Source organism: Streptomyces sp. NPDC057136, from assembly GCF_042670885.1.
Lineage (GTDB): Bacteria > Actinomycetota > Actinomycetes > Streptomycetales > Streptomycetaceae > Streptomyces.
On record NZ_JBHUUV010000011.1, the window covers coordinates 1 to 112,704 of the forward strand.

At 68.7% G+C, this 112,704-nt stretch carries 106 protein-coding genes and 15 pseudogenes (1 of these 121 only partly in view); 65 read left to right on the forward strand and 56 right to left on the reverse strand.

Features of this window, described 5'->3' with window-relative positions:
• Positions 1-109: 109 nt before the first annotated feature.
• Positions 110-796 (forward strand): annotated as a pseudogene (locus ACFT7S_RS15890) (IS3 family transposase); the annotation flags it as partial.
• A gap of 12 nt (positions 797-808) precedes the next feature.
• On the opposite strand, the gene ACFT7S_RS15895 reads toward ACFT7S_RS15890, so the two are convergent.
• The 4 genes and pseudogenes from ACFT7S_RS15895 to ACFT7S_RS15910 all read right to left on the reverse strand — a co-directional run.
• The gene (locus tag ACFT7S_RS15895) at positions 809-1,042 is read right to left on the reverse strand and encodes a transposase (protein WP_382731906.1); all 234 of its coding nucleotides are present in this window, start codon (positions 1,040-1,042) and stop codon (positions 809-811) included.
• 145 nt (positions 1,043-1,187) lie between these two features.
• Positions 1,188-1,418, reverse strand: a pseudogene (locus ACFT7S_RS15900) (ISL3 family transposase); the annotation flags it as partial.
• A gap of 232 nt (positions 1,419-1,650) precedes the next feature.
• On the reverse strand, positions 1,651-2,901 hold the full coding sequence (locus ACFT7S_RS15905) for a protein kinase (protein ID WP_382731909.1): 1,251 nt from the start codon (positions 2,899-2,901) through the stop codon (positions 1,651-1,653).
• A gap of 399 nt (positions 2,902-3,300) precedes the next feature.
• Positions 3,301-3,945 (reverse strand): annotated as a pseudogene (locus ACFT7S_RS15910) (IS5 family transposase); the annotation flags it as partial.
• A gap of 188 nt (positions 3,946-4,133) precedes the next feature.
• Between ACFT7S_RS15910 and ACFT7S_RS15915 the strand changes: the two are divergent.
• On the forward strand, positions 4,134-5,057 hold the full coding sequence (locus ACFT7S_RS15915; RefSeq protein ID WP_382732279.1) for a VOC family protein: 924 nt from the start codon (positions 4,134-4,136) through the stop codon (positions 5,055-5,057).
• 185 nt (positions 5,058-5,242) lie between these two features.
• Here ACFT7S_RS15915 and ACFT7S_RS15920 read toward each other — a convergent pair.
• Together ACFT7S_RS15920 and ACFT7S_RS15925 are read right to left on the reverse strand one after the other, a co-directional pair.
• Positions 5,243-5,368 (reverse strand): annotated as a pseudogene (locus tag ACFT7S_RS15920) (transposase); the annotation flags it as partial.
• Positions 5,369-5,937: 569 nt separating this feature from the next.
• Positions 5,938-6,297: a prolyl oligopeptidase family serine peptidase gene (locus ACFT7S_RS15925; protein ID WP_382731912.1), complete on the reverse strand. Its 360-nt coding sequence runs from the start codon at positions 6,295-6,297 to the stop codon at positions 5,938-5,940.
• A gap of 31 nt (positions 6,298-6,328) precedes the next feature.
• On the opposite strand from ACFT7S_RS15925, the pseudogene ACFT7S_RS15930 reads away from it, so the two are divergent.
• Positions 6,329-7,051: pseudogene (locus ACFT7S_RS15930) on the forward strand (IS5 family transposase); the annotation flags it as partial.
• On the opposite strand, the gene ACFT7S_RS15935 reads toward ACFT7S_RS15930, so the two are convergent.
• The gene (locus ACFT7S_RS15935; protein WP_382731915.1) at positions 7,046-7,402 is read right to left on the reverse strand and encodes a hypothetical protein; all 357 of its coding nucleotides are present in this window, start codon (positions 7,400-7,402) and stop codon (positions 7,046-7,048) included. The pseudogene ACFT7S_RS15930 and the gene ACFT7S_RS15935 sit on opposite strands and share 6 nt — an antisense overlap.
• Positions 7,403-7,549: 147 nt before the next feature.
• Positions 7,550-7,795: pseudogene (locus ACFT7S_RS15940) on the reverse strand (transposase); the annotation flags it as partial.
• Between the two features lie 153 nt (positions 7,796-7,948).
• Here ACFT7S_RS15940 and ACFT7S_RS15945 point away from each other — a divergent pair.
• Entirely contained in the window at positions 7,949-8,470 is a 522-nt protein-coding gene (locus ACFT7S_RS15945) for a hypothetical protein (RefSeq protein ID WP_382731918.1), read from the forward strand.
• 5 nt (positions 8,471-8,475) lie between these two features.
• Here ACFT7S_RS15945 and ACFT7S_RS15950 read toward each other — a convergent pair whose 3' ends face one another.
• A complete protein-coding gene (locus ACFT7S_RS15950; RefSeq protein WP_382731921.1) occupies positions 8,476-8,904 on the reverse strand; it encodes a DUF6262 family protein in 429 nt (142 codons plus the stop codon).
• 5 nt (positions 8,905-8,909) lie between these two features.
• Positions 8,910-9,110: a hypothetical protein gene (locus tag ACFT7S_RS15955; RefSeq protein ID WP_382731923.1), complete on the reverse strand. Its 201-nt coding sequence runs from the start codon at positions 9,108-9,110 to the stop codon at positions 8,910-8,912.
• Between the two features lie 83 nt (positions 9,111-9,193).
• Between ACFT7S_RS15955 and ACFT7S_RS15960 the strand changes: the two genes are divergently transcribed.
• Positions 9,194-9,388 (forward strand): DUF4274 domain-containing protein, encoded by a 195-nt coding sequence (locus ACFT7S_RS15960; RefSeq protein ID WP_382731926.1) that lies wholly within the window; start codon positions 9,194-9,196, stop codon positions 9,386-9,388.
• A gap of 381 nt (positions 9,389-9,769) precedes the next feature.
• Here the strand turns inward: ACFT7S_RS15960 and ACFT7S_RS15965 are convergent.
• From ACFT7S_RS15965 to ACFT7S_RS15975, 3 genes and pseudogenes are all read right to left on the reverse strand, one after another.
• Positions 9,770-10,294: pseudogene (locus ACFT7S_RS15965) on the reverse strand (YceI family protein).
• Between the two features lie 97 nt (positions 10,295-10,391).
• The gene (locus tag ACFT7S_RS15970; protein ID WP_382731929.1) at positions 10,392-10,775 is read right to left on the reverse strand and encodes a hypothetical protein; all 384 of its coding nucleotides are present in this window, start codon (positions 10,773-10,775) and stop codon (positions 10,392-10,394) included.
• Positions 10,776-11,223: 448 nt separating this feature from the next.
• Complete coding sequence (locus tag ACFT7S_RS15975) at positions 11,224-11,751, reverse strand: MarR family winged helix-turn-helix transcriptional regulator (RefSeq protein ID WP_382731932.1); 528 nt, start codon at positions 11,749-11,751, stop codon at positions 11,224-11,226.
• A gap of 111 nt (positions 11,752-11,862) precedes the next feature.
• On the opposite strand from ACFT7S_RS15975, the gene ACFT7S_RS15980 reads away from it, so the two are divergent.
• Entirely contained in the window at positions 11,863-12,438 is a 576-nt protein-coding gene (locus ACFT7S_RS15980; protein WP_382731935.1) for an NADPH-dependent FMN reductase, read from the forward strand.
• 272 nt (positions 12,439-12,710) lie between these two features.
• Here ACFT7S_RS15980 and ACFT7S_RS15985 read toward each other — a convergent pair whose 3' ends face one another.
• Complete coding sequence (locus ACFT7S_RS15985; RefSeq protein WP_382731936.1) at positions 12,711-13,076, reverse strand: hypothetical protein; 366 nt, start codon at positions 13,074-13,076, stop codon at positions 12,711-12,713.
• 283 nt (positions 13,077-13,359) lie between these two features.
• Between ACFT7S_RS15985 and ACFT7S_RS15990 the strand changes: the two genes are divergently transcribed.
• A complete protein-coding gene (locus tag ACFT7S_RS15990) occupies positions 13,360-13,728 on the forward strand; it encodes a VOC family protein (protein ID WP_382731939.1) in 369 nt (122 codons plus the stop codon).
• 289 nt (positions 13,729-14,017) lie between these two features.
• On the opposite strand, the gene ACFT7S_RS15995 is transcribed toward ACFT7S_RS15990, so the two are convergent.
• The 3 genes from ACFT7S_RS15995 to ACFT7S_RS16005 all read right to left on the reverse strand — a co-directional run bounded on the left by ACFT7S_RS15995 (position 14,018) and on the right by ACFT7S_RS16005 (position 17,135).
• On the reverse strand, positions 14,018-14,350 hold the full coding sequence (locus ACFT7S_RS15995) for an RNaseH domain-containing protein (RefSeq protein ID WP_382732281.1): 333 nt from the start codon (positions 14,348-14,350) through the stop codon (positions 14,018-14,020).
• A 439-nt stretch (positions 14,351-14,789) separates the two neighbouring features.
• Complete coding sequence (locus tag ACFT7S_RS16000) at positions 14,790-15,767, reverse strand: RimK family alpha-L-glutamate ligase (RefSeq protein WP_382731942.1); 978 nt, start codon at positions 15,765-15,767, stop codon at positions 14,790-14,792.
• Positions 15,768-15,860: 93 nt separating this feature from the next.
• Positions 15,861-17,135 (reverse strand): MFS transporter, encoded by a 1,275-nt coding sequence (locus ACFT7S_RS16005; RefSeq protein WP_382731944.1) that lies wholly within the window; start codon positions 17,133-17,135, stop codon positions 15,861-15,863.
• Between the two features lie 788 nt (positions 17,136-17,923).
• Here ACFT7S_RS16005 and ACFT7S_RS16010 point away from each other — a divergent pair.
• The gene (locus ACFT7S_RS16010; protein ID WP_382731947.1) at positions 17,924-19,132 is read left to right on the forward strand and encodes a GNAT family N-acetyltransferase; all 1,209 of its coding nucleotides are present in this window, start codon (positions 17,924-17,926) and stop codon (positions 19,130-19,132) included.
• A 314-nt stretch (positions 19,133-19,446) separates the two neighbouring features.
• Here ACFT7S_RS16010 and ACFT7S_RS16015 read toward each other — a convergent pair whose 3' ends face one another.
• The 3 genes from ACFT7S_RS16015 to ACFT7S_RS16025 all read right to left on the reverse strand — a co-directional run bounded on the left by ACFT7S_RS16015 (position 19,447) and on the right by ACFT7S_RS16025 (position 22,526).
• Positions 19,447-19,785 carry a group II intron maturase-specific domain-containing protein gene (locus ACFT7S_RS16015; RefSeq protein WP_382732283.1) on the reverse strand — a complete coding sequence of 113 codons (339 nt, stop codon included), beginning with the start codon at positions 19,783-19,785 and terminating at the stop codon, positions 19,447-19,449.
• Positions 19,786-19,840: 55 nt separating this feature from the next.
• Positions 19,841-20,914, reverse strand: a complete 1,074-nt coding sequence (locus ACFT7S_RS16020; RefSeq protein ID WP_382731948.1) for a mechanosensitive ion channel family protein — start codon at positions 20,912-20,914, stop codon at positions 19,841-19,843.
• A gap of 640 nt (positions 20,915-21,554) precedes the next feature.
• Positions 21,555-22,526 (reverse strand): tyrosine-type recombinase/integrase, encoded by a 972-nt coding sequence (locus ACFT7S_RS16025; RefSeq protein WP_382731951.1) that lies wholly within the window; start codon positions 22,524-22,526, stop codon positions 21,555-21,557.
• Between ACFT7S_RS16025 and ACFT7S_RS16030 the strand changes: the two genes are divergently transcribed.
• From ACFT7S_RS16030 to ACFT7S_RS16040, 3 genes are all read left to right on the forward strand, one after another.
• Positions 22,487-24,283: a hypothetical protein gene (locus tag ACFT7S_RS16030; RefSeq protein WP_382731954.1), complete on the forward strand. Its 1,797-nt coding sequence runs from the start codon at positions 22,487-22,489 to the stop codon at positions 24,281-24,283. The genes ACFT7S_RS16025 and ACFT7S_RS16030 overlap by 40 nt on opposite strands.
• A gap of 175 nt (positions 24,284-24,458) precedes the next feature.
• On the forward strand, positions 24,459-24,956 hold the full coding sequence (locus ACFT7S_RS16035; RefSeq protein ID WP_382731957.1) for a DNA/RNA non-specific endonuclease: 498 nt from the start codon (positions 24,459-24,461) through the stop codon (positions 24,954-24,956).
• On the forward strand, positions 24,953-25,477 hold the full coding sequence (locus tag ACFT7S_RS16040) for an SMI1/KNR4 family protein (RefSeq protein ID WP_382731959.1): 525 nt from the start codon (positions 24,953-24,955) through the stop codon (positions 25,475-25,477). The genes ACFT7S_RS16035 and ACFT7S_RS16040 overlap by 4 nt, the downstream gene beginning before the upstream one ends.
• Positions 25,478-25,651: 174 nt before the next feature.
• Here ACFT7S_RS16040 and ACFT7S_RS16045 read toward each other — a convergent pair whose 3' ends face one another.
• From ACFT7S_RS16045 to ACFT7S_RS16055, 3 genes are all read right to left on the reverse strand, one after another.
• Positions 25,652-27,028: an IS1380 family transposase gene (locus ACFT7S_RS16045; RefSeq protein ID WP_382731962.1), complete on the reverse strand. Its 1,377-nt coding sequence runs from the start codon at positions 27,026-27,028 to the stop codon at positions 25,652-25,654.
• A gap of 522 nt (positions 27,029-27,550) precedes the next feature.
• Positions 27,551-28,207 carry a response regulator gene (locus ACFT7S_RS16050; protein WP_382731965.1) on the reverse strand — a complete coding sequence of 219 codons (657 nt, stop codon included), beginning with the start codon at positions 28,205-28,207 and terminating at the stop codon, positions 27,551-27,553.
• Positions 28,204-29,343, reverse strand: a complete 1,140-nt coding sequence (locus ACFT7S_RS16055) for a sensor histidine kinase (RefSeq protein WP_382731968.1) — start codon at positions 29,341-29,343, stop codon at positions 28,204-28,206. The genes ACFT7S_RS16050 and ACFT7S_RS16055 overlap by 4 nt, the downstream gene beginning before the upstream one ends.
• Positions 29,344-29,505: 162 nt before the next feature.
• Between ACFT7S_RS16055 and ACFT7S_RS16060 the strand changes: the two genes are divergently transcribed.
• The 3 genes and pseudogenes from ACFT7S_RS16060 (at position 29,506) to ACFT7S_RS16070 (ending at position 31,403) form a co-directional block, all read left to right on the forward strand.
• On the forward strand, positions 29,506-29,997 hold the full coding sequence (locus ACFT7S_RS16060) for a DUF6326 family protein (RefSeq protein WP_382731971.1): 492 nt from the start codon (positions 29,506-29,508) through the stop codon (positions 29,995-29,997).
• A gap of 279 nt (positions 29,998-30,276) precedes the next feature.
• A pseudogene (locus ACFT7S_RS16065) lies at positions 30,277-30,958 on the forward strand (ATP-binding cassette domain-containing protein); the annotation flags it as partial.
• A gap of 19 nt (positions 30,959-30,977) precedes the next feature.
• Positions 30,978-31,403 (forward strand): hypothetical protein, encoded by a 426-nt coding sequence (locus ACFT7S_RS16070; protein WP_382731973.1) that lies wholly within the window; start codon positions 30,978-30,980, stop codon positions 31,401-31,403.
• A gap of 165 nt (positions 31,404-31,568) precedes the next feature.
• On the opposite strand, the pseudogene ACFT7S_RS16075 reads toward ACFT7S_RS16070, so the two are convergent.
• Both ACFT7S_RS16075 and ACFT7S_RS16080 read right to left on the reverse strand, forming a co-directional pair.
• Positions 31,569-31,847: pseudogene (locus ACFT7S_RS16075) on the reverse strand (ISL3 family transposase); the annotation flags it as partial.
• A 108-nt stretch (positions 31,848-31,955) separates the two neighbouring features.
• Positions 31,956-32,869: pseudogene (locus tag ACFT7S_RS16080) on the reverse strand (IS982 family transposase).
• Between the two features lie 70 nt (positions 32,870-32,939).
• On the opposite strand from ACFT7S_RS16080, the gene ACFT7S_RS16085 reads away from it, so the two are divergent.
• The 5 genes from ACFT7S_RS16085 to ACFT7S_RS16105 all read left to right on the forward strand — a co-directional run bounded on the left by ACFT7S_RS16085 (position 32,940) and on the right by ACFT7S_RS16105 (position 37,071).
• Positions 32,940-33,335: a hypothetical protein gene (locus ACFT7S_RS16085; protein ID WP_382731976.1), complete on the forward strand. Its 396-nt coding sequence runs from the start codon at positions 32,940-32,942 to the stop codon at positions 33,333-33,335.
• 636 nt (positions 33,336-33,971) lie between these two features.
• Entirely contained in the window at positions 33,972-34,247 is a 276-nt protein-coding gene (locus ACFT7S_RS16090; protein WP_382732285.1) for a hypothetical protein, read from the forward strand.
• A 13-nt stretch (positions 34,248-34,260) separates the two neighbouring features.
• Positions 34,261-35,553 carry an alpha/beta fold hydrolase gene (locus ACFT7S_RS16095; RefSeq protein ID WP_382731979.1) on the forward strand — a complete coding sequence of 431 codons (1,293 nt, stop codon included), beginning with the start codon at positions 34,261-34,263 and terminating at the stop codon, positions 35,551-35,553.
• 12 nt (positions 35,554-35,565) lie between these two features.
• Positions 35,566-36,213 (forward strand): MBL fold metallo-hydrolase, encoded by a 648-nt coding sequence (locus tag ACFT7S_RS16100; RefSeq protein WP_382731982.1) that lies wholly within the window; start codon positions 35,566-35,568, stop codon positions 36,211-36,213.
• Between the two features lie 78 nt (positions 36,214-36,291).
• Complete coding sequence (locus ACFT7S_RS16105) at positions 36,292-37,071, forward strand: exodeoxyribonuclease III (RefSeq protein WP_382731985.1); 780 nt, start codon at positions 36,292-36,294, stop codon at positions 37,069-37,071.
• 36 nt (positions 37,072-37,107) lie between these two features.
• On the opposite strand, the gene ACFT7S_RS16110 is transcribed toward ACFT7S_RS16105, so the two are convergent.
• Complete coding sequence (locus ACFT7S_RS16110) at positions 37,108-37,476, reverse strand: glutaredoxin domain-containing protein (RefSeq protein ID WP_382731988.1); 369 nt, start codon at positions 37,474-37,476, stop codon at positions 37,108-37,110.
• A gap of 58 nt (positions 37,477-37,534) precedes the next feature.
• Here ACFT7S_RS16110 and ACFT7S_RS16115 point away from each other — a divergent pair, with 58 nt between their 5' ends.
• Complete coding sequence (locus ACFT7S_RS16115; protein ID WP_382731990.1) at positions 37,535-38,311, forward strand: Clp protease N-terminal domain-containing protein; 777 nt, start codon at positions 37,535-37,537, stop codon at positions 38,309-38,311.
• On the opposite strand, the gene ACFT7S_RS16120 is transcribed toward ACFT7S_RS16115, so the two are convergent.
• Positions 38,276-39,055, reverse strand: coding sequence for an SDR family NAD(P)-dependent oxidoreductase (locus ACFT7S_RS16120; RefSeq protein WP_382731993.1), 780 nt, complete (start codon positions 39,053-39,055; stop codon positions 38,276-38,278). The genes ACFT7S_RS16115 and ACFT7S_RS16120 overlap by 36 nt on opposite strands.
• Before the next feature lie 151 nt (positions 39,056-39,206).
• Between ACFT7S_RS16120 and ACFT7S_RS16125 the strand changes: the two genes are divergently transcribed.
• From ACFT7S_RS16125 to ACFT7S_RS16145, 5 genes are all read left to right on the forward strand, one after another.
• Positions 39,207-39,647, forward strand: coding sequence for a DUF6278 family protein (locus ACFT7S_RS16125; RefSeq protein WP_382731996.1), 441 nt, complete (start codon positions 39,207-39,209; stop codon positions 39,645-39,647).
• 123 nt (positions 39,648-39,770) lie between these two features.
• A complete protein-coding gene (locus ACFT7S_RS16130) occupies positions 39,771-40,514 on the forward strand; it encodes an amino acid ABC transporter ATP-binding protein (protein ID WP_382731999.1) in 744 nt (247 codons plus the stop codon).
• An 11-nt stretch (positions 40,515-40,525) separates the two neighbouring features.
• Complete coding sequence (locus tag ACFT7S_RS16135; RefSeq protein ID WP_382732002.1) at positions 40,526-41,440, forward strand: glutamate ABC transporter substrate-binding protein; 915 nt, start codon at positions 40,526-40,528, stop codon at positions 41,438-41,440.
• 16 nt (positions 41,441-41,456) lie between these two features.
• On the forward strand, positions 41,457-42,101 hold the full coding sequence (locus ACFT7S_RS16140) for an amino acid ABC transporter permease (protein WP_382732005.1): 645 nt from the start codon (positions 41,457-41,459) through the stop codon (positions 42,099-42,101).
• Positions 42,098-42,967, forward strand: coding sequence for an amino acid ABC transporter permease (locus ACFT7S_RS16145; protein WP_382732008.1), 870 nt, complete (start codon positions 42,098-42,100; stop codon positions 42,965-42,967). Before ACFT7S_RS16140 ends, ACFT7S_RS16145 begins: the two co-directional genes overlap by 4 nt.
• Positions 42,968-43,195: 228 nt before the next feature.
• Here ACFT7S_RS16145 and ACFT7S_RS16150 read toward each other — a convergent pair whose 3' ends face one another.
• Positions 43,196-43,663 (reverse strand): IS3 family transposase, encoded by a 468-nt coding sequence (locus tag ACFT7S_RS16150; protein WP_382732011.1) that lies wholly within the window; start codon positions 43,661-43,663, stop codon positions 43,196-43,198.
• Positions 43,660-44,121, reverse strand: coding sequence for a transposase (locus ACFT7S_RS16155; RefSeq protein WP_382732013.1), 462 nt, complete (start codon positions 44,119-44,121; stop codon positions 43,660-43,662). The genes ACFT7S_RS16150 and ACFT7S_RS16155 overlap by 4 nt, the downstream gene beginning before the upstream one ends.
• Before the next feature lie 930 nt (positions 44,122-45,051).
• Between ACFT7S_RS16155 and ACFT7S_RS16160 the strand changes: the two genes are divergently transcribed.
• The 5 genes and pseudogenes from ACFT7S_RS16160 to ACFT7S_RS16180 form a co-directional block, all read left to right on the forward strand.
• Positions 45,052-45,405 carry a hypothetical protein gene (locus ACFT7S_RS16160; RefSeq protein ID WP_382732016.1) on the forward strand — a complete coding sequence of 118 codons (354 nt, stop codon included), beginning with the start codon at positions 45,052-45,054 and terminating at the stop codon, positions 45,403-45,405.
• 98 nt (positions 45,406-45,503) lie between these two features.
• A complete protein-coding gene (locus ACFT7S_RS16165; protein ID WP_382732019.1) occupies positions 45,504-45,731 on the forward strand; it encodes a hypothetical protein in 228 nt (75 codons plus the stop codon).
• A 1,205-nt stretch (positions 45,732-46,936) separates the two neighbouring features.
• Positions 46,937-47,473 (forward strand): hypothetical protein, encoded by a 537-nt coding sequence (locus tag ACFT7S_RS16170; RefSeq protein WP_382732022.1) that lies wholly within the window; start codon positions 46,937-46,939, stop codon positions 47,471-47,473.
• A gap of 96 nt (positions 47,474-47,569) precedes the next feature.
• On the forward strand, positions 47,570-47,800 hold the full coding sequence (locus tag ACFT7S_RS16175; RefSeq protein ID WP_382732025.1) for a hypothetical protein: 231 nt from the start codon (positions 47,570-47,572) through the stop codon (positions 47,798-47,800).
• 105 nt (positions 47,801-47,905) lie between these two features.
• Positions 47,906-48,100 (forward strand): annotated as a pseudogene (locus ACFT7S_RS16180) (amino acid ABC transporter permease); the annotation flags it as partial.
• 178 nt (positions 48,101-48,278) lie between these two features.
• On the opposite strand, the gene ACFT7S_RS16185 reads toward ACFT7S_RS16180, so the two are convergent.
• Entirely contained in the window at positions 48,279-49,025 is a 747-nt protein-coding gene (locus ACFT7S_RS16185) for a hypothetical protein (RefSeq protein ID WP_382732028.1), read from the reverse strand.
• A 104-nt stretch (positions 49,026-49,129) separates the two neighbouring features.
• Between ACFT7S_RS16185 and ggt the strand changes: the two genes are divergently transcribed.
• A complete protein-coding gene (gene ggt / locus ACFT7S_RS16190; RefSeq protein ID WP_382732030.1) occupies positions 49,130-50,929 on the forward strand; it encodes a gamma-glutamyltransferase in 1,800 nt (599 codons plus the stop codon).
• A gap of 169 nt (positions 50,930-51,098) precedes the next feature.
• Here ggt and map read toward each other — a convergent pair whose 3' ends face one another.
• Entirely contained in the window at positions 51,099-51,866 is a 768-nt protein-coding gene (gene map, locus ACFT7S_RS16195) for a type I methionyl aminopeptidase (protein ID WP_382732033.1), read from the reverse strand.
• 41 nt (positions 51,867-51,907) lie between these two features.
• Here map and ACFT7S_RS16200 point away from each other — a divergent pair, with 41 nt between their 5' ends.
• The 4 genes from ACFT7S_RS16200 to ACFT7S_RS16215 all read left to right on the forward strand — a co-directional run bounded on the left by ACFT7S_RS16200 (position 51,908) and on the right by ACFT7S_RS16215 (position 54,553).
• On the forward strand, positions 51,908-52,225 hold the full coding sequence (locus ACFT7S_RS16200) for a helix-turn-helix domain-containing protein (protein WP_382732036.1): 318 nt from the start codon (positions 51,908-51,910) through the stop codon (positions 52,223-52,225).
• A 229-nt stretch (positions 52,226-52,454) separates the two neighbouring features.
• On the forward strand, positions 52,455-52,835 hold the full coding sequence (locus tag ACFT7S_RS16205; RefSeq protein WP_382732038.1) for a PPOX class F420-dependent oxidoreductase: 381 nt from the start codon (positions 52,455-52,457) through the stop codon (positions 52,833-52,835).
• A gap of 119 nt (positions 52,836-52,954) precedes the next feature.
• On the forward strand, positions 52,955-54,298 hold the full coding sequence (locus tag ACFT7S_RS16210; RefSeq protein WP_382732041.1) for a hypothetical protein: 1,344 nt from the start codon (positions 52,955-52,957) through the stop codon (positions 54,296-54,298).
• A 57-nt stretch (positions 54,299-54,355) separates the two neighbouring features.
• Positions 54,356-54,553, forward strand: a complete 198-nt coding sequence (locus ACFT7S_RS16215) for a hypothetical protein (RefSeq protein ID WP_382732044.1) — start codon at positions 54,356-54,358, stop codon at positions 54,551-54,553.
• Between the two features lie 31 nt (positions 54,554-54,584).
• Here the strand turns inward: ACFT7S_RS16215 and ACFT7S_RS16220 are convergent, their stop codons facing one another.
• Entirely contained in the window at positions 54,585-55,631 is a 1,047-nt protein-coding gene (locus ACFT7S_RS16220; RefSeq protein WP_382732047.1) for an aldo/keto reductase, read from the reverse strand.
• 221 nt (positions 55,632-55,852) lie between these two features.
• Here ACFT7S_RS16220 and ACFT7S_RS16225 point away from each other — a divergent pair, with 221 nt between their 5' ends.
• A complete protein-coding gene (locus ACFT7S_RS16225; RefSeq protein ID WP_382732049.1) occupies positions 55,853-56,695 on the forward strand; it encodes a nitrilase-related carbon-nitrogen hydrolase in 843 nt (280 codons plus the stop codon).
• A complete protein-coding gene (locus ACFT7S_RS16230; RefSeq protein ID WP_382732053.1) occupies positions 56,692-57,975 on the forward strand; it encodes an aspartate aminotransferase family protein in 1,284 nt (427 codons plus the stop codon). Before ACFT7S_RS16225 ends, ACFT7S_RS16230 begins: the two co-directional genes overlap by 4 nt.
• 58 nt (positions 57,976-58,033) lie before the next feature.
• On the opposite strand, the gene ACFT7S_RS16235 is transcribed toward ACFT7S_RS16230, so the two are convergent.
• Positions 58,034-58,660: a hypothetical protein gene (locus ACFT7S_RS16235; RefSeq protein ID WP_382732056.1), complete on the reverse strand. Its 627-nt coding sequence runs from the start codon at positions 58,658-58,660 to the stop codon at positions 58,034-58,036.
• A 322-nt stretch (positions 58,661-58,982) separates the two neighbouring features.
• Between ACFT7S_RS16235 and hydA the strand changes: the two genes are divergently transcribed.
• The 3 genes from hydA (at position 58,983) to ACFT7S_RS16250 (ending at position 63,038) form a co-directional block, all read left to right on the forward strand.
• Complete coding sequence (gene hydA / locus ACFT7S_RS16240; RefSeq protein WP_382732059.1) at positions 58,983-60,383, forward strand: dihydropyrimidinase; 1,401 nt, start codon at positions 58,983-58,985, stop codon at positions 60,381-60,383.
• 11 nt (positions 60,384-60,394) lie between these two features.
• Complete coding sequence (locus ACFT7S_RS16245) at positions 60,395-61,396, forward strand: TIGR03842 family LLM class F420-dependent oxidoreductase (protein WP_382732061.1); 1,002 nt, start codon at positions 60,395-60,397, stop codon at positions 61,394-61,396.
• A gap of 85 nt (positions 61,397-61,481) precedes the next feature.
• A complete protein-coding gene (locus tag ACFT7S_RS16250) occupies positions 61,482-63,038 on the forward strand; it encodes an NCS1 family nucleobase:cation symporter-1 (RefSeq protein WP_382732064.1) in 1,557 nt (518 codons plus the stop codon).
• Here ACFT7S_RS16250 and ACFT7S_RS16255 read toward each other — a convergent pair.
• From ACFT7S_RS16255 to ACFT7S_RS16265, 3 genes are all read right to left on the reverse strand, one after another.
• Positions 63,001-63,762, reverse strand: coding sequence for a hypothetical protein (locus ACFT7S_RS16255; protein WP_382732067.1), 762 nt, complete (start codon positions 63,760-63,762; stop codon positions 63,001-63,003). The two genes, ACFT7S_RS16250 and ACFT7S_RS16255, sit on opposite strands and share 38 nt — an antisense overlap.
• 98 nt (positions 63,763-63,860) lie before the next feature.
• Positions 63,861-64,733 carry a nucleotidyl transferase AbiEii/AbiGii toxin family protein gene (locus ACFT7S_RS16260; RefSeq protein ID WP_382732070.1) on the reverse strand — a complete coding sequence of 291 codons (873 nt, stop codon included), beginning with the start codon at positions 64,731-64,733 and terminating at the stop codon, positions 63,861-63,863.
• The gene (locus ACFT7S_RS16265) at positions 64,730-65,410 is read right to left on the reverse strand and encodes a hypothetical protein (RefSeq protein ID WP_382732073.1); all 681 of its coding nucleotides are present in this window, start codon (positions 65,408-65,410) and stop codon (positions 64,730-64,732) included. Before ACFT7S_RS16265 ends, ACFT7S_RS16260 begins: the two co-directional genes overlap by 4 nt.
• Before the next feature lie 124 nt (positions 65,411-65,534).
• Between ACFT7S_RS16265 and ACFT7S_RS16270 the strand changes: the two genes are divergently transcribed.
• Positions 65,535-66,974, forward strand: coding sequence for an amidase (locus tag ACFT7S_RS16270; protein WP_382732076.1), 1,440 nt, complete (start codon positions 65,535-65,537; stop codon positions 66,972-66,974).
• On the opposite strand, the gene ACFT7S_RS16275 is transcribed toward ACFT7S_RS16270, so the two are convergent.
• Both ACFT7S_RS16275 and ACFT7S_RS16280 read right to left on the reverse strand, forming a co-directional pair.
• Positions 66,952-67,761 (reverse strand): class I SAM-dependent methyltransferase, encoded by an 810-nt coding sequence (locus tag ACFT7S_RS16275; RefSeq protein ID WP_382732078.1) that lies wholly within the window; start codon positions 67,759-67,761, stop codon positions 66,952-66,954. The genes ACFT7S_RS16270 and ACFT7S_RS16275 overlap by 23 nt on opposite strands.
• Complete coding sequence (locus ACFT7S_RS16280; protein WP_382732081.1) at positions 67,758-68,741, reverse strand: carboxymuconolactone decarboxylase family protein; 984 nt, start codon at positions 68,739-68,741, stop codon at positions 67,758-67,760. The genes ACFT7S_RS16275 and ACFT7S_RS16280 overlap by 4 nt, the downstream gene beginning before the upstream one ends.
• A gap of 168 nt (positions 68,742-68,909) precedes the next feature.
• Between ACFT7S_RS16280 and ACFT7S_RS16285 the strand changes: the two genes are divergently transcribed.
• The 3 genes from ACFT7S_RS16285 to ACFT7S_RS16295 all read left to right on the forward strand — a co-directional run bounded on the left by ACFT7S_RS16285 (position 68,910) and on the right by ACFT7S_RS16295 (position 73,058).
• Positions 68,910-70,064 carry a sensor histidine kinase gene (locus tag ACFT7S_RS16285; RefSeq protein WP_382732083.1) on the forward strand — a complete coding sequence of 385 codons (1,155 nt, stop codon included), beginning with the start codon at positions 68,910-68,912 and terminating at the stop codon, positions 70,062-70,064.
• Complete coding sequence (locus ACFT7S_RS16290) at positions 70,061-70,735, forward strand: response regulator (RefSeq protein ID WP_382732085.1); 675 nt, start codon at positions 70,061-70,063, stop codon at positions 70,733-70,735. Before ACFT7S_RS16285 ends, ACFT7S_RS16290 begins: the two co-directional genes overlap by 4 nt.
• A gap of 100 nt (positions 70,736-70,835) precedes the next feature.
• Positions 70,836-73,058, forward strand: a complete 2,223-nt coding sequence (locus tag ACFT7S_RS16295; RefSeq protein ID WP_382732087.1) for an NADP-dependent isocitrate dehydrogenase — start codon at positions 70,836-70,838, stop codon at positions 73,056-73,058.
• A gap of 84 nt (positions 73,059-73,142) precedes the next feature.
• Here the strand turns inward: ACFT7S_RS16295 and ACFT7S_RS16300 are convergent, their stop codons facing one another.
• The 5 genes from ACFT7S_RS16300 to ACFT7S_RS16320 all read right to left on the reverse strand — a co-directional run bounded on the left by ACFT7S_RS16300 (position 73,143) and on the right by ACFT7S_RS16320 (position 77,704).
• Positions 73,143-74,480: an amidohydrolase family protein gene (locus ACFT7S_RS16300; protein ID WP_382732089.1), complete on the reverse strand. Its 1,338-nt coding sequence runs from the start codon at positions 74,478-74,480 to the stop codon at positions 73,143-73,145.
• A gap of 140 nt (positions 74,481-74,620) precedes the next feature.
• Entirely contained in the window at positions 74,621-75,364 is a 744-nt protein-coding gene (locus ACFT7S_RS16305) for a GntR family transcriptional regulator (RefSeq protein WP_382732091.1), read from the reverse strand.
• Positions 75,365-75,434: 70 nt separating this feature from the next.
• Positions 75,435-76,499: a biotin/lipoate A/B protein ligase family protein gene (locus ACFT7S_RS16310; protein ID WP_382732092.1), complete on the reverse strand. Its 1,065-nt coding sequence runs from the start codon at positions 76,497-76,499 to the stop codon at positions 75,435-75,437.
• 207 nt (positions 76,500-76,706) lie between these two features.
• A complete protein-coding gene (locus ACFT7S_RS16315; protein WP_382732094.1) occupies positions 76,707-77,201 on the reverse strand; it encodes a lamin tail domain-containing protein in 495 nt (164 codons plus the stop codon).
• A gap of 128 nt (positions 77,202-77,329) precedes the next feature.
• Complete coding sequence (locus ACFT7S_RS16320; protein ID WP_382732096.1) at positions 77,330-77,704, reverse strand: ArsR/SmtB family transcription factor; 375 nt, start codon at positions 77,702-77,704, stop codon at positions 77,330-77,332.
• Positions 77,705-77,800: 96 nt separating this feature from the next.
• On the opposite strand from ACFT7S_RS16320, the gene ACFT7S_RS16325 reads away from it, so the two are divergent.
• Entirely contained in the window at positions 77,801-79,798 is a 1,998-nt protein-coding gene (locus ACFT7S_RS16325) for a heavy metal translocating P-type ATPase (protein ID WP_382732098.1), read from the forward strand.
• A 48-nt stretch (positions 79,799-79,846) separates the two neighbouring features.
• Here ACFT7S_RS16325 and ACFT7S_RS16330 read toward each other — a convergent pair whose 3' ends face one another.
• Together ACFT7S_RS16330 and ACFT7S_RS16335 are read right to left on the reverse strand one after the other, a co-directional pair.
• Positions 79,847-80,377 (reverse strand): RDD family protein, encoded by a 531-nt coding sequence (locus ACFT7S_RS16330; RefSeq protein WP_382732100.1) that lies wholly within the window; start codon positions 80,375-80,377, stop codon positions 79,847-79,849.
• Positions 80,378-80,468: 91 nt separating this feature from the next.
• Positions 80,469-80,993 (reverse strand): GNAT family N-acetyltransferase, encoded by a 525-nt coding sequence (locus ACFT7S_RS16335; protein WP_382732102.1) that lies wholly within the window; start codon positions 80,991-80,993, stop codon positions 80,469-80,471.
• Positions 80,994-81,499: 506 nt separating this feature from the next.
• On the opposite strand from ACFT7S_RS16335, the gene ACFT7S_RS16340 reads away from it, so the two are divergent.
• Together ACFT7S_RS16340 and ACFT7S_RS16345 are read left to right on the forward strand one after the other, a co-directional pair.
• Complete coding sequence (locus ACFT7S_RS16340; RefSeq protein WP_382732104.1) at positions 81,500-83,068, forward strand: ABC transporter substrate-binding protein; 1,569 nt, start codon at positions 81,500-81,502, stop codon at positions 83,066-83,068.
• Positions 83,065-83,307, forward strand: a pseudogene (locus ACFT7S_RS16345) (ABC transporter permease); the annotation flags it as partial. The gene ACFT7S_RS16340 and the pseudogene ACFT7S_RS16345, both read left to right, overlap by 4 nt.
• Positions 83,308-83,514: 207 nt before the next feature.
• On the opposite strand, the pseudogene ACFT7S_RS16350 reads toward ACFT7S_RS16345, so the two are convergent.
• Positions 83,515-84,339, reverse strand: a pseudogene (locus ACFT7S_RS16350) (DUF4158 domain-containing protein); the annotation flags it as partial.
• Positions 84,340-84,683: 344 nt separating this feature from the next.
• Between ACFT7S_RS16350 and ACFT7S_RS16355 the strand changes: the two are divergent.
• From ACFT7S_RS16355 to ACFT7S_RS16365, 3 genes are all read left to right on the forward strand, one after another.
• Positions 84,684-85,583, forward strand: a complete 900-nt coding sequence (locus tag ACFT7S_RS16355; RefSeq protein WP_382732106.1) for a GNAT family N-acetyltransferase — start codon at positions 84,684-84,686, stop codon at positions 85,581-85,583.
• Positions 85,584-86,089: 506 nt separating this feature from the next.
• Complete coding sequence (locus ACFT7S_RS16360) at positions 86,090-86,419, forward strand: hypothetical protein (protein ID WP_382732108.1); 330 nt, start codon at positions 86,090-86,092, stop codon at positions 86,417-86,419.
• Between the two features lie 165 nt (positions 86,420-86,584).
• Complete coding sequence (locus ACFT7S_RS16365) at positions 86,585-87,157, forward strand: hypothetical protein (RefSeq protein ID WP_382732110.1); 573 nt, start codon at positions 86,585-86,587, stop codon at positions 87,155-87,157.
• Here the strand turns inward: ACFT7S_RS16365 and ACFT7S_RS16370 are convergent.
• The 3 genes and pseudogenes from ACFT7S_RS16370 to ACFT7S_RS16380 form a co-directional block, all read right to left on the reverse strand.
• Positions 87,143-87,429 (reverse strand): annotated as a pseudogene (locus ACFT7S_RS16370) (IS5/IS1182 family transposase); the annotation flags it as partial. The gene ACFT7S_RS16365 and the pseudogene ACFT7S_RS16370 overlap by 15 nt on opposite strands.
• Positions 87,430-87,979: 550 nt before the next feature.
• Positions 87,980-88,192, reverse strand: a complete 213-nt coding sequence (locus ACFT7S_RS16375; RefSeq protein WP_382732112.1) for a hypothetical protein — start codon at positions 88,190-88,192, stop codon at positions 87,980-87,982.
• An 82-nt stretch (positions 88,193-88,274) separates the two neighbouring features.
• Positions 88,275-88,727 (reverse strand): hypothetical protein, encoded by a 453-nt coding sequence (locus ACFT7S_RS16380; RefSeq protein WP_382732114.1) that lies wholly within the window; start codon positions 88,725-88,727, stop codon positions 88,275-88,277.
• Positions 88,728-89,479: 752 nt separating this feature from the next.
• On the opposite strand from ACFT7S_RS16380, the gene ACFT7S_RS16385 reads away from it, so the two are divergent.
• The 11 genes and pseudogenes from ACFT7S_RS16385 (at position 89,480) to ACFT7S_RS16435 (ending at position 103,806) form a co-directional block, all read left to right on the forward strand.
• Positions 89,480-89,989: an SseB family protein gene (locus ACFT7S_RS16385; RefSeq protein WP_382732116.1), complete on the forward strand. Its 510-nt coding sequence runs from the start codon at positions 89,480-89,482 to the stop codon at positions 89,987-89,989.
• Positions 89,986-90,633 carry a hypothetical protein gene (locus tag ACFT7S_RS16390; RefSeq protein ID WP_382732118.1) on the forward strand — a complete coding sequence of 216 codons (648 nt, stop codon included), beginning with the start codon at positions 89,986-89,988 and terminating at the stop codon, positions 90,631-90,633. The genes ACFT7S_RS16385 and ACFT7S_RS16390 overlap by 4 nt, the downstream gene beginning before the upstream one ends.
• A complete protein-coding gene (locus ACFT7S_RS16395) occupies positions 90,633-95,309 on the forward strand; it encodes a putative T7SS-secreted protein (RefSeq protein WP_382732120.1) in 4,677 nt (1,558 codons plus the stop codon). The genes ACFT7S_RS16390 and ACFT7S_RS16395 overlap by 1 nt, the downstream gene beginning before the upstream one ends.
• Positions 95,309-95,791 carry a barstar family protein gene (locus ACFT7S_RS16400; RefSeq protein ID WP_382732122.1) on the forward strand — a complete coding sequence of 161 codons (483 nt, stop codon included), beginning with the start codon at positions 95,309-95,311 and terminating at the stop codon, positions 95,789-95,791. The genes ACFT7S_RS16395 and ACFT7S_RS16400 overlap by 1 nt, the downstream gene beginning before the upstream one ends.
• Positions 95,792-95,917: 126 nt before the next feature.
• Positions 95,918-96,297 (forward strand): annotated as a pseudogene (locus tag ACFT7S_RS16405) (transposase); the annotation flags it as partial.
• Between the two features lie 48 nt (positions 96,298-96,345).
• A complete protein-coding gene (locus ACFT7S_RS16410; protein WP_382732124.1) occupies positions 96,346-97,578 on the forward strand; it encodes an IS4 family transposase in 1,233 nt (410 codons plus the stop codon).
• 671 nt (positions 97,579-98,249) lie between these two features.
• On the forward strand, positions 98,250-98,984 hold the full coding sequence (locus ACFT7S_RS16415; protein WP_382732126.1) for a hypothetical protein: 735 nt from the start codon (positions 98,250-98,252) through the stop codon (positions 98,982-98,984).
• Complete coding sequence (locus tag ACFT7S_RS16420; RefSeq protein ID WP_382732128.1) at positions 98,962-99,522, forward strand: hypothetical protein; 561 nt, start codon at positions 98,962-98,964, stop codon at positions 99,520-99,522. The genes ACFT7S_RS16415 and ACFT7S_RS16420 overlap by 23 nt, the downstream gene beginning before the upstream one ends.
• A gap of 47 nt (positions 99,523-99,569) precedes the next feature.
• Entirely contained in the window at positions 99,570-101,375 is a 1,806-nt protein-coding gene (locus ACFT7S_RS16425; RefSeq protein WP_382732130.1) for a gamma-glutamyltransferase family protein, read from the forward strand.
• Between the two features lie 45 nt (positions 101,376-101,420).
• Entirely contained in the window at positions 101,421-102,281 is an 861-nt protein-coding gene (locus ACFT7S_RS16430; RefSeq protein ID WP_382732131.1) for an inositol monophosphatase family protein, read from the forward strand.
• A 109-nt stretch (positions 102,282-102,390) separates the two neighbouring features.
• Complete coding sequence (locus ACFT7S_RS16435; protein WP_382732133.1) at positions 102,391-103,806, forward strand: phytoene desaturase family protein; 1,416 nt, start codon at positions 102,391-102,393, stop codon at positions 103,804-103,806.
• 34 nt (positions 103,807-103,840) lie between these two features.
• Here ACFT7S_RS16435 and ACFT7S_RS16440 read toward each other — a convergent pair whose 3' ends face one another.
• Positions 103,841-104,098, reverse strand: coding sequence for a hypothetical protein (locus ACFT7S_RS16440; RefSeq protein WP_382732135.1), 258 nt, complete (start codon positions 104,096-104,098; stop codon positions 103,841-103,843).
• 274 nt (positions 104,099-104,372) lie between these two features.
• Between ACFT7S_RS16440 and ACFT7S_RS16445 the strand changes: the two genes are divergently transcribed.
• From ACFT7S_RS16445 to ACFT7S_RS16455, 3 genes are all read left to right on the forward strand, one after another.
• Positions 104,373-104,675: a hypothetical protein gene (locus ACFT7S_RS16445; RefSeq protein ID WP_382732137.1), complete on the forward strand. Its 303-nt coding sequence runs from the start codon at positions 104,373-104,375 to the stop codon at positions 104,673-104,675.
• A gap of 89 nt (positions 104,676-104,764) precedes the next feature.
• On the forward strand, positions 104,765-106,237 hold the full coding sequence (locus ACFT7S_RS16450) for an AlkA N-terminal domain-containing protein (RefSeq protein ID WP_382732139.1): 1,473 nt from the start codon (positions 104,765-104,767) through the stop codon (positions 106,235-106,237).
• Positions 106,238-106,249: 12 nt separating this feature from the next.
• On the forward strand, positions 106,250-106,768 hold the full coding sequence (locus ACFT7S_RS16455; RefSeq protein WP_382732141.1) for a methylated-DNA--[protein]-cysteine S-methyltransferase: 519 nt from the start codon (positions 106,250-106,252) through the stop codon (positions 106,766-106,768).
• A gap of 18 nt (positions 106,769-106,786) precedes the next feature.
• On the opposite strand, the gene ACFT7S_RS16460 is transcribed toward ACFT7S_RS16455, so the two are convergent.
• The gene (locus ACFT7S_RS16460; RefSeq protein ID WP_382732143.1) at positions 106,787-107,371 is read right to left on the reverse strand and encodes a TMEM165/GDT1 family protein; all 585 of its coding nucleotides are present in this window, start codon (positions 107,369-107,371) and stop codon (positions 106,787-106,789) included.
• Positions 107,372-107,705: 334 nt separating this feature from the next.
• On the opposite strand from ACFT7S_RS16460, the gene ACFT7S_RS16465 reads away from it, so the two are divergent.
• On the forward strand, positions 107,706-108,119 hold the full coding sequence (locus ACFT7S_RS16465) for a (2Fe-2S) ferredoxin domain-containing protein (RefSeq protein ID WP_382732144.1): 414 nt from the start codon (positions 107,706-107,708) through the stop codon (positions 108,117-108,119).
• A 4-nt stretch (positions 108,120-108,123) separates the two neighbouring features.
• Here the strand turns inward: ACFT7S_RS16465 and ACFT7S_RS16470 are convergent, their stop codons facing one another.
• The 5 genes from ACFT7S_RS16470 to ACFT7S_RS16490 all read right to left on the reverse strand — a co-directional run.
• Positions 108,124-109,341 carry a hypothetical protein gene (locus tag ACFT7S_RS16470; RefSeq protein ID WP_382732146.1) on the reverse strand — a complete coding sequence of 406 codons (1,218 nt, stop codon included), beginning with the start codon at positions 109,339-109,341 and terminating at the stop codon, positions 108,124-108,126.
• An 83-nt stretch (positions 109,342-109,424) separates the two neighbouring features.
• A complete protein-coding gene (locus ACFT7S_RS16475) occupies positions 109,425-109,760 on the reverse strand; it encodes a hypothetical protein (RefSeq protein ID WP_382732287.1) in 336 nt (111 codons plus the stop codon).
• 295 nt (positions 109,761-110,055) lie between these two features.
• Complete coding sequence (locus ACFT7S_RS16480; protein ID WP_382732148.1) at positions 110,056-110,781, reverse strand: TetR/AcrR family transcriptional regulator; 726 nt, start codon at positions 110,779-110,781, stop codon at positions 110,056-110,058.
• Between the two features lie 90 nt (positions 110,782-110,871).
• A complete protein-coding gene (locus tag ACFT7S_RS16485) occupies positions 110,872-112,266 on the reverse strand; it encodes a xylan 1,4-beta-xylosidase (RefSeq protein ID WP_382732150.1) in 1,395 nt (464 codons plus the stop codon).
• A protein-coding gene (locus ACFT7S_RS16490) for a polysaccharide deacetylase family protein (RefSeq protein ID WP_382732289.1) crosses the window boundary here: on the reverse strand, positions 112,259-112,704 show its 3' portion. The gene runs 331 nt beyond the window's last position; the window shows 446 of its 777 coding nt (coding positions 332-777); its start codon lies beyond the right edge, outside the window; its stop codon occupies positions 112,259-112,261. Before ACFT7S_RS16490 ends, ACFT7S_RS16485 begins: the two co-directional genes overlap by 8 nt.

A 112,704-nucleotide genomic window follows, 5' to 3' on the forward strand; every position in this document is an offset into this window, starting at 1 on the left:
AGCGGTGAGGCTGTAGTTCTCCTGGTCGGGGCTGGGCTAGAGGCGTTGATGTTCGCGGGCCGCGTGGAAGATCCAGTAGTCCTCGAAGTCGCCGTCCGGCGGCACCTACGGATCTCCGAAGATCTTCATCCTGCTCCTGCGCACGGGCTGGCGGGTCTCGGTGAACACCGTCGCGAAGCTGATGGCCGAACTCGGCCTGGTGGCACGAGTGGTGAGGCACCGGCGGGGGCTGACCCGGCCGGGGAAGCGGCCGGCCGCCCCGGACTTCGTGAAGCGGGACTTCACCGCCGAGGCACCCGATCTCGTCTGGTGCGGCGCCATGACGGAGATCGTCACCGGGGAGGGCAAGCTCTACCTCGCCACAGTCATCGACCTGTTCTCCCGGCGCCTGCTCGGCTACGCGATGGGCGAGCGTCACGACGCGGACCTGGTCGTGGCCGCGCTACACATGGCCGCGGCGACCCGAGGCGGCGACGTTCGTGGCGTGATCTTCCATTCGGATCGCGGGTCGGAGTACGGCTCGCGGAAGTTCACCCGTGCCTGCCGCAGGCTGGGGATCACGCGGTCTCTGGGGCGGGTGGGGTCATGCTTCGACAACGCCGTCAGTGAGGCGTTCAACAGCGTCCTCAAGGTCGAGTACGTCTACCGCCATAGCTTCCGGACCCGTGCCGAGGCCCGGATCAGGATCGCCACCTGGATCACCGACTTCTACAACGCCTGGCGACTACACAGCGTGTGCAACTTCAAGAGTCCGATCGACTACGCGCGTTCGGCCTCTTTGACCGCGCGGGCGTAGGCGGTGGCACGGTCACGACACACGATCTCGACGCCGGGCTCGCAGCCAGTCGGCGAACGTCGTGGACGTTCTGTCGGGCAGCACGTCCACGACGCCTCCCGCCTCGACATCGACCAGGACCGTTCCGTAGGTACAGCCCTTGCGGAACGCGAACTCGTCGACCCCGAGCACTCGTGGCGCACGCCCCGGCACCCGCGGTGCCTCCAGGAGTTCGAGCAACTTGCTGCGTACGACCGGCAGACGCAACTGACGGCAAAGACGTTCGCCGGCCCTGCCTCCCAACTCGACGGCGACCGCCCGCAACCATTCCTTCGCGCCGATAGCGGTCGCTCAACCCGCTGACCTGCTCAACGAACGTCTTCCTCCGGCAAGAGGAACGGTCGCAGAAGAAGCGCCGCACCCGCAGTCTGACCTGCAACTTCGTCCCAGTCAGCGTACGTTCGGCCAGACCACGCTCATACGAGGAGTGCACCCTCCGGGCTCTCGCCCGGCACTCAGGACACCTGGGTGCCGGGCCGCATGCTGCGGCCGACACCACCAACGCCTCTGCAGTGAACGCGACCCGCTCCAAACGCACATCGATCTTCGGGAACAGAACCTCTTCCAGCGAGCAGACCCTCATGCTCGACAGATTCCCTGCCGAATCGTTCCTGCAGTCCCTCGCTGACCTGGGGATTCACGGAACTCCGGTCAGAGGGTGGTTCGTGAGCTTTCGCGAGGTTCTGTCGGTGGCGGGGTCCGCGAGGAGCCGAGAGATTCCGTCGGCTGCTCCTGTGAAGCCGTCCCTTTTCCCGCTGCGCACACACAGCGCGAAACGTGGTGCAGGGGATGAAACACCGGGAGGGAACGACCTCTTACATGCTCCCTGCCTCATCGATGACTAGGACCCCGGCCAGCCACATGACGAGGTAGCAGGTCATCAATATCCAGGAGATCACTTTCCACAGTCCTGCCTTCTGTCCGCTTCGCCGGCCCCAGGCAGGCATGGCGGCCAGCACCGCGGCCGCTGCGAAGCTGTTGAAGGCCCACTTCTCGCCCGATGTCAGCGGGATGGTGAAGCCGCGGTCGCTTGTCATGCTGATGAACATCGTCGCTCCCCACATCAGGAGCAGGGAGATGGTCAGCCGAACGCTTTGTGTGACGTGCGTTCGCCACTGTGGGCGCACGGGCGCCGGACCGGGCGTGAACCCTGGGCGCATCGCCGTCACGGGTGTGGGTGGGTGGGTCGGTCCACGTGTGGGGGGCGATGGGGCCGCTACGGCCATCCGGAGGGCGACACGCATCGATTCCGCGTCGGGGTAGCGTTGCTCGGGCCGCTTGGCGAGCGCGCGGGCCAGCACCGGTTCCAGGCGTGGATGTCCGAAGAGTCCGAATGATGCCAGTGTCGGAGGCGGTTCATGCAAGTGTCGATAGGCGATCGCGAACGCGTCTGGCCCGTCGAATGGTGTCCGGCCCGTCATCAGCTCGAAGAGCAGCACACCGACTGCATACAGATCGGACCGTCCGTCGAGATGAGCCGAGCCCTGCACCTGCTCGGGTGACATGTACTGAGGGGTGCCGATCGTCATCCGCGTGCCGGTGAGCGCACTCCCGGCACCGGCGGCCGCGCGGGCGATACCGAAATCTGCCACTTTCGTGATGCCGCCCACGGCCAGCAGGATGTTAGCCGGTTTGATGTCGCGGTGGACGAGCCCCTGGGCATGGCTGGCCCCCAATGCGGACAGGATCTGGTCCGTGATGCGCGCCGCGGCTGACGCGGAGAGTCCACCTGTACGAAGCCGGTCCGCCAGCGAAGGCCCCGTCACCAGCTCCATCACGAAGTACGGCACCGGCGGCCCGTCCGACCGCGGCTCTTCTCCAGTGTCGTGCACGGTCACCACGTGCGGGTGCCGGAGCGCGGCCATGGCCTGCGCCTCGCGCCGGAATCGCTCCGGATGGCTCGCGTCGTGGGCGAGTCCGGGCAGCATTGTCTTGATCGCCACTGCCCGTGCCAGGCTGAGGTCGTAGGCCCGGTAGACCTGGGCCATTCCGCCGCTTCCCAGTAACCCGTCGATGCGGTACCGGCCTCCGGCCAAGATCTCACCTTGCGCGAACACATCCCCCATGTGACCGATCATAGGAGCAACTCGAACGCCTGAGGCCGGTTCATGAGTTGATGTCAATTGCCAGGTGAGGCTGAGGCAGGGCTGCCGATCGCAGTGCCCGGTCGGTTACTGCTTCCTGGTGAAGCTGCCGGCGTCGTCCTCGGTGAGGATGTTGAGCTTGACCAGGCGTTTCAGCTTGGCGCGGGAGCCTTCGATTTTCTTCGGCAGCAGTTCGTGGTCGAGGGCTTCGCAGACGCCGCGGGCTCGGAGCGAGCCGGTGGTCTCGTTGAAGACGGCGAGGATGCGGGGGTAGTCCGGGTGTTCGGGCAGGTCCGGCGAGGCGGCCCGGGCGGGGATCCGGTCAGCGCGGGCGGTGACGGTCTTCCGGGTGATGGCGAGGTGCTCGATGTGGGCCTCGGCCTTGTCCTGAGGGTTGCGCTCGACGATCTCGACGTCGATGCCGAGGCGGGTGCCGTGGGCGACGACCTGGTTCTTGAAGCCCTGGTCGACCAGCGCCTTGCGGACGGTGCCGCCGGCGTGTTTGGCAACCTGGTCCAGCAGGGCGATGCCCGCGGCATTGTCGTGCGTGTTGGCGGCGAGGACGGTGACGGCGATGACCAGGCCGAGCACGTCCACAGCCAGTCCCCGCTTGCGGCCCGGCACCCGTTTCCCGGCGTCCCGCCCGGTCGTGGAGGTGGGGACCCCGGCAGCTGTGTGGACACTCTGCGTGTCCAGCACCACCAGGGTCGGGTCCTCTAATCGGCGGGCCCTCTCACGGACCTGGCAGCGCAGGAGTTCATGGATGACCTGGTCGGTCCCGTCGTCCCGCCAAGCGGCGAAGTAGTAGTACGTCGCGCTCTTCGGCGGCAGGTCGTTGGGGAGGTAGGCCCACTGGCAGCCAGACCGGCTCTGGTAGAGGATTGCGTTCACGATCTCCCGCATGGCGTAGGCGCCCTGGTGGCCGCTGACCGAGCGGTGCCGGTCTTTCCACGCTGTGATCACCGGCTCGATCAACGACCACTGCCCGTCCGTCAAGTCGCTCGGGTACGGCTTGCGTTCACTCACCCTGCCACCCCAACAGGCCGCCGCCCGTGGAACAGTGGATTCCGCCCGCACCCACACCATCAGGCGACGACAGAACCACTCAAAGACTCACGAACCGCCCTCTCGGAGCCCTGAAAACGATCAGTTTCGCTCTTCGCTCCCCAGCCGTCCGGTCCGACTGCTTGCTGTGTGGGGCCTACGGTGAGGTCATGCCTCACGACATCACACGCTTGCATCACGTCGGCCATGTTGTCAGTGACATGGCACAAGCCCTAGCGCTTTACCGGCGGTTGGGATTTCACGTTTCGCCGCCCAGTGTGCCGGCGCTGGCACCCCGTGAGGGCGCCTCGCCGGATCCGTTCGGGGCAGCGAACACCCACGCCGACCTCTCCCGGAGCTTCATCGAGTTGGTGACCCCGGTGAAGGCTGGGAGCACGGCTGGCCTCCCACCCGACACCCGGATCGTTCCGCTCCAGGCGCCGCCGGAGAAGCTCCCCATGCTCCTGTCGCGGATCGAGGCGACCAGCGCCCAACTTGGCGGATGGTGCGATCGCTTCGAAGGGCTGCACATCCTGATGTTCTCCTCGCCGGATGTCGACGGCGCAGCGGACCGGCTCATCGCTGCCGGTGTCGACCATGACGGGGTGAACACCATCGGTCGGCCGGTCGAGACCCCCAACGGCATACGCACAGAACTCGTTCGCTACCTGGAGATCGAGGGAGCGCCGGAAGGCCGGGTCGGCGTTGTCGCCGACTTGGACCTGGAATTCCAGCACACCCGTCACCTCGACCACCCCAACGGCGCCCAGGACCTCGTCGAGGCGGTGTTGTGCGTAGCTGAGGGACAACTTCCCCTGGTTCGAGAGCGGTTCGAGCGGTATCTAGGCCGGCCGATCTCCGCCGAGGCGCCGATCACGCTCATGACCAAGGCCGACCTCCCGGATCTGCTGCCGGGTGAGGATCCGTCCGCGCTCCCGGCACTGGTCGCTTGCACCGTCACCGTCCCCGACATCGCTCGGGTGCGTGCGCTGCTTGAGGAGAACGGACTCCCAGTACGCGAGACGGGCCGAGGGGAGCCGTACGTTCCGGCCTCAGCGGCCCTCGGCGCAGCTCTGATCTTTCGGGAGACCTGAGAAGGGGTATGGAAGTGCAGCTCGATGTCAGGAGATGCCAGAGGGACACGGCTCCGTCTCACCTCGTGTTGCGGCTGGGGAACCGGGTGAGCATGTTCGGGGAGCCCCGAGCACAGGGTGGGGAGATCAACTGAGCATCTTTGCCCCCGCCGCAGAGCGACCGGTGGCCGTTTTCAACGCCATCAGGACAGGTGGGCCTGGACCTCGCCGGTCGTCAGACCCTTCGCGGACAGCGAGATGACCATCTCGTCGATGCCGGACAGACGCTTGCGGACGATCTTCGGCTCGAACGATCCCTCCCGGTCGCGGGGTGCCGTTCACCACCTCCAGCGGCCTGGCCCGCGTCCGCGTCGGGAATCATCTCGCGTCTTCCGCGTGGTGCTCGGTCACGATGGTCGGGTCATGACGACCGGAAGGAGGCTGGGGTGCCTCAACGGCGACGAGCGGGACGCCGGCTGGGGTGCGGACGACGAGTGTGAGTGGGTCCGGTGGACATGGCAGGCTCCGTGCCCCCGCCGAGGACTCCGCCTCACTCGAATGAGGGACCTTGTGGGGAGGGGCGCCGGGTAGTCGCCCTTGGTGGCGGCTGTGTGGCGGCTGTGTGGCGGAACACGGTGAATAACGCGTCTGCGACCGGGCGCCGGACGCTGCGCAGATGCCCGGTGGCGATTGGCCCTAGCGGGGTGAGCCCGCAGGACTGCGATGCCGCTCAGACCATGCTCGGCGACTCGGTCTCCCGGCTGCCGCAGCCGCGGCTCCTTTGGCGGACCCCCGCGCTCGTAGCCTGCGGGCATGACTGACGCCCAGCCGGTCCGTCTGATGCCTTCGAGCTGCCTCGGTTTGGTGTGACGCTCAACGCGAGGTGGGCATCGAGCCTCCGTCAGGCTGAGGCGCGTTCGCGAATCCAAGACGCGGCCAAGGCTGTCCAGGTCTCGACGTCCCCCGCGCCTTCTGCCAGGCCGAGACTGTGCGGCCCGTGCGCGAACACGTGAACGGCATGCGGGACGTTGTGGACCGCAAGCGCGGCAGCGAATCGGTAGGTGTGCTCGGGAGGGACGTAGACATCTTCCGCGGTGTGCCACACGAAGAACGGCGGTGACTCAGACGTCACCAGCGCATCCAAAGATGTCGAGCGTCGCAGCGCCGGGCCGGCGTCCTCCCCCAGCAGGACCAGCCTGGCGGGGCGGTAGGTCTCGGTCTCCATCGACGTGATCGCATATCCGAGGACCACGAACTGCACGAGTTGCGCCTCGGCACCAGGTGCCAGGGCGCCACCTGAGCACGACCTGCGCCGGATCATGGACGCGATCCTCTACGTCGACCGCACCGGCATCCCCTGGCGCTACCTCCCCCACGACTTCGCACCGTGGGAAACCGTCTACGGATACTTCGCCGCCTGGCAGAAGGACGGCGTCTTCGACCAGCTCAACGGCCTCCTGCGATGCCTGGTCCGGGAAGCCGAAGGCCGCGACGCCGAGCCGAGCGCCTGCATCCTCGACGCCCAGAGCATCAAGACCTCAGCCAACGTGCCCGCTGCCGGGCAGGGCATCGACGCGGGCAAGAAGATCGCAGGCCACAAACGTCACATCGGCGTCGACACACTCGGCCTCCTCCTGGCCGTGCTGGTCACCGCCGCCAACGTCTCCGACAACGTCGGCGGCATCCATGTGCTCTCGAGCATCGCTGCCGAACACCCCCGCATCACCAAGGCATGGGCCGACACCGGCTACCGCACCAAGGTCATCGACCACGGCGCCCGCCTGGGCATCGATGTCGAAGTCACCCGCCGCGACCCCGCCCAGAAGGGCTTCAAGGTGATTCCGCGGCGCTGGGTCGTCGAGCGGACCTTCGGCTGGCTTATGCACCACCGTCGCCTCGCCCGCGACTACGAGACCCACCCGCACCGCTCCGAAGCCATGATCCGCCTCGCGATGATCGACCTGATGAGCCGCAGGCTCACCAGAGAGTCGACTCCGAACTGGAAGGACTCATAGCCCCCGGGCCACACTGACCCGCGCGTCCTCCCCTCTCATCGCCCGCGGCCAGCGGTCATCGATGACACCCGCCGCTTCCCGACAGTCACCACAGGCATCCTTCCGTTCCGGCAGCCACCAATGGTCGGACGGCAACATGCCAGCTTCCTGGATGCCGCACAGCGTCTTGTCGAAGATGCCGAAGGCATGGGAGATACCAGCGGGAAGGCCATCCGCGACGGCCTTCCCCCAGCGCATCCCCATGGGCAGATACGGCGGTCGCGAGATTTCGAACCACTCGCCACCCACATGGGTGGCGGCATGGCACCAGGAACAGGACCAGATTCCCTCTTCCCATGCCGTCGGTGGCACCGGCCACCGCCACATCGACCGTCCACACACATCACACTCCACAGGCGGATCCTTACACGCCGGCACGGGCCGCCCCAAGCAGCTGACACCGCGCCAGTTACCAAACACCCTCGCCAGGACAAAACGCTCTTTGAACTTGTTCTTTTTCTACCAGGACCTGCCAGGTCTGCCGATGGCCTTGAGGGTCTCGGGGCGTTTGACGGTCTTGCCGACGTCGTAGCGGGGTGCCCGGCGTTTGTTCTTGGAGCCAGGTGGCCGTCCGGGGCCGGTGCCTGTGGGTTTGGGAACACGGGGCGGGCAGGCGAGGTGAGCGCGGATGTTCCTGAACCCCCGGCGGACCCGGGCCGGGGTGAGTCGGTCGGAGGCGGTGGGTTTCTCCCAGGGCCGGCGGAGGTAGCGAGTCGTCCACAGCGTATCCGGGGCAAACAGTGAGCGTGTGCTGTTTGTGCAGGTAGAACACTTGCGGACGCATCTGCAAGTGACTGTCCCTGATCCCGACTTTGAAGGTGACAAACGCTCAGGGAGCCTCGCTGGCACACTCTTCGCATGGATGCTGGAACAGCAGCGGTTCTAGGAGCTGGAGTGGGAGTGATGGGGACAACCCTGGCTGCAACTATTGCTGGGATAGCGGGGCAGCGGCAGGTTCGAGCTGAACATCGTCACTGGCGCCGGCAGCTCCGCCGTGATGCCTATGCCGCCTTCACGGGCAAGGCCGACGAGGTTCATGAGGCCCTGCGGGGTATCGAGGCTGAGCTGGCCAGGCCAGGTCATGATCTTGATGGACTGCGTCACCTTCTCGAAGAGACCCGCAGATTGCTTCGAGCGGACCTGGCGGATACCCAGACCGCTGTCGAGCTTGAAGGTCCGGAGGAATTGGCCCGGATGGCTGGCGAGTTGCGACAGTCGCTGTCGGCTTGTGTGGCAGCGATTCAGGCGAGAATCCTTGGACGGGAGAGCGGCGATGCGATTGACGCGAACCAATCGCATCGCATCAGGAGTTACCTCGGCCATGCGTCGAATAAACGGCAGCAGTTTGTGAGCCACGCCCGCAGAGCCATCGATGTGTGAGGGCGTCAGGAGCAGGGGCTCTCAGGGCGGGTGGTGCTTCTGGGGCCGAGACTGCGTCGCAGTTCGAGGTTCTCGCTCTGGGCGGCTTCGAGGGCCTGCCGCAGCACTTGGACCTCGTCGCGGTGGCGCCGCTTGAGCTCGGTGAGCTGGGCGGTGAGGGTGCGCACGACGCTGCTGCGCGAGTCGTCGGGCGGCTGTGTGGCCGGCCGCGGCGGATGGCTTCGCTGCTGGGACCTCAGCTGCTCGACGCGGCGGCGGATTTCGGTGCAGCGGTAGAGGAAGTCGAGCGAGACGTCGGCGGTCTGGGCGAGGCCACGGAAGGTGATGGGCTGTCCGCGGCGGATCATCTCCCGCAGGCCCTTCTCGGCGCGGGCCTGGGCGGCGGCGCTCTTGCGGGCGGCGGCCTGGCGGAGGTTGTCGGGGTTGCCGCGCATGCCGGTCAGCCCCCGTCCTGGGTCCGGGTGATCGCGTCAGTGCGGGCCTCAACGCCGGCTCCGCGGACGGCCTGGGGCGGCTCGTCGGCGAGCCGGGTTGCTTCGAGCTTGAGGATGTCCTCGCAGGCTCCGGTGGGCGTCGCCGCGGACTCTTCCGGTAGGCGACTGCACGCGACACCGAGTTCGTCGGCGTCACCTTGTCTCACGGATGGTCATCGGTCACCGTTTGGCGATCCGGTTCCGGTGTCCCGCCTGTACCGGGTCACCGAGCATCGGCTAGCTTCGGTAGATGGCTTTCGGGCTCTCCATCTATGAGCAGGCTCGCGTCTTCGACGCGCTCCAGGACACGCTGGGTTTCGACGAGCTCAGTCCCGCGGAACGGCACCAGTTCGTGCTGAACTTCAACTTCAGCGACGAGCAGGAACCGCTGACCTGGATAGCCCGGCAGGCGGACACCGACGCCGGGACTGCCCTGGCCCTCTAACAGGGCAGCATCGGGATGCTCCTGGTGGAAGGTGCTGGTCATGCCACAGAGGCCGTAGTCCTCGGGCCCTGCCTTCATGCGCCGACGCCCGCACGGTCACCTGATCGGGACCCCTGTCCGACCCACCAACTCCGCTGAGCGGTAAGCGGAGGTTTCTCAGCGCCTGCCCGGGCTTCGCCGGTCAGCGCGAGCGGTCACTGTCCTTGGCGATGCCGCACTGGCTGGACTGCGGCGCCTGATCCAGACGGTCATTCCATCGCGAGTTGAGCAAGCCACACCCAGTGCTGCCGTTCGCTGCTCGGTCGTTTCCGCTCGCAGCCCGAGCTGGTCGTGCTCAGGCGGCCGTTTCGCTGGGCTCGAGGACGGCCTCGATGTCGACCACTACATCGACCGTGGGCTGACGACCACTCCGCCGCGGTCGACCATGTCGTTCCAACTCACCCCGAAGTCATGTCGATTGATACGCGTCGTGGCGGCGAAGCCGGCGCGTCGCCTGGGCCCGAGGTCCCGCCCGTCCTCCCACCAAGGGGTATCCCACTGTCCCAAGTAAGTGACGTCGAAGGTTACGGGGCGCGTCACGCCACGTACCGTGAGATCTCCGGTGACTTCGAACTCGGTTCCGCCCACCTGATGAATGCGCGACCCGACGAACGTCCACGTCGGGTGGTGCTCGACGTCGAAGAATTCGGCACTGCGGAGGTGGGCGTCGCGCTGGGGCTATCCGGTGTACACCTGGGTCGCGTCGACCGTCGCCTCGACGCGGGCCTTCTCCGGCTTGTCGGGATCGACCTCCAGCAAGCCGTGCACGTTCTTGAGCTGCCCGCGCACGTAGCTGACCATCATGTGCCTGGCGCGGAACTCCGCCGCGGTATGACTGGGCTCGAAGAGCCATTTGGTCGTAGTCATGTGCGCCCCTGACCGTATTGCCCCTTCAACCAAGATAGGTCCGATGGCGGGTCACGGAGCGCGTACGCAGTGGTGGGGCCGACGTGCTCGTGGTGCGTCACCGGTGTTCGTTCACGCCCTCGGCGATGGGGGAGATGCCGATGCCCAGCATCCAGACGTCCTTGGCCAGCACGGTTCCCTGCTCAGTGGGGCGCAGGCTGCCTTCCCGCCGCATCCCCGGCGTACGCAGGTAGAGCCCCAGGGTGCCAACGGAGAATGCGGTCAGCGCAACCCCGGCGACAGCGGCAGGGATGACCGGCAGGAGCAGCGTGGTGGCAATGGCGACTTCCCCGGCGGAGAGCAGCCGGACGAACTTCTGGGCGTCGTGCTTGCCTAGGAACGGATAGGTAGTGGCGGCGAACTGCTGCAGCCTCTCGGCGGTGGCCTCGTCCGCGCCGCGTATGCGGTTGATGAGTTCATGCCGCTGCTGAACGCGTTGCACGATCGTCGGTACTCAGCCTCTGGCAGCACGGCCACGGGATCTTCCATCATCAGGCGATGTTATCGAGTGCCAGATCGGAGATCGTTGATGGATCGTTCACGAAAGCGCGGACAGAGCCTTGAGTTTCCCCACGTGGTGCTCTGAGGTTGGCCAAACCTGCTCAAATGATCTCCCCACCCATCGAGTGGCCTTGGTGGGCGTGTCGTTTTGGCTCGTGGTCTGCGAGCCTGCCTGCAAAGCGGCCTACCGCTGGGCCTGCGGCCACCACGTCGACGCGGTCAAGATCGGCTTCGCCAACATTGACGGCTCCAGGGCGGACGTCTCCCAACGGCGCTCGGTGTGCGGGACGAGCTTCGTCCCAGGTCACGGGCCACCGCAGGGATGTCCAATATGACCGGCCGGGCTGTCGGGTCGTCGCCCGGCGCGCGCCGGTGGGTATGCGGTCGAGCTAGGACTCGGGTTCGGCGACGTCGCACGGGTCGGATGTGACGTCGCAGGGGGCAGCGGCCAAGTCCATGTCCCGGACGTCGCAGGCGATCCGGCTGAGCAGGGTCCGGAACGCTTGGCGCTCATTCTCATCGAGCGCCTCCAGGAGCCGGTCTTCGGCTTCCCGCACCTGCCGCTGCAGGTCCCGGAGGGTGTCGACGCCCCGGGCGGTGGCGACGATCTTGCGCTGGCGCCGATCGGCAGGGGTGAGCCGGCGCTCGACGAAGCCGGCCGTGACGAGGTCGTCGATCAGGTAGGTCATCACCGTGCGGTCGATCCCCAGGTACGTGGCCAGGGAGAGCTGATTCGGCTGGCCACCTCGGACGACGACGGCGAGCGTCTGGAAGCCGCGGGCACCCTGCGGGACGTCATCGAGGGCCGACGCGACGACGGTCCGGTACGCGCGCACCAGGACGAGGAGGGAGAGACCGAAGTCCCCCGCGAAGTCGACACCGTCGGCGACCGGCGTGGTCGGTGTCTCGGTGCTCATAACAGGAATGATACCCGCCCACTCGTTGTTAAACAGATCATCTGCGCAGCATGCGATCTATCAGGCAACGCACTTCCGCGACGAAGCGCCGCAGATGAGAAGGCAAACGTCATGCTCAAGATCGGCATCATCCTCGGCAGCACCCGCCCCAACCGCAACGGCGAACAGGTGGCGAAGTGGGTGCTCGACATCGCCTCACGCCGCGACGACGCCACGTTCGAGCTCATCGACCTCCGCGACCACCCCCTGCCACACCTCGACGAGCCGCTGCCGCCGTCGCTCGGCCAGTACCAGCACGAGCACACCAAGCAATGGGCGGCCAAGATCGCGTCGTTCGACGGGTTCGTCATCGTGACACCCGAGTACAACCACGGCGTCCCCGGCACGCTGAAGAACGCCATCGACTTCCTCTACGCCGAGTGGAACAACAAGGCAGTCGGCTTCGTGTCCTACGGCGGAGTCGGCGGCGTCCGGGCCGTCGAACAGCTGCGGCTCGTCGCCGGCGAGCTCCAGATGCCCGACGTACGCCAGCAGGTCGCACTGTCGATGATCACCGAATTCGAGAACTACAGCGTCTTCAAGCCCGGCGACTACCACCTGCCGGCCCTGGACACGATGCTCGACCAGGTCATCGCCTGGAGCGCCGCGCTCGCACCACTGCGCATGGCTTCGGCCGTCGCCGCCTGAGCCGCCCGCCTGGCTCTGTTACCTATTTGCGGCGTCCAAGGAGTGCTCCCACGCTTCCTCATCCGCCCCGATCGGCGTCGGGATCATCGGCCTCAGCGCCTCCGGCGGCTGGGCCACCCAGGCTCATCCGCCCGCCGACCTACGGTCGGCGGGCTCTGGCACACGCTCCTCGATCCCCAGCGTCCCCACACCTTTGACCAGCTCAACCAAGTGGGGCGAGAAGCAGCCCTGGGGAAATTCGCGGCTCTGACCGGAGTTCCGTGAAGCCACTGTCAGGAAGGCGGCGGAGAGGGCCACGGCTGGCCGTCAGGTGCTGCAGCGGGGCGGCCAGCCAGTACGTAGTCGCGGTACTCGTCACCGGCCATGGACTGATTTACCCAGCGTTCGCGCACGGATCCGGTGCTGGTTTCGGCAGCGTCCAAGGCGGCAAGCGGATCGGTCGTGGTTGCCAGAAGGAGGCCGAAGTCTTCTTCCTCGCTGTCAAACAGCGGTGGCAGCGCATCCAGGTCACCGGTAAGGGGTTCGCAGGCCAGAGCGGAGTGCAGGTAGACCTCACAAGCGCCGTGCCTCGGCCGTATCTCGACCCAGCAGATTCCGGACCGAACGACGGCGTAGCAGGAACTCTCTCTGGACTGCATCGACGCAGGTCGGAGAAAGGATCTTGGGTTGCAGGGCTTCATCTGACTTCGACAAGCAGGGACAACCTTTTCGGGTATTGGTGCTGACCCCTTGCTGAGTTGACTGAAGCTCCGCCATCTTGAAGTGGCTGGTCAGCGGGGTGGCGTGACCCGTTTCGGGGTGCTCGTGCTGGTCGTGGGTGGCAGTCTGTGTTGTCGATCGTCCGGCGGGGTGGTTTCGCCGATGAGTTCACCGTCCGCGAACGGTCTAACCAGCGACACGACCGTTCTCGACAGGAGTGCCATGTCCACCATCCAGCCCGTGATTCTGACTGCCGACCAGGACGTTCTGTTCGGCTTTTATACGAAATTGTTCGGCGCTGAGGAGATCTTCCGGGTACCGGAGGAAGGCGCCGCCTTCTACCTCGGCCTGCGCATCGGCGACACCGACCTCGGGCTGGTGACCAAGGCGGACCCGGGGACCGGGGCGGCGTCGCGGATCCTGCTCAGCATCGATGTCGACGACGTCGACGAGACGCTCGCCCGGGTGGAGGCGCTCGGCGGCTCGGTCAGCGGAGGCCCCAACGACATGCCGTGGGGACAGCGCGTCGCCCACATTAAGGACCCCGACGGCAACCCGGTGAACCTCACTCAGCCGATCCCGGCCCGGTGACGCGGTTCCGGGGGCATGTGCTGACACTGCAGGCCCGCATGCCGGGGTCTGTTCGCGGAGCATGGCGATGAGGTCGTCGCGAGTCACACTGCGACCCGGTGACAGGAAGACCGGTGATCGGCTGTGTGTGACAACTACAGCGCCTCTCCGGTGACAGTCCGGCTGCTTTGACCTGGTTCCTGCGCAGCCTATGCGGTGCCGTCGGTGACCCTGACGCAGGTGCTGACACCGCGGCCTACTTCTCGAATCTGAGGCGTATGGCCGCGGTGATGGCCTTGTTGGGAGGGCGCTACACGAGGTACTCGGTCATGAGGTCGGCGCAGTGGATGAGCCAGGGCCAGAGGGTGCCGTTGGCCGCATGCAGGACGGAGCGCCGTAGGACCTGGACGTACATGGCGAGTTCGGCAGGGTCGTCGCCGTCCTGCAGGAACGCTGTGACGATCTCCAGGGGGCGGGGGTTGAGTCCGTAGAAGACGGTGTCGCTGTGCTGGACGAGTCCGCTGAAGCGTCCGTTGCCGGGGGCGCGTTGTTGGGTCTCTTCGTTGAAGGGGACGCCGAAGAGGTGGGCGACGGCGTTACGGTCGGCGGCCTCGCGGAGCCGGATGATGCGCAGGCCGGGCAGGTCTTTGGGCTTACGCGGGCTGGGGACGGTTTCGGGTCGAGCTGGCGGACCGCTTCGGCACCCCCGCGTACGGCCTGAACGAGGCGAGGCACGCCACCGCTGCCGCGCCTATCTGCGCGCCTTCTAACAAATTGCAGAACTCGTCAAGTCTAGGTGAAGTGCCTCGCCGGACACAGACCTCCCCAGTTCTGCACGGCGACGACGGCATTGACGTGCAGGTCTCCACTGACGCAGTCATGCGCATCTTCCACCTGACGTACCAGCCCGATGGCTTCCCCGCCTCGGTTAAAAGCCGGAGAAGCGCCATCAAACAGTCCTTCACCAGGGCGATGAAGCACCAACCTGTCGAGTGGACGCTCGCCTCCCCTGCACACTGACAGCAGGTCGCGCTGAGGTCGTCCGGGGCGACCCGCCATGGGTACGCCCCGGACGGGGCTCGTCAGGAGCACGCGGCGATCCGGTCCCGTACATAGGTGACGAGCGCCGCCGCCACCCGGGAGCGGTCCGGCTCCGGCAGGTCCTCGTAGGCCGCTGAGACCGTCATCCACTCGTTGAAGACCGGTCCCTCACGGGTGAGGAGCCAGTCCACGCACAGGTAGTCCGCGTCCACCCCCGCGGCCAGCCGTTCGCTGAGCGTGCGCACCTCGTCGTCCCCGTCGAAGGACACGCCGGAGCCGCCCTCACTCACGTTGGCGAGGTAGGAGCCCTCCTTCGGGCGACGCAGCATCACGGCGACCGCCTGCCCCCGGTGCACGTACACCCGCACGTCGCCGTCGTTCTCCTGGAACGGCTGCACCACCGCGCCCAGCGCCGCCGGGGTGAGGAGGTCGACCGCGGCGGTCAGTTGCTCTGGGCCCTCGGCCTTCAGCACCCCGAAGCCCATGGCCATGGCCCGGGGCTTGACCACGTAGGGACCGTTGCCCAGCTCCCTTCTGACCACCGGCAGTACCCGGCGGGCGTACCGCCCGAAGGGGACCGCGACCGTCGGCGGGACCGGAATCCCGAGCGCCGCCGCCTCGTGACACATCGCGAGTTTGTCCGACCCCAGCGACTCGGCGTCACGGATGCCGTCGTTGAGGAGCACCCGGCCGGCCGCTTTGATGGTCCGCGTGATCGCCTGGATGTGACGGCCGATGCCGGCGTCCCACGTCCAGTCCGACAGCAGGAAGGCGTGACCGCCGTCGAGCAGGTCCTCCTCGTCCAGGTACAGGCGCGGCGTCCCGCCGGACCATGCCGGCACGAGATCCCCGGAGTGCACCACCCGCACGGGCAGACCGTTGCGCTCGAAGAGGTTCACGCGGTCGGAGCCCTCCTTCTGCAGCAGGAGGTGGCGTCGGGGGTCGTAGTTGTCAGGGTTGGTGATCCACACGATCGCAGGGGCGCCGGTCGCGCCGGTCGGGGGGAGTGCGTCGGTCACGGTAGGGCTTCCGTTCGTCGGGCGTACGGGGGCGGGGCCGAGCGACGCGGCTCGGCCCCGGTGATGCGGCGGGGCAGGCACGGCCGGCCCCGGTCAGGTGACCGCCAGGGGTTCGCCGGAGGGCGGGCCGGTCGGCAGGGTCCGCATCCGGCGCAGCGGGGAGAGGACTAGCCAAAGGAAGGCGAGCGAGGTGCCGACCGCCCCCGTGAGCACTGCGCCCCGGGCACCGAACAGTTCGGCCAGCACACCACCGCAGAGGCTGCCGATGGGGCGTGCCCCCCAGGCGAAGAACCGCACGGTGGCGTTGACCCGGCCCAGGAGGTCTGGCGGCACGGTCCGCTGGCGGAAACTGACCTGGGCCACGTTGTAGACGACGAGCGCCGCGCCCAGCCCGAACAGCGAGACGCTGACCAGCGCAAGCCGCCACCCTGGCTGGACGAGCGCGGCGAGCAGGGTGAGCGGGGCGCCGCACGCGACGCTGTACTTCACCGCCGTCGCGTCCCCCAGCCTCTCGATGAGGCGGCGCACCACGAGCGTGGCGAGGACGCCTCCGAGGCTCCCCGCCGTCAGCAGCAGACCTACCGTGGTCGCGGGCACCGCGAGATCGCGGGCGAGCAGGACCAGGAGCATCGCGTAGGACATGCTCCAGAACAGGGTCATCGTCGTGGAGCACAGCACGATGGGCCGCAGCAGCGCGTCCCGCGTCACCACTCGCACGCCCTCGGCGACACCCCGGAGCAGCCTGGGGCGGTCCTTGCGGGGCGGAAGCGGTTCCGGCCGTCGGATCAGGGCGACGCACAGGGCGGACCACACGTAGCCCACTGCCGTCGCGACGATCGCAAGGGGCGCGGTCACAAGCTGGATGAGCAGACCGCCGGCACTGGGGCCGACCACGCCCGCCACCTCCTCGACGCCGATCAGCCGGGCGTTGGCGGCGACGAGGCGGTCACCGCCGACCACATGCGGCAGGTAGCTCTGCTCGGCGACGTCGAAGAAGACCGTGAGGATGCCGGTGACGAGGGAGACCGCGCACAGGTGGAGCACGTCGAGGGTGCCCAGGCTCCACGCCACCGGAATGCTGCCCAGGGCCACGGCGCGGCCGAGGTCAGAAGCGATCATCACCGTCCGCTTGCGCATACGGTCCACCCACACCCCCGCGGGCAGCCCGATGACGAGGAACGCCGCCGTCTGGCAGGCCGCGACGGCGCTGACCTCAAAGGCGGAAGCGTGCAGGGTAGTGGTCGCAAGGAGTGGCATCGCCAATCCCAGCAGACGGAAACCGAGCTGGCTCAGCGCCTGGGCGGCCAGCAGCAGGCGCAGGGCGCCCACCTCGCCTCCGCCGGCGGTGGAACGGGGTGGTCCGACCATCACCAGTGCCTTTCAGGGGGCGCGGCCCCGTGACGGCACGGGACCGTGGTGCGGCGCACACCCACGACGGGGCCCTGTGGGCGGCGGTCTCCGAGGTGCGGGACGACGCCACCCGGGTCCTGCCGGGAGCGCGACGATGCTAGAGGCGGCACGGGAGCGCCGCAAGCGGGCGAGAGGGGACGGAGAGCGGGTGAAGAGACACGAAAAGTCTGGAGGTGTACGGGAGTTGGGGAAACATCAGGAATCTCCCGGCAAAGCGGCAGGTCACCTCTCCCATCGGTTTGCTGCTGATATCCGCCGACGCGCGACGACAGCGGCGTGACGTCCCTTTCCTGGCATACGGGCGCTTGCGTCGCCGCACGGCACTGCCCTACGTTGTCCTCGCCACCGCGCCGCAGGTGACGACACGACCACCTTCGCTGCGGTTTGTCCCGCCCCGCGCCCCTGATCCCGGCCCTCCCGCCGTGTGCCGGTGCGGTACCCCTTCCTCTGCGCCCCGCGGGGCGCTACGCCCGCTCCGCCCACGTTCTGCGCTCTGCCCCATGACGGCTCCGCCCGCCCAGGTACGCCTCGTACGGCGACCCCATCCCGTCGGGGCGTGCGGTACCTGCGCGGACCTGCGGCACGCCGTCATGGGAAGGGCCTCACGGCACGGCGCCATCGACCAGCAGAAACGGCTCAACCGGCAGAGACCGGCCGACGGGACACGCCGACGGCTCCGGGGGCCGACCGGCCGACGGCCCGTACGCGACGTCACCGGCCGCCATGGCGCTGATGAGGAGACCACCATGCACACACCGGACGTGGACATCCGGACCGCCGAACGCGACGACCGAAGACCCCCGTCACCTAGCCTGACGCACGAACAGCCCACCCCGGGCGGCGTATCCGCCCTTCCCCCCGCGCTCGGCGTCGTCCGGCGGGCCGCGCACCTTCCCCGCACGTCCTGGGACCGTCTCGCCGGTCCCGACAACGCCTATCTGGCGACCCGTTGGCTCGACGTGGCGGAGGACACCTCCGGCGCGGCCATGCGTTATCTCACCCTCACCGACGGCGAGGGCCTGGCCGGTGCACTGGCCACCGCGGTCGCCGACGCGGATGCCCCGTGGCTCGCAGGCCGGCCCGACACCGTACTGCGGCTGTGCGCGGAAGAGGGGCGGCAGGGAGCACAGGAACTGGCCGCGGACCTTCCCGGCGACCTCACCGACGCCCTACTGCCCGGCCTCGTCTGCGGAGGGCGGCACCTCGGCCGCACCACCCTCTTGAGCCGCGACGGCCACGACGGCCACGACGGCCACGACGCCACCGGCGTACGCCTGCTGGGCGCCGCCGAGCGTATGGCGGACGAGGAGGGACTGCGCAGCGTCGCCTTCCTTCACGTCGACGAGCACGACACCGCGCTGCGGACCCTGCTGACCCGCCGCGGCTACCGCTCCTTCCACTCCGAGGGCTACCACTGGCTGCTGGTGCCGCAGGGCGGCTTCGCGGAGTACCTCGCCGGGTTCTCCGCGCACCGCCGCCGCCGGATCGGCGCCGAACGCCGGGCGGTGCGCGATGCCGGCGTCCAGATCGCCATAGCCCCGCTCGAACCCGCCGACATCCCCCGCTTCGCGGAGCTGGAGGCCACACTCCTCGGCAAGTACGGAATGAGTGCCTGGACCCCCGCACGCTCCGCGGCCATCCTGGAGCGCGCGCTCGGCGCCTGCGGTCCGGACGCGCTGGCGGCCACCGCCCGCCTCGACGGCGAGATCATCGGCTTCGCGCTGATCGTGGTCCACCACGACCGCTGGTTCGCGCACCGCGCCGGGTTCGACTATGCCGCCCAGCGCAGGCTGCCGCTCTACTTCGAGCTGCTCTTCTACCACCTGGTCGAGGCCGCAGCCCGGGCCGGCGCCACCGTCATCCACTACGGCACGGGCAGCGGCGCCGCCAAAACCTCACGGGGCTGCCTCGGCTCAGGGCAATACGCCTACCTCCGTACGGCGGCCTTCGGCTGAAGGGTGGGGCCACATCGCGTGCCCGTATCCCACACCTCGACCACGTCTTCGTCCCGCTGCATGGAAGACGACATCAGCGATCCACGCACCTGACTGCCTGGGCACGGCAAAGGCAAGAACGCACCAGGTAAAGGCCGACCGCAGTCATCCGGATGAACGTCGCCCCGGACGAGGTACCCCCGTACGTTCCCGTCCCCGCAAGAGCGACCCCGACACCGAGAAAGCGTGGTCGGGTGGCCCGAGGGAGTCTCACCCCCGGGCTCCCACAGAACGGAGCGTGACAGTCTCCCGTCACTCCGCTCTTGTCACGCTGATCACCAGAAACACGGTGTCCATGCCCAGCGGGCGAAGAGCCTGGGATGCCGGCTGGTGATGCGCTGCCAGCACCTGTGGGCTGCCTTGAACGACCGAAATCGCTTGTACTTCTTGCGGATCCAGCGCATCAGGTAGGCGCTGATACGCCGCAGGAGGGGCAGCAGTTCGGAGCGGTAGAACGCTCCGTAGTACTGCATCCAGCCGCGCACGATCGGGTTGATCCTGCGGGCCAGTTCGGCGAAGGTGAGGCCGATCCGCAGGTGAAGCCGCCAGGAACGGACCTCCCCGCTGATCTTCTTCCCCTCGGCCTCACGTGATGAACCCGGACAGATCCCGATTACGTAATGACCCTGGCAGAGGGCGGCCTTGGTAGGACCGCCCCGCCACGACGTTCTACAGGATCGAAAGGGATCCGTCGCGTTGCGGGGGAATCGCCACGCCGTTCTGCTGGAGGGCGACGGTACGCGCCGGGGAGGGAATGCGGATGCCCTCCACGCGGTAGCGCTTGTGCAGCCGCTTGATGAACTCGTGCTTGATCCGGTATTGGTCGCTGAACTCACCCACGCCCAGGATTACCGTGAAGCTGATCCGTGAGTCCCCGAACGTGTGGAAGCGGACGGCGGGTTCGTGCTCGGGCATCGCGCCTTCGACCTCCGTCATGACCTCGGTCACGATCTCGGCGGTGACGCGCTCCACGTGCTCCAGGTCGCTGTCATAGCCGACGCCGACCTGCACGGTGAGGGTCATCTCTTGTTCCGGGCGGCTGAAGTTGGTCATGTTGGTGCTGGAGAGCTGGTCGTTCGGGATGATGACGAGGTTGTTGGAGAGGTTGCGTACGACGGTGTTGCGCCAGTTGATGTCGACGACGTAACCCTCCTCCCCGCTGGTGAGACGGATGTAGTCGCCGGGCTGGATCGTCTTCGAGGCGAGGATGTGGATGCCCGCGAAGAGATTGGCGAGCGTGTCCTGGAGAGCCAGGGCGACCGCGAGACCGCCGACACCGAGGGCGGTGAGCAGCGGAGCTATGGAGATGCCCAGGGTCTGCAGAACGACCAGGCAGCCTATGGCCAGGACGACGACGCGGGTGATGTTGACGAAGATCGTGGCCGATCCGGCGACACCGGAACGGGACTGCGTGACCGCCCGCACCAGGCCGGTGATCACGCGTGCCGCGGTGATGGTCGCGGCGAGGATGAGCAGGACCGTCAGGATCTCGTTGACGGCGTTGTTGACCCGGCCGGTCAGCGGCAGCGCCGCCGCGGAGGCCGCCACTCCGCCCGCGAGCGCCGCGATCGGCACCAGCGCGCGCAGCGCGTCGACGAGGACGTCGTCCCCGCTCCACCGGGTACGGGTCGCGTGCTTGCTCAGCCAGCGCAGGAGGATGCGCAGCAGGACGCCCGCCGCGAGCCCGACAGCCACCCAGACGCCCGCGACGATCCAGTCGTGAAGCGTGAGGTCCCGGTTCACCGGCTGCCTGCCGTCGTGCCGGGAAGGGGGCGTACGCCCGATATGTGATGTGTCGTCACCTTGCTGCCACCTGCTGCTCGAGTCCGGGATGTGCGGGGCCCGCCGTAACGACGAGTCGTTGACCGGCGGGGCTCGCTCATCTTGCTACATGCGCAGGGGTGCTTCGCGGCAGGGCCGCTCGCGTCGGGCCATCTCCCCACGGGCACCGCCACGCACTTGCACCGGCTGCCAGTTAACTACTGGCGTACGTACTGGGAAGACGGCGTCGGACTCGCATGAGGCCCCCCTTCCGCGGTCGGGACGAACGGCGTGGAAGGGATGGGCGATGATGTTCGGGCAGGCGCGGTCTTGCTCGTTCTCATGGGTCTCGACAACCACGTGATCACCAGCACCGTGCCTGCTCTGCTCTCCGGAATCTCTCGCCACACAACGGACATGACGCCACGTCACTCATGAAACCGGCGAACCGGACCATTCCCAATCGCGCAATGCCCCTGCAGGGTCAACGCCCGCCCACGGCCAGAGAGACATCAGAGAACTCGCCACCGGGACGGCCACCCGGAATCTCCACCTGCCCACATCCGGAAAGACCGCCAAAATCCACGATGCAGGATTCATGTGGTGGATGGAGGCTGACAGGTCAGGCCGCGGTCGCGACCTCGGGTGTCTTTGCCGTCGTGGTGTGGAAGTCGAGGCCGTTGTTGAGGAGTTTGGCGGCTTTGGAGACGGAGCCGGGGAGGAGGTGTCGGTAGGTGCGGAAGGTGATGTTGATGTCGGAGTGTCCCATCCAGTGTGCGACGTCTGTGATGGGGATGTTTTGCCCGAGGGCGTTGGAGGCGAAGTAGTGGCGGAAGCTGTACATGGTCATCCCGTCGGGGACGAGGTTCGGGTTCTGCTTTTGGAGCTGGGTCCACCATCTTCTGAGGGTGGTGGGTGAGAGGAAGGCGTTTCCGGTGCTGGGAGGCATGGTTTTGAGGAGGTAGCCGCCTGCGAAGGTTCCGTGCGTGGCGGCGTACTGTTCGATGCCTTCGCGGACGAAGGAGGGCAGGGGTACCTCACGGAATTCGCCGGTTTTCCTGTGCTTGAGGGGTTCCAGGGTGACGGTCCGGTCGTGTACCTGCTGGTGGACCCGGTACACGTCCTTGGCGACCATGTTGTTCACGTTGACGGCGAGGGCCTCGCCGTTGCGCAGGCCCATGCCGGCCATGAGGTCGACGATGAGGCGGAAGGTGTCGTCGTCGCGGGCCACGCGCAGGAGGCCGACCTGTTCCTTGGTGGGGATCACGGTCGGGCTCGGGCGGTACTCCGGCGGGCTGACATCGAGCAGCGGGTCGAGACCTATGATGCCGCGCCGGTGCGCGTCCTTGAGGATTCCCTTCACCCGCAGGAAAACCTGTGCCTGGGTCGCGGCGCCGACGTCGGTGCGTTTCATGGCGGTGATGAAGCGTTCCACCACGAAGCTGTCGAAGGTGTGCATCTTCCGCGAGCCGATCTCCGGATAGGCGTGGCTGCGCATCCGGGACTCGGTCGCGGCTTTCGTGCTGCCGGTGAGACCGCGCTTGCGGGCGAACCATGCCTTCGCGTAAGCCGACCCGCAGCTGCGCCCGTACATGCAGGTCATCTACGTCGGCGGGCAAATTCACGCAGCAGGGCTACGACAAGGACGGCCTGACGGTCGCACGCGGCAAGCAGGCCGAGGTCAAGGCCCCCTACGACGGCAGCAAGACGCGGTCGATGAAGTACGAGTACGACCAGGTCGGCAACGTCACCAAGGTCATCACCCCGCGGGGCACGGCGGCCGGCTCGACGGAGGCATTCACCTCCCGCACCGAGTACGACGCGCTGAACCGCCCCGTCAAGCAGTACCAGCCCTACGACCCGGCGGACGCCCGCTACAACAAGAACAACGTCTACACCCGCACCGACTACGACGAGCTGGGCCGGGTCAGGACGACGTCGCTGCCGCCCTCGGACGGTGAGACGGTCCGCAACGACACCACCTACGCGTACTACGACAACGGCTGGGTGAAGAAGTCCACCGACCCGTGGTCGATCGTCACCGACTACGACTACACCGACACCGGGAAGCAGAAGGCGCGCACGATCTCGGCCGCGGACGGTTCCTCGAACCGGACCATGACGTGGTCGTACTACCAGGACGGCTCACTGAAGTCGAGAGCGGACGACGGCGTCCCGGTCGGCCAGAGCGTGGTCCTGACCGACAACTCAGACACCCAGAACACCGCCTCCACCGGCACCTGGACCAAGGGAGACCTCACCGGCCAGCAGGGCTACAACCACGCCACGCACGCTGCCGGTTCGGGCACCGACGCGTTCACGTGGACGCTGAACATCCCCGCCGACGGCTCCTACACGGCGTACGTGAAGTACCCGAAGGTGACCGGTGCCACCACGGGCGCGAAGTACACGCCCGCCCACGGCACGACCACCGAGACGTCCCTCACCAAGGACCAGACAGCGAACACCGGCACCTGGGTCAGCCTGGGCACCTACACCCTCAAGCAGGGCGAGGACAGCAAGCTCAAGCTCGACCAGTCCAGCACCGGCATCGCGGTCGCCGACGGCGTCAAGCTGGTCCGCAACAACTCCGGTGACACGGACAACGAGAAGAAGGACTTCGCCTACGCCTACGACCTCAACGGCAACCTGACCTCCATCGACGACACGTCGTCCGGAGCGAAGATCGACGCCTACACGGTCACCTACAGCGGCCTCAATCAGGTCCAGAAGGTGGTCGAGGCACTCGCCGGTCAGGAGAAGAAGGCCACGTCGTACACCTATGGCGCCGACGGCCAGCCGGAGACGGTCACCCACCCCGACCAGTACTCGAAGTACACCTACGACCTGCGTGAGCTGGTCAAGACGGTCTCGGTCGGCAAGAACGCGGACGACGCTGCCCCGAAGGTCACGTCGTACACGTACACCGACCGCGGAATGAAGCTCCAGGAAACCAAGGGCAATAAGAACACCGTCGACTACACCTACTACCCCGACGCGTCGCTGAAGACGTCGACGGAGAAGAAGCCCGACGGCACGACGCTCGTCGCCTCGCACACCTATGCCTATGACCCCAACGGGAACAAGGCGCAGGACATGGCGAAGAAGATGAACACCGACGATCACGCGGCGTACCTGTCTTCCACCACGGACTACAGCTACGATCCGGCCGGCCGTCTCGCCAAGAGCGTCAAATCCGGCACCGGCGCGGGCACGGAGTCGTACGTCCACGACGACAACGCCAACGTCATCAGCCAGACCGTCGAGAACGTCACCACCAACTACGGCTACGACCGCAACCGGCTCCTGTCGGCCACGGTGGCCGGCGGCCCCACGGCGAACTACACCTGAGGCCGTAGAGACGGCCACCAAGGCGGCCGGCACCCAGGCCGGTCGGAGCATATGGGATACGGCGAAGACTGCAGGCAAGAGGAATCTGGCGGGCGCGGCAATCAGCACAGCGATAGATATCTGGAACGGAGACGACCCGCTCCACGCCCTCGCATGTTCGGCTGGGTGCAAAAAGATGAACACCCGCAACTTTACGGATCGCTTCAGGTGCGATTCCCAGCCGAGAGAAGATCGGTACGTGTATTTCCCGCTCATGAATGGGAACGCTACAGGGGCGACAGCCCTTATGTGCCCCAGCGACCTCAAGCCTCCGCATTCGCGCAGCACAGAAGATGTGTACACCCCGCCGGGCTTCCCCGTCAACGAGCAAGACTCAAGAGGCAATCCCCTCTTTAACCGGTCTCACATCATTGGAGACCGGTTCAACGGGGCAAACATTCCGGAAAACATCTTCACGGGATACCGACGCTTCAATGTGAGCGGAATGAAAACGTGTGAGAACAGAATGGCGGACGCCCTCGCCACGGAACCTGTCACATACGGTGCAGCCCTGGAGTATGGCGATCCGAACGTGGACCGGCCGACTGCGATCACCATGACGGCATCGACACCAACCCGTAAACTGTTCAGCGTGCGGATAGAAAACAAGAACGTAAATGGAGGTGGCTGTTGAGTACCGAATCCCTAGAGATTGCGCTGCCGGGGCTGGTGGCGCAGCGTCTCGTGGTTCCACGGCGCATCAACTGGCAGGAGATCTTCGACGGGTTGAGGACTGGGCTGCCAGACGACTACATCGCTTTGGCGGATTCGTACCCTCGGCTGAAGATCGGGAAATTCCTCTTTGTGACGTCTCCAGCCCCAGGAGACGAAGCGGGATTCGTCGAGGAGGCGAAAGATGATATCGCTGGTGCCGAGGGTATGACGCAGAAGGGAATGTTGGGTGGCTATCCTGCGTTCCCGGAATCGGGAGGGTTGCTGCTGTGGGGCAGCTCGATAGACGGGGACGAGTTCTACTGGCGTACAGAAGGGCGGCCCAACGAATGGACAGTCGTTGTGGCTGGGCGGAATGACGACTGGTTCCACTACGAGGGCAGCCTCTCGAGCTATCTCGCCTGGCTGTGCTCTGGAACGGCCACACCGCATGGGCTCCCTCCGAACTTTCCGGGGCCTGAACCCGTAGTTTCCGTCGGCTAACCTCGATCTTGCATGACGGCTCGTCAGCTTGTCTGGCGGGCCGTTTCTGCTTGTCCCGGCTGGGTGGTTCTGTCTGCGGACATGATGAGGGCCCGGCTGTCGCGTCGGGTGGGCGCCGGGTTCCACGGCTCCGGATGTGGTGGGGTGTTCGTCGGGGTGGGGTGTTGGCGCTGGTCAGCCGGGGTCTGGCAGGGCGTGCAGGCGGGCGAACGCGCTTGTGATCACGTCGGTCCAGGGCCAGTGGCGGGCAAGGCGGAGGTAGCGGCGGCGGCCGGTGGTGACGAGCTGGGCGGCTGCGGAGAACAGCCGCAGCCGCAGGCGTTTGGGCTCCCAGCGGCGGGCGGGCCTGGTCAGGGCGAGCATCGGCATCCAGGCGAGCAGGTCGAGCGCGAGCTGGACGATCTCCAGCCAGACCTGGTTCTGCGTGGCCTGCTGAAGCGGGAGGTTGCGTAGGCCGGTGTCGCGGGCGGCGCGGATGAAGCTCTCGGCGCGGGCGCGCTGGCGGTGCCGCAGCTCCAGCCGGGCGATCGGTATGTCCTTGGTGTTGGTGGCGAAGCAGGTCAGACGCATTCCGTCGGTGTCGGTGAAGCGCAACTGCGCGCCGGGATGCGGCCGTTCCTTGCGGACGATCAGCCGCATGCCCATGGGCCAGCCGGTCAGGACGTCACCGGCGAGCTCGGCGACCCAGGCGCCGTCGCGGACCTGCCCGTCGGGTTCGACGGCCGGGGTCCAGGCCGGGGCCGGGATCAGGAACACGGCCCGGTGGATGGCGTCGGTGATGGTCATCCCGACCGAGTAGGACAGCCATCGGCCGCGTGTGGTGACCCAGTTGAGGAAGTCGTGGGTGGCGCCGGCTGAGTCGGTGCGGATCAGTGTGCGGCGGCCGCGCCGGTACTTCTTCGGCAGTTGGGCCAAGGCCAGGCGGGCGGCCTCGATGTGGTCGGCAGCGGTGTTACTGCCCGCGTTTCCTGGCCTCAGCAGCCCGGCCACCGGTTCCCCGGAGCCGTCTGGGCCGTGGTCGACGAACGCGAACAGCGGATGGTGCCCGAACGTCTTCTTCCAGGTCTTGGCGGCATCCTCCTTCTCGGAGTGCGCCAGGACCAGTACGCCGTCGATGTCCACGATCACCTCACGGCCCGCGTCCGGGGCCGCGTCGTCGGCCAACCTCCAAACTCGCTGGCGGACTTCGGACCGGGCACGGCGGATGGCCGCGAGGGCGCGGGGCCCGGCCGAGGCGAGGGTGTCGATCAGGCGGGAGACGGTCGGATCGGAAGCGACTGGTCCGAACACGGCCGGCTCGGCCCGCAGCATCGCGACGTCGGCCAGGCAGTCCCCGCCCAGGGCCACGGTGAGCGCGACGTCCATCAGGATCTTGGCGGGATCATGGACCGCACGCGCCTTGCGCCACGGAGCCAGAGCCTCCGATGTCGCCGCGTCCAGCCCCACCTTGCGGGCCGTCTCGACCAGCAGCACGGCGCCGGACTGCGAGACCACCCCACGACCGTTGCCCTCAACGCGGACACGCGGATAGGACCCGATACGATTGTTCACCTGGAAAGTGCCTCCGAAGGGCGCGGGAACAAGGACTTCGACAATCCCTATTCTTGCTGGTCAGAGGCACTTTCCACTTATCTGACCACCCGTCGGACAGTCCGCTCGGGTGACGCTGCGAGGGCTGGCTGCGGACGTTCGATCACGTGAAGGTGAAGAGGCAAACGACCCTGTCCGCACCCCGGGTCCCGTTCTTTACCGTGCGGGCGACCTCATCGCTACGAGCATAGACGGCCACGGAGACCAGCAGGGAAACGCCAGGAGCGAGGGTTGGCATACCACTTCACCTGAGAAATGCTTCCTGTCCTGCGTCCAACAGGACACTCGGCAACCTGATTTTCGCAGGTGGGAGTGCTTCTCACGGCTGTGATCAGGTCCCGGATGGCTCTGCTGGTGAAAGCCCGAGGTTAGGTGCGTCGCCTGAACTCACTGCCGACACCAAGGACGACTGTCAAGCGCAGGCCGCCGCCCTGCAGCCACCCGGCCGGGAACCAGTCGTCGTGCATGCACGTCAGGTTCGGTTCAGTCCCCCACCCGGCCGGTGTCGTACGCCCACATCGCGATCTCGACCCTGTTTCGGGCGCCGATTTTGGTCAGCAGGCTGGCGACGTGGGTCTTGGCGGTCGTCAAGCCGATGAATAGCTCGGCGGCGATCTCGGCGTTCGTGCGGCCACGGGCGACCAGCGTCAGTACCTCCTCCTCGCGTTCGGTGAGCGGCTCGATCGGTTGGGTCCGTCGGCTCGACGGTTCCCTGGCGGCGAGGGTGGCTAGCAGCCGCCGGGTGATGTTCGGCGCGATCAGGGCATCGCCGACGGCGGCGGCATGGACGGCCTGGACGAGCAGCGCCGGCCCGGCGTCCTTGAGCAGAAAGCCTCGGGCGCCGGCCCGGAGCGCGCCCTGGACGTACTCGTCGAGGTCGAATGTCGTGATCACCACTACCGCGATCGGGTCCGGGACGCCCCGCCCTGCGAGGAGCTCGGTCACCTCGATGCCGTCGAGCCCGGGCATCTGGATGTCGACCAGGCACACGTCGGGGCGGAGCCGATGCGCCAGCTCGACGGCGGCGTGGCCGTCGGCGGCCTGGCCGACGACCTCGATGTCGGGCTGCGCGTCAAGGATCATCGACAGGCCGGTGCGCACCAGATCTTGGTCGTCGGCCACCAGCACGCGCACCGTCATCGGCGTACCTTCGTCGGCAGTTCGGCGTCGACCGTCCACCCGCCCTCGGGCGCCGGCCCGGCACGCAGCGTGCCGCCGAGCAGCTGCACGCGCTCGGTCATCCCCAGCAGCCCGAAGCCGTGGTTCACCGACCGTGCCGGGTCGATCTGTCCGTCGTCGGTCACGCGTAGTCGCAGCCTTCCCGCGCCCCCGACGACCCGGATCTCCACACGCGAGGCGTTGCGGGCGTGCCGCAGGGCGTTGGTCAGCGCCTCTTGCGCCAGCCGGTAGACCGCCGCGTCGACCTGGGGCGGAAGTTCGTCCAGGTCATCTGGCAACTCTACGTCGACGACCGGGACCGGGGCGCGTCGGGCGAGGGACACCAGGTCGGCAACGCCGGGCTGGGGGGCGTACTCCGCCGGCGCTCCGTCGCGCAGCACCCGGACCATCGCCCGCATCTCCGCGAGTGTCCGCGACGCTTCCCCTTCGATGACCGCCAGCGCCTCGAGCGCCGCTTCAGGTCGCTGCCCGGCCATCGCCCGGCCCGCCTGCGCCTGCACAGCGATCGCCGAGACGTGGTGGGCGACCATGTCGTGCAGCTCGCGCGCGAGGCCGACCCGCTCCTCGCTGCGGCTCTGGTCCAACGCCCGGCGCCAGCTCTCGGCGCGGTAGCGGAACGCCGCTCCGTCCGCCGCCGCCGCCAGGATGGCGAACCCGCCGATGACGTCGGCCGGCCCGGTGTAGTCGGCGACCGTACCGATTCCCGCAGCGACCGCCACCACCGCCAGGCCGATCACGATCTCGCGCCCTGAGCCCCAGCGGACCAGCGCGTAGACGAGCACCAGGATGTAGATCATCGTGTCGAGGCCCACGCTCGGGGCCCCGCCCAGCAGGCTGGCCAGTCCCAACGCCATCACGGTGCCGAAGGCCACCACGACACAGGCCAACGGGTGGGTACGCCGCCACAGCAGCACCGGCGCAAGTCCGACCGCCACGATCGTCGCGAACGGCCGCCAGGCGACGTCGTCCCGGAGGACTCCCTCGAGCAGCGCCGTCACCATCAACACCCCGACCAGCACCCAGTCGCGCGACACCCGTTCGGGAGCGTCCGTGGCGCGGGGCTCGGCCCACAGCGAGCTCAGGGCGTTGGTGGTCACACACCCAGCCTAGGGACCGCCGAGGCGTCGGGGACCGACCGAAAGAACGAGACGCCGCTCCTCCCAACGGCCGAGGCGGGTCCGGCCTCGACGCTGATGTGCCCGCCGCCGGGCTCAGCGATCGTGGACCTACCGATTCTCACCACAACAACGGAGCCTACGATGAGAACACGTCAACCCACCGCCACCGCACTGGAAGACCCGCGGATCCCGGTGAGAGCCAAGCTCGCCGCAGCGTGGACAAGCTTCATGTTCCTGTACGTCTACGTGGACATTCTCGCCTTCTTCAAGCCCGGCGTCATCGATGACATCGAGGTCGGCGTCGTCTGGGAGTTCGACATCAGCCAGACGTTGTTGACCGCCTTCCTCGCGCTCATGGCGATCCCGATCCTCATGGTCGTGCTGTCGATGACGCTGCCCGCCCGGGCGAACCGCATCACGAACCTCATCGTGGCCTCGGTACAGGTCCCCTTCGCGGCATTCAACGCGGTGGGCGAGTCCTGGACGTACTTCTACGGCCTTGGCGTCGCACTGGAAGTGATCGTTCTCGCCCTCATCCTGCGGTACGCCTGGACCTGGCCCCGCACCACACCGTCGGCGACCATGGCGACCAGCCCGGACCGTGAAACCGTTCGCGCCCAGCAGCAAGCGTGAACCCAAGAGCAGTCCCCGTCCTGTTCGGAGCCATCTGCCTCGGTGCCGCGGTGTGGGCCTCCTGGCGGTGGGACACCAACTACCACTGGGACGTCGCGTAGGGGCCTTCCAAGGCCCCTACCGGCAGGTCAGGTCATCGGACGCGCACACAGGCCCACCGCATCGTCGACACCGACCCCAAGCGCGGCAACGTCGTCGTCCGCGTCACTGGCACCCGCCACGACGAGCCGACGTATCAGGTCCGCCAGTCCCCACCGAACGCCCAGTAGGTCCCCGGTCATGATCCAGGCACACCAGCTCACCAAGCGCTACGGCGACAAGACCGCCGTGCACACCCTCAGCTTCACCATCGCGCCCGGCACCGTCACCGGGTTCCTCGGTCCCAACGGTGCCGGCGAGTCCACGACCATGCGGTTGATCATGGGACTGGACCGGCCGACTTCGGGCACCGTCACGGTCAACGGCAAGTCCTACGGGCAGCACCGTTCCCCGCTGCGGGAGGTCGGCGCCCTGCTCGACGCCAAAGCCGTGCACCCCGGCCGCAGCGCCCGCTCGCACCTGCGCACGATGGCCGCAACCCACAACATCAAGACCTCCCGCGTCAGCGAGGTCATCGAGATGACCGGCCTGGCCGGGGCCGCGACAAGCGCGTCGGCGGGTCTCCCTCGGCATGAGCCAACGCCTGGGCATCGCCGCCGCACTCTTGGGTGACCCCCGAACGCTCATCCTCGACGAGCCGGTCAACGGGCTCGACCCCGAGGGCGTGCAGTGGGTTCGCCAGCTGGTGCGCGACCTGGCCGCCGAGGGACGGACCGTGTTCCTGTCCTCGCACCTGATGAGCGAGATGTCCCAGACCGCCGACCAGCTCCTCGTGATCGGCCGCGGTCACATCATCGCCGCCGGCTCGGTCCAACAGGTCATCGACTCCGTCGCCAGCGGCGCTGTGCGGGTGCGCTCCCCGCGCGTCGGCGGACCCGTTGGTGGACGCGCTGAACACGTGGATCGGGACGGCGTTCGCGCCGGAGAACCTTGATCGGACCGTTCAGGCGCTGGTCGAGTCGCAGGGTGGTGCACGGGAGACCGGCGACCATGACCAGGCGCGGCAGCGACGGGACGAAGCTCAAGCCAAGCTCCGGTGGTTCCAAGCGGCGATCGCTGCGGGGATCGACCCGGCAGCACTGGTCGACGTGAGCAACGAGGCCGAGGCGGTTCGAGCGGCGGCGCAAGCCGAACCCGACAACACTCCGGTGCCGAACCTCGTCACGGCCGCCGAGGTGTACGCCATGGTCGATTCCCTCGACGACATCCCGGTCGTGAACGCACCCCACCTCGTCGCCCTGGTCCGCGCCGGCGCCCGGTTCGAACGCGGCCACCCTATCGAGCGTCCCGAGACCCTCGCGGCATGAACGAGCTCAGCCGATCCACAGGATTTGACAACTACTCCCTGAGCGAAGGGCCAAACCCCGAGCTGTCTTCGGTCACTAATGTGGGCGCGAGGCGCGGCCCGGCAGGGTTCCGCGTACGACTTCAACGGAACATGGGTCGGCCGCGCCGTCCCCGTGGGGCCCGAAGCGAACTGATCGTCGGCGAAGGCCCTCGATCAGCCCAGGAACTTGCTCGCGGAAGGTCTGCCGCCGACAGTTCAGGACCAGGCAGACCAGGCGCCGCACCCGGACCCGGGCCATGCCCTGCCGACCGTCCGCCGCTACATCAGCCACCGTCCGGAGGCGATAGCCGTGCATCTTCCCCGTCGGTGCCTTGCACACCGGGCAGGGCACCGGACCATCCCATGTCGGGGCGATGACCCGGAGAGCCTCGCCGTCATCCGCCACATCCTCGGCGACCAGCATCGAGAGCCTTAAAAGCTCGTTGACACAAGAGAGTTGGCATCTCGCGCGTCGTGTTGACGGCGCCCGTCACTCGCTGTCACCATCGGCTAGATGATCAATTCCAAGGAGTCAGTGGTCATAGTCGGTCAGCGAGCGCAGGACGGGCTGGCCGGTGTGATCGTTGTGCCAGATCGCAGCGGTCAGCGCGAGGATGCGCTGCATGACGCGGGCGATCACGTCGCCGCCGCGTGCGGCCTCGGTGCCGTTCGAGGCCGAGCTGGCCCTTGAAGGTCTCGTTGACCGACTCGATGACTTGCCGCAACGGCTTGAACAGGGGTGCGCCGGGCCGCTCCGGCTCGCCCTTGCGGGCCGGCCGCAGCAGCCGGATATCCTGCTCGGCCAACTGGTGCTCGAAGTCGCGGCCGAAGTAGTTCTTGTCGCCGATCAGCGTCTGCCCAGGCCGGCGGCGGTCAGACCCGGTTCGGCGGCGAGCAGGTCCAGCAAGGTCTCGCGTTCGTCGGCCTTGGCCCCGGTCAGGGCGAAGGCGATCGGCAGGCCCTGGAGGGTGCAGACCAGGTGCAGGCGCTGGCCCCAGAAGAAGCGGCTGTGGCTGGCGCAGTAGCCGTATTCGGCCCAACCTGCCAGGTCGGAGCGTTTGACGGTCTCGCGGGAGCGGCCGCATTCCACCGGGGTGGAGTCCACGACCCATACGTCGTCGCTCCACATCGAGGTGGTGGTGGCCAGGATCCGGTTGACGCTTCGCATCAGACCGGCGGCCTTGCGCAGCCGCTTGTTGTAGCCGGGCTGCTGGGGCCGGTAGGGGAAGAGGTGGCGCAGGTGGGCACGGGCATGGCGGAGCCATTTGGCCTCGGAGGTGTAGCCGAGTATGGCCTGCATCGTGGCGAGGGTGACCAGTTCGGCATCGCTCAGGCGGGGCGTAATGCCGACCGGCGGGCGCCACGGCGCCAGTCGGGATGCTCCTTCAGCATGTCGTCGGTCGTCGCATAAAGTGCTGTCGCGAGGGTGTCCACGTCGTTCGTCACAAAACGATCTTGGGCACCCTCGTTCTCGTCTCCGCAGGCACCCCTTGGACCACACCACCAGGAGGAACCAGTGTCCTACCCGCAACTGCTCACCCCCGAGGAGAAGCTCGCCGACGCGAAGAAGCTGTTGAGCCTCCCGCGTATCGTCGTGATCTGCGGCTCCACCCGCTTCATGACCGAGATGACCGAGGCCGATCTGCGGGAGACCAAAGCCGGAAAGATTGTCGTCAAACCGGGCTGTGACATGAAGTCGCCGCACGAACTTTGGTCCGATCCTGTCGAGGCCGAGGCCGAGGCGCTGAAGGTTCGACTCGACGATCTGCACCGGGCGAAGATCCGGCTCGCTGATGAGGTGCTCGTAGTCGGCGACTACATCGGAGACAGCACCCGAGCCGAAATCGCCTACGCCCGGTCGCTGGGCAAGCCCGTGCGGTTCACGCACCCCGAAGTCGACCCTGACGCCTGACCGCCCGCTGCCACCTCGACAACCAGGGCCGGCAGCCCGCCGCCTGACCGTCTCGCGGTGGCTTTGGCCGCCGCCCACCCCACACCCTCCGCAGGCATCCCTTGGAATTGATCATCTAGGGAACAGAGCGGAGCGTTTCGCAGTCCCGCGACTGGCGTAGTCACTGCTCCTGTTCGCGCATGTGTTGTCGGTACTGGGCGTCAGCTGTCGAATGGTCTCGATTGACGGTCAGGTTTGAAGACGGAGGGCAATGCGTTGTGAGGGGCGGGAGTATGGGTGGGTGCTGTCCCGGGTCGGGGGTCTGACTCGTGATTTCTCTGACCGAGGTGTCCTGGTGTCACAGTGTCGGCCCTTGGCCCGGGGTGGTGCGTTGTCGGTGCCGGGCCGGCGGGGTGTGTCCCGATAGGGGCCTGCCGATTGTTATGGCGTCCTCACGTTTCTGACCGCCCGACGCGGCCCGGTGTCGGCAACGCGACACGTCATCGGATCGGAAGGAGGGCGGGCATGTTCAGTTCGACTATGTCCAGTGTGTCGCCTGCTCCGAAGCCGCTCCGCCGTCGGCCTGTGGGGGAGGCGGTTGGGGAGTAGACACGCATCGGGGATGCACGGCTGGACAGCGAGGCGTCCTTCGTCGCGCTGTGCGGGGTCAGTCCCCTTGATCGTTCCTCAGTGCGCCGGCAGTCCCGTCGCCTCAACCGCGGCGGCGGCCGTCAGGCACATGCCGCACTCCACCGCATTATGTACACGCGCCTGCGGGTCGCGCTTAAGGCCGCCACGAGCGCCGGACTAAGGCGGGCAGGACCCGGCGCGAAATCGTCCGTTGCCTCAAGCGCTACGCGGCCCGGGAGGTCTTTGACCTGGTCAGACAGCTGCAACCAGGACCCCGCTCATAGGGGCTGTCGTGACAGATGAGAGGGTCGGACGGGTGAGCGAGACACCCCCGAACACCCTGAAATACCGCTTTGACGGGCCAGAAGACGCCCCGGTCCTGGTCATAGGTCCATCGCTGGGTACCACACTGCACATGTGGGACCGGCAGATACCGGAGCTCTCCCAGCACTGGCGGATCTTCCGGTACGACCTCCCGGGCCACGGCGGCGCCCCCGCGCACCCCGCCACCGGCGTCGGCGACCTCTCCGACCGGCTGCTCGCCACGCTCGACAGCCTCGGCGTCCAGCGTTTCGGGTACGCGGGCTGCTCCATCGGCGGCGCGATCGGTGCCGATCTGGCGCTGCGCCACCCCGACCGGGTCGCCTCGCTGGCCCTGGTGGCGGCCTCGCCCCGGTTCGGCAGCGCCGACGAGTTCCGTCAGCGCGGCGTGATCGTCCGAACCAATGGCCTGGAGCCGATGGCCCGTACCGCCCCCGAAGCCTGGTTCACCCCCGGCTTCGCGGCCGCCCAGCCGGCCATCGTCGAGTGGGCGGTCCAGATGGTCCGCACCACCGACCCCGGCTGCTACATCGCCGCGTGCGAGGCGCTGGCCGCCTTCGACATGCGGACGGAGCTCGGCCGCATCAGCGTGCCCACCCTCGTCCTGGTCGGTGCCGAGGACCATGTCACCGGGCCCGCCGAGGCCCGCACGCTCGTCGCCGGGATACCCGACGCCCGGCTGGCGCTCGTCCCCGGCGCCTCCCACCTGGCCCCCGTCGAGCAGCCCGGAGCCGTCACCGACCTGCTCCTCATGCACTTCTCCACGGCCTGGCAGGACACCCTGGGCCCCATCCCCGTGCCGCCCGCCGTGCCGGCGCTCTCCGTCCCGGCGCTCTCCGTCCCTTTCATGCCCGTCGCGGAGATCGCCGCGGCCCCCGTGGGCCCCGAGGCCGGGGGAGAGGGCCGTCACGACCGCTACGACAGCGGCATGAAGGTGCGCCGCGAGGTGCTGGGCGACGCCCATGTGGACGGTGCGATCGCCGCGTCCGACGCCTTCACCGAGGACTTCGAGAACCTCGTCACCCGCTATGCCTGGGGCGAGGTCTGGAACCGCGAGGGCCTCGACCGCCGTACCCGCAGCTGTGTCACGCTCACGGCGCTCGTCGCCTCGGGCCACCTGGAGGGCCTCGCCGCTCACACCAGGGCGGCGCTGCGCAACGGGCTCACGCCCGACGAGATCAAGGAAGTGCTGCTCCAGTCCGCCGTGTACTGCGGCATCCCCGCCGCGGGCGCGGCGTTCGCCATCGCCAGGTCCGTGATCCAGGAGGAAACCAGGCCGCCCGCGTAGCAAGATGGGCGCATGGACGCATCGCCTCTCACACTCACGAAGAAGACGCACTCCTGTATCCGGCTCGAGAGGGATGGGCGGGCGATCGTCATCGACCCCGGCGGCTTCTCCGAGGGCGACGCGGTGGCAGGTGCCGATGCGATCCTGGTGACGCACGAGCACGCCGACCACTTCGACGAGGCGCGGCTGCGCGCCGCCATGGAAGCCGATCCGGCCGTCGAGATCTGGACGCTGCGCAGCGTGGCCGAGCAGCTCTCCGCGGCCTTTCCCGGCCGGGTCCACACCGTGGGCCACGGAGACACGTTCGCCGCCGCCGGGTTCGACGTGGAGGTGCACGGCGAGCTGCACGCGGTGATCCACCCGGACATCCCGAGGGTCACCAACATCGGTTTCCTGATCGACGGTTCGGTCTTCCATCCCGGCGACGCGCTGACGGTGCCCGACCGTCCGGTCGACACGCTGATGCTGCCGGTGATGGCCCCGTGGAACAAGATCTCCGAGGTCATCGACTATGTGCGCGAGGTCCGGCCGCGGCGCGCCATCGATATCCACGACGCCCTGCTCACCGATCTCGCGCGCCCGATCTACGACAGGCAGATCGGCAAGCTGGGCGGCTCCGACCACGGCCGGCTGGTCCCCGGCGAGGCCACCGAACTCTGACCGCCGAAACTCCGGCCGGGGGCGCGGGGCGGCTCGGGAGCCGGGCGACTGTCAGTGGGAGGCGTTAGGTTTACTGCCATGCGCATCGCCACCTGGAACGTCAATTCGATCACCGCCCGCCTCCCGAGGCTGCTGGCCTGGCTGGAGAGCACCGGCACGGACGTGCTGTGCCTCCAGGAGACCAAATGCGCCGCCGAGCAGTTCCCGGCCGAGGCGCTGCGCGAGCTGGGCTACGAGTCCGCGGTCAACGCCACGGGCCGGTGGAACGGGGTCGCGCTGATCTCCCGCGTGGGCCTCGCCGATGTCGTCACGGGCCTGCCCGACGGCCCCGGCTTCGAGGGCGTGCAGGAGCCGCGCGCGATCTCGGCGACCTGCGGCCCGGTCCGTCTCTGGTCGGTGTACGTGCCGAACGGCCGCGAGGTTGCCCACGACCACTACACGTACAAGCTGGCCTGGTTCGAGGCCCTCCAGAAGGCCGTCGCGGCGGACGCGGCGGGCTCGCAGCCGTTCGCAGTCCTCGGCGACTTCAACGTCGCCCCGGCGGACGAGGACGTCTGGGACCCGGCGCTCTTCGAAGGGGCCACGCATGTCACCCCGGCCGAGCGCGCCGCGCTCGCGAGTCTGCGCCAGGAGGGGCTGTCGGACGTGATGCCGCGCCCCCTCAAGTACGACCGCCCGTACACCTTCTGGGACTACCGGGAGCTCCGCTTTCCGAAGAACAAGGGCATGCGGATCGACCTGGTCTACGGCAACGTCCCGTTCACGGCCGCCGTCAAGGACAGCTACGTGGACCGCGAGGAGCGCAAGGGCAAGGGCGCGTCCGACCACGCCCCGGTGGTCGTCGACCTCGACCTCTGAGCGAGGGGCCGGGGCCCCGCGTCTCAGCGGCGGGTCCTAGGTGTTCTTCGCGTCGGGCAGCAGGTGCGGCGCATGGGACCGTACGGCGTCGGTGATCCGCCGCTTGGACGGGTTCACCATGGCCCGGCCGGCGACCGTCACGGTCGGCACGGTCTCATTGCCGTCCGCGACCGACCGTACGAAGGCGGCGGCATCCGGGTTCCGCCAGATGTTCACCTCGGTGTACGTCAGTCCGGAGAAGCGGAGCCGGAGCCGCAGCTTCATGCAGTACGGGCAGCCGGGCCGCCAGTAGACGACCATGCCGCCGTCGTTGTCGCCGCTGCCGCCCTCGTGCGCCGTACCGTCGGCCATCGCGAAGCCCCATTCCCGTTCCCTGCGTGGCTGCTGCCCCTTCGGCACCACCATAATGGCACTGTCAACGGTGGGTTGACAGTGCCCATATACGTCAACCTACGGTTGACGTATGACACATCCAGTCCGTGCCGTGCGCCCCATCCGTCTCGACGACCTGATCGAGGCCGTCAGGAAAACCCATCCCGACGCGCTGGAACAGCTCTCCGGAGCCGTGATCGCCGCGGACCATCTCGGTGAAGTGGCCGACCACCTCATCGGCCACTTCGTGGATCAGGCGCGGCGCTCCGGTGCCTCCTGGACCGACATCGGCCGCAGCATGGGGGTCACCAGGCAGGCGGCTCAGAAGAGGTTCGTGGCGAAGGCGCCGGGGGAGGCGCCCGCCCTCGACCCGAGTCAGGGCTTCAGCCGTTTCACCGAGTCCGCGAGGAATGTTGCCGCGGGTGCCCACAACGAGGCCCAGGCCGCACACAGCGAGGAAGTCCGGGCCGAACACCTGGTGCTGGGACTCCTCGGTCAGCCGGACGGGCTCGCCGCCCGGACGATCGTGGGCCAGGGCGTATCGCTGAAGGCCGCTCGTGACGCCGCGACCGCGGCCCTGCCGGCCGGTGTCGACGAGGTGCCCGAACTCATCCCGTACGACGCCGGTGCGCGCAAGGTCCTGGAGCTCACCTTCCGCGAGGCCCTGCGGCTGGGGCACACCTACGTCGGGACCGAGCACATCCTGCTCGCCCTGCTGGAGTTCGAGGGCGGATCGGGTGTGCTCACCGGCCTCGGCATCGACAAGGACGCGGCCTCCGCGACCATCGCCGAAGCGGTGGACGCCGAGGCCGAAGCCGAGGCCCGTACGCACTCAGTGGACGGAGAACCCGCCGTCGACGAAGAGTGACTGTCCGGTGACGTAGGCGGAGGCGCTGCTCGCCAGGAACACAGCCGCACCCGCGAAGTCCTCCGCCAGCCCGTTGCGCTTGACCATCGTGCGCGCTGCCAGCGCCGCCACCTTCTCCGGGTCCGAAGACAGCCGCGTGTTGAGCGGCGTCATCACGAAGCCGGGTACGAGGGTGTTGCAGGTGACTCCGTGCGGCGACCAGGCTTCCGCCTGCGAGCGGGCCAGCGACTCCAGTGCGCCCTTGGAGACCCCGTAGGCACCGCTGTTGACGAACGCCCGGTGAGCCTGCTGGGAGGTGATGTGGATGATCCGGCCGAAGCCCCGCTCCGCCATACCCGGCCCGAACCGCTCGCCCAGCAGATAGGGCGCCTTCAGGTTCACCGCCATCGTGGTGTCCCAGACGTCCTCGCCGAGCTCGCCCATCGGCGGCCGCAGGTTGATCCCGGCGCAGTTGACGAGGATGTCGGGCTCCCCGAACACCGAGGCCGCCTCGTCGGCGGCCGCGCGGACGCCCTCGGAGGTGCCCAGGTCGGCGCTCACCCAGGCCGCGCGGCAGCCGTCGGCGGTCAGCTCGTCGACCGTGGCGGTCAGTTCGGCCTCCCGGCGGGCCACGATCACCACGCTCGCACCGGCATGGGCGAGGGCGCCGGCGATGGACCTGCCGATGCCCGAACTGCCGCCGGTCACCACGGCGACGCGGCCGTCCAGGGAGAAGAGTTCGGAAAGATATGACTGCGTGATCATGCCCAAACCCTAAGCGCGGGCCCACTCCGGCCTGCGACCGGCCATTGCTTCACCTGGTTCACACAGGTCTGCCCCGACTTGTCAGGTCTCAGGTCGGAATAGGCCGCGCGCCCTGTGGTGCGGAACACGGCAGGGATGGGACCCTAGTGGTATGAACATCCCTTTCTTGGACAACTGGCGTAAGCGTCAGGGTGGTACGCAGGGGGTCGCTCTCGCGGCCGCCGTCGAAGCCGACCCGGCCGGTGTGGCCGAGTTGCTCGCCGAATGCGAGCTGCTGCGTGTCCGAGCTGAGCAGAACGGACTCGAACTGGACGACAGTCCCGCCTCGTTGACCGCACTCGATCAGCTCCCGCCCCGCTGGCGCGACGATCCCGAGGAGCTGCCCTGGCTCGGCAACGACGCGGGCCTCTATCTCGGCACCGTACTCGTGCGTAACGTGCCCGGTGCCGTGTGGCATATCCGGCCCAGCGGCCAGCCCGTGGTCTGCCTGGACTCCGGGCGTGAGATCGACGTGGTCGAGGCCGGTCTCGACTGGGCGATGTCGGGCAGCCCCGAGCTCTCCCAGGTGTACGCGGAGTCCGCCGAGAACTGACGACGTCACCAAATCGAGATAAACAGCCTTATGACCCTCTAATGCGTGTCGCCCGCTAAGTCCCGTACCTGGACGGATAGTTTGCGCTGACTTCAACACAGCGACATATGGGTAGGGCAGTGTATGGCCGTCGATCCGTTGATCGAGCTGCGGGGCGTCAACAAGCACTTCGGTGCATTGCACGTACTGCAGGACATCAATCTCACCGTCGGCCGCGGGGAGGTGGTGGTGGTCATCGGCCCCTCCGGTTCCGGCAAATCGACGCTCTGCCGGACGATCAACAGACTTGAGACGATCGAGTCCGGTCACATCGCCCTCGACGGCAAGCCCCTCCCCGAGGAGGGGAAGGGGCTCGCACAGCTCAGGGCCGAAGTCGGTATGGTCTTCCAGTCGTTCAACCTGTTCGCGCACAAGACCGTGCTGGCGAACGTCTCCCTCGCGCAGATCAAGGTCCGCAAGCGCAAGAGGGACGAGGCGGACAAGCGCTCACGGGAACTCCTGGACCGCGTGGGGCTCGCCGCGCACGCGGACAAGTACCCGGCCCAGCTCTCCGGCGGCCAGCAGCAGCGCGTGGCCATCGCCCGCGCCCTGGCCATGGACCCCAAGGCCCTCCTCTTCGACGAGCCCACATCGGCGCTCGACCCGGAGATGATCAACGAGGTGCTGGAGGTCATGCAGCAGCTCGCCCGCGAGGGCATGACGATGGTCGTCGTCACCCACGAGATGGGCTTCGCGCGGTCCGCCGCCAACCGCGTCGTCTTCATGGCCGAAGGAACCGTCGTCGAGGACCGCAATCCGGAGGAGTTCTTCACCGCCCCGTCGAGTGACCGCGCCAAGGACTTCCTGTCCAAGATCCTCAAGCACTGACGGGGGGATTCATGGTGCGTACGAGAAAAGTCCTGCTTGCGCTGGTCTGCCTGCTGCTCGCCTTCCTCGCTGTCGGCTGCGGTAAGGACGGCAGCCCGCCGGTCAAGGGGCCCAAGCCAGGGGCGCTGCCCCACTACGAGGTCGACACCGGCTTCGAGCTGCCCGATTCCAATACCTGGCGGAAGGCCAAGAAGCGCGGATACCTGGTGGTCGGAGCCAAGGAGGACCAGCCCTACCTGGGCGAGAAGGACCCGGCCAGCGGCATCTACTCCGGCTTCGACATCGAGATCGCCCGCATGATGGCGGCCTCCCTCGGCTTCGAGCCGGAGACCATCCGCTTCAAGACCATCGCGTCCGCCAACCGCGAGACCGCCCTCCAGAACGGGCAGATCGACTACTACGTCGGCACGTACACGATCAACGACATGCGCAAGAAGCTCGTCGGCTTCGCCGGGCCGTACTTCATGGCCGGTCAGGGCCTGTTGGTGCGCACCGACGAGGACGACATCAACGGGCCGCAGGACCTGGACGGCAAGACCGTGTGCTCCGCCGCCGGATCGACGCCGTACCAGCGGATCGCCGAGGACTATCCCAAGGCGGACCTCGTCGCCTACGACACGTACTCGATCTGCGTCGACAATCTGCTGACCTTCCAGGTCGACGCCGTCACGACCGACGACGCCATCCTGCTGGGCTTCGCCGCCAAGGCACCGGAGGAGATGAAGGTCGTCGGGAAGCCGTTCTCCGAGGAGCCGTACGGCATCGGCGTCCCGCGCAGCGACAACGCGCTGCGCTTCGCGCTGAACGACGCCCTGGAGGCCAACGAGAAGAACGGCAACTGGAAGAAGGCGTTCGAAGCGACGCTGGGGCTCTCCGGAGTGCCCGCGCCGACGCCGCCGCCCATCGACCGCTACCCGGCGAACTGAGGGGACCGGCCAGCACATGGATGTACTCACGGAGAACTTCTCCCTCTACGGCAAAGGGTTCCTCGGCACCGTCGAACTCACCGTCTACTCCTCGGCCCTCGCCCTGGTCCTCGGCTTCCTCATGGCCTCGTTCCGGGTCGCACCCGTCGGCTCCTTCCGGGTGCTCGGCACGGTCTGGGTGACGGTCCTGCGCAACACCCCGCTCACGCTGCTGTTCTTCGCGGTGCTGCTGGGGCTGCCGCGCTTCGGACTCGTCCTGCCCTTCGAGGTCTTCGCCGTCCTCGCGCTCGGGTGCTACACCTCCGCCTTCATCTGCGAAGTCCTGCGTTCCGGCATCAACACCGTGCCCACGGGCCAGGGCGAAGCGGCCCGCAGTCTGGGGATGACCTTCGGGCAGACCCTCAACACGGTCGTTCTGCCGCAGGCGTTCCGCTCGGTGATCCCGCCGGTCGGCTCGACGCTGATCGCCCTCGCCAAGAACTCGGCGATCGCCGGTGCCTTCAGCGTCACCGAACTGCTCGGCACCTACAAGACCCTCAACGAGCTGGGCTACAGCATCATCTGGTCCTTCGTGTGGATCGCCGTCGGCTACCTGCTCATCACCCTGTCGATCAGTGCGCTCTTCAATGTGCTGGAGAAGCGCTGGGGAGTCGCCCGATGACCCACTCCGCGCCCTCGGCCACCGCGCTCTACGACATCCCGGGACCGCTGACCCGTAAACGGCACCGTACGTACGGCATCGTGTCAACGGTCCTGATCCTCGCGCTGCTCGGCTGGATCATCTATCTGCTCTTCGACACCGACCAGTTCACCAGCGAGAAGTGGGCGCCCTTCGAGTACAAGGGCATCCAGGAACTTCTGCTGCGCGGCCTCGGCAACACCCTCAAGGCGTTCGCGTACGCCGCGGTGCTTTCCCTCGCGCTCGGCGCCGTACTCGCGGTCGGACGGCTCTCCGTCCACCGGCCGGTCCGCTGGATCTCCACGCTGCTCGTCGAGTTCTTCCGCGCGATGCCCGTCCTGGTGATGATCTTCTTCATCTTCGTGGCGCTGAAGGTACAGCCGCTGCCCGCCCTCGTCGCCGGGCTGACCCTCTACAACGGCTCCGTGCTCGCGGAGGTGTTCCGTACCGGGATCCACTCGGTGGACCGGGGCCAGCGGGAAGCCGCGTATGCGCTCGGTATGCGCAAGACCCAGGTCACCACCTATGTGCTGGCGCCCCAGGCGGTACGGGCCATGCTGCCCACCATCATCAGCCAGTTGGTAGTGGCGCTGAAGGACACCTCGCTCGGCTATCTGATCACCTACGAGGAGTTTCTTCACGCGGGGAAGCTGATCGCGTCGAATCTCGACTACGATCTTCCTTTCATCCCTGTGGTGATGGTGATCTCGCCGATTTACATCGGGCTCTGCATGCTGCTCTCATGGTTCGCCACGTGGGTGGCCAAGTGGGAGCGGCGCAACGTCAAGACCAAGGCCGTCGAGGTCGCTCCGGCGGAACCCGGAACGCTGCTGCCCGGCGGGCAGTAGCCGAGCGGTGCCCGCCCGGCAGCAGCCGGTGATCACTTCTCGTGCGGCGGAACCGGACACCATCCGGTCCGCGCCGGGTGAGGAGAAGGTCAGCTGCGCGCCGGTCGGGTTGTGCTCGATAGGCCGAGCGGCCCCACGTCGTGGAGATTCGCGACGAGGGCCGCTCTTCCGGTTCAGGTCAGCCCGTGGCCCGGTGCGAGGTGCGGGGCGGCCGGCAGGGGACACATATTACGAGCCGCGGTCGCTGTGATGAATCAGCCCCGAGCCATTCTTGATCCCGCGTCGCCACAATGCCATTTCCAGGGCATCGAGCGGGAGATCGGTGCGCATGTGGGTGGCGAGCTGCCATCCGACGATCATCCGGGAGTACACGTCCAGGACGAAAGCGACGTAGACCCAGTCCGACCAGGTACGGATGTAGGTCGGGTCGGTGACCCACAGCTGGTTCGGACGGTGGGCACGGAAGCACCGGTTGACCAGATCTGGCGGCCTTGGAGCGGTCGGTTCTGGGATCGTCGTGCGGCGTCGCTGCCCGCGGACGACGCCTGCCAGGCCGTCCTCACGCATCAGCCGCTCGACGGTGCAGCGGGCTGCCGTGACACCTTCCCGTCGCAGCCGGCGGTGGATGCGCCGGGCTCCGTAGGGTCTCGCCGGAGACGGTGTGAATGCGGCGGATATGCGCGACGAGGTGTTCATCGCGCTGCCGACGTGTGGACTTCGGGCGCTTGCGTCGGGCGTTGCAGGCGGAGACCGACAGGTTCAGTTCCCGGCAGACGGGCTCGACCCCGAAGTCGTCGCGGAGGTGGTTGATCACCGCGTCGGCCTCGTGCGGGGCTGGTCGAGCTCCTTGGCGAAAAACACGCTGGTGGCCTTGAGGATCTCATTCGCCCGCCGCAACTCGGCTGCCTCTTTGCGGAGTTGCACCAGTTCGGCTCGCTCGGCGGTAGCGAGCAGGTCGGGCCGGCTACCACGGCCGGCCTCGGCCTGGCGGACCCACAGAGCAATGCTGCCTTGTGAATACCGAGATCCCGGGCCACCTGAGGGACCGGACGTCCAGAGTTCTGTACTTCACGGACGGATCGCTCACGCAGCTCGTCGGGATACTTCCGGGGTGCAGGCATCAGACCTGTGCTCCCATGTGCCGAGGCAATCATGCCCGGCTTCAGGGCCGCTACGGAATCCGATTCAGCTCAATTTGCTGCGCCCCGACGGGCGAACCGTGGCACTGACGGAGGCGGGCCAGGTGCTCCTCCAACACGCCGACCGGATCACAGCGCAGGGATGCCAGGACGAGAGGAGCCTGGCGTCCCTGCGTGAGCGCCGGCATCGGGTGCCGAACTCGCGGCGACGAGTTGCCAGGTGCCCGGCAAGGTGGCGCGGATGGTCGCTGGACGGATCTATCGCCGATGGGTAGGCAAGCACACGAAACTCCTGGCCGGCACGGGTGATCTCAGCGGTACCAGTCTTCTCCAGCGCTCTGGAGCGCATTTCGAATGTAGGATTCCAGGTCTGAGGTGATCCATGTGCGGCTGTCATTCTCGTGGTCCCATACGAATACGTCATTCCGTTCGGGTGAGCGGGGAAACGCGAACTGGTCCCCTCCGCCGTTGTCGCCGAAGAACAGCTCTGCGGGTTGGGGACATACGCAGACGGGTCGGGTGAGGCCGCAAGCCCCAACGGATCTGACTGGTGCAGGAGGCGCTTTCCGGGTCGTAGTACCGATGGAAGTTGTAGTGCAACCCCGTCTCTGGGCACGGGCGGACGGGGATGGTCGCGAGACCGACACCCTTATGAGGGCGCGTACTTGCCGCCACCATGGCTTGGTCACGAATTGCGCACACATCGGACCGGGGGCTGTTTTGGCACCCCGAACGACCTACTCCACTCCATCCCGAAATGAGCCCTGGTGCGTGAACATCTGCGTAAGTACCTGAATGGCAGCCATATGTGAGCCGTCGCGGGCGGTGGTGTAACAGGCAGCGCATGCGGAACGCAGAAGTAGGAGGAAGCGGGGCGACGACCCGGGCTGAATCTTGAACCTGGAGCGAGCGCGCCGACATGGCACTACGTCGATCGGATTTCCTGTGAGCAACATCGACCCGGTTACCGGATACCAGACGCACAATCAGCCCTCGCGGCCGGACCGCTCCGTGCGTCACCAGACCGCCACACGGCGCACCGCCCTCACCGTTTGCACGATCGCCGACATTGCGGCAGGTCTGCTCGGTCTGTGGATCCTGTTGTTCCTGCTCGACGCGAACCAGGCGAATGTGTTCGTCGAGTTCGTTCGGGGAACGGCGGACTGGCTGGCCTGGTGGGCACAGGACATTTTCACGATGGACACAGAGGGTCTACGTGTTGCCCTTAATTATGGTCTTCCGGCCGCCATGTATTTGCTGATCGGCCATGGGATCGCTGCCCGGCTCAACCGAGCCTGACAGCGGACCGGCCTCTATCGATCGCCACGAACCACTGCCGCCGGCGCCTTCCTCGCCAACGACCATGCAGGAAAGTGACGGCAGTCGAAGGGTCGACTGTGACACGCACCTCCACTGAAAACGATCACCTGCCGATCTATGAGGACCTCGTACGCGAATGTGGTGACGTCGTCGCCGAAGCTCAGCTGGCGGCTGATCACGTGCAGCATCAGGCAGCGGAACTGCTGACCGGACGTGATGCGGCAACCCAGCAAGCCCATCGCGGGGACGACAACATCAGAGCCGCCGCAGGTGGTCATCCGCAGTGGCGCGCGTCGCTGCCGTAGGTGAACTCGGCGCGGACACGTCCGTCTGTCCCGTCCTCGCTCAAGGAATCCGTGCAGGAGCATCACACAGGCTGCACACAGCCCTTCGAAAGCCTCGTTAGCGTGGCTGGCCGCTCGATCCCTATGCGAAACATGACCAGGCCGTGGCCCAGGCGGGCCGACGGCGCAGTCCGCCCAGGAAGACCAGAAGACCGCAGATGGATTACTGCTCCTCGTGCCGTCGGCATCTCAACGGCGCCCTGGTGTGTCCCGGGTGTGGCGCCTACGCCCCGGACATCGCCCCGCCCGCCACCGACGGCCGCATCGGTTCCGCCCCGGCAATGACGGGCGCCCCATCGGCCACAACTGCCCACCAGGAATCCACGACCTCCGGCACGTGGCACGACAGACCCCTGGACAACGAGGCCGAGTCCAATGCTGATACCGGCGCGGCCCCGTATGCCCTCGCCGCCGACGTCGAGGGCCCGTCGCCCGCGCAGCAGGGGCGGGCAGCACGCCGTCGCCAACTGGCCCGCTGGAGGAAGAACAAGCGCCGCGCAGCGGTCGCGAGCGCCTTCGCGCTCGTCGGAGGCGGCCTGACCATTGCCGCGATGGACGGGCACTCCACGGACCGGGCACAGGCGGCCACAGCGCCGGACCAGCGGAGTATGGGCGCCTTGGAAGAGCAGACGCCTGAGCAGAACCCTCCGGCGTCCACACCAGCCACCACTCAGCGCACTCACCGGTCGTCACACACCCCTTCCCAACCGCAGCCGCCGGTGACCAACGCCCCGCGACAGCAGTCCCTCGCGGCCCCGCCCCGCACGCCGCCGCCGATCGCTCGGCCGGATGACGCCGCGCCTCCCCGTCCGGCTGCGTCATCGACCCCGCAGCCGCAGAGCACCGCTGCGTCCGCCGGCGACACAGTCGAGCGCTCCGATGCGCCGACGGAGCAACCGTCGGCGCCCGTGACCGCCGACAGCACGCACTCGGGTGTGCCCCAGACCGACCCCGCATTGATATCGACGTCACCGACGGAGGTGTGCGTGCTCATAGTGTGCCTCGGCTGACCATGCCGAACCCGGCCGCTGTGTGGCCGACGCGGAACGGAGCTCGCGAGCCGTGTGTCAGCCCGTGAACAACAGCCCCAGCCGATGGAAGGCAGAGGAGGCAGAGCCCGTGAGTCCCCACTACGAAGTCCAAGTCCTGCTCCACCGCATCGGCCGGTGGTGGGCCGTCGACGTCCCCGACTCGACCTGCACGCCCAGTGCCGCACTCTGGAGCGTGCGGAGGACCTGGCCCGCGGCCTCGTCGCCGAAGCCGTCGGTGCCCCTCCGGACGTCATCGTCCTGGACATGGTGGTGCCCGAACTCGAACCCGTGCTCAGCTCGGTCGCGGAAGCGCGGCACCGCCGGGCGACCGCGGTGGCCGCGGAGGATCAGGCAATCGCCGCAGCCGTTCAGGAGCTCGTGGACAAACTGCGTGTGAGCCAGGGCGACGCCGGGCGTCTGCTCGGCATGTCCCCGGGCGAGGTGGCCCGCTTCACGCCACCACGCGGCTCGGCGACCGCGAGCCCAGGCCAGCAGCTCGCACCGGTGCCCATGCCGAGCCCGGCACGACCGGGCGCCGCCCCTGCTCCCCGCTCGCGTCCCGGCCCCGCTGGGCAGCCGCGGCAGGCGATCTCCCCCGCCCGGCCCTCCTGGGCGACCCCGGAGGACGGCACGGAAGGCCGAGGCCGACAGGGCTACGCCTCCTCCGGGTGACTCAGGGGTGCTCGGGTGTGATGGTTGTGTGGGTGGCCACCGACAATTTGGGAGGCCGGCGCGACGTGCCGTACGCTCCGGGGCGTTGGTCAGCCAGTGGGGGAATGGATCGTAGGAAAGGGAGGGCGCGCTCAGCGCGCGTCGGCCGACGATCTGGCGCTGGGCGTGGCGGTTGCCCGGGCCCAGGGCGGTGATGAGGCCGCGTTCTTGGTGCTGTACCGATTGGCCCACCCGGGTCTGCTCGGCTACCTGCGCGGGACCGTGGATGAGAGTGCCGAGGACGTCGCCGCCGCTGCCTGGCGGGAGATCGCCCGCGAATTGCCATGATTTCGTGGCGGCGCGCACGGATTCCGCGGCTGGACGGCGAGCATCGCTCGGCGCCACGCACGCGGCCGACAGCTCGCCCTCGGCCTCCAGTTGGAGGACCACGGTATCGCGTCGAATCTCGACTACGATCTTCCTTTCATCCCTGTGGTGATGGTGATCTCGCCGATTTACATCGGGCTCTGCATGCTGCTCTCATGGTTCGCCACGTGGGTGGCCAAGTGGGAGCGGCGCAACGTCAAGACCAAGGCTGTCGAGGTCGCTCCGGCGGAACCCGGAACGCTGCTGCCCGGCGGGCAGTAGCCGAGCGGTGCCCGCCCGGCAGCAGCCGGTGATCACTTCTCGTGCGGCGGAACCGGACACCATCCGGTCCGCGCCGGGTGAGGAGAAGGTCAGCTGCGCGCCGGTCGGGTTGTGCTCGATAGGCCGAGCGGCCCCACGTCGTGGAGATTCGCGACGAGGGCCGCTCTTCCGGTTCAGGTCAGCCGGTAGCCCGGTGCGAGGTACGCGGGGCGGCCGGCAGAGGGGCCTGCGCGGCGCGCGTCACATCGGCGACCTGCTCCACGACATCGGGGCCGTACGCCTGCGAGTTGACGACCTTCAGCAGCAGACAGAAGGTGCCGTTGCCGTGCTTGCGGTGCAGCTTCTCGTAGTTGCGGCTCAGATAGCGGGACGCCGCCTGGTTGGTGATCGCCTGCTGCCCGCAGAACAGAAAGACCGGACGGGTGTCCTGGCCGGCGGTCAGCCGGGCGAGGAGCACGTACTCGGACACGCCCTTATCGGCGAGGTAGCGCTCCGAACCGATCTGGAAGGCGCCCCGCTCGGGCCCGGGTTCCGGATCGGTGTTGACCCGCACACCGGGCAGCAGCGAATGAAGATGGGCGGCCATCCGGCGATTCGAACCCGGACCGCCGACGCAGAACTCCGTACGCTCACCGAACCCCTGCTGGGCGACGTCGTGGGAAATGATCTGCGCGTGCGCCCGACAGTCCTTGATCAGCGCGGAGAGTTCGAGCAGGGCGAAGACGTCGTACCGGTGGACGGCCCCGTTGCCGCCCGCGTCGCGGTTGACGACCAGCAGGCACTCGGAGTTGCCGGGCAGGCCGAAGAACGCCTGCTTGCGGCGGAGCCTGCGCCGCCAGAGATAGGTGCGGGCGAGCCAGCCGATGGCGGCACTGATGGCAGCCGCTATGACTCCCAGCACGATGTTGCGTACGTCGTCGGTCATGGGCGGGCATGTTAGCGGTCATCCGGGTTCTTGTTCGATGCGGTCCTGACGATCGGGCCGGGGCGGCGTTACCCTGCGCGGACAGTCCTTCACTGGAGGTGCGCATGCGTCGTTCCGTCGGGCGGAATGTCTCGTTCTTAGGTGTTCTCGCCGTCATCGCCTCGGTCGGGGCAGCTGCCCCCGCCGGTTCCGCGACGCCGGCCGGGCCGCCGCCCAAGTCGCCGGTGGCGGTGGGATACGGGGGCGCGGTGGCGAGCGTCGACGCGGATGCCTCGGCCGCCGGTATCGAAGTGCTGCGCAACGGCGGCAACGCGGTCGACGCGGCCGTGGCAACCGCGGCGGCGCTCGGTGTCACCGAGCCGTATTCGGCGGGCATCGGCGGCGGTGGCTACTTCGTCTACTACGACGCCGCCAGGCGCACCGTACAGACCGTCGACGGCCGCGAGACCGCACCACGCAGCGCGGACTCCTCGCTCTTCCTGGAGAACGGGAAGCCGATCGCCTTCGGCGAGGCCATGACCAGCGGGCTCGGCGTCGGTACGCCCGGCACCCCGGCCACCTGGGCCGGCGTGCTCGACGCCTGGGGCAGCAAGTCCCTGCGCCAGCTGCTGAAACCGGCCGAGCGGCTCGCCCGCGACGGCTTCGTCGTGGACGGCACGTTCCGCTCGCAGACCGAGGGCAACCAGGCCAGGTTCGCGGACTTCCCGGACTCCGCGAAGCTGTTCCTGCCGGGCGGACAGCTGCCGGTGACCGGCTCCCTCTTCAAGAACCCCGACCTGGCGCGTACGTACGAGAAGCTGGGCCGCGAAGGCGTCGACGCGCTGTACCGGGGCGAGTTGGCCGAGGACATCGTGACGACGGTCCGTAATCCGCCCGTCGACCCGAAGGCGACACGGGTGGTGCGCGCCGGTGATCTGACGGCCAAGGACCTGAAGCGCTACCGCACCCTGCGCCAGGACCCGACCAGGGTCGGCTACCGCGGTCTTGACGTGTACGGCATGGCACCGTCCTCCTCCGGTGGTACGAGCGTCGGAGAGGCGCTCAACATCCTGGAGTCCACGGATCTCTCGAATGCGAGCCCGGAGCAGTATCTGCACCGCCTCATCGAGTCGAGCCGGATCGCGTTCGCCGACCGGGGCCGCTGGGTCGGTGACCCCGCGTTCGAGGACGTACCGGTGCGCGAGCTGGTCAGCCAGCGGTTCGCCGACGCCCGGGAGTGCCTGATCGACGACGACAAGGCGCTGACCAGCCCGCTGGCTTCCGGTGACCCGCGCGACCCGGCCGCCTGCGCGAGCACCGGCGAGGCCGCCCCGACGACGTACGAAGGGGAGAACACCACGCATCTGACCGCGGCCGACAAGTGGGGCAACGTGGTCGCCTACACGCTGACCATCGAGTCGACGGGCGGCAGCGGCATCACGGTGCCGGGGCGCGGCTTCCTGCTCAACAACGAGCTGACCGACTTCTCGTTCGCACCCGCCAACCCGGCGGTTCACGACCCCAATCTGCCGGGTCCCGGCAAGCGGCCCCGGTCGTCGATGGCGCCGACCATCGTACTGAAGGACGGCAGGCCGGTCCTGGCCCTTGGCTCGCCGGGCGGCGCGACCATCATCACCACCGTGCTCCAGACCCTGACCGGCCATCTCGACCGCGGGCTCCCGCTGGTCGAGGCCATCGCGGCGCCGCGCGCCAGTCAGCGCAACTCGCCGACGACGGAGATCGAGCCGGGCCTGTGGGACAGCCCGGTCCGCGCCCGACTCGAATCGCTCGGCCACGCCTTCCGGCTGAACCCGGAGATCGGGGCGGCGACCGGGGTGCAGCGGCTGCCCGACGGGCGCTGGGTCGCGGCGGCGGAAAAGGTGCGCCGGGGCGGGGGCTCGGCCATGGTGGTGCATCCGGGCTGAAGATCATGACCGGACAGCTGTGGTCTCGGGGCCGGTACGACGCGTCGCGTCGTACCGGCCCCGAGGTCTTGACGCGGGCCTGCCCGAGAGCCACAGCGCGACTGTCACCGGCGGGACCGCGCTGGCCGGAGAGTTCGTGAAGAACAACTGACGGCGGCCGGCGGGAACTTCAGAGCGCGGTGAGGATGCGGGGGCCCGCGTCCGTGATCGCGACCGTGTGCTCCGCGTGGGCCGCCCTGCTGCCGTCGCTCGTACGGAGCGTCCAGCCGTCCCGGTCCGGATGGAAGTCGTCGAGTCCGCCGCCGATCAGCATCGGCTCGATCGCGAGCGCCATCCCGTGCCGCAACGGCATGCCGCGGCCCGGGCGCCCCTCGTTCGGGACGCCCGGGTCCTCGTGCATCGTCCGGCCCACGCCGTGGCCGCCGAAGCCCTCGGGGATGCCGTACCCGGCCCGGCGGCACACGGTGCCGATCGCGTGCGCGATGTCGCCGATCCGGTTGCCGACGACGGCCGCCGCGATGCCCGCGTCGAGCGCGGCGAACGCCGTGTCGATCAGCCGGGTGTCCTCGGGGCGGGCGCGGCCGACGGTGAAGCTGATGGCCGAGTCGCCCACCCAGCCGTCCAGCGTCGCGCCCGCGTCGATGCTCACCAGATCGCCGTCCCGGAGCCGGTCCGTCGTCGGGATGCCGTGCACGATCGCGTCGTTGACGGACGCGCAGATCACCGCGGGGAACGGCATGGGCGCGAAGTGCGGGTGGTAGTTCAGGAACGGTGAGGTGGCTCCCGCCTCACGCAGGACCTCGCGGGCCGCCTCGTCCAGTTCGCGCAGCGAGACGCCGACGGCCGCGGCCTCCCGTACGGAGGTCAGGATCTGTGCGACGACCCGGCCTGCCTCGCGCATCGCTTCGATGGATGTGTCTGTCTTGAGTTGCACCATGCCAATTACTATACCGGTCGAGGCGGTATTAGAATGACGGCATGGTACGAACACCCCTGACTCCTGAAGAACGCGCACGCGGCGAACGCCTCGGCCGGCTGCTGCGCGAGGCGCGCGAGGGCCGCAGCATGGTCGCGGTCGCGGCGAGCGCCGGAATCTCTGCCGAGACCCTCCGCAAGATCGAGACGGGCCGGGCCCCCACCCCCGCCTTCTTCACGGTCGCAGCCCTCGCGGGCGCACTCGGCCTCTCGATGGACGACCTGCTCGCCCGCTGCGCACCCGAGCCCGCGCACGGCACCGCGCGGCTCACGCCACGGGAACAGGGGGCTGCGCCCACACCGCTCCCGCTCACCGCCTGAACCGTGCGGCGGAAAGGGCGAGCGGACCATGGGCCCGGACGTCGAGGTGGCACTCAACCACCTCGCCAACCGGACGCACCGGGATCGCCGCACATCGAGAAGCTCGCCGCACATCAGCGGCCCGCGGGAACCGACGACCTCTTCGTTGCCTGGGAGCCCCTGACCCACGCTGCGAACCCGGCCGGCACCACCGACAGCGCGGCCGGCGAGGGAGCGTAGGGTCGCGCCCGTGACTCTTCAGGACTTCGCGCGCAGTGAGTACGTCAGCCTGACCACGTACCGGAAGGACCGCACACCCGTCGCCACGCCCGTCTGGGCCGCGGCCGAGGGCGACGTGCTGTACGTCTGGACCCGGTCCGACTCGTGGAAGGTCAAGCGGCTGCGCAACAACAGCCGCGTCACCGTCACGGTCTGCGACCTGCGGGGCCGCATCGCCGAGGGCGCCCCGAGCGCCGAGGGCACCGGGCAGCTGCTGGACGAGGCCGACACCCGGAAAGTCCGTAAGGTCATCGGCCGGAAGTACACCTGGAAGTACTGGCTCCTCGACTGGCCCGCGACGGCCGTACGGCTCGGGAAGCGCCCGCACACGGGCATCGCGATCACGTTCTGAGCCCCGACTGCGCGCAGACCGCACCCTGCCGGAAAACCCCGCGTAGTCGTCCCGTAACACGCCTGCGATCGAATACCTGCGGACTGGAAGGTTCCAGTCGACGGTCGGCGAGGGCGACGATGACGGTGCAGCAACTTGCGGTGGAAGTAGCCACGTTCGCGCACTACTTGCGGGACCTGACGGCCCTGCTCGACCCCGGACGCGGTTGGTACGGGGTGTTCTCCCGACGCGACCCCGACGGCATGCGGGCCTGCTTCGACGGGACCGAGGTGCCGCCCTGGGACGTGGTGGAGTCGCTGCTCCAGGACCTGGCCGCGGCGCGCGGCACGGCGTTCGCGGAGCACGAGTCGGTACGGGCCGCCGCGCTGTACTCCGCGTCGGCCACCGCCCACGACCGGCGGCCGGGCGGCCGCCAGGCCCTCGTCCAGCGGCTGGAGCTGATGCTCCGGGAACAGACCCACGCCGAGCAGCGCCTGCGCGCCGTCTCGGTGAACGCGGGCCACACCCCGGAGGCCCGTGCGGAGGCCCTGGCCTGGGCCCGCGACGACCACGAGCGGGCGTCGGCCCGCAGTACGGAGCTGCGCAAGCGGCTCTCCGCGGCGTCCACGCCCAAGGGCTGGTTCCGGGCGGAGGAGCAGGACGGCGAGGCGCCGGGGGAGCGTACGCGGGTCGCGGAGGCCGCCGAAGAACGCCGGGCGAAGCCCGCCCCGGAAGCACCCCCCGCCCCGAAACGGAAGAAGCCGAGCGGCGCCCGCTTCGCAGGGCTGGACGTCGACGACGAGACCGACCTGACCGCCCCCTCGGCGGTGCCCGTGCTCCCCGTACCGCCGACGACCGCCGCAGGCCCGCGCGGCGCGCGCTTCCGGGGCGCCGCGGCCCGGCAGGACAGCCCGGCCGTCCCCACGCCCGCGCCCACCGCCGCACCCGACCCCGCGGCCCGGCGTGCCGCGGACGAGGCCGTCGAACGGCTCGTCAGGCTGCGCACGGAAGGCCGCAGCGGCGAGGCGCACGTCGTGCTCTGCGAAGCCGCGGCCTGGCCGGCGGGCCACCTGCCGGTCCTCGCGCTCGCCCTGCACGGGGCGGGACTGGCCGCCGACTGGGCGACCCTGCTGTGGGAGGTGTCCACACTGCCGCCCGCAGGACTGGCCGCGGCGGCGGGCGCACTGGCCGCCGCCGGGCGGCCCGACGACTGCGCCCACCTGCTGCGCCAGGGCGCGGCCCGCCCCGCGACCGAGATAGCCGACGCCGTGGCCGCCCTCGACCGGGCGGGCCTGGCCCCCCAGGCGCGGGCGCTGCTGGGCGCCTTCGTCCGCGTACGTACACCGCAGGACGCGGCAAGGATCGCCGAGCGCGACCCACGCCACCTCGTACCGCAACTGCTGGCAGCGGCCCGGGAGGTGTCGGCGGCGCGGGAGTGGGACCTCGTCCACGCACTGCGGGTGGCGGGCATCGCCGGGGCGTAGGGCGGTTGTTACGACAAGGACCGCACGGGGCGCTCGGCAGCGGGCCATGATGGCCCGGTGACAGACCGCATCAACCTCATCATCTCGGCGCTGGGCATTCCCGCTACCCTGCTGCTGCTCTTCGTCGTGGTCCGCGACCACCGTGACGGCGCGTCCGTTCTCTGGGTCTGGGGCGCTGCCGCCCTGCTCCTGGTCGCCATCCACACGCTGGTGCGTGACATCCGGCGTCGGCCCGGCCGACAGGAGACGTGCTGAGGCCTGTCGTCGCTGAGGCCTGTCGCAGGGGTCAGGCCCCGTCCGTCGTACGCCGGTACGTGGAGCGCCGGTCGTCGATGTCCGCCCAGCGGTCGCCGTAGACCGTCTCCACGACGCCCGGCTCGCGCAGGAAGTCGTGCGGGAAACCGAGCGGTACGGCGCTCACCTCGTCGAGGCGGGCGACGGCTGCGGGGTCGAGCTCGACCTCCAGGCAGGACAGGTTGTCCGTGAGCTGGCTCTCCGTGGAGGCGCCGATGATCGGGACGATGTTGCCGGGGCGCCCGCGCAGCCACGCCAGTGCCACCTGCGCCGGGGTCCAGCCGCCCTGCCGGGCGATGTCCACGACCGCGGTGATCGTGTCGTGCTCCCGGCGGCGCGTCGCGTCCCACCCGCTGTCTGCCGCTTCCGGCCCGGTGGGCAGGTCCTTGCCGGTGAGCCGGCCGCGCGCGAGCGGGCTCCACGCGAAGACCGTCTGGTCGAAGGCGCGGGCCTGCGGGAGCAGTTCGCGTTCGGGGGTGCGTTCCAGCAGGCTGTAGCGCAGCTGCGAGCCGGCGAACGTGGTCCAGCCGCGCAGTTCGGCCAGGGTCGACGCCTGGGCGATCTCCCACGCGGGCCAGTCCGAGACGCCGATGTAGAGCACCTTCCCCGCCCTGACGAGGTCGTCGAGTGCCCGCATGACCTCGTCGACCGGGGTGAAGTTGTCGCGGGCGTGCACCCATAGGACGTCGAGCCGGTCGGTGTTCAGCCGGGTGAGGCTGGACTCCACCGACCTGACGAGGTTCCCGCGGTGGTTGCCCGCCGAGTTCACGTCGCCCTTGGCGGTGGCGCAGGTGTACTTGCTGGCGAGTACGAGGCTCTCGCGGCGCCGCCCGAGGACCTCGCCGAGGACCGCCTCGGACGCGCCGTAGATGTCGGCCGTATCGACGAAATTGCCGCCCGCCTCCACGTACGCGTCGATGATGCGCCCACTCGTCGCGGTGACGGCCCGGGGGTCCGTCTCGTGGCTGCCGAGCGTCATGGCACCCAGCGCGAGTTCGCTCACGCGCAGACCGGTCCTGCCGAACAGTGTGTAACGCACGAGGGTTCCCTTCGGTCGGTCGTGTACCGGAGGCTACGAGTTCGAGTGCACTTCAATGCAAGGAGTGGACCGCTCGGGTGCGAAACATGATCGACTCTGCCGGTTCACGGCGATGGTCTTGCCCCGCTGTGGGACGGGGCTTACGTTCTCCCGTACGCACTGTGTCTACGGGCGTAGAAACCACGTAGAGGCTCTCTGACGCCGCGTCGAAGGAGCAGCTCATGTCCCACGTCGTACGCGCCGCACTCGTCCAGGCGACCTGGACCGGCGACACCGAATCCATGATCGCCAAGCACGAGGAACACGCGCGCGAGGCCGCCCGGCAGGGGGCGAAGATCATCGGTTTCCAGGAGGTGTTCAACGCCCCCTACTTCTGTCAGGTTCAGGAACCCGAGCACTACCGCTGGGCCGAGGCCGTCCCGGACGGGCCCACCGTCCGCCGGATGCAGGACCTGGCCCGGGAGACCGGCATGGTGGTCGTCGTGCCGGTCTTCGAGATCGAGCAGTCCGGCTTCTACTACAACACCGCTGCGGTGATCGACGCCGACGGCACGTATCTCGGCAAGTACCGCAAGCACCACATCCCGCAGGTCAAGGGCTTCTGGGAGAAGTACTACTTCAAGCCCGGGAACGCCGGCTGGCCGGTGTTCGACACCGCCGTCGGTAAGGTCGGCGTCTATATCTGCTACGACCGCCACTTCCCCGAGGGCTGGCGCCAACTCGGCCTGAACGGGGCGCAGCTGGTCTACAACCCGTCCGCGACCTCGCGCGGGCTCTCCAGCCACCTCTGGCAGCTGGAACAGCCCGCGTCCGCCGTCGCCAACGAGTACTTCGTCGCCGCGATCAACCGGGTCGGCCAGGAGGAATACGGCGACAACGACTTCTACGGCACGAGCTACTTCGTCGATCCGCGCGGCCAGTTCGTCGGTGACGTCGCGAGCGACAAGGAGGAGGAACTCCTCGTCCGCGACCTCGACTTCGGGCTGATCGAGGAGGTACGCCAGCAGTGGGCGTTCTTCCGGGACCGCCGTCCGGACGCGTACGAGGGGCTGGTCGAGCCGTGACCGGACTGCATGAGCGCCATCTCGCCGTCAGCCCGGACTGGCTGGCGCTCTACTACCGCCGGCCCCTGGAGCTCACCCACGGCGAGGGCCGGCACGTCTGGGACGCGGACGGCAACCGCTACCTCGACTTCTTCGGCGGCATCCTCACCACGATGACCGCACACGCCCTGCCGGAGGTGACGAAGGCGGTCGCCGAACAGGCCGGGCGGATCATCCACTCCTCGACGCTCTACCTCAACCGCCCGATGGTGGAACTCGCCGAGCGCGTCGCCACCCTCTCCGGCATCCCCGACGCCCGGGTCTTCTTCACCACGTCGGGCACCGAGGCCAATGACACCGCCCTGCTGCTGGCGACCACGTACCGCAAGTCCAACCAGATCCTCGCGATGCGAAACAGCTACCACGGCCGGTCGTTCTCGGCCGTGTCCATCACCGGCAACCGGGCCTGGTCGCCCACGACCCTGTCGCCGCTCCAGACCCTGTACGTCCACGGCGGCGTCCGCACCCGCGGACCGTACGCGGAACTCAGCGACGACCAGTTCGTCAAGGCGTGCGTCGCCGATCTGGAGGACCTGCTCGGGCACACCCGCGAGGCCGCCGCACTGATCGCCGAACCCATCCAGGGCGTCGGCGGCTTCACCTCACCCCCCGACGGGCTGTACGCGGCGTTCCGTCAGGTCCTCGACCGGCACGGCATCCTGTGGATCTCGGACGAGGTGCAGACCGGCTGGGGGAGGACGGGCGACCACTTCTGGGGCTGGCAGGCACATGGCGAGCACGGACCGCCGGACATCCTCACGTTCGCCAAGGGCATCGGCAACGGCATGTCGATCGGCGGTGTCGTCGCCCGCGCCGAGGTCATGAACTGCCTGGACGCCAACTCCATCTCGACGTTCGGCGGCTCCCCGGTCACCATGGCTGCCGGGCTCGCCAACCTCTCATACCTCCTGGAACACGACCTCCAGGGCAACGCGCGACGCGTCGGCGGGCTGCTCATCGAGCGGCTGCGGGCGGTCGGCGCGGGCTCGCCGTACGTACGCGAAGTGCGGGGCCGAGGCCTCGTGATCGGCATCGAACTGGTGAAGCCGGGCACCGACGAGGCGAACCCGGAGGCCGCAGCCGCGGTCCTCGAAGCGGCCCGGGAGCGCGGACTGCTCCTCGGCAAGGGCGGCGGACACAGCACCAGCGTCCTGCGGATCGCCCCGCCGCTGTCGCTGACCGTCGCCGAGGCGGAGGAGGGCGCGACGATCCTCGGCGAGGCCCTGCGTGCGGTGGAGTAGGCCGGCCGAGCGGCCGGGCCCGGGTGCGAGGCCCGGACCCGGCCACTCTCCGGGGCTGTTACGGGTTCACCCGGTTCACCCGGTTCACACAGTTGAACTTCACGGAGCCGCCCTTGTTCTCGTCGTCCGTGCCCCAGAGCGCCTGACGGTCCGGCAGGAAGGCGATGGCCTCGATCCTGCGGTCGTGCTGCTTGGTGCAGTGGCGCAGAGGCTTGAGGTCCGGCGTCTTCCTCAGCGTCAGTACGGCCATGTCGGCGCGGTTCACGGACAGCCGTCCCGCGACGTGGACCGCCGAACTGAACGGCCCCTCGTCCACGTTGGAGTCCGAGGCGGACGACACCATGACGGTGCCGTTCCCGAGGATCTTCAGATCCTGGTTCGGATACGGCACGGCGAACTCCTGCCGCGAGGTGACCGGGCCGAAAGCCATCCGGTACGCGCCGACGTTCAGTGCCGCCGCCCGCACCACGGACTTCTGCGCGAAGCTCTCGTAGTTGTCGCCGCCGCGCCGGCCCGGCAGCACGACGGGGTCGCCCCGCAGCGTCGCCCTGCCGTGCGCCACGATGATGTCGTGGGCGGTTCCCGCACTGGCCACGGCGATGTAGTGGTGGGGCCGGCCGGGCACCGCGGCGAGTGCTTCCAGGTCGGACGGCACCTCGCCGACCCAGGGGATCTCCCGGGTCACGGGGCCCGGAAGGGGCGCAACCGCACGGCGGCCACGCGGCTCTGCCGCTCGCCCTTGTTGTCCCGCCGCCCGGCACGTTCCCCCGCCCGGCCGCCCCGGCCCGCCGGACGTATACGACACGGCGCGGTGCCGTACCGCGGCATCGGGCCGGTGCCGCGCCGCGTCGTGCGTTGGGCCGGTGGGGTGCGCCGCACGGGAAACGGAAACGTCTTCATCGGTTAGCAGCAGCGGTATTGCCACAGTGGGTAACCCACTTCTACGTTCTTCACCACGCACCCTGTCTACGTGCGTAGACCCATTCCGCCACCGCGAGGAGGGGTACATGAGCCGCACCGTCATTCACGGCGGCCTCGTCATCACCGCGTCCGACGAAATCCACGCCGACGTGCTCATCGAGAGCGGGCGCATCGCCGCCCTCGCCGCCCACGGCACCGATGCGGCCGACAGCTGGACCGCGGACCGGACCATCGACGCCACCGGGAAGTACGTCATCCCGGGCGGCGTCGACGCGCACACGCACATGGAGATGCCGTTCGGCGGCACCTTCGCCGCCGACACCTTCGAGACCGGCACCCGGGCCGCCGCCTGGGGCGGCACCACCACGATCATCGACTTCGCCATCCAGAGCGTGGGCGGCAGCCTGCGCGGCGGACTCGACGCCTGGTACGCGAAAGCCGACGGCAACTGCGCCATCGACTACGCCTTCCACATGATCCTCGCCGACGTGAACGAGTCCTCGCTCAAGGAGATGGACCTCCTCGTCGCGGAGGGAATCACCTCGTTCAAACTGTTCATGGCCTATCCGGGCGTCTTCTACAGCGACGACGGCCAGATTCTGCGGGCCATGCAACGGGCCGAGAACAACGGCGGCCTGATCATGATGCACGCCGAGAACGGCATCGCGATCGACGTCCTCGTCGAACAGGCGCTGGCCGCGGGGCGCACCGATCCGCGCTACCACGGAGACGTACGCAAGGTCGCGCTGGAGGCCGAGGCCACCCACCGCGCCATCCAGCTGGCCCGGGTCGCCGGATCGCCGCTGTACGTCGTCCACGTCTCCGCCGACGAGGCCGTCGCAGAGATCGCCGCCGCCCGCCACAAGGGACTCCCGGTCTTCGGCGAGACCTGCCCGCAGTACCTGTTCCTCTCTACCGACAACCTCGCCGAGCCCGATTTCGAGGGCGCCAAGTACGTCTGCTCGACCCCGCTGCGGCCCAAGGAGCACCAGGAAGCGCTCTGGCGGGGGCTCAGGAACAACGAACTCCAGGTCGTCTCCACCGACCACTGCCCGTTCTGCTTCTCCGGCCAGAAGGAAATGGGCCGCGGCGACTTCTCGAAGATCCCCAACGGCATGCCCGGCGTGGAGAACCGGATGGACCTCCTCCACCAGGCGGTCGTGGACGGCCACCTCACCCGCCGCCGCTGGATCGAGATCGCCTGCGCGTCACCGGCCCGGATGTTCGGCCTCTACCCGAAGAAGGGCACCATCGCCCCGGGAGCCGACGCGGACGTCGTCATCTACGACCCGCACGCCACCCAGACCATCTCCGCCGAGACCCACCACATGAACGTCGACTACTCGGCGTACGAGGGCAAACAGCTCACCGGCCGGGTCGAGACCGTGCTCTCGCGCGGCGAACCCGTCATCGAGGGACGCAAGTTCACCGGCCGAGCCGGGCACGGTATGTACACCCCACGCGCCACGTGTCAGTACCTGGACTAGGAGCACCTGTCATGGACTTCGGACTCGTCCTCCAGACCGACCCGCCCGCATCGGCCGTCGTCGGACTCATGCGCCGTGCGGAACGCAACGGCTTCCGCTACGGCTGGACCTTCGACTCGACGGTGCTCTGGCAGGAACCCTTCGTCATCTACAGCCGGATTCTGGAGCACACCGAGCGGCTGATCGTCGGCCCGATGGTCACCAACCCCGGCACCCGCACCTGGGAGGTCACCGCCTCCACCTTCGCCACCCTCAACGAGATGTACGGCAACCGGACGGTGTGCGGCATCGGACGGGGCGATTCGGCCATGCGGGTCGCCGGCCGCAAACCCAACACCCTGGCCCGCCTCGGCGAGTCGATCGACGTCATCCGCGACCTGGCCGAGGGGCGCGAAGCGACCGTCGACGGTCAGCCCGTCCAGATCCCCTGGGTGAAGGACGGCCGGCTGCCCGTCTGGATGGGAGCGTACGGCCCCAAGGCGCTCGCCCTGGCCGGGCAGAAGGCCGACGGGTTCATCCTCCAGCTCGCCGACCCGTACCTCACCGAGTGGATGGTCAAGGCGGTACGGCAGGCAGCGGCCGAGGCGGGCCGGGACCCGGACGCACTCACCATCTGTGTGGCCGCGCCCGCCTATGTGAGCGACGACCTGGACCACGCACGCGAGCAGTGCCGCTGGTTCGGCGGCATGGTCGGCAACCACGTCGCCGACCTCGTCTCGCGGTACGGCGAGCACTCGGGTCTCGTGCCCGAAGCGCTGACGGCGTACATCGCCGGGCGGTCCGGCTACGACTACAGCCACCACGGCCGCACCGGGAACCCGGACACCGCCTTCGTGCCCGACGAGATCGTCGACCGGTTCTGTCTGCTGGGCCCGGCCGAGGCGCACATCGAGAAGCTGCGGGTCCTGCGTGACCTGGGCGTCGACCAGTTCGCCGTCTACAACATGCACGACGCGCGCGAAGCGACCATCGACGCGTACGGCTCCGAGATCATCCCCGCACTGTCCGACTGACCCCGAGCGCGTCCCCAGCCCAGGCTGCACACATACAACCCCCCGCCCCGCACGGCACCGTTCCCGAGCGAAGGGTCCAGCCGCCATGACATCGACCGTCCCACCCGCACCCGAACACGACCGGATACACGGCCGGACACCCGACCCGTCGGGCCGTGTCGAGCTGGCCCCCGGCGCCGTCCCCGACGACCCCCGCTTCGTCAACCAGGACCTCCTGCCAGTCCCGCTCGAACGGCGCCGCTGGACGACGTACAACTTCGCCGCCCTCTGGGTCGGCATGGCGCACAACATCCCGTCCTGGCTGCTGGCTTCGGGGCTCGTCGCCCTCGGGATGGACTGGAAGCAGGCCGTCTTCACGATCGCCCTGGCCAATGTGATCGTCCTCGCCCCGATGCTGCTCACCGGTCACGCCGGGCCCAAGTACGGCATTCCCTTCCCGGTCCTGGCACGCGCGTCGTTCGGGCTGCGCGGCGCCAATCTGCCCGCCCTGATCCGGGCCGCCGTCGCCTGCGCCTGGTTCGGAATCCAGACGTGGATCGGCGGCGTCGGCATCTTCACCCTGCTCGGCAAGATCTTCGGCGGCTGGGCGAACGCCTCCGTGATCGGCGGCCAGCCGTGGACGCTCTGGCTCTGCTTCGCGCTCTTCTGGGCTCTCGAACTCGCCATCATCTACCGGGGGATGGACACCCTGCGGCGCTTCGAGAACTGGGCGGCGCCATTCGTCATCGTCGGCGCCGTGGTGCTGCTGGTATGGATCGCCGTCAAGGCGGGCGGCTTCGGCCCGCTCCTCGACCAGCCGTCCGCGCTCGGCTGGGGCAAGGAGTTCTGGCCGGTCTTCTTCCCCTCGCTGATGGGCATGATCGCGTTCTGGTCCACGCTCTCGCTGAACATCCCCGACTTCACCCGCTTCGGCGCGGGCCAACGCGCCCAGCTCTGGGGGCAGTCGCTCGGACTGCCGACGACCATGACCTTCTTCGCGCTGCTGTCCGTCTTCGTGACCTCGGGCTCGCAGGCGGTGTACGGGGCGCCCGTCTGGGACCCGGTCCAGCTCGTCGCCAAGACCGACAACGTCTTCGGGCTGCTCTTCGGGCTGATCACCGTCCTGATCGCGACGATCTCGGTGAACATCGCGGCGAACGTCGTGTCACCCGCGTACGACCTGGCGAATCTGGCGCCGAAGCTCATCAGCTTCCGCACCGGCGCGCTGATCACCGGAATCATCGGTGTGCTGATCATGCCGTGGAAGCTGACCGAGACCCCCGAGCTGTACATCTTCACGTGGCTCGGCCTGGTCGGAGGGCTGCTCGGCACGGTGGCCGGCATCCTCATCGCCGACTACTGGATCATCCGACGCACCGTCCTGGACCTGGCCGATCTGTACCGCCCCGGCGGGCGCTACTGGTACACCAACGGCTGGAACTGGCGCGCGGTCGCCGCCTTCGCCGTCGGCGGCGTCCTGGCGGTGGGCGGTTCCCACTCGGCACCCGGCAAGGGGCCGTTCCCCGCCGACGGACTCATCCCGTTCCTGAAACCCCTCGCGGACTACGGCTGGGCCGTCGGCCTGGCCTCCTCGCTGGTGCTCTACACCCTCCTCGGCCTCGGACTCAGACCGGAGCGGGAGCCCCGCCCAGCAGTGCGGTGACATCGACGGTCTCGTCCTCGGACGGCGTGGCCGTGGGTACCGGCTTGTCGAAGCCGGAGAGGCCCACGACCGCGTCGGCCGACGAGCCCTGGACGGTCAGGCGCACCGGATAGTGCTTGCCCTCCGTCGCCACGTACAGCGTCAGCTTCTCGCGGCCCTCGGTCCTGGTGACCGGGATGACAGGGGTGTCGCCGACCGTGGTCTTCGTGCCCTTGGTGAGCGTCCCGTTCGTCTTGTCCGCGTTGTCGGTGAGCAGCTCGCGGAAGGTGTCCAGGTCGCAGGCTTCCGTCACACTGCGCAGGCGCGGGTCGTCGGCCTCGCCCTTCATGTACCGGCCGTCGAGAATCGCTTCGAAGGTGGTCCCACCGATCGGAACCTGGCTCTTCCAGAAGGCCGAATCCGGCTTCAGCCACACCGCGTCGCCCCGCTTGATGACCTCGACCGCGCCCTTGTCCTCGCCGAGATCCACGGAGCCCCGGCAGTTCCCGTCCCGGTCCAGGGTGAGATCCACGGTCATCGGGGCCTTGCCCTCACCGAGGTCGCCCTCGGAGGTCAGACGCAGGGAGTCAGCGTCCAGCAGGGCGTCACGGGAGCGGTCGGCGATCTGCTGGGCGGTAAGCGACTCGAAATCGTCGTCCGCCAGGGCCACCGCGCCGCTCGTGACAGTGAGAACGACGACTGCCGCGCCTGCCGCCAACCGGGCCGCCATACGCTGTCCGGTCACGTCGCCTCCTTTGAAAGGCCCTGGTCAGGGCCGTGTTCAGGCGGGCGATCCGTGCCTTCGAGGGTACGCCGGCCCGGGGCCCGACGCGCGGCGGACATTTACCGGTCCGGTGCCTCCTGGAAGAGCCGGGTGAGCGCCCGCTCCAGCCGTTCGGCCGTCTTCGCCGCGTCGCCCTCCACCCACGGATGAGTGGCGTGGAACGCATCCCAGTCCACCTCGAAGTCGCGCACCGAGTCCGGCGTGAACCAGTCCCCGACCTCCATCTCCAGTTCCAGCAGATGGGCCCGGGTGAAGGAGGTCAGCGGGTGCTCGGCCAGCAGCATCGCGTCGTACAGATCCTTCGCCGCGCCCAGCCCCTCGGTCTCCCAGTCCTCGGCGAGCCACATCAGCTTCCAGACGAGCGAGAGCCCGGGGCTCGCGGCGGATATCGCCGTGGGCGGGCCGCCGTCGCCGCGCGGGCAGTCGAGCCGTACCGGCGCCTCGGGCATCTCCTCGTCGTACGCGAAGTCCATGCGCAGCTCGCCCGGCGGCAGCCCCTCGGTCTCCCACGGGATCAGGAGGCGTACGCCCTCCGTCTGGTACTCCCGGACCGTCCACTCCTCGTCCTCCGTCACCGCGGACGGGTCGATCCGTATCCCGTCGGACAGTGCGGGGCCGGTCCGCAGCGCCTCCACGAACTCCTTGTGGACGTCCGGGCAGGTGTCCAGCACGACCCAGTCCAGATCGCCGGGCTCCCGCGCCGCCTCGCCCACCCACACCTGGACCGGAAGGCTGCCCCGCAGTACCAGGTTCGCGCCCCAGGGCGCCCCGGCGATCAGCCGCAGCACGTGGTCCTGCACCGCCCGCCGGGCGGCCCGCCAGCGCGGGGCGAGCGCCGGGTCGGCGAAGGCCGGTTCGCCGGGAGCGGCACGGTCGAACGGGCTCTTCCCCGACAGCCCCGCAGCAGACGCGTTCTCCCCGGACGTGTTCATACGGTCACCTTTTCGCGCTCATCGATCCAGCCCGCGTCCACCGCGGGGCAGTCGTCGTACACCACGAACTCCTCCTCGACCTCCACCGCCTCCAGCGCGGCCGCGGACAGCCCGGCCAGCAGCGCGTCGAGGCGGGCCCGCGCCCCGGGGCGGCCCACCGCCCGGCAGCGCTGCGTCACGAACCGCTCGTGCCGCCCCTCGTACGCGCGACGGGCATTGCGCGAGAGATGCGCCCCGTGCAGCTCGGCCACCGCTCTGGCCATCACGAGCTGATCCTCGCCCGACAGCACCAGCTTGATGTGGTGCTCGAAGTGGCAGCCGGGAAGCACTCCGTCCAGCTCACGCGCCGCGGCCGGCGTGCCGGGCACGTCCTCGTTCCACGGAGCCGCCTCGATCTTCACCCGGACCACCGGGAAGCCCGCCGCCTCCAGCTCGGCCCGGCGCCGGGCCGCAGCCTCCCGCTGCCCGGACAGGCTGCCCCGGCCCCGCTCCGTCAGCATCGGCTGGTCGGGGGCCGCACCGCGGTCCAGGACGATGCGGGTGAGTTTCAGCCCCCTGCGGACCGCCCAGAGCCCCAGCCGGTCCGCGTCCCCCTCCGTGCCGTCGGGCCCGGACGCCGGACGCACCGTCAGGTGCGTCTCGAACTCCCCCTCGAACTCCGGTCCCACAGATCCCACCGTCTTTCTCGTTCATGTGTGCTGCCGAACGTACCAACCGGCACTGACAATCCGGCCGAATGCTTGAGTGGGCCGCCCCGCCGTGGTTACCCTCCAGTAAGTCACTACGAGGAGGCGTCGGCCCATGCCCTCAGCAGACACGAGCGGTCTGGCGGAGAGCGCACGCCGCCTCGCGGACGGTCTGACCACCTCCGCCGAACTGGTCGACGCGGCACTTGCCCGTATCGAGGCGACGCAGCCCACCCTCAACGCCTTCCGGCAGCTGCGCCCCGAGGCTGCGCTCGCCGAGGCCGCCGAGGCCGACCGCAGACTCGCGGCGGGGGAGCGGCTTCCGTTGCTCGGTGTGCCGGTCGCGGTCAAGGACGACACCGATGTCGCGGGCATGCCCACCTACTTCGGCTGCGAAGGCGACCGGCCCCCGGCCACCTCCGACAGCGAGGCGGTGCGCAGGCTGCGCGCCGCCGGGGCCGTCGTCGTCGGCAAGACGAACTCCTGCGAGCTGGGTCAGTGGGGGTTCACCGAGGGGCCCGCCTTCGGCGCCACACGTAACCCCTGGAACACCGCGCACACACCGGGCGGTTCGTCCGGCGGGTCCGCGGCGGCCGTCGCCGCCGGTCTGGTCCCCGCCGCGCTCGGCTCGGACGGCGCAGGCTCCGTCCGTATCCCCGCCGCCTGGACCCACCTCGTCGGCATCAAACCGCAACGCGGCCGGATCTCCGTCCACCCGCACAGCGACGCCTTCCAGGGGCTCACCGTCAACGGCCCCCTCGCCCGTACCGTCGCCGACGCCGCCCTCCTGCTGGACGCCGTCGCCGGACCGCACCCCGAGGACCCACACCGCCCGCCCGCCGTGGGCGCATCGGCCGCCGCCCGCCGCGACCCCGGCACCCTGCGTATCGCCGTCGCCTTCCGGCCCGCGCTCACCCTCACGCACGTGGCACCCCACCCCGAGGTCCGCCGCGCAGTCTCCGCGCTCGCCGAGAGCCTGGCCCGCCTGGGTCACCACGTCGAGGAGGCCCGCCCCCGCTACGGGCTGATCGGCCTCTCCTTCGTCCCCCGCGCCACCGCCGGGATCGCCGAACTCGCCGCACTCCACCCCGAACCCGCGCTCCTCGACCCACGCACCCGCAGCGCCCTGCGCACCGGTACCCTCCTCGGCGGCCGGGTGGTGCGGGCTGCCCGGGCCCGCGAAGTGCGCCAGCACCGGCGGATCGGCGCCCTCTTCGACGCATCCGGCTTCGACGTGCTGCTCACCCCGACCACCGCAGCGCCGCCGCCCCGCATCGGCGCGTTCGACCGCCTGAGCGCCTGGCGCACCGATCTCGCGATGGCGGCGGCCTGCCCGTACGCCTGGCCGTGGAACGTCCTCGGCTGGCCCGGAATCAGCGTGCCGGCCGGCTTCACCGGCGACGGCCTCCCGATCGGCGCCCAACTGCTGGGCCCCTCCCGCAGCGAGGAGAAGCTCATCTCGCTCGCCGCCCAACTGGAGGCCGACCGCCGCTGGTTCGAGCACCGGCCACCGGCGCCGCACGGGCCCGGGCTCAGGAAGGGCGACGGGCGCTGACCACCCACACCCCCGCCCGCAACAGCACACCCCCGGGCGTCTCGTGCGGCAACAGGACGTCCAGCATCGCGGCGCGCACCTCGTCCGACACCGTCGTCCCGGGGGTGCGCGAGACGAAGAAGTCCACCGCGTCCGCCGCGTCCTTCCCCCAGTGGGTGGCGGCCACGACCGGGGTGGTCCGGATCTCCTCGAAACCGGCCGCCGCCAGCACCTGATGGATGCGTTCCGGCGCGGAGAGGGACGCCATGGCCGACGCCACCGCCCCCTCGACCGGATGATCACGGCCGAGCAGTGAGGCCAGCAGACCGAGCGCCTTGCGCTCCTCGCCCTCCGGCGGTGCGGGCTGCGGACAGACCAGGGCCAGCCGCGCGCCGGGGCGCAGAGCTCCGGCGATGTTGGTGAACGCGGCGATGTGGTCGGCGAAGAACATCACCCCGCCCCGGCTGATCGCCACGTCGTAGCCGCCGGGCAGGAAGGGATGCACCTGGGCATCCCCCAACTCGTACTCCACAGAGGGGTATTGCCGGGAGTCGGTCAGGGCCCGGGCTCTGTCGAGCAGCGGTGCCGAGATGTCGACGCCGACGACCCGGCCCCGCACGGTGCGTCGGGCGGCCATCCGGCTCATGGCGCCGCTGCCGCATCCGATGTCGAGCACCCGGTCCCCGGCCTCCAGGGCGGCGGCGTCGATGAGCGGCCCGTCGAACGCGGACAGCATCGCGTCGTAGCGGTCGGAATGGTCGGCCCAGTGCGCACCGAGAGGGCCGTTCCACGCTGCGGCGACGGTCATGCGAGCTCCTTGGAGTGAGTCGGCAGATTCGCTTCGATGCGCTCGACGGCACAGATCGCGCCGAAGGCGATCAGATGGACAAGGCAGTGATCGGTGAACGGCGGCACGCGCCAGGCCGCCACGTCCTCATCGGTGATCCGGTAGGGGGCCCGGGCCGCGAGCAGCGCGAGCCGGGCACCGGGCCGCTCCGCCCGGTCCGGCAGTTCCGCACCGCTGAGCGGAAGAGGCGTGATGCCGTCCCAGCCGGCCACCGACTCCCGTACGAACGCCGCGTCCTCGTCGCTCAGCAGGCCCGCGCCCAGGTGCGCGGCCGAACGCAGCACCCCGAAGGCCGTACCGACCGGAGTGCCCGCGGCCCAGGCGGGCTCCGCACCTTCCGTTTCGAGCAGCGCGAGGCTCGTCCCCGGCCGCAGCTCCCGCCGGACGGTGCGGGCCAGGGAACGGCCCGCGGCGCTCCGCACCAGCCGGTACCTCTGGGCGCCTCCGGGCAGCATGTCCTCGGTCAGCAGCGAGGACACGATGCGGTTGATGAAGTGGAACGCGAGCGCCGTCCCGATCTGCTCCGGTGCGTGCCCCGCCGGAAACGGCGGCGGGGTGCTCATGTCCTTTCCCCAAGCGAGGAGTTCGCGGTGGCCGGGGTCAGCGGGCAGCCCGCCGCTGCCGATCGTCTCGGCCAGCCGGTGGTCGCCCGTGGCGTGCAGCAGCACGGTGTGCGCGACCACGCAGAACGGACACCGGTTGGCCAGCGACACCCCGGCCGCCACCACCTCCTTGTCCGTACGGGAGACGTGTCCGGCCAGCAGGGATTCGCGTACCAGGGCCCAGGTGGCGGTGAGGAGGGGCGGTGACGCCGACAGGACGACGAAGGTCGACGCGCGTTCGATCCCGAAGTCGGTGGCCAGCTGGGCGTAGACGTCCGCGACCACTCCGGTCGCGGACTTCGGTGGCTGGGGCGAGGTGTATCGGAAGTGTCCGGTCATGGCGACGATGGTCACCCCCGGACCCGGCCCCGGTCGTCGTACACCGGAAGGTATTCGGCGCTGCGCCGGACCGACGTCCCGGGGAGGCGGCTACTCCGCCGGGAGTAGCGCGGAGCCGGTCTCCAAGGATGACGCGCCCTGCAGCGTAAGGGAGTTAGGGTGCGGCTCATGCACGGGGACATCGGCCGGCGGACGCAACTGCTGGATGCGGTACTGGCCGCGGCGATCGGTACGGCGGTCGCTCTCGCGGCCGTCGCCGCATCCACGCCCGGCGTCCTGGACCTGCTGCTCGTCGCGGCCGGTTCGCTCGCGCTGGCGGTACACCGCAGAGCCCCGCGCACCGTGCTCGCCGTCACCACGCTCTGCATGTTCGCGTACGTCGTCCACGCGCACCCCGGCACCTGGGCGGCCTTCCCCGTGCTGGCCGCCGTACACGCGGCGGCGCGCAACGGGCACCGCGGGCAGGCCGTCGCGGCGGGTGGCGTCTTCCTCATCGGCTACGTCCTCGTACTGCTCGCCACGGCGCCGGACACCCGGGACACCGTCGAGCGGAGCCTGCTCCTGCTCGGCTGGTTCCTCTGTGCCGGAGTCACCGGGCTCATCGACAAGAACTGGCAGGCCTACCTGCGCCAGACCGAACAGCGCGCCCTCGACGCCGAACGCACCCGGGACGAGACCGCGCTGCGTCGGGCCGGCGAGGAGCGGCTGCGTATCGCCCGGGAGCTGCATGATTCCCTCACCCACTCCATCTCGATCGTCAAACTCCAGGCCGGAGTCGCCGTCCATCTCGCCCGGAAGCGCGGTGCCGAGGTGGAGCCCGCACTCCTCGCCATCCAGGAGGCCAGCGGCGAGGCGATGCGGGAGCTGCGCGCGACGCTGGAGGTCCTGCGAACGGATGTCGCGGAGCCGGGCTCCGGCCTCGACCGGATAGGGGAGCTGGCCGAGCGGGCCCGCGCGGCGGGCATCGCGCTCGCCGTCACGGCCGACGGCGACGCACGGCCGCTGCCCGCGGACGTGGACCGGGCCGCGTACCGCATCGTGCAGGAGGCCCTCACCAATGTGGCCCGCCACGCCGACCGGGCCGGCACCACCGTCCGGCTCAGCTATACGGACAGCAGCCTTGTCGTCTCGGTGGACGACCAGGGGCCGTGCCTGCCCGGCGACACCGTCACCCCGGGCACCGGGCTGACCGGCATGCGCGAACGCGTCACCGCGCTCGGCGGCACCCTCGTCGTCGCACCCCGCGCCCACGGCGGCTTCTCGGTGCGTGCCGAGCTTCCGCTCACCGGCGCCGAACCGGCCGGGCGGGCGGTCACCGGATGAGCCAGGACACCATCCGGGTGGTGATCGTCGACGACCAGGCCCTGATGCGGGCCGGATTCCGGGCGCTGCTGGACGCGGAGGAGGGCATCGAGGTCGTCGGAGAGGCCACCGACGGCCGCCAGGGCGTGGAGCTCGCCCGGCACCACACCCCCGACGTCGCGCTGATCGACGTACAGATGCCCGTGATGACCGGCATCGAGGCCACCCGCGAGATCGCCGCCGACCCCCGGCTGGCCGGGGTGCACGTCGTGATCCTCACCAACTACGGCCTCGACGAGTACGTCTTCGACGCGCTGCGCGCGGGCGCCGCCGGATTCCTCCTGAAGGACACCGAACCCGCCGAGCTGCTCCAGGCCATCAAGGTCGCCGCGCGCGGCGACGCCCTCCTCTCGCCCGCCATCACCCGCCGGCTGATCGGCGAGTTCGTCGCCAGGCCCCCCGACCGTACGACCGCCCCCGGCCTGGAGATCCTCACGCGCCGGGAGCGCGAGGTCACCGCGCTGGCGGCCCGTGGACTGAGCAACGAGGAGATCGCCGCCCACATGGTGGTCAGTCCCTTCACCGCCAAGACCCACATCAGCCGCGCCATGATCAAGCTCGGCGCCCGGGACAGGGCCCAGCTGGTCGTCTTCGCGTACGAGGCCGGGCTCGTCGAGCCACGCCGCAGATGACGCCTTCGCGTGAGAACGGGGGCGGGGCCCTGTGGAGAGGGGACCGGCTACGAGATATCTTGATGTCAAGCAATGTTGCAGACGTGGAGCGGAGCACCCGGTGACTGACTCGACCATCATCTATACGCACACCGACGAGGCCCCTGCCCTGGCGACCTATTCGTTCCTGCCCGTCGTCGAGGCCTACGCCTCGACGGCCGGTGTCGCGGTGGAGAGCCGCGACATCTCCCTGGCGGGCCGGATCATCGCCAGTTTCCCGGAGCGCCTCGAGGCCGGCCAGCGTATCGATGACGCACTCGCCGAGCTCGGCGAGCTGGCCAAGACTCCCGGCGCCAACATCATCAAGCTGCCGAACGTCTCGGCCTCGATCCCGCAGCTCAAGGCCGCGATCGCCGAGCTGCAGGCGCAGGGCTACGCGCTTCCGGACTACCCGGACGACGCGAAGAGCGACGAGGACAAGGACGTCCGCGCGCGCTACGACAAGATCAAGGGCAGCGCGGTCAACCCCGTCCTGCGTGAGGGCAACTCCGACCGTCGCGCCCCCGCCTCGGTCAAGAACTACGCCAAGGCGCACCCGCACCGCATGGGCGCCTGGTCGGCCGACTCGAAGACGAACGTGGCCACCATGGGCGTCGACGACTTCCGGTCCACCGAGAAGTCCGCCGTCGTCACCGAGCCCGGCACCCTGCGCATCGAGCTCGTCGGTGACGACGGCACCACCACCGTCCTGCGCGAGTCGGTACCCGTCCTCGCGGGCGAGATCATCGACGCCGCCGTGATGCGCGAGGCGGCGCTGCGCGAGTTCTTCACCGCGCAGATCGCCCGCGCCAAGGCCGAGGGCGTCCTCTTCTCCGTGCACCTCAAGGCCACGATGATGAAGGTCTCCGACCCGATCATCTTCGGCCACGTGGTCCGCGCCTTCTTCCCCAAGACGTTCGCCAAGTACGGCGAGGTGCTCGTCGCGGCCGGCCTGACTCCGAACGACGGGCTCGGCGGCATCCTCAAGGGCCTGGACTCGGTGCCCCACGTGGGCGACGAGATCAAGGCTTCCTTCGAGGCCGAGCTCGCCGAGGGCCCTGCCCTGGCGATGGTCGACTCCGACAAGGGCATCACCAACCTGCACGTTCCCAGCGACGTCATCGTCGACGCGTCCATGCCGGCCATGATCCGCACCTCCGGTCACATGTGGGGCCCGGACGGCCAGGAGGCCGACACCCTCGCTGTCCTGCCGGACAGCAGCTACGCGGGCGTCTACCAGGTCACCATCGACGACTGCCGCGCGCACGGCGCCTTCGACCCGTCCACGATGGGCTCGGTTTCCAACGTCGGCCTCATGGCGCAGAAGGCCGAGGAGTACGGCAGCCACGACAAGACCTTCGAGGTCCCCGCCACCGGTACGGTGCGTGTCGTCGACGCCGACGGCAACGCCGTGCTGGAGCAGGCCGTGGGCGCCGGTGACATCTTCCGGATGTGCCAGGCCAAGGACCTGCCGATCCAGGACTGGGTCAAGCTCGCCGTCACCCGCGCCCGCGCGACCGGCAACCCGGCCGTGTTCTGGCTCGACGAGGACCGCGCGCACGACGCGAAGCTCATCGAGAAGGTAAAGACGTACCTGGCCGACCACGACACGGACGGTCTCCGGATCGAGATCATGTCGCCGGAGAAGGCCACCGCCTTCTCCCTGGAGCGCATCCGCCGCGGCGAGGACACCATCTCCGTCACCGGCAACGTGCTCCGTGACTACCTCACCGACCTGTTCCCGATCCTCGAGCTGGGCACGAGCGCGAAGATGCTCTCCGTCGTTCCGCTCATGAACGGCGGAGGTCTGTTCGAGACGGGCGCCGGCGGCTCCGCCCCGAAGCACGTCCAGCAGCTCGTCAAGGAGAACTACCTGCGCTGGGACAGCCTCGGCGAGTTCTTCGCCCTCGCGGCCAGCTTCGAGTTCCTCGCGACGAGCACGGGCAACGCGCGCGCCCAGGTCCTCGCCGACACGCTGGACCGTGCGACCGGCACCTTCCTCAACGAGGACAAGTCGCCGAGCCGCAAGCTCGGTGGCATCGACAACCGCGGCAGCCACTTCTACCTGGCCCTCTACTGGGCCCAGGAGCTGGCGGCGCAGACCGACGACGCCAAGCTCGCCGAGGCGTTCGCGCCGCTCGCCAAGACGCTGGCCGAGCAGGAGCAGACCATCGTCGACGAGCTGATCGCGGTGCAGGGCTCGCCGGTCGACATCGGCGGCTACTACCAGCCCGACCCGGCCAAGGCCGCGGCCGTGATGCGCCCGTCGGCCACGTTCAACCAGGCCATCGCCACGCTCGGCTGACCCGACGGCGATTCCCCGCACAGCGCTCCGCCCCGGCCGGCTTTCTGCCCGCCGGGGCGGTTCTGTGTGTCGTGCTGTGAGTCGTCAGTCGAGGAACACGCCGTCGCGCGCCACGACGGCCCCGCCGTGCACGACCATGTCGCGTCGGGGCATGTCCACGACGACCTGGGGCAGGCACTCGCCCTGGACGAGGACGAAGTCGGCCGGTGCGCCGGGCTCGAAGTCCGCGTGGGCGAGGTCCATGACCTCCGCGCCGCCGTGGGCCGCGACGCGGTAGCAGTCCGTCAGCTCCTGGTCGAGGCGTACGTCCGTCACCCAGCCGAGCAGATGCGCACGGTGCATCATGTCGGCGTTGCCGAACGGGCTCCAGGAGTCGCGCACCCCGTCGGAACCGAGCCCGACCCGTACGCCGTACTCGCGCAGCCGGGCGATCGGCAGCACCAGCGAGGCGGACGGCGCCACCGTGGTGAGGGAGATGTCCAGCTCGCCCAAGTCGGCTGCTACGGAACCGAGTTCACGGTCCGACAGCTCCGGCAGGCAGAAGACGTGGCTGACGGTGACCTTGCCGGCGAGGGCGAGGGCGCGCGTACGGTCGATGATGCCGCGCATCGCCTTCATCCCCTTCTCGCCGCGGTCGTGCAGATGGATGTCCACGCCGACACCGTGGCGGTCCGCGATGCCGAAGACGAGGTCGAGCTGCTCGTCGAGCGCCTGGTCGAAGCCGATCGGGTCGATACCGCCGATCAAGTCGACGGTGCCCTCGCGCGCCGCCTTCTCCAGCAGTGCCGCCGTGCCCGGGGTGCGGATGACGCCGTGCTGCGGGAAGGCCACGATCTGGACGTCGAGGGCGTGGCGCAGCCGCTCACGGGCCTGCGCCACGCCCTCCACGCCGGCCAGACCGTAGGCCGGAGCCACATCGGCGTGGGCGCGCATCGCCCGCGTACCGCGGGTGACGGCATGCGCCATCAGGCCGTACGCGCGTTCCGCGACGGGCCGGCGCCGGCTGCGGAACAGCTCCACGTCCTGTTCTACGTAGTCGGCGATGCCGCTCGCCGGACGCCGTGACACCCAAGAGCCGTCCCAGGTCGTCTTGTCGGGGTGGATGTGCGCGTCGACGAGGGACGGGAGCGCGATCCGGCCGCCACCGTCGACGGTCTTCGCGCCGCGGGGTGCCGGGCCGTCGGAGATGCGGCCATCGACGACCACGAGGTCCGTGGCCTTCGCCGCGCCGAACGGGCGCACGTTGCGGAAGAGGACGGCCCGGTTGTGGTGCCCCGCCGCTTCGGACGCGGTGGCAGCGGCGGGGGAGTGGGCCCGGGCGGGGGCGGCGGTCATCGCGGCCGTGGTGCCGGCGAGCGCGGCGGCACCGGCCAGCATCGTGCGGCGGGACAGCGCGCTTGGGGAGTGCGAGGACGGCTGCATGGGGGCTCCTTCGGCGGGCGTGGGTCGAGGGCGCTGCGACGCCTTCGCCATTTTGTATACCAAGCTCCGGTGCTAGGCAAGGAAAGTGCCTGCAGGGGCGGCTGGGAGATGCTTCTGTACGGCCCTGGTATACAAAGGGATCAGCCGGTGCCGAAGAGGGAGCGCAGGGCGACCGTCCTGCTGTCCCGCACATGCAGCAGCGTGCTCGCGGCAGCGGCCTCCGCGTCGCCGCCGCTGATGTGCCGGTACATCTCGGCGTGCTGGGCCCGCATGTGCGCCGGCTCCTCGCGCAGACCGAACAGCAGCCGCAGCTGCCAGCTCAACTGATCCATGGTGCGGGCGAGCAGCGGATTGCCCGACATGGCCACGACGCCCTCGTGGAACGCCGTGTGGGCGGCCACCTCGCGCGTCCCCTCGTCCGCCGCTGCCGCGGACTCGGCCTGGCGGAGGGCCGCCGCCAGCGCGGCCACCCCCTCGCTGTCGCCCGCTGCGGCAGCCCGCGCCGCGAGCCGCGACGCCTGGACGGCGAGGGGTTCCCACACCTCGTACAGGTGCTCCACATCGGTGCGGCCGAGGCGGCGTACGCGTACGCCGCTGTGCGGGAGCAGTTCGAGGAGCCCTTCGGTGACGAGCGCGCGCAGCGCCTCGCGCACCGGTACGCGGGACATGCTCAGCTCCTCGGCGATCTCTCGCTCGACGAGGCGGGCGCCCTGCGCGTACCGCCGGTCGACGATGCGGCGGAGGACGGCCTCGCGCGCCTGCGCACTGAGCGAGACCGGGACGGGCGTATCCGAGGCGGGCGCATCCGAGCCGGGCGCATCCGAGCCGCTGTCGGTGGCCGCTGAGCCGGTCCTGCTTCTGTCCGCCACGGTGTCCGTCCTCATCCGTTCTGCGTTCGGTGTGCCCGGGCGAGGATATGTGCCGCGCACGCCCGGCCGGGTGCCGCACCGGCGGCTACGGCACCCGGGCCGTCCACTCCGCCGTGCCGAACTTGGTGCGTACGAGCTCTTCAGCCCGCGCCAGTTCCTCGGCGGTCACCGCGCCCTGGGTGAGTCCGTGGCGCTTGCGGAAGGACTGGATCATGTTGTCGATGACGGCCTGGCGTGGAAGGCCCGTCTGCCTGCGCAGCGGATCGACGCGCTTCTTGGCGCTCCGGGTGCCCTTGTCGGACATCTTCTCCTTGCCGATGCGCAGGACGTCGAGCATCTTGTCGTGGTCGATGTCGTACGACATCGTCACGTGATGCAGCACGGCACCGGGTCCGCCGTCCGGGCCCACAACCCGCTTCTGGGCCGCTCCCGCGATCTTCCCGATGTCGGTCGCGATGTCGTTGAGCGGCTGGTACCAGGCCTTGATGCCCATATCGCCGAGCGCTTCGAGGACCCAGTCGTCGAGATAGGCGTAACTGTCGGCGAACGAGAGGCCGGAGACGAGGGACTGCGGCACGGCGAGCGAGTAGGTGATGGTGCTGCTCGGCTCGGCGAACATGGCCCCGCCGCCGGAAATGCGCCGGACGACGGAGACGCCGTGCCGATCGGTGCCGACGGGGTCGACCTCGTTGCGCAGCGACTGGAAGCTGCCGATGATCACGGCGGGGGAGTCCCACTCCCAGACCCGGAGGGTCGGCGGGCGGCGGCCCGCGGCGACCTCGGCGGTGACGACCTCGTCGAGTGCCATGTGCAGGGCCGGGGACTGCGGGGCGTCGTGGACGAGCTGCCAGTCGTAGTCGCTCCACTCGGTGGCCTGCGCGAGCGCCCGGCGTACGGCGATGGCCACGCCCTCGGCCGACAGTCCGAACATCACCGTGGACGGCGGCAGCGCCGCCTCGATGCGGGCGGCGAGCCCGGCGGTGCCGGTGTTCGACGGCGCACCCTCCAGCGCGGCGTCGATGGCGACGATGGCTTCGTCGGGTTCGAGGAAGAAGTCCCCGGCCACGCGCACATGGCGCAGCGCGCCGCCCTCGACCTCCAGATCGACCACGACGAGCTTGCCGCCGGGGACCTTGTACTCACCGTGCACAGCCGTGCCTCCACGTCCGCCCGATCCTGCTCCGCGAATCGGCTCCGACCAGGCATAACCCCGTCGTAGTGCGGTTTAATCCGCACATGTCCCGGTGCTTGTGCGAGCCTCGGAGGCCGGTCCGCGCGGGCTCACCGCACGGACCGGCCCCTCGGCGCAGCCGTGGAGTTGTCTCAGCTGTGGAATTCGCTCACCTGCGGAATCGGCTCAGCTGTGGAACGCGATGTAGCCGTTGCCGTCGCGGTCGTTGGCCGACTTGGAGTAGGCGTGCACGTCCGAGCGGCTGCCGGAGGGCTTGTAGAGGTAGATCGTGTCCCCGTCGTTGTTCCACATGAAGTTGCAGTTGTCGCGGTAGACGACGTTGTTGGCGTCGGAGTCGGTGCCGTACCCGCCGCGCAGCTTGATGTAGTCACCGGGCTGGAGGTAATGGTTGGCGGTGAACTTGAACTTGTTGCCGGCCGCGTCCTTGACGGCGTATCCCTTGAGATTGACGGTCGTTCTGGACGAGTAGTTCTTGAGCGTCAGGTATTCCGCGCGGGTGTTGCCCGAGGAACAGCTGTTGGAATCGCGCCCGGGCGCGTCGTACTGGGCCGCGCGGATCTTCAGGGCCGAGCTGTACTCGGTGGCCTGCGCCGGGGCGACGGCGAGCGTGGCCAGAAGGCCGGCGGATATGGCAGTGGCGACGACGAGGTGCTTACGCACGTGAGGTTCCCCCCTCATTGGTGCTGATGAGGGCCGAAGCCTACAGACTTACTCAACTCCGCATATGCGAAAGGGTGTTGCCGAGGGCATTAGCACGTGCGTTCGTCCCGGGCTCGGTGGGTGGGGGGTCAGTCCGATTCCACCGTCACGGGCGCGTCCTGCAGGCCGAGGCGGAGATGCTCGACATGGAAGAGGGCCTGGTCGAGGAGCTCGGCGACGTGGTGGTCGTACAGGGCGTAGACGATCGAACGGCCCCGGCGTTCGCCCGTCACCAGGCCGAGGTTGCGCAGCAGGCGCAGCTGGTGGGAGCAGGCGGAGGGTTCCATGTCGACCGCCTGTGCCAGATCGCCGACCGCGCAGGGGCCTTCCTGGAGGCGGGCGAGGATGCGCAGCCGGGACGGGGTGGCCAGGGCCTGGAGGGTCGCGGCGACATCGGCGGTCCCCACGGCGTCCAGACGTTCGCGTGTGGTGGCGGCGTTCGTGTCGTCGGCTCCGTGACCCATGGAGCCCATCCTACTGATAACACATGAAGACCTGTTCAGGTGTTCCTGTATGGTGGGCTCGTCGCCGTCCGCCTGCCCGTGAAGGGTTGATTTGTCATGCCTTCTGTCCTGCTTCAGCGTCCGGAACGGGCGGCGCCGACCGGTTCCGCGACGGCGCCGCGGCGCCGCACACGCGTCCTCGCTCTGGCGGAGGCCCGCTGGGCCGGTGCCGCCCTGGTCCTGTTCATGGTCGCGCTGCCCCTGCAGCTGACCGGCGCCCCAGCCTGGACATGGGGGCCGCTGTACGCCCTCGCCTACCTCACCGGTGGCTGGGAACCGGCCTGGGAGGGGCTGCGCGCCCTGCGGGACAAGACCCTCGACGTCGACCTGTTGATGATCGTCGCCGCGATCGGGGCGGCGTCGATCGGTCAGGTGATGGACGGCGCCCTCCTGATCGTCATCTTCGCGACCTCCGGAGCCCTGGAGGCGCTGGCCACCGCCCGTACGCAGGACGCCGTGCGCGGTCTGCTGGACCTCGCCCCGGCCACCGCCACCCGGCTGACCCCGGGCGGCGGCGAGGAGACGGTCGCCACCGAGGACCTCCGGGTCGGCGACACGATCCTGATCCGCCCCGGTGAGCGCGTCGGCGCCGACGGCAGGGTGGTGGAGGGTGCCGGTGAGGTCGACCAGGCCACCATCACAGGAGAGCCGCTGCCGGTCGTGAAGGAGGCCGGGGACGAGGTCTTCGCCGGCACCCTGAACGGCACCGGCGCCCTCCGCGTCACCGTCGAACGGGACGCCTCCGACTCCGTGATCGCCCGGATCGTGGCCATGGTGGCCGAAGCCTCCGAGACGAAGGCGCCCACCCAGCTCTTCATCGAGAAGGTCGAACAGCGCTACTCGCTCGGCATGGTGGCCGCCACCCTCGCCGTCTTCCTCGTCCCGATGGCCTTCGGTGCCGACCTTGCGAGTTCGCTGCTGCGGGCGATGACCTTCATGATCGTCGCGTCACCGTGTGCGGTGGTGCTGGCCACCATGCCGCCCCTGCTGTCCGCGATCGCCAACGCGGGGCGCCACGGTGTGCTCGTGAAATCCGCCGTCGTCATGGAGCGCCTGGGGCAGGTCGACGCGGTCGCCCTCGACAAGACCGGCACCCTGACCGAGGGCACCCCGCGCGTCACCGCGATCCGTCCGCTGGACGGCAGCGGCCTCGACGAGGACGGCCTGCTCGCGCTGGCCGCAGCCGCCGAGCACCCCAGCGAACACCCTTTGGCACGCGCCGTAGTCGACGCCGCCCGCGACCGCCACCTGCACGTACCCGCCGTCGAGAACTTCACCTCGGCCCCCGGAGCGGGCGTAACAGCCACGGTCCAGGGCCACGCCATCGCGGTCGGCTCCCCGCTCCGCCTCCTGCGCACCGACCCCGACACCGCCCCGGCCCGGTCAGCCGCCGCGCTGACGGCCGAGCTGGAGAGCGACGGACGCACAGCCGTCCTCGTCCAGTGCGACGGAATCCCGGTCGGCGTCCTGGCCGTCGCCGACCGGCTCCGCCCCGACGCGGCGGCGACCGTAACGGCCCTGGCCGCCCTGACGGGTCGTACGCCGATGCTGCTGACCGGCGACAACCCGCGCGCCGCGGCCCGCCTCGGCGCCGACGTCGGCATCACCGACATCCGCGCGGGGCTGCTGCCGCAGGACAAGGTCGCCGCGGTACGGGAACAGGAGGCGGCCGGACGCAAGGTGCTCGTCATCGGCGACGGCGTCAACGACGCCCCAGCCCTGGCTGCCGCCCACACCGGCATCGCCATGGGCCGCGCCGGCTCCGACCTGGCCCTGGAGACGGCCGACGCCGTCATCGTCCGCGACGAACTGGCCACCGTCCCGGCGGTCATGGCCCTGTCCCGCGCCGCGCGCCGCCTGGTGGTCCAGAACCTGGTCATCGCCGGAGTGTTCATCTCCGGCCTGGTCATCTGGGACCTGGCCGGCCACCTGCCCCTGCCCCTCGGCGTACTCGGCCACGAGGGCTCAACGGTCATCGTCGGCCTCAACGGCCTGCGCCTGCTCCGCGACGCGGCGTGGACCAGGGCGGCGGCGACGGCCGGCGGCGGCCGGTGACGACCGGTCCTACAACACTTGGGGCTCGGCCTGCTCCGAGCCGAGCCGTCACGCAGCAGATCCCGCCTGCCGGCGATGGATCACCACGCTGCCAACGGCCTTGTCGTGTATGCCCTGCTTGTTCGCGCTGAGGCTGATCGCTGATGCATGGGCAATGAGAGTCACAGGCACGGCATTCACCACGAGATTGATGAGGTGTCTCAGCACCGCCTGCCCATAACCGAGCCGTGCACCGTCACTGGCGCGCACCACCTCGATGCCCAGCACACGCTTTCCCGGCGAGCCGCCCCAGCGCGAGACACACAACGGGGAGTAGACCAGGATGAAGACGGCGAGCAACGCGAGAATCGAAGGGCGCCCGATCGCGCGGGCATCGGCGCCCGTGATGGAGAGCGCCTGAAGCACCTGTTCCAGCAGCAACACCGGACCCAGGACTGCGGCCACAGCAACCGGAAGGTCAATGGCTACGGCGGCGCAGCGCCGCATGACATCGGCCGGCGCCCCGGGGACCGCTCGCGCCGTGGCGGTCCTGCCCACCGGTGGCAGAGGGCCGAGGTCGTCGCCTGCTGAGGACATCATTCCGAACATTGTCTTCTTTGCGCTTTCGATCGTCTCGCGTCGGGATCGCCCAGGGCGGAGTGGTGGTGAGGGTGGCCCGGCTGTTCGCGGGTCAGCGGAGCTCGCCCTCCAGCATCGCCATCGTGAACTCGTCGTACCACCGGCCGTCGCGCCGGAAGCTCTGGCGCAGCCTGCCCTCCTCGACGAAGCCCACCTTGCGGTAGGCGTGGTGGGCCGCGTGGTTCTCGGTGACGACGGTCAGGGCGATCCTGTGCAGCCGCATTTTGTCGAAGCCGTACCGGCAGACCGTCCGCAGCGCGTCGGTGGCGTATCCCTGGCCCCAGGACTCCTTCTCGCCGAGGTAGATGTCGAGCTCGGCACTGCCGGTCTCCGGCTCGGTGTCGCGCAGCCGGACGAGACCGATGAGTTGCTCGCTCTCCAGCACCTCGATGCCGAGGATCAGGTCCTCGTACGCGTTATGGGGCCGCTCCTCCAGCCACTTCCGCGTCACTTCGGGCTGCTGGGGATAGCCGTCGCCCATCCAGCGCATGACCTCCGGGTCGTGGTTCCACCGCCACAGGGCCTCGGCGTCCGGCGGTCCCATGGCCCGCAGTTTCACCAGTTTTCCGAGCACCATCTTTGGCAGCCTCCCCCGTATGTACGTCGTGATCGTCGTTCGCGACCCCGGCAGTGGTAACACGCGCCTCGCGACGCGTTCAACCCGATTGTTGGGCTGCCGGTGCGGACGCCTCTCCCCGGCGGATTCCTGACGAAACCCTTAGACCGACCGGCAAATGGGGGGCGGCGTCGCGGGGTGCGCGCATCTGCGGCGTTGTCGTCAGTCACCAACTTCCCCAAGCTCTCGGCTCCGCTCGAGCAGGGGAGACCTCATCGCGTTGACTCCCTCCTCCGCCTTGCAGCTGCACGCACCCAGCCCCGCTCCTTCTTCCACCCCCATTTGCCGGTCGGTCTTAATCCGCCCCGTTATCCGGGCGCCCGCAAAATTCCTGTCCGGTATGTGAGCATCCCCCTTGCACTGCGGACTGTATGCGAAATACGGTCTGCGATATTCCTTGATCACCCCCTGGCGGGAGGTAGGCCCTCGTGCGCCGAAAATCGGTTGCCCTGGTGACAGTTGCATTGGTGTCCCTCACCTCGGGCTGCGCGTCCTTGCAGTCCTCGGCGACCGAGGTCGGCGGTGTGCGGAAGACCGATGAACGGCCCGTACGCGACGGCGGGACGCTCACCGTTGCTCTCAACTCCGACCCGGACAAACTCGACCCCACGCTCGCCCAGACCCTCGTAGGCCGGACGGTCTTCGCGGGCATGTGCGAGAAGCTCTACGACATCGACGAGGACGGCACCGTCGTGCCGCAGCTCGCCGCCGCGCTCCCCACCACCTCGGCCGACGGCCGCACGGTCACGGTGCGGGTCCGTGAAGGGCTGACCTTCAGCGACGGAACCGCACTCGACGCACAGGCGGTCGTCACCTCACTGCTGCGCCACCGCGATCTGCCCGGCTCCGCGCGCGGCACCGAACTGGCCCCGGTCAGCAAGGCCGAGGCCACCGGTCCGTACACCGTACGAATGGAGCTCGACCACCCATACGTACCGCTCACCGGCGTGCTCGCCGACCGGTCCGGGATGGTGATGTCGCCGACCGCACTCAAGAAGTACGGGAAGAACTTCACCAACCACCCCTCCTGCGTCGGCCCCTTCAGGTTCGTCGAGCGGGTCGGCGGCGACCGGATCGTCCTCAAGAAGGACCCCCACTACTACGACGCCGACAAGGTCCACCTCGACGGAGTCGTCTACAAGCCCATCCCCGACGGCAACGTCCGCCTCGCCAACCTGCGCTCCGGCGACCTCCAGGTAGGCGACCAGATGGGCCCGGTCGACGTACGCAGCGCCCTCACCGAACCGGGGCTCCAGCTCTTCAACTCGCCCTCGCTCGGCTACCAGGGCATCGGCATCAACGTCGGCAATGTGAAGGGCCTCGGGCAGCCGCCCGGGAAGATCGACACCCCGCTCGGCCGGGACGTCCGGGTCCGGGAGGCGTTCGAGCTCGCCATCGACCGCGATCTGATCAACAAGGTCGTCTTTCAGGGCATGTACGAACCGGCCTGCGGCCCGATCTCCCCGCAGTCCGCCATCGCCCCCGGCGTGCAACCGCAGGACTGCCCCGAGCGCGATGTCGTCAAGGCGAAGAAGCTGCTGAAGGAGGCCGGGGTGAAGACCCCCGTGAAGATCGAGTTGAAGACCTCCACCACCCCGGAACAGGGACGCGTCGGTCAGGTCCTCCAGGCCATGGTCAAGGAGGCCGGCTTCGAACTCTCGCTGCGGCCCACCGAGTACGCCACCATGCTCGCCGAGACCGACGCCGGGGACTACGACGTCTTCACCAGCGGCTGGTCCGGCCGGCTCGACCCCGACGGCAACGTCTCCAACTTCCTCAAGACGGCGGGCGCCATGAACGCGTACGGCCTCGGCGACCCCGAGATCGACAAGCTGATCGCCGAGGGCCGCACCGTCGCCGACCCGGCCCGGCGCACCGGGATCTACGACGAACTGACCCGCCGGGTCCAGGACGCCCACGCCATGATCTACCTCTACCGGCAGAAGAACTACGTCGTCACCACCAAGGGCGTCGCGGGCATCCGCGTCTACGGCGACGGACTGGTCCGGGTCACGACTGCGGGGTACATACGATGACGAGCTATCTGCTGACGCGCCTGCGCCAGTCCCTCATCACCCTTTTCCTCGTCAGCATCGTGGTCTTCGCCGGAATCCGGGCCCTGCCCGGTGACCCGGCGCTCGCCCTCGCCGGTGAGGAACGCAGCCCCGAGGCGCTCGCCGCGATCCGCGAGAGCTACGGCCTCAACGACAACATCGTCGTCCAGTACGGACGGTTCATCGGGCACGCCCTCACCGGCGACCTCGGCACCTCCTCCCGTACCGGACTCCCCGTCGCCGACGCCATCGCCCAGGCACTGCCCGTCACCCTGGAACTCGCCGCGCTCTCCCTTCTCCTCGCGGTCGTCGTCGGTATCGGCGCCGGTGTCGTCGCCGCCGTACGGCGCGGCAGGCCGGAGGAGTGGCTCGCCAACGCCATCGCGCTGATCGGCCTCTCCATCCCGACCTTCTGGCTCGGCATCGTCCTGGTCCAGCAGCGGCGCCTTCGACCCCAGCGCGTACCGGGCCAGCGCCGCCATCCGGTTCGGCGGGATCTGCGACAGCTTCAGCCGACCGAGCCGGTACGCGCCGATCTCGTCCACCCGCTCCAGCGCGCGGGCGAACGCCGTCCCGGTCGTCCGCGTCGGCGGCCGGCGCAGCCGCTCCAGCTCCGAGAACCGGGAACCCTCCGGCGTCTTCAGTGTCGCCACCAGATCGCCCGGCAGCGCGGGGTCCACACGGCGGGCGGACCCCGCGACCGTGGAGTGCAGCCGCTTCTCCGCGACCCTCGGCACCTCCGACACCTGCCGGGCCAGCACCGACACCCCGGGCAGCAGCACCCGGTGACGGCGCAGCCAGCCCACCGCGTGGTCGAACAACGCCTTCGGGCCCTCGGCGTGCGTCCACGCCCGCCCATGCAGGAACGTACGGAACCGCCGCCCCCACTCCGTGTCCTCGTACGGGTGGTAGCCGTAGGCGTCCCGGATCTCCCACGCGTGGTCGTACAGCGTCTGACGCCGCTCGGTGTACTGCTTGACCACCGACGGGTCCTTGATGCCAAGTTGCGCGGCCAGGTGCTCGACCACCGGTCACGGCACCGCGAGCGGGTCCTCCAGAAACAGGCCGACGTACCGCACCGTGCACATCTGAAGCGCGAAGCCGAGCTGGTGGTGCTTCGTGCGCCGCAGGGCGATCAGGTCCCGGTCCACGTCGTCCAGGAAGAAGAACCGCTCCAGCTCGGGCCTTGTCGGCTCCTCGGCGAACGTCCCGTACGCCTCGGCCTGCTCATCACTCAGAAATTCCACCGGCACGAGCCGGACCGTAGCCAGCACCGGAGCAGGCCCGGAGGCGTTTCACCGAACCCCAGCGGCGAAGTGGATCGCTGTGCTAGCCGACCATGATCGTTCTCACCGATAACCGCTGTACCGATGTTCCCCGAGGCCGTAGAGCCCCGTGAGTTCAGGGGAACCGAAGCTTCTTCAGCGCGAACCCGCGGGTCGGCTGGTGTGCTTCAGGCTGGCTCAGACGTGGGTTCGAGTGCAACACGATGATGGTGATGAGGCTAAGAGCTGCGGCCGGGACCGGGTAGCCCTCGGTGCGTCTCCACGTGGACTACCTCTGGTCACCTACAAGATTCTCTGACTAGAGTCAGAGAATGGATACGATGGGGATCGACCAGGTGCGGCGGTTCAACCGAACCGTCACCGAACGCGTGGGTGTGCTCCACGACCACTACCTGGGTCGCGACCGGCCCATCGGTGAGGCCCGGCTGCTGTGGGAGATCGGCGAGCAGGGGAAGGACGTGCGGCGGCTGCGCGAGCGCCTCGGGCTCGACTCCGGGTACGTCAGCAGGCTGCTGCGCTCCCTGGGGACCGAGGGTCTGGTGACGGTGGAGCCGCAGCCGCAGGACAGACGGGTGCGCACCGTCCGGCTTACTGCGGCGGGACGCGCGGAGCGCGCCCTGCTCGACAACCGCAGCGACGAGCTGGCTGGCTCCCTGCTGGAGCCGCTCAACGCCGCCCAGCGCTCCCGGCTGGTCGCCGCCATGGCCGAGGTCGACCGGCTGCTGACCGCCGCGACGGTCACGCTGGATGCCGTCGACCCGGACCATCCCGACAGCGGGCAATGCCTGCGGTCTTACTTCACCGAGTTGCAGGAGCGCTTCGAGACCGGATTCGATCCCGCCCGGAGTCTGCTGCCCGACGCGGGCGAACTCCGGCCGCCGCAGGGGCTGTTCCTGGTTGCCCGGCTGCACGGCGAGCCCGTCGGCTGCGCCGGTCTGAAACTACCGCCCGGTGCCCCGGCCGAGGTGAAACGCATGTGGGTCGCGCCCCACGCTCGGAGGCTCGGCCTCGGACGCCGGTTCTTGGTCGAGTTGGAGGCGCGGGCTGCTTTGCACGGTTCTGACGTACTGCGGCTGGACACCAACAAGGCTCTCAGCGCTGCGGTCGGCCTTTATCACTCCTACGGCTTCCAAGAGGTCACCGCCTTCAACGACGAGCCGTATGCACACCACTGGTTCGAGAAGCGGATCACCACAGCGCCGTCGCGGTGAGGGTGTCGAGGCGCCCGACATCCCCGCGCATGGTGCCATCCGCCAACCCTGCCGAGGCTCGCGCGAGGACGAACCCGGACAGCACGTCGGTCTAGCCCCCTCACCTTCGACCGGACTGTGGATCGGTCGGGCGAAGTGAGAGCGCTTCAAGAATCCCGAAGTTACGTCATGCGGCCACATGGGGCTCGAAGGAGGAAGAAACCCCCTGGCCACGGGCATTGGGACTCAGCGGCGCTCAGGGGAACTCGCGGGATGTCGCACATGTGATCACGTCCGCTTGGACAGCGGAGCCCGACGTTCCTGAGCACCAGCCGGACGCGGACTACTGGCAGACCTTGCTGACGCAGGACGATCCAGACCCGGAGTTCCGTACTACTCTCACCTCTTCGTCGCCCGCCGGCCCTGGCAGCACGGATGCGTCGACGCCCTGCTACGTGAGGTTGCGGACTACAAGACGGCTGGTGTCCTAATCGCCGACGCCCGAATGGAGCGCATCTACCATCCCTATGACGGCGGTGCAGACGTTCTCCTCCCCACGACCGAAGAACGGGACCGGCTTCGCGACCGGCACTCCTCCTGGCTCTCCAGCCACCCGGCCGGGGTCTGAGGGCTACCAGCACAACACGCTCGGACTTGACACGGAAAACCAGTGGCTCGAACCCGAGATCAGCCGCGCCGACTTCGACGCCGTGATCGCGATGCCGGACGGCACGACCTATCCGAGCGTCGAGCACGGGCTAGCGGCCCCGGCTTCGACGGCGCCTTCGCCGGCATCTCTTGGGGTGACGAGTAGCGGCGACAGCTGCTCGTCGGCAGCTGTCTCGGCTGCATCTTGATCGTGTGCCTCCGATGTGAAGGCGTCCGTCAGCCCCGAGCGCAGTGCTTAGGGCCTGTCCGACGGATCTTTGTGGCGTCCCGGTTGCATATGCTGAGGACGCTGCTTCTGACCCCTCGGCCCCGTCAAGGGAGACCAGTTGACTCCGCATTCCCTCGCGTTCTACATGGACGTGGTCGCCTCCGGAACGGTGCTCGGTGCCAAGCCAACGGACAGTCCCGACCGGGTCACGGCGATCCTGGGTTCCGATTTCGCCGAGAACTCCCTTGATGACCACAGCATGTGGCGCGACTACGGAATGGCCGAGTTCTTCTGGATGCGGGAAACGCCGGACCATCCTTGGGAGGGGCACCACTTCACCCTGCAGGTGCATCGGCTGTCGCACCGGGGTGGCAGCATCCTCAACAGGGCAATTCGCGACCGGTATGGGCGCTTCGACCGCCACCTCCGGTTCGACAAACTGGAGCGACTACTGGGGAAGCGCGGCGTCCCCCTCGAAGACCTCCCGGACGCGAACGCTCCGGCCTTCACTCAGCACTGGCAGCCTGCTTCGCAGGTGTCCGTCATGGCGTTTCGGGCCCACGAAGAATGGCAGCGACGTCGGCGCGGCGACGACCGTATCGGGGATGTGTACGCCATCTATTCATCGGTGAGCGCCGAAGAAGTGGCATGGAGCAGGGAGCGCTACGGTCGCCAGGGCACCCAGGAGCTGCCCGGCAGGCCCTCACTGGAGCCATAGCCGGATCGCGGCGAAGGTGACGGTGCCGCGGCGGGCTACGCTCTCTTGTCGTACCTGGTCGCCACAGCCCGGGAGCCCCTTGAGCACGTTGATCGTCCGTTCAACGTCGTTCCTGCGCTTGTAGATATTCTTGTCGAAGCCCGTGGGCCGCCCGCCGCGACTACCGCGGCGCCTGCGGTTGGCCCGCTGATTACCGGCTCGGGAATGGTGTGCTTGATCTGCCGTCTCCGCAGATTGCGGCGATTGCGGCGAGAGGAGTACGCCTTTTCACCGCCGAATTCGATAGTTACTCGTCGGCGGGCATCGGCTCCTCCTTGTTTCCTGGTAAGGAGCGTACGCAACGCTCTGTGGACATAGAGCAAAGCCGCCCCTGCCTGGGCGGCATGGGGCGGCCTTATGCGGTGCCGGTCAGATGTCAGCGAGTTGGTTGGAGAGATCGAGGGCGGACGTGGCGATGACCAAGGCAGTGCAGAGGCCGCGAACCTCGTGGATCGTCGGCCGTATCAGGCGCGGGTGCGGTGGGCCAAGAGGCGACATGGGCCTCGGCCGTGGCCAGCCCGAGGTGAGCGGTGACGTCCCAGCCTGTCAGGGAGGAGGGCCCCCAGTGCAGCCGGATCTGCCCGAGAGGAAGTCTGGCGGCGTCGGACGGGAGCCAAGAGACGTCGAACGACCCGTCCGGGAGGGCGGAGACGCGATGGACGAGTGCGCCGCGCACGCCAGCGGGAACGGGGAGGAGTGCGAGGTGGCGCAGTGGTTGGACGGAGAGTGTTCCGTACTGGTTCGGGGAAATGCGGGCCTCCTCGTCGAGAGGGAAGTGCCGGGTCAGGCCCAGGCGAGGGCGTTACGGACGGCTACCGGCAGGTAGTCCTCCTGGCCGTCATCGGCGATGAACGCTATGCCTTCGCGCACGACAACGTCTGTTCCGAGGCAGTGTGTGAAGGGCCAGTCGGGATTGATGGCGAGCCGGATCGGCAACCCGGGATCAAGGTCTTGAAGCTGACGGAGCAGGTGGCCGACGGTCAGGTACTGGGGCACGGAGAACTCCCTGGATCGCACCGTCCGTACATCCGGAGGTGGTTGGGGGCAAGAGCGAGGGTGTGTAAGCGAAAGTGCTGGGTCAGGACGACAACCGGTAGGTGCCGCCGTTTGTGTCCGCGACTACGAGGCCGTTCATGGTGAGCGGTTGCAGGGAGCTGGCGGCGCGCTCCCGGCCGCGGCCGGTGGCCTTGCTGATGTGGGCAGGGCGCGCGCCAGCGTTCGTGGCCAGGTGAGCGACGACAGGTGAATCCGAATCCTGGAACCACGGTTTGGCGTCAGCAAGGGCGTCCGCCACGGACCAGACGATGCCGCGTCGCCAGGTCGCGTGAGTGTCGGATCCATTCGACGTACGCGCGCCCGTCCGGGCTCGTGGCGTGGCGTGGACGTTGGCCTCTGGTGTGGTGACGACCGTCCAGCCATGTGAGCCGAGGAGGTCGAGCACGGGCCCCGCGCAGTGGTTGGGGGAGAGCCAGGAGTGGTCTTCGACGGTGAGACTCGCGATGGCGGCGAGGAGAGAGCTGGAGGTGTTCATGACTTGGATAGCTCTTCATTGACCTGGGGTTTTTCCCGACACCCGTACGTTGACATGCGGTGTGCCGAAGTGCGTAGTCGATTCCGGGAGGTGGCGTCTGCCGTGGGCGAACTGGCCCCGGGGCGGGTGGATCGGCAGGGCCGGGAATGCATCAGCGCGGTCGGTTGTCGTTACGAGGTTGCGGTGCGCGGCCGCACGTAGCCGAGGGGGAGAACACTTGGCGGAGCCGAGTGGTCATTGGGACGGAGCAGGGCTGGAGCGCAAGATCCGGGCGGCGGGCCGGCCGTGGGCGGTGGGGGACATCGCGATGGTTGCCGTAGGCCAGTGGGCTGTGCGCGCGAAGCGCCGCACCGAGGGGCGTGAAGGCTACGCAGCGAGAAGATGGCGGTCGCGTCGAGCTGACGATGGAGGAGCTGGCCCGCGCGGTGGGTGCCCAGCTCGGGGAACCCCACCCTGAAGAAGGCTGACCGGCTTGCTGACTCTCGATTCGCTGCAGGGGGTGACTTTCGTTGAGATGCCCGAGCAGGGGTGAGTGAAGTTCATGTACACGCGCGCCCTCGCTGCGTACAGGAGTGATGCCGGAAGCCTTACTAGTACCGTGCGGAGCGAAGAGGGTCGAGGGGCTCAGTGGCGTATTTCCGAGGGTGCTCGCAGGTCTGTCCCTGCGTGTGTGGAGCCGGGCCAGGTTCGCACCGTGACTGGCTGCTTTTGCTCGTTGCTTCCGGGAAGCGTGACGTGGCAGCATTCGGCAGGTGTTCGATAACGGGGATGATCCAGCAGAGCCGCCTGCTCGGCGTTCAAAGATTGCCGACCTGGCCGACTGGCCTGCTGACGAGGCACCTTCTGCCCTGCGTGAGGCGCCGAGTCCGGCCCGTGCCATGACGTTGGACGGTGATCCGGCGGTGGCTGCCCGGGATGAGTTTGCTGTGTTGCTGGGTGAGTTCCGGCGTACGGCGGTGTTGGTGCCGCTGGATGTCCATGGTGATCTGTGGTCGGCGGAGCAGAACGGTGTGCGCTGGATTGTTGCGTTCTCGGACGAGGAGGCACTGGCCAGGTTTGCGTTTGCTCGTGGAGATGCCGGGCGGGAGTGGACCTATCGGACCGTTCTGGGTGCGCGGTTGTTGGATGTGATGGTGCCGTTGCTTCGGGGCCCTGCGGGGGTGGCGCTGGATGCGGGCAGCGAGGACGGCGGGATGTTGTTTCCGCCGGTGGTGGGGATCGTGCCGGAGGCGGTTGCGGTGGATCTCGGGGGGATGCAGTGAGCGGGGAGAGTCCTGATCTTGATGTGCCGCCGGAGGCGTTGGCTGCGATCGCGAAGGGGATTGATCTGGCGCATGCCGAGTTGAAGGAGCTCGGGTTCATCGGTCAGGCGTCGACGGGGCGGGGGTTCTCCGATCTTGCGTTGTCGGGGCTGGAGTTGGGGCACGGTGGGCTGACGTCGGAGTTCCGGACGTTTTGTGACCGCTGGGAGTGGGGTGTGCGGGCCCTGACGCAGAAGGGGAACGACTTCGCGCTCGGGGTCGGGTTGTCGGCGGGTTCTTTCGCGGAGCAGGAGCAGTACATCAAGGACTCGTTCAAGGTCGGTGTGAACTCCTTGAACGGGAATCCGCACCTGTCCGAGGACGACGTCAAGAAGATGAGCTGGGACACGATCAGCAGTCAGTCCGCGTATGACAATCCGGACTACAGCGCGGAGTCGATGATCGAGGCCCACGGCGAGGTCGAGCAGAACTGGCAGAACACCGTCTACGACGTGGAGGACGCCGCGCTCGACTCGATGGAGCGCAGTGGGATGGTGGACCCGGGGGTGCGGGCGGCGGCGGATGAACGGCTCAAGGAGCAGCTCGATCCGTCGCAGGCGACGATCGATCAGGCTGAGCAGCCGCGGTGGGGGGAGAGTCGCTGATGGTGGACTGGGGAAAGCTCGGCGGGGACCTTTACGACGGGGCCGGTGATCTTGTCGACAAGGGCAAGGCGGTCGTTGGCGAGGGGATCGACAAGGGTACCGATGTGCTCGGCTCGGGTTTGGAGAAGGTCGGTGCCGACTCGTGGGCGGACTCGGTCGAGGACTGGGGTGATGAGACTGCGTCCTCGCTGGGTGCGGAGGTCGGGGAGCAGCAGCTCGGGCAGAGTGAGGAAGCGAACGAGCTGATCCACGGCAGGCCGGAGAAGATTGCCGCGGCGGTGAAGAACCTGCGGGACTTCCAGAAGGCGTTCGATCTCGTGGGCGGCGGGATGAAACGGCTCGACTCCGGTCACTGGAAGGGCGTGGCCGCAGACGCCTTCCGGGAGAAGTTCCAGACCCTGCCCACTGACTGGCTGCGGGCGGCGGATGCGTTCGAAGGCGCGGCCGGGGCGTTGGAGACCTACGCGGGGACGGTCACGAGCGCGCAGGGCAAGGCGCGTGAGGCGATTGCTCTCTACAAGGAGGGCAAGCAGGACTACGAGACGGCTGCTGCCGCGTTCCGGAAGAAGGCGGCAGCCTACGACGCGGTCCGCAACACTGATCATCCGCTTCCGCATCCGGGGGAGTTCTCCGATCCGGGCACCGTCAAACGGCAGCACGCACAGGAGATCCTCGAAGGTGCCCGGCGAGCGCGCAACGAGGCTGCCGAAGCGGCCAAGGGTGCGGTCACCGCTGCCATGGCCCATGCTCCGAAGGAGCCCACCGGCCTGGACCGGGCGAAACAGGAGCTTGTCGACTACGGCGTGGGCCAGGGCATCGAGCTGGCCCACCTTGGTGGCGGTGTCATCAAGGGCACCGCGGGTTTGGTGAATTTTGTCCGGTCGGTCAATCCGCAGGATCCGTACAACCTGACGCACCCGGCCGAGTACTACAAGGGCGTCAACATGACGCTCTCCGGCCTCGTCTCCACTGCCGCCAACCCTGACCGGGCGTTCAAGAACGCCTGGGACGCCGCCAAGGGCGACCCCTCCGAATTCTTCGGCCGGCTTATACCCGAGCTGGTCGGCACCAAGGGCGGCGGTCTGATCAAGGGCGGCCTGCGAGCCGGGATGAAGGACCTGGCCGACAGCCCGAAGGGCAAGAACCGGCACGGCCACGAGAAGAACCCCGACTCCAACGCCAAGAAGTGCAGCGAAGTCAAGTGCGCCGGAGACCCCGTCGACGTCGCGACCGGTCGCATGCTGCTCCCGCAGACAGACATCGTGCTACCGGGATCGCTGCCCCTTGCCTTCGAGCGCGTCTTTGATTCCTCCTACCGAGCAGGCCGCTGGTTCGGATCCGGTTGGTCGAGCACGATCGACCAACGGTTGGAGATCGACGCGGAGGGAGTGGTGTTCAGCTGCGACGAGGGCAGTCTGCTTGCCTATCCGCACCCCGCGCCCGGCGTTCCAGTCATGCCAACGCATGGCCGGCGCTGGCCTCTGGACCGGGTGAGCGACGGCTATACGGTCACCGACCCGGAAACCGGCAGGGTCCGGCACTTCGTCGACCACCCCAACGGGGAGCTGGCGCTCCTGGCGCAGATCGACGACCGCAACGGCCGCTGGATCACCTTCGAGTACGACGAGGCCGGTGCCCCGACGTCGATCGTGCACCACGGCGGCTACCACCTGAAGCTCACCACGAGCGAAGGAAGAGTCACCGCCCTGCACCTGGCAGGCGCTGCACCGGACGGCACCGACCAGGAGATCCTCCGCTACGGCTACACCGACAGCCACCTCACCGACGTCACCAACTCCTCCGGTCGCCCCCTGCGCTTCGACTGCGATGAGCTGGGCCGCATCACGTCGTGGACGGACACCAACGGCAGCCGGTACGAGTATGTCTACGACGAGCACGACCGCTGCGTGTACCAGGCCGGCACCAACGGCCACCTCGAAGCCACCTTCACGTGGGACGACGTCGACCCCGCGACCGGGCTTCACATGACCACCCTCACCAACAGTCTGGGGCACACCGAGCGCCACTTGATCAATGACCGTTCACAGGTTGTCGCCGAGATCGACGCACTCGGCGCGGTCACCCGCTTCGAGTACGACCGCTACAACCGCCTGCTGTCCCGCACGAACCCACTGGGCCGCGTCGGCCGTTACACCTACGACGAACACGGCCGCCTTGCTGTGGTGGAGCGGCCCGACGGCCGTCAGTCACGCGCCGAGTACAACGAACTCGGGCTCCCGGTCCGGATCGTCGGCACTGACGGCAATATCACGCGTCAGACATTCGATGCCTGCGGCAACCGGACATCGGTGACGGAGCCGTCCGGAGCAACCACCCACTTCACCTATGACGAGACCGGCAGCCTCACCTCCATCACCGATGCGCTCGGGCACACCTCGACGGTCGTCTCCGACGACGCTGGTCTCCCCCTGACCATCACGGACCCGCTGGGGGCGGTCACGCGCTACGAGCGCGACACCTTCGGCCGACCTGTGTCGATCAGCGACCCGCTGGGTGCCGTCACGCGCCTGGAATGGACGGTCGAGGGCAAACTCGCCCGCCGTGTCGAGGGGGACGGCAGCAAGCAATCATGGACATTTGATGGCGAGGGCAACTGCGTCCGCCACATTGACGCCATTGGTGGGGTCACGACCTTCGAGTACACGGATTTCGATCTCCTGACTGCTCGCACGGGGCCGGACAGTGTCCGCTACGAGTTCAACCACGACACCAATCTCAACCTCACTCAGGTCACCAACCCTCAGGGGCTGAACTGGGATTACGAGTATGACCCGGTCGGCCGGGTCACGTCAGAGACCGACTTCGACGACCGGACGCTGACGTACGAGAGGGATGCGGCGGGGCAGCTCGTCTCACGAACAAACACCCTCGGTCAAGTCGTCCGCTACGAACGGGACGAGCTGGACCGCGTTGTCCGCAAGGACGCCGCGGGGACCGTGACGACATTCGCGTACGACTTCGCCGACCAACTCGCGGAAGCGGTCAACTCGGACGCCACGATCACACGCCTCCGCGACCGATACGGGCGCCTCAAGTCCGAGACTGTCAACGGCCGGACGACGGCGTACGCGTACGACGAGCTCGGTCGCCGAACCGGGCGCACGACCCCGACGGGAGCGGTCAGCACCTGGACCTACGACCCGGTCGGCTGCCCCACCTCCCTGACCGCGTCCGGCCGCACCATGGCCTTCGATCACGACGCAGTCGGCCAGGAGATCACCCGCCGGATCGGCGACGCCGTTACGCTGTTGTCCCTGTACGACCACATTGGCCGCCTCACCACCCAACATGTCACCGGTGCGGGTCACAGCATCCAGCGCCGCGACTACACGTACCGTGCGGACGGCAATGTGATCGGCGTGGACGACCAGCTCGCGGGCGCGAAGACGTTCGACCTGGACCCGACCGGCCGGGTCACCGCCGTCCACGCGGCGGGCTGGACCGAGCGGTACGCCTACGACGAGGCGGGCAACCAGACGGACGCCTCCTGGCCGTCGACCCACCCCGGCCAGGAGGCCGTGGGCCCCCGCGACTACACCGGTACGACGATCACCCGCGCGGGCAGGATTCACTACGAACACGACGCACTGGGCCGCGTCACTTTGCGCCAGAGGACCCGCCTGTCCCGCAAGCCGGACACCTGGCGCTACGAGTGGGACGCCGAAGACCGCTTGCACTCGGTGACCACCCCCGACGGCGTGGTTTGGCACTACGCCTACGACGCCCTCGGCCGCCGCACCTCCAAGCAACGCCTCGCCGCCGACGGTACGACGGTCCTGGAACAAGTCACGTTCACCTGGGACGGCACAACCCTCTGCGAACAGACAACTGAATCGCCGGACCTCCCCCACTCGATAGTCCTCACTTGGGACCACAAGGGCCTACAGCCCCTCACCCAAAGAGAACGCCTCCTGGACCGAGAAACGCCCCAAGAGGTCATAGACTCCCGCTTCTTCACCATCATCACCGACCTGGTAGGCACCCCCGCGGAGCTGATCAACGAATCAGGTGCACTGGCCTGGCACACCCGAAACACCCTTTGGGGCACCACAACCTGGGCCTCCACCAGCACGACGTACACGCCACTCCGCTTCCCCGGTCAGTACTTCGACCCGGAAACGGGCCTCCACTACAACTGCTTCCGCTACTACGAACCCGAAACTGCCCGTTACCTTAGCCATGACCCCCTGGGCCTCACCCCGGCGCCCAACCCGACGGCTTACATCCCTAATCCTCATACTTGGGTCGACCCCATGGGTCTGTCAGGCTGCCCAAAACTTACCCCGGGGGCGACTCTAGGAGACGTTGATAAAGTACAGGGATGGGTACCCAAGTCCATTCCTGAAGTGTCCATGCAAGTCCTTCGGGACATGGAGAAGTTTAACTTCGGATGGTGGGGCGGGCCAGGCTTCCATGGGCCGAAGTGGTGGACTGAGCCATTTGAAAATAGCGGCAAAAATGGCGGCTATCAACTTCCCACCCACGAACCCTCAGGCAAGCCGATCACCTATCAAGAATATGGGAGCTATCCATCACCAGACAATCCTAAGCCAGGCGGAGAGCGCTGGGTGTTCGGCAGTGATAAGTCTGCCTACTACACTCCAACTCACTATCAGACGTACATTGTGGGCAGAAGTCCCGGATGGGTGGAGTGATGAAAGAAGAAGCGCAGGCGATCCACATCGCCCCATGGATGCACATCGTCACGACAGGCGGCGGCCTGCATCTCGATGAACTCCTGCCCGCGTCGGGAAGCGTTTACGTGGCGCGCCTAAATGGCCAAGATATGCCCGACGAGATGTCAGCATTTCAGAAATTTTGGGAATCGCTGAAGTTTCCTGACTATTTTGGATGGAACTGGCACGCTTTCTATGATTGCCTTCGCGACCTCCAATGGCTTTCGTCGGATTATCACATCCTGATCATCGAATCCGCCGAGAGCGTACTTTCCGAGGATGAACTTGCTCGCGAGGAGTTTTTCAAATCTCTATGGCGCGCTGGTCAGCGGTGGTCCTACACCAAGCGGCCCGAGGGCGTGACGCTCAGCAAATTCTCCGTCGTCCTGTCATGCGACAAGGAGTCCGCGTCCAGCCTCGCGAGGCGCCTTAGAGAAATTCAGGACCAGCTCAGCGCCTAACTTGATCTTTAACCTTGGAGGTCGAACGACTCCTCGTACTTGATCAACGGGTCTGGTAACTGGCGTACGTGCGGGCGGCCTTCGGCTGAGCATGTACTCCGACCAAGGAGCACGCAGGCCGTGGGGATGGGCCTGTTGCACCATGTTGTCCGGCAGGATCCGTTCGCGGAACTGTCACGCTTGCGAGGTGAGTTCTACTCCTGTCTGACCAGGCGTGCGGATGCGTTGTTCGAGCTTGCGGACGCTGTGTTGTGTGCGGATGGTCCGGTCGCTGGTGGGTGAACACCGCCGCGGGCATGGTGGGCTCTACGACGCCCTGGCCGCGGGACGGGTCGATGTTGCCCGGCCGAGGTGCCATTGCCGAGGGCGGCGGACGGATGGCTGGTACTGGCCGCTGACATCACCTGCTGGCTGCGGCCCAGCGCGCACACTTCACTCAACGGATCCTGTGCCACACCTACGGACGTGGCAAGGACCAGCAAATTCCCGTTCCCAGCTGGCCCTACTAGCCTCAATACCGGTAACTTAGGTGCAATCTGGTCGTTGTTGTCTATGTGCCGAGAGCGGGTCAGTCGAAGTCATCTGGTGAGCGTCTGTCGGACCGGGTCGCGGTCGGGGTGCTGACACAGACGTTCCCTGCGGAGCTTGTGGACGAGGTGTTGGCGGAGACCGGCCGGGTGCAGCAGCGGAACCGGCTGTTGCCGGCCCGGCTGGTGGTCTACTTCGTGCTGGTGATGTGCCTGTTTTCGGGGCAGAGCTACGAGGAGGTCGCCCGGCTGCTGACCATGGGTTTGCAGGGTGAGCGGCGCTGGCGTGCGTCGTGGGTGGTGCCGAGTTCGGCGGCGATCTGGAAAGCCAGGTCACGGTTGGGGGTGGCGCCGCTGCGGCAGTTGTTCGCGCGTGTGTGCCGGCCGGTTGCCGCACCGGGTACTCAGGGTGCCTTCTACCGAGGTTGGCGCTTGACCGCGATCGACGGCACAACGTTTGACCTGCCCGACACGAAGGCGAACGTGGAGGCGTTCGGCCGTCCACCACGCTCCGGGCGGGGCGAACAGAACGTCGGATGCCCGCAGATTCGCATGGTCGGCCTGGTGGAGTGCGGCACCCACGCCGTTTTCGACAGTGCGATCGGCCCTCTGCGCACCGGAGAGCAGACCCTGGCCCGGACGGTCCTGTCGTCTCTTCAGCCGGGGATGATGCTGCTGGCCGACCGTGGCTTCTGCAGCGTGGACCTGTGGTGCAAAGCCGCCGCGACCAGAGCCGACCTGCTGTGGAGAGTCCGCAAGGACCTCGTGCTGCCCGTGGTCGAGCAGTTCCCGGACGGTTCATACCTCACGGAGATTTTCGACCGCAGCGACATCCATCACGTCCGTCGCGGGGTCCCGGCACGCGCGGTGGAATACACCATCGCCGGCCACGAGGGCGTCTACCGACTCCTCACCACGGTCCTCGACCCGGACGAGGCCCCAGCCGCAGAACTGGCCGAACTCTACGCACAGCGATGGGAGTTCGAGTCCACTCTCGACGAAATTAAGACCCACCTCGGCGGTTCCCACCTGGTGCTGCGTTCACAGCACCCCGACGGAGCCGAGCAGGAACTCTACGGCTTCCTGCTCGTCCACCACGCCATCAGGCGTCTGATGCACCAGGCCGCTCGACAAGCCGACCACGATCCCGACCGGATCTCCTTCACTCGCTCACTGCGCGTCGTGCGCCGCCAGGTCACCGACCAGGCGGCGTTTTCCCCCCGGCAGACTCACCCGCGCCGTCAAAGCCACCCACACTGAACTCCTCGAACTCCTCGAACGCCTCCTGCCACCGCGACGCCGCCGGGCCAACCCCCGCGTCATCAAACGCAAAATGGCCAACTGGCCCCTCAAACGTGCCGCCCAACACGGTCAAGAACACCCGCCCGCCCCGGCCATCACCATCATCAATGCCACCAAACCTAAACGGGTCAAGCGGATAAAACCACCCTAAGTTACCGGTATTGAGGTTAGCTGTACTTGCCGGTGGGCCGCCGCTGAAGCCACGCGGCTGTGTAGGGCCAGGAGCTTGAGGCTTATCCAAAATGTGCCCATGACGAACCGGGGCAATGCAGTGCGCGCTGGTCATGTTTGTCGTCACCGGATATGACACCGACGGCGAGAACCGTGATCGCAGCCAACCGGGACCACGGCTTCAGATCGGTCGGGCATCACGCCGGTGAGCGAAGGGCAGCCCGCAGTAGGGCGGAAGCCTGTGAAGCCATTCCATAAGTGAATTGGTGGTTGAAGGCCGCACCTCTTGCCGTCCGATGTGCGGGCGACGGGGCGAGGCTGAGCGCCTTGCTCGCAGTGCCCAAGATGTGACGTCGCAAGCTCAGCTCGAACTCGCTTCCCTACGGCCTCCATTCCAGGTATGTGTTGCTTGTCATCACGCGCTCATTCGCGTACATCACCGGTGAAGAGGGTTTTGCATGGCGGGGTACATCGAGGACCGGTGGATCAAGAAGAAGAAGGACCCAGACACGGGGAGGCGTGAGCGCACCGGCCGTTATGGCAAGGAGCAGCGGTATCGCGTCGCCGGAATCCCCGGAGTTCGAGACAAGTCGTTCGAGACGCTGGAGGACGCCAAAGCGTGGCTGCGGCGCTCCAGTACGGATCAGGAGCGGGGGGAGTTCATCGACCCGCGGGATGGCTCTATCACCCTCGCTGACTACATCCAGCAGTACTGGATGCCCGGCATTCGTGGTGCTGCCAAGACCCGCAAGAGTCTGGACGAGCGGATACGGCTGCACGTCATTCCGTATCTGGGTGAACTTCCGCTCAACAAGGTCTCAGCGGCCGAGCTGCGCACGTACATCGTGAAACTGGAGGCTAAGTGCTCGCCACAGTACGCCCGCAGCATCCTCTCTGCCCTGTCGACTGTCCTCGAAACCGCTGTCGACGATAAGCGTCTGTCCCGGAACCCGATGCGTTCCAAGTCGGTTCGATGGCCGAAGCTCCCTGACGAACGGCGCGAGCCGTGGCCGGAGACTACCTCTCGCAGGGTGCGCGATGAGATCAGCAAGCGGCACCGAATCGCAGTGGTGCTAGGTCTCGGATGTGGGCTGCGGCAGGGCGAGGTCTTTGGGCTCAGCCCCGGACGACATCGATTGGGGGCGCGGGCTCATACACGTCAAGAGGCAGGTGCAGATCATCAACGGCCATAAGTACTTCGCGCTCCCGAAGGGTGGCAAAACGCGCGTAGTGGATATGCCGCCATCGGTTGCGCGTGAACTGGTCGAGCACGCGAAGGCATACCCATCACTGAAGGTTGAGCTTCCCTGGGGTGCGGAACCGGAGCGGGAGAGGAAGAAGCACGACTTGGCTCTCACCACGATGTACGGAAACGCTGTCGCGGCGAACACGTGGAACACAGAGATCTGGAAGCCGGCACTGGCCAAGGCAGGTGTGATTCCGCCGCTGGCCAAGGGGGCGAAGCCATGGCAGTGGCAGGCGGCGCCGCGGGATGGCTTCCATGTATTGCGGCATACGTACGCCTCCGTTGTCCTTGAGGCGGGGGAGTCAGTGGTGACATTGGCCAGGTGGCTGGGGCTCGCGTCACCCACCATCACCCTCGACCACTACGCGCACTTCATGCCGGAGGCGGGTCGCAAGGGGCGACGCGCGATCGATAGCCTGCTCGACGATCAGGTGAACGACCTTGCAGGGCGGAACTCCCCAGAGTCTCCCCAGGCCCGATCGTGAGCCGTGATCGATTCGCTTGGCACGTACAAATAGCAAGGTGGCGCGCGATGTTCACGACCCGGCCGACCCTCCAGGGCACCTTCGGCATGGTGTCCTCCACCCACTGGCTCGCCTCGCAGTCCGCGATGGCCGTCCTGGAGGACGGCGGAAACGCCTTCGACGCGGCCGTCGCCGCCGGATTCGTCCTCCATGTCGTCGAACCGCACCTCAACGGCCCGGCCGGCGAGGTCCCGATGATCCTGGCGCCGAAGGACGGCGACGTGCAGGTGCTGTGCGGCCAGGGCCCCGCCCCGGAGGGCGCCTCCGTCGCACACTACCGCTCCCTCGGCCTGGACCTCGTCCCCGGCACGGGGCCGCTCGCCGCCGCCGTCCCCGGCGCGTTCGACGCCTGGATGCTGCTGCTGCGCGACCACGGCACCAAGACTGTCGAGCAGGTCCTGCGGTACGCGATCGGCTACGCCGAGGACGGCCACGCACCCGTCGAGCGGGTCGGCCAGACCGTCGAGACCGTGCGCGAGCTCTTCGAGACCGAATGGCCGACCTCCGCCGAGGTCTACCTCCCCGGCGGCGCCTCGCCCCGGCCGGGCGAGCTGTTCCGCAACCCCGCGCTCGCAGCCACCTGGCGCCGCCTCATAGCAGAGGCCCGCGAGACCGGCGGCGAGGACCGCGTCGCGCAGATCGACGCGGCGCGGACCATCTGGAGCGAGGGCTTCATAGCCGAGGCCCTGGTCCGCCAGGCCGCCGTCCCCACCATGGACACCAGCGGCAAGCACCACACCGGCACCCTCACCGCCGCCGACCTGGCCGACTGGTCCGCCTCGTACGAGGCCCCCGCCACGTACGACTGGAACGGCTGGACGCTCGCCAAGGCGGGTGGCTGGAGCCAGGGCCCCGCCTTCCTCCAGCAGCTCGCCCTGCTCCCCGCCGAGCTGCCCGCATACGGCTCCGCCGACTACGTGCACCTGCTCATCGAGGGCTGCAAGCTCGCCATGGCCGACCGGGAGGCGTGGTACGGCGACGCCGCCGACGTCCCCCTGGACACCCTGCTCTCCGAGTCGTACAACGCCGCGCGCCGCGCCCTCGTCACCGGGGAGGCGTCGCGCGAGCTGCGCCCCGGCAGCCCCGACGGCCGCACCCCCGTCCTCAGCGAGCACGCCCACGCCGTTGCCTCCGGCGAGTCCGGCTTCGACGCCATGGGCATCCCGGCAGCCGGGGCGGGCGAGCCGACCGTCGCCAAGGACGGCGCGACCCGTGGCGACACCTGCCACGTCGACATCGTCGACCGCTGGGGCAACATGGTCTCCGCCACCCCCAGCGGCGGCTGGCTCCAGTCCAACCCGGTCGTGCCCGAGCTGGGCTTCCCGCTCGGCACCCGCCTCCAGATGGCCTGGCTCGACGAGGGCCTGCCGAACTCCCTCACGCCGGGCCGCCGCCCCCGCACCACCCTCACCCCGTCCCTCGCCCTGCGCGACGGCGTACCCGTCATGGCGTTCGGCACGCCGGGCGGCGACCAGCAGGATCAGTGGCAGGTGCACTTCTTCCTCGCCGTCGCGCTGCGCGCCGAGGTCCGCGGCGGCCTCGACCTCCAGGGCGCCATCGACGCCCCGAACTGGCACAACGACAGCTTCCCCGGGTCCTTCTTCCCCCGCGGTATGCGCCCCGGCAGCGTCACCGTCGAGGAGGGCATGGACCCGGAGACCGTCGCCGAGCTGCGCCGCCGCGGCCACGACGTCACGGTAGGCGACCCGTGGTCCGAGGGCCGGATGTGCGCCGTCGCCCGCGACCCGCGGACCGGAGTGCTGTCCGCGGCAGCCAACCCGCGCGGCATGCAGGGGTACGCGGTCGGCCGCTGACCGCCCGCCCGACGCACCCCCGGCCGACCGTGCTTAGCTGGAGGCATGATCGATGACTTTCTCGCCGAGAACGCTGAGAACGCCGAGAACGCAGGGGACACCGGGAACGCCGGGCACCTGACCCAGGTCGAGGCAGCGGCCGCCGCCGAGATCATGCCGCGCTACCAGCAGCTTGCCTCCCACGAGATCATCGAGAAGAGCGGCCCGCACGACCTGGTCACGACCGCCGACCGCCTCGCCGAGGAGCACCTGACCGAGTCCCTGACCCGGCTGCTTCCCGGCTCGGTCGTCGTCGGCGAGGAGGCCGTCCACGCCGACCCCCGGGTGTACGACGCCCTCGGCGGCGAAGCACCCGTATGGATCGTCGACCCGGTCGACGGCACCCGGCAGTTCGTCCGCGGCGAACCGGGCTTCTGCACCCTGGTGGCCCTCGCCCACCACGGCGAGGTCCTCGCCTCGTGGACGTACGCCGCCGCGCTGGACGAGATGGCCATCGCGGTACGCGGCCGGGGCGCCACCCTCAACGGCAAGCCGCTGCACGCGGGCTCGCCGGCGCCCGGCGCCGTCCTGAAGGTGGCGATGTCCCACCCCGACTACACATCCGACGCCCAGAAGCGCGCGCTGCTGGGGCTGCGTACCGAAGGCATCGACGCGCGCCCCTGCGGGTCCGCCGGACTCGAATACCTCGCGGTGGCCTGCGGCGCCCAGGACGCGGTCGCGTTCAACTGGGAGTTCGCCTGGGACCACGCGGCCGGTCTGCTCCTGGTCACCGAGGCGGGCGGCGCACAGGCCACGCTCTCCGGCGCCACCTTCCGGATCACCGGCGGCAACGACCTGCCCTTCACTGCAGCCCGCGACGAGACCACCAGGGACCGCATCCTCGCCGCGCTGCGCACCGGGGTCTGACCGGCCCCGCAGCACCGCGCGGTCCGGCGGGTGGACACCCCCGCCCACACTGTCGGCGCCCCCGAATATCCTGGGTGTCCTGGCCGTCGGCTGACAAAGGAGTCCCAAGGTGCCGTCGATGCTTGATGCAGTCGTCGTGGGGGCGGGGCCCAACGGACTGACCGCCGCAGCCGAGTTGGCCCGCCGGGGCTTCTCGGTGGAGGTTTTCGAGGCCCAGGACACCATCGGCGGTGGGGCCCGTACCGAAGAACTCACCCTCCCCGGCTTCCGCCACGACCCGTGCTCGGCCGTGCATCCGCTCGGCATAGGGTCACCCGCGTTCCGGGACATGCCGCTGGGCCGCCACGGTCTGGAGTGGCTCCAGCCCGAACTGTCGCTCGCCCACCCCTTCCCCGACGGCTCCGCCGCCGTGCTCACGCAGTCGGTGGGGGAGAGCGCGATGTCACTCGGGGCACGCGACGCGGGGACCTACCGCCGCCTCGTCACGCCGCACCTCGGGCACTGGGACACCCTGGCCGCCGACTTCCTGCGCACCCCGTGGGACGGGCTGCCCCGCGACCCGTACCGCCTCGCCCGCTTCGGCCTCGTCGGCCTCCAGCCCGCCAGCTGGATCGCCCGGCGGTTCCGCGATCCCAAGGCGCGCGGTCTCCTCGCCGGGCTCGCCGCCCATGCCATCGCTCCCACCAGCGGATTCGCCACCGGCGCCATCGCTCTCGTCTTCGCGCTCGCCGCCCACGAGAACGGCTGGCCCGTGCCGCGCGGCGGCTCGCAGGCCATCTCCGACGCCCTCGCCTCGTACCTGCGGGAACTGGGCGGCACCATCCGCACCGGCACCGAGGTCAAGCGCCTGGACGAGCTGCCGCCCGCCCGCGCCTACATCTTCGACACCTCGCCGACCGCCCTCGCCCGGATCGCGGGCCTCGGCAACGCGTACCGCGGCTATCGGTACGGAGCCTCCACCTTCAAGATCGATTACGCGCTGTCGGGCCCCGTCCCGTGGACCGCGAAGGACGCCCGGCGGGCCGGGACCGTCCACATCGGGCCCACCGAGGGCGAGATCGACAGCGCGCTGCGCGCCGCCGTCGACGGCCGCGACCCGACCGTCCCGTTCCTGATCACCGCTCAGCCGACTCTCGTCGACCCGTCCCGGGCGCCCGAGGGCCGCCATGTCTTCTGGGTGTACGGGCATGTCCCGGCGGGCTGGACGGGCGACGCCACCGAGGTCATCGAGCGACAGCTGGAACGCTTCGCACCCGGCTTCCGCGACCTGGTCCTCGCCCGCGCCGTCGCGGGACCGCCCGAACTCGCCGCCCGCAACGCCAATTACGTGGGCGGTGACATCGCCTGCGGTGCCTTCTCCGGCCTCCAGACGCTGATCCGCCCCAAGCTGGCCCGCGTGCCGTACGCCACCGCGCACCCGGCGGTCTTCCTCTGCTCCTCGGCCACACCGCCCGGGCCGGGCGTGCACGGCATGTCCGGCCACCACGCGGCGAAGGCGGTCTGGCGGCGGCTGCGGAACGGCTGAGCCCCTGCGCCGTTCCGTTACGCCGACTTGGCCGTTACGCCGGCTTGGCCGTCTGAGCAGCGAAGAAGCCCTCGGGCAGCTCGGCCTTGCCCGGGTCGGTGATGTGCAGCGTGAAGAACACGGCGAGGGTGCTGCCCTCGCGCACGGCGGTGAGGTGCATCGGGATCTCCGCGCCCTCCGCGACGCCGGTCATCACCCAGGACACCGACTTCTCGCCCGCCTCGGCGGGGGCTTCCTCGGATTCGACCGACTTGTAGGTGACCGTGGCCCCACCGTTGTTGTTGGACGTCACGAAGCCGTCGGCGCAGGCATCGATCGCGGCCCGCAGTTCGGTGACCCGGAAGGTGCGGAGCCGAGAAGGCGGACGGCCGGGACCCCGCTGGGGGGCGGGCCCCGGCCATCCACTTGTCCAGCGCCCGGGGCCGCCGGAATGTCACACGTGAGCGGAAGAGCCCTGGAGTCAGGGACGGGGGAGAGGGTTGATGCGTGCAGATAGGGACCGGGTTTCCGGCGGCACCTGGTCCGCCGGATTTCGTATCGGCGCCTTTTTCGGAATCCCGACATCAATGGGCACCGTTCTCGTCATCGGGGCCATGTGGAATTCATGCGACGCGGGAGTCAACTCCTCGGCGAATTCCCTGGTTCTGATGTTCATGCTGCCCGTCGTCTGGCTGGTGACCGCCGTGATCTGGACCGTGGTCCACGGAGCCGTGGGAGGGCTCGGCCGCAAGGCCGCCGTGCTCAGCGGTGTCGCGGCGAACCTCTCGCTGCTGTGGTTTCTCGCATCCGCGGTCGGAGGCATGGACTACCCGTCCGCGGTCTGCCCGGACAACATCCCCGCCTGGTGGCCGGCCTTCGTCCCCATCTGATCCGGAGTCGTTCCGGGATGCCCTGGCAGGGGAAGGCTGATGTCGGATTTCCGCCAGCCGCCGCCCCTCGCGTGCCCCATCCTTGAACCATGCACACCGACACCGAGCGCTGCGTACGGGCCGTCCGGTCCAAGGACGCCCGCTTCGACGGATGGTTCTTCACTGCGGTCCTGACCACCCGGATCTACTGCCGTCCCAGCTGCCCCGTCGTGCCGCCCAAGGTCGAGAACATGACCTTCCTGCCCAGTGCCGCCGCCTGCCAGCAGGCCGGATTCCGGGCCTGCAAGCGGTGCCGTCCCGACACCAGCCCCGGCTCCCCGGAATGGAACGCGCGTGCCGACTCCGTCGCCCGTGCCATGCGCCTCATCGCGGACGGGGTCGTCGACCGGGAGGGCGTGCCCGGCCTTGCCGCACGCCTCGGCTACTCCGCCCGGCAGATCGAGCGCCAGCTGCTCGCCGAGCTCGGGGCGGGACCCCTCGCGCTGGCCCGCTCGCAGCGCGCCCAGACGGCCCGGCTGCTCATCGAGACCACCGAACTCCCCATGGCCGAGGTGGCGTTCGCCGCCGGGTTCTCCTCCATCCGTACCTTCAACGACACCGTCCGCGAGGTCTTCGCGCTCGCCCCAGGCGAACTGCGGGCCCGCGCCGCCCGGGGGACAGGACCGGCCACGACGCCCGGCGTCATCGCGCTGCGCCTGCCCTACCGCGCCCCGCTCAACCCCAGCAACCTCTTCGGCCACCTCGCCGCGACCGCGGTCCCCGGCGTCGAGGAGTGGCGCGACGGCGCCTACCGCCGCACGCTCAACCTCCCGCACGGACACGGCATCGTCTCCCTCGCCCCGCGCCCCGACCACATCGCCTGCCGGCTCCTGCTCACCGACCCGCGCGACCTCACCCAGGCGATCAGCCGCTGCCGGTGGCTGCTCGACCTGGACGCCGACCCGGTCGCCGTCGACGAACAGCTGCGCGCCGATCCGCTGCTCGCCCCGCTCGTCGACAAGGCCCCCGGACGCCGGGTGCCGCGCACCGTCGACGGCGCGGAGTTCGCCGTACGGGCGGTCCTCGGCCAGCAGGTCTCGACGGCTGCGGCCCGCACCCACGCCGCCCGGCTCGTGACCGCCCACGGCACGCCCGTCGACGACCCCGAGGGCGGACTGACCCACCTCTTCCCCACCCCGCAGGCGCTGGCCGGGCTCGACCCGGAGGCGCTCGCCCTGCCGCGCACCCGGCGCAGGACGCTCACCACCCTCGTCGCGGCCCTCGCCGACGACTCACTGCGGCTGGGCACGGACACCGACTGGGAACGGTCCCGCGCCGAACTGGCCGCACTCCCCGGCTTCGGGCCGTGGACGGTCGAGGTGATCGCCATGCGGGCGCTCGGCGACCCGGACGCCTTCCTCCCCACCGACCTCGGGATCAGACGGGCGGCCCAGCAGCTCGGCCTTCCGGCGACCCCCGCCGCGCTCACCGCGCGCGCGACCCACTGGCGCCCCTGGCGGGCGTACGCAGTGCAATACCTGTGGACCGTCGACGACCACCCGATCAACCACCTGCCCGCGTAAGGACGTTCACCCATGACAGCGACACACTCCGCGACCAGACAGCACACGGTCGTCGACAGCCCCTACGGGCCGCTCACCCTGGTGGCGACGGACGGGGTCCTGGCAGGCCTCTACATGGTCGGCCAGCGTCACCGCCCGCCCGAGGAGACATTCGGCGACCCCGACCCCCGCCCCTTCGGACCGGCGATCCAGCAGCTGGACGCCTACTTCGCTGGCGAACTGCGCGAGTTCGACCTGCCGCTGCGCCTGGCCGGAACCCCGTTCCAGCGCAGCGTCTGGGCCGAGCTGACCCGCATTCCGTACGGCGAGACCCGGTCGTACGGAGAGCTGGCCGATCTCCTCGGGAAACAGGGCGCCTCGCGGGCCGTGGGCCTCGCCAACGGCAAGAACCCCATCGGCATCATCGTCCCGTGCCACCGGGTCATCGGAGCGTCGGGGAGCCTCACCGGATACGGCGGCGGCCTCGACCGCAAGCAGCGGCTGCTGGCCTTCGAGAGCGGTACGGAGGGCGACGTACCGGCGCTCTTCTGACCCGCGTGTGCGGGCAGGTCAGCCGGTGAAGATCTCCACGGCCGACCAGACCGCGAGCCCCAGCATGCAGATCCCACCGATGCGCTGCACCGTCTTCAGCGGCACCCGCTTGGCGATGAAACGGCCGGCCAGCAGCGCCAGCGCCGAGACGGACATCAGGGCGGCGGCCGAGCCGATCGCGGTGGACCAGGCGCCGTTGCTCGCAGCGAGGTTGGCGGTGGTGATCTGCGTGAGGTCGCCCCACTCGCTGATGAAGACCGCCATGAAGGCCGTCGAGTAGACCGGCCAGAAACCGGTCACCGTCTTGACCTCGGTGTCCTCGTCCCCGTCGTCGCCCCCGTTGCGCAGCAGCATGAACGCGCCGAACGCGAAGAGCAGGGCCGAGACCAGTTTGACCGTCCAGTCGGGCAGCAGACCGATCAGCCCGCCCGCGCCGACGGCGATGGCGACGTGCACGACGAACGCGGAGGACGTGCCGAACCAGACATAGAGCGGGCGCATACGGGTGCCCATGGCCAGCGAAGCGAACATCGTCTTGTCGGGGAGCTCCGCGAGGAAGATCAGCCCGAAGGCGGTGAGGATCGCCAGAGGGTCGAGATGCATGCCGGGTGGCTTTCTGTAGGGGCCGGGCCCCGGATCTTCGCGAAGCGCACTCGGGCTTTCGGAGGACCACTCGGCCCGGCATGACGTCAGCGCCCGCAGGGCGCGGGCGCGTCATACCTGACCGAAGGTCTCGCCCACCCGTAAGGATCTACGAGCCCGGCCACCGGGAACCCGAAGGCTCCAGTGTGTCGACGACCGGTTTGCAGGGCTACTCCCCTTCGCAGCCGTCAACGATACCCGATCCGGCGGGGGAGGAGATCAACTGTTCGATGCGGGGGCGGGCTCGGTACAGTCCCACGGTGATCATCCGCGCCTCGACCGGAAGTGTCCCCGTATGAGCCGCCGCACCCGCAAGGCAGCCCCCGAACGGGGCACGCCCCGCCCCACCGTCAGCGTCTGCCGGGGCTGCTGCTGCGGCACCGAGAAGATCCCCGGCGTCGACCACGCCGGTCAGCTGCGCCGCCTGAAGGAGACGGCCGGCCAGGCCGCCACGGTGCGTGCCGTGGAGTGCCTGGACGCGTGCGAGCACGGCAACGTCATCGTCGTACAGCCCTCCGCCGAGGGCCGCAGGGCAGGCGGGCGGCCGGTCTGGCTCGGGCTGGTCAACGACCCGGACGCGGTGGCCGACATCGCCACCTGGGTGGCGGACGGGGGCCCCGGCCTCGCCGACGCCCCCGACATCCTCGACCTATACGTTTTCCAGCCCTCCCGCCGCGTACAGGCGGAGCTGGAGCGCCCGGGCCGCTGAACTGTCAGCCCACCGGCGCGAACGGCGACGGCGTCGCCCCCGTCCAGGTGTGCAGCTCGGCGCGGGCCGTCTGCTTGGTGACCCCACCGTCCTGGACCGTGCCGCTGCGCGCCACGTAGTAGCGGCCGTCGTCGAGCGACACGAGCCCGTACTGGCCGTACTGCCCCGGCACCGCCCACCCGTACGTACCGGTCGGCGCGTCGTGCAGCCCCGCACGCAGCAGCGGCAGCAGGAGGCCGCGCTCGGGCCGCTGCTGGCCGCGGATATCCCCGGCCACCGGCTTCCGGGCGCCGTCGACCGCGAAGACCGTGTAGTTCGGGAAGCCGGGCTTGGTGCCCTTGTACGCGGCCATCAGCCAGTTTCCGCTGTGCCCGTCGTACTCCAGGTTCTGCACCCCGTACGTCGTGTTCCCGGTGTACGCGAAGAACTTGCCGTCCACCCGCGCCGGGCCGCTGGTGTGCGGGGCCGCCTCGGACAGTGGGCGCTCGTAGCGCTTCCACCGCTCGACGTCGTACTGGAGCAGCACCTGGTGATCGTTGTCCGTGCGCCCGGTGTTGGCGTACACGCCGTACGCGACCGTCAGCTTCTGCTTGCCGTGCTTCCTGCCGAACTCCGGCCCGAACGCCACACCGTCGATGCCGCTGCACCCGTACCGGTGGTCGGCGGTCTTCCCGGTGTCGCCGTCGAAGACCCCGTCGCCGTCCATGTCGGCCGTGAAGTCCCGTACGACCTCGTCGAGATAGACGGTCGACACGACGTCCGTGGACTGGGCGTCCATGCCCATGCGGGTGATGCGGTCACCGTCGAGGATCGCGATGTAGAAGGACTTCGCGGCCTTGTACTCCAGGGAGCCGTAGATCCGGCCGTCCTTCTCGTTGAGATCCAGATCCCCGAGGTGCCCGGTGAAGCCGGTCACCGAGCCGACCGGCTTGCCCCGGAGGTCGGTCTTGACCAGGAGATTCGTGTACGAGAAGTACATGAAACCCTTGCGGCGGTCGATGGCCATGCCCTGGACATGACCGGACTGCCAGGCACCGCCGTCGACCGCGGCGGGCAGCGCGGGCATCGGGCGGGAAGCGGCCGGGCGGCTGACCTCCGCCATCGGCCGCGACGCCTCCGCCCCGGCGGGCGCGGCTGTGGCCGAACCCCCCGCCGTGCCGACAACTGCCGTACAGGCCATGGCCGTTATGGCCGTCTTCCACAGGCCGCGTGTGTGTCCCATTGGGTGCCCGATCCCTTCGCCGTCGTGGACCCTGGATGATGCCGGGCGCGGGTGCACGAGGGAACAATGGCGAATGAACGGTTTCAGGTAGTGACCGGCCTGCCGTCCTCCAGCTCCACCGTGCCCCCCCCGGAGTCCAGCACCGCCAGTGCGGCGGCCACGCGCAGGCCGAGCGGGCCGAGCAGATAACGGCCGAGTCCGGCGGGCTCCACGAGCTCCCAGGACAGGAGTTCCGCCTCCTGGAGCCGGATCGCCGCGAACTGTGCCTCTGTCAGTACGCCCCCGTCGTAGAGGTACGCGGCGATCGGCGGGCGCGCACTGCCGCGCGCCCGGTCGACGGCGAGCAGCCGGCCGGGCTCCAGATCGGGCAAAGTGGGCGGGTTCGTGGAATCCGGCAGGCGTCGCGCCCGAACCGGCATGCTGGTGTTGCGTTCATGGGGACGAGTGTTGGTGGTTGCGTGTCCGCCCACGTCCAGCGCCTTCTACGGGTCCTCCGGGTGCGGAATGTCGAAGCGCACGCCTACTCGGCTCGATCGGGCGGTCGGCCCCCTTGGCTGATGGCACGTCAGGTTACTGAAAAGTGGTTGCTGGGGCGTGCGCGCTTCCCTGGGTGGCCCCTGTACGGACGAACTCGTGTTGTCGCAACCATGCGCGAGACCGGGGCCCAGCGGGCCCTGGCTGTGGGCGGCACTGGAGGGACCGTTCGCCCGCTGATCACTCTTCGGCGAGGAACCGGTCGAGCAGCGCGTCCAGGCCCGCCGCCAGTCCCTCCGGCCCACCCCGTTCGGCGAGCGCGGCGGCGGTCTCCCGCAGCCGGGGCAGTTCCTGCGACGGCATACGGTGCAGCCCGAGCCGGAACGCCGGCTCCTGCTCGTCCGGGTTGTCGACCATGGGCTGCAACTCCACGGACACGTAACCGAGAAGCCAGGCGGTGAAGGCCCGGAAGACGGCCGAGGCTCGGGCTTCATCGAGCCCGGCCTGCCGCAGCAGGGCCAGCACCCGCTCGTTGTCCCGCAGCACGGCTAGCGGCCGCCGGGCCAGCGGGACGGCCAGCATGCGGGTGGCGAGCAGCGGAACGGCCTCGGGGTGGGCGAGGCAGATGTCGTACGTCGTCCGGGCGATCCGATGCAGCTCGGTGCGCCAGACGAGTGCCTCGGCCTCCGCGCCGGGCCCGGGCTCGGTCTCCAGACGCTCCTCCAGCTCCAGGTACAGGGCTTCGACCAGTCCGTCCAGGAGGGCGTCCTTGCTCGCTGCGTACCGGTAGAGCGCCATGGCTTCCACGCCGAGCTCGGCGCCGAGACGACGCATGCTCAGCGCCGAGAGCCCCTCGCGATCGACCAGTTCGAGGGCGGCGGCAAGCACGCGTTCCCGATTGAGCCTGCCGTAACGGCCGCGATCGCTGGCGCGACGGGTTGGGCCGGACCGCTGCTCCTTCGCCATTCCGTCTCCTGGATAGAAGGGTGCGTGGTGTACGCAATAAATTTACATCCGTGGCTGGCGAGAACCCCTGCACACGGCCTTGGCGCCGGGTCACGGCCTCCTTAGCCAGAGCACCTCATAGGCGTCCATGTTGACGGTCCGGCCGTCGATCTCTGCCCGAACGGCTCTGTCCAGAGTGTTCACGACCAGGACGACTTTGTCGTCGGCGAGCACCCGCACGTTCGGTGCGTCGGATGCCACGTCGACCGGCCGGTAAGTCGTACCTGGGGGGAACTCCGAGTGGAACCGGCGGACGAGGTCAAGCATGGGCAGCGGGGCGCCGCCGCTCCCGTCGGTGAGCTCGGTGCTGCGCCACAGGCAGCCGTAGCACTGTCCTCCGCGTTTCTGCGGGTTCCAGTAGAAGCCTGTGGTGGCACCGCCCCTGACCATGGCGGCCATTCCGGCGGCCTGTAGGGCCTTGCGATGGGACTCGCTCCAGCGGTCGCGGTCACTGTCGGCTCCCGGCTCGACGTAGTACTCGGCCCACCACAGAGGCAGGGAGGTGCGTTCCTGCACCCACCGGCCTATGGCGGTGAACTTGTCGACGGAGCGGAACTGATCGGGTGGAGTCCCGTCGTCATGGGTGTAGCTGGACCCGTCGACGACGGCGAAGTCGGCTCCGGCCTTGTGCGTGTTCCAGTAGTCGAAGGCGTCGAGGACGCGCTGATCGACGCTGCCCCAGGGACCCTTGAGGATGGAGGCGTGGCTGGTGCGGCCGGGCGCGAAACTGTCCATGTTCAGATACGGCCCGCCCACCAGGTTGTTCTTGTTCACCTTCTTCAAGGCCTGGTGGACCTTGTTGTAGAGCTCGGTGTACCCCTCGTAGTTCCAGCGTTTCCTCGAGTCGTCGAAGAAGCCCTTGAACTCGTTCCAGACAATAAAGTGCCGCACGTCCGGATAGCGTTCGGCGACCGTGGCTGCGAGGGCTGCGAAGTCGTCGTAGTGCTCGGGGCGCGGGGCCGTCTCCAGGGAGCGCCGGGACCAGTCGGTATGGCCCGGCCTGCCGCCCTTCATCCAGTCAGGCGCGCAGCACAGCGTGATGACGGGTGTGCCGCCGGTCTCCCGGATGAGGCCGATGCGGCTGTCCAACGCCGCGAAATCGTAACGTCCCGGGGAGGGTTCGGGGTTGTTGGCGCCCCAGCCCATGATGTGTTGATTCTGTGGCAGTGACCGGGCGGAGAGAGCCCTACGCGCGGTCTCCTTGGCACCGGGGTCTCCCGCATCGGCGCTGTACTGCGTGTGCGTGAGGCCCCACCCGAGCGACGGCTCGGCAGGGGCGCCCCAGGCATCTGTGCCCCTAGTGGACGTATCGCGGCCGCTCGGGAGTGTGGCGCACAGGGAGAGGACGAGCGCGAGCGCGATGGCCGTCGCGGCGAGGAGGGCGATGCGCCAGCGCCGGTGTGGCCCGGTGCCCGGCGCCTTCCTGGCCTGGCTGGTGTCAAACATCCGCCCCGGCTCCCTTTCGTATCAGCCAACGGGATCGGCGGACCAGTGTGTAGCCCTTCGTCAGGGCCCGGTCCGTGGCGAAGGTGCGGCCCACGGCCCGGCCTTCCGCCAGCCGCGCGAGCTCCTCGGGGCGGGTGCCGCGCCGCACGGTCACCCGGCGTAGCGCGAAGGGGCCCTGGCGCGGATCGGCCAGCGCGTTGCCCACCGCCACGGACTGAGCGAAGCCGGCGGTGCGTACGGCTTGGCGCACGCGGCGGCTGGAGTAGCCGTAAGGGTAGGCGAAGGACTCCGGTGGGGAGCCGAGTCGCTCGGCGATGATCTCCCTGCAGCGCTGCACCTCGTACTCCAACTCGCTGTCGGGGAGCTGGTCCATCTGTGGGTGGCTATGGGTATGGCCGCCGATCTCCGCGCCGGCTGCCGCCAGTTCGCGTACCTCCT

Coding starts and splice junctions, on each gene's coding strand:
- ACFT7S_RS16010 (WP_382731947.1), top strand. CDS start 17,924: ATGCACACACCGGACGTGGACATCCGGACCGCCGAACGCGACGACCGA.
- ACFT7S_RS16415 (WP_382732126.1), top strand. CDS start 98,250: ATGGCGGGGTACATCGAGGACCGGTGGATCAAGAAGAAGAAGGACCCA.
- ggt (WP_382732030.1), top strand. CDS start 49,130: ATGCGTCGTTCCGTCGGGCGGAATGTCTCGTTCTTAGGTGTTCTCGCC.
- ACFT7S_RS16050 (WP_382731965.1), bottom strand. CDS start 28,207: ATGACGGTGCGCGTGCTGGTGGCCGACGACCAAGATCTGGTGCGCACC.
- hydA (WP_382732059.1), top strand. CDS start 58,983: ATGAGCCGCACCGTCATTCACGGCGGCCTCGTCATCACCGCGTCCGAC.
- ACFT7S_RS16060 (WP_382731971.1), top strand. CDS start 29,506: ATGAGAACACGTCAACCCACCGCCACCGCACTGGAAGACCCGCGGATC.
- ACFT7S_RS16320 (WP_382732096.1), bottom strand. CDS start 77,704: ATGGGTCACGGAGCCGACGACACGAACGCCGCCACCACACGCGAACGT.
- ACFT7S_RS16455 (WP_382732141.1), top strand. CDS start 106,250: ATGACAGCGACACACTCCGCGACCAGACAGCACACGGTCGTCGACAGC.
- ACFT7S_RS16130 (WP_382731999.1), top strand. CDS start 39,771: ATGGCCGTCGATCCGTTGATCGAGCTGCGGGGCGTCAACAAGCACTTC.
- ACFT7S_RS15985 (WP_382731936.1), bottom strand. CDS start 13,076: ATGCAGTCCAGAGAGAGTTCCTGCTACGCCGTCGTTCGGTCCGGAATC.
- ACFT7S_RS16115 (WP_382731990.1), top strand. CDS start 37,535: ATGACACATCCAGTCCGTGCCGTGCGCCCCATCCGTCTCGACGACCTG.
- ACFT7S_RS15960 (WP_382731926.1), top strand. CDS start 9,194: ATGGCTTTCGGGCTCTCCATCTATGAGCAGGCTCGCGTCTTCGACGCG.
- ACFT7S_RS16155 (WP_382732013.1), bottom strand. CDS start 44,121: ATGATTGCCTCGGCACATGGGAGCACAGGTCTGATGCCTGCACCCCGG.
- ACFT7S_RS16380 (WP_382732114.1), bottom strand. CDS start 88,727: ATGAACACCTCCAGCTCTCTCCTCGCCGCCATCGCGAGTCTCACCGTC.
- ACFT7S_RS16330 (WP_382732100.1), bottom strand. CDS start 80,377: ATGATGTCCTCAGCAGGCGACGACCTCGGCCCTCTGCCACCGGTGGGC.
- ACFT7S_RS16105 (WP_382731985.1), top strand. CDS start 36,292: ATGCGCATCGCCACCTGGAACGTCAATTCGATCACCGCCCGCCTCCCG.
- ACFT7S_RS16335 (WP_382732102.1), bottom strand. CDS start 80,993: ATGGTGCTCGGAAAACTGGTGAAACTGCGGGCCATGGGACCGCCGGAC.
- ACFT7S_RS16005 (WP_382731944.1), bottom strand. CDS start 17,135: ATGGTCGGACCACCCCGTTCCACCGCCGGCGGAGGCGAGGTGGGCGCC.
- ACFT7S_RS15990 (WP_382731939.1), top strand. CDS start 13,360: ATGTCCACCATCCAGCCCGTGATTCTGACTGCCGACCAGGACGTTCTG.
- ACFT7S_RS16485 (WP_382732150.1), bottom strand. CDS start 112,266: ATGTTTGACACCAGCCAGGCCAGGAAGGCGCCGGGCACCGGGCCACAC.
- ACFT7S_RS15905 (WP_382731909.1), bottom strand. CDS start 2,901: ATGGGGGATGTGTTCGCGCAAGGTGAGATCTTGGCCGGAGGCCGGTAC.
- ACFT7S_RS16450 (WP_382732139.1), top strand. CDS start 104,765: ATGCACACCGACACCGAGCGCTGCGTACGGGCCGTCCGGTCCAAGGAC.
- ACFT7S_RS16355 (WP_382732106.1), top strand. CDS start 84,684: ATGGATACGATGGGGATCGACCAGGTGCGGCGGTTCAACCGAACCGTC.
- ACFT7S_RS16360 (WP_382732108.1), top strand. CDS start 86,090: ATGACGGCGGTGCAGACGTTCTCCTCCCCACGACCGAAGAACGGGACC.
- ACFT7S_RS16300 (WP_382732089.1), bottom strand. CDS start 74,480: ATGCAGCCGTCCTCGCACTCCCCAAGCGCGCTGTCCCGCCGCACGATG.
- ACFT7S_RS16430 (WP_382732131.1), top strand. CDS start 101,421: ATGATCGATGACTTTCTCGCCGAGAACGCTGAGAACGCCGAGAACGCA.
- ACFT7S_RS16365 (WP_382732110.1), top strand. CDS start 86,585: ATGGACGTGGTCGCCTCCGGAACGGTGCTCGGTGCCAAGCCAACGGAC.
- ACFT7S_RS16465 (WP_382732144.1), top strand. CDS start 107,706: ATGAGCCGCCGCACCCGCAAGGCAGCCCCCGAACGGGGCACGCCCCGC.
- ACFT7S_RS16110 (WP_382731988.1), bottom strand. CDS start 37,476: ATGGTGGTGCCGAAGGGGCAGCAGCCACGCAGGGAACGGGAATGGGGC.
- ACFT7S_RS16035 (WP_382731957.1), top strand. CDS start 24,459: ATGAACACCCGCAACTTTACGGATCGCTTCAGGTGCGATTCCCAGCCG.
- ACFT7S_RS16445 (WP_382732137.1), top strand. CDS start 104,373: ATGGGCACCGTTCTCGTCATCGGGGCCATGTGGAATTCATGCGACGCG.
- ACFT7S_RS15915 (WP_382732279.1), top strand. CDS start 4,134: ATGCCTCACGACATCACACGCTTGCATCACGTCGGCCATGTTGTCAGT.
- ACFT7S_RS16325 (WP_382732098.1), top strand. CDS start 77,801: ATGCCTTCTGTCCTGCTTCAGCGTCCGGAACGGGCGGCGCCGACCGGT.
- ACFT7S_RS16425 (WP_382732130.1), top strand. CDS start 99,570: ATGTTCACGACCCGGCCGACCCTCCAGGGCACCTTCGGCATGGTGTCC.
- ACFT7S_RS15950 (WP_382731921.1), bottom strand. CDS start 8,904: ATGCGCGGCAACCCCGACAACCTCCGCCAGGCCGCCGCCCGCAAGAGC.
- ACFT7S_RS16185 (WP_382732028.1), bottom strand. CDS start 49,025: ATGACCGACGACGTACGCAACATCGTGCTGGGAGTCATAGCGGCTGCC.
- ACFT7S_RS16395 (WP_382732120.1), top strand. CDS start 90,633: ATGGTGGACTGGGGAAAGCTCGGCGGGGACCTTTACGACGGGGCCGGT.
- ACFT7S_RS16260 (WP_382732070.1), bottom strand. CDS start 64,733: ATGAACACGTCCGGGGAGAACGCGTCTGCTGCGGGGCTGTCGGGGAAG.
- ACFT7S_RS16120 (WP_382731993.1), bottom strand. CDS start 39,055: ATGATCACGCAGTCATATCTTTCCGAACTCTTCTCCCTGGACGGCCGC.
- ACFT7S_RS16305 (WP_382732091.1), bottom strand. CDS start 75,364: ATGAGGACGGACACCGTGGCGGACAGAAGCAGGACCGGCTCAGCGGCC.
- ACFT7S_RS16285 (WP_382732083.1), top strand. CDS start 68,910: ATGCACGGGGACATCGGCCGGCGGACGCAACTGCTGGATGCGGTACTG.
- ACFT7S_RS16135 (WP_382732002.1), top strand. CDS start 40,526: ATGGTGCGTACGAGAAAAGTCCTGCTTGCGCTGGTCTGCCTGCTGCTC.
- ACFT7S_RS15945 (WP_382731918.1), top strand. CDS start 7,949: ATGGATGCTGGAACAGCAGCGGTTCTAGGAGCTGGAGTGGGAGTGATG.
- ACFT7S_RS16280 (WP_382732081.1), bottom strand. CDS start 68,741: ATGACCGGACACTTCCGATACACCTCGCCCCAGCCACCGAAGTCCGCG.
- ACFT7S_RS16100 (WP_382731982.1), top strand. CDS start 35,566: ATGGACGCATCGCCTCTCACACTCACGAAGAAGACGCACTCCTGTATC.
- ACFT7S_RS16275 (WP_382732078.1), bottom strand. CDS start 67,761: ATGACCGTCGCCGCAGCGTGGAACGGCCCTCTCGGTGCGCACTGGGCC.
- ACFT7S_RS16460 (WP_382732143.1), bottom strand. CDS start 107,371: ATGCATCTCGACCCTCTGGCGATCCTCACCGCCTTCGGGCTGATCTTC.
- ACFT7S_RS16140 (WP_382732005.1), top strand. CDS start 41,457: ATGGATGTACTCACGGAGAACTTCTCCCTCTACGGCAAAGGGTTCCTC.
- ACFT7S_RS16475 (WP_382732287.1), bottom strand. CDS start 109,760: ATGCCGGTTCGGGCGCGACGCCTGCCGGATTCCACGAACCCGCCCACT.
- ACFT7S_RS15980 (WP_382731935.1), top strand. CDS start 11,863: ATGCTCAAGATCGGCATCATCCTCGGCAGCACCCGCCCCAACCGCAAC.
- ACFT7S_RS16400 (WP_382732122.1), top strand. CDS start 95,309: ATGAAAGAAGAAGCGCAGGCGATCCACATCGCCCCATGGATGCACATC.
- ACFT7S_RS16270 (WP_382732076.1), top strand. CDS start 65,535: ATGCCCTCAGCAGACACGAGCGGTCTGGCGGAGAGCGCACGCCGCCTC.
- ACFT7S_RS16125 (WP_382731996.1), top strand. CDS start 39,207: ATGAACATCCCTTTCTTGGACAACTGGCGTAAGCGTCAGGGTGGTACG.
- map (WP_382732033.1), bottom strand. CDS start 51,866: ATGGTGCAACTCAAGACAGACACATCCATCGAAGCGATGCGCGAGGCA.
- ACFT7S_RS16245 (WP_382732061.1), top strand. CDS start 60,395: ATGGACTTCGGACTCGTCCTCCAGACCGACCCGCCCGCATCGGCCGTC.
- ACFT7S_RS16145 (WP_382732008.1), top strand. CDS start 42,098: ATGACCCACTCCGCGCCCTCGGCCACCGCGCTCTACGACATCCCGGGA.
- ACFT7S_RS16250 (WP_382732064.1), top strand. CDS start 61,482: ATGACATCGACCGTCCCACCCGCACCCGAACACGACCGGATACACGGC.
- ACFT7S_RS16025 (WP_382731951.1), bottom strand. CDS start 22,526: ATGTACGGGCGCAGCTGCGGGTCGGCTTACGCGAAGGCATGGTTCGCC.
- ACFT7S_RS16210 (WP_382732041.1), top strand. CDS start 52,955: ATGACGGTGCAGCAACTTGCGGTGGAAGTAGCCACGTTCGCGCACTAC.
- ACFT7S_RS16470 (WP_382732146.1), bottom strand. CDS start 109,341: ATGGGACACACACGCGGCCTGTGGAAGACGGCCATAACGGCCATGGCC.
- ACFT7S_RS16480 (WP_382732148.1), bottom strand. CDS start 110,781: ATGGCGAAGGAGCAGCGGTCCGGCCCAACCCGTCGCGCCAGCGATCGC.
- ACFT7S_RS15975 (WP_382731932.1), bottom strand. CDS start 11,751: ATGAGCACCGAGACACCGACCACGCCGGTCGCCGACGGTGTCGACTTC.
- ACFT7S_RS16150 (WP_382732011.1), bottom strand. CDS start 43,663: ATGAACACCTCGTCGCGCATATCCGCCGCATTCACACCGTCTCCGGCG.
- ACFT7S_RS16030 (WP_382731954.1), top strand. CDS start 22,487: ATGCCTTCGCGTAAGCCGACCCGCAGCTGCGCCCGTACATGCAGGTCA.
- ACFT7S_RS16200 (WP_382732036.1), top strand. CDS start 51,908: ATGGTACGAACACCCCTGACTCCTGAAGAACGCGCACGCGGCGAACGC.
- ACFT7S_RS16225 (WP_382732049.1), top strand. CDS start 55,853: ATGTCCCACGTCGTACGCGCCGCACTCGTCCAGGCGACCTGGACCGGC.
- ACFT7S_RS16290 (WP_382732085.1), top strand. CDS start 70,061: ATGAGCCAGGACACCATCCGGGTGGTGATCGTCGACGACCAGGCCCTG.